Origin of the sequence: Intestinirhabdus alba (assembly GCF_009711095.1) — a bacterium.
In the GTDB taxonomy this organism is placed as follows: domain Bacteria; phylum Pseudomonadota; class Gammaproteobacteria; order Enterobacterales; family Enterobacteriaceae; genus Intestinirhabdus; species Intestinirhabdus alba.
In genome coordinates this window covers 57,672-172,733 of record NZ_WMJZ01000007.1, presented here as the reverse complement: position 1 = coordinate 172,733, position 115,062 = coordinate 57,672, and the positions used below count along the sequence as shown (strand labels likewise).

The following is a 115,062-nucleotide window of genomic DNA, read 5'->3' as shown; positions in this document are numbered from 1 at the left end:
GCCATCGTGGAGGCCGCGCACGAATTTGGTCGCTTCTTTACCGGACAGATCACCGCGGCGGGGAAAGTGCCACCGGCGAAAGTGATGGTGATCGGGGCCGGAGTGGCGGGCCTTGCCGCCATCGGCGCGGCCAACAGCCTTGGCGCGATTGTGCGCGCATTTGATACCCGCCCGGAGGTAAAAGAGCAGGTCCAGAGCATGGGCGCTGAGTTCCTCGAGCTGGATTTTAAAGAGGAAGCGGGCAGCGGCGACGGCTATGCCAAAGTGATGTCCGAGGCGTTTATCAAGGCCGAAATGGCACTCTTCGCCAGCCAGGCGAAAGAGGTGGATATTATCGTGACCACCGCGCTGATCCCCGGCAAACCGGCCCCGACGCTGATTACCCGCGAAATGGTTGACGCCATGAAGTCGGGCAGCGTGATCGTCGATCTGGCCGCGCAGAACGGCGGCAACTGCGAGTACACCGTTGCCGGTCAGGTGGTGACCACCGATAACGGCGTGAAGATTATCGGCTATACCGATCTGCCGGGCCGTCTGCCGACCCAGTCCTCCCAGCTTTACGGCACCAACCTGGTCAACCTGCTCAAGCTGCTGTGCAAGGAGAAGGATGGCAATATCGTCGTTGATTTCGACGACGTAGTGGTGCGCGGCGTGACCGTGGTGCGCGAAGGCGAGATCACCTGGCCCGCGCCGCCAATTCAGGTATCGGCGCAGCCGCAGGCGGCACCGAAAGCCGCTCCGCCGCAGATAGCGCCAGAAACGCCGGCCTCTCCGTGGCGTAAATATGCGCTGATGGCGCTGGCGATTATTCTGTTTGGCTGGCTGGCCAGCGTAGCGCCGAAAGAGTTCCTCGGCCATTTTACCGTTTTCGCGCTCTCCTGCGTGGTGGGTTACTACGTGGTATGGAACGTGTCGCATGCGCTGCACACGCCGCTGATGTCGGTAACGAACGCCATTTCAGGGATTATCGTGGTTGGCGCACTGCTGCAGATTGGTCACGGAGGATGGGTTACCTTCCTGAGCTTTGTCGCGGTGCTGATTGCCAGCATTAATATTTTCGGTGGCTTCACCGTCACTCAGCGCATGCTGAAAATGTTCCGCAAAAATTAAGGGGTAGCATATGTCTGGAGGATTAGTTACAGCTGCATACATTGTTGCCGCGATCCTGTTTATCTTCAGTCTTGCGGGGCTTTCAAAGCATGAAACCTCACAGCAGGGGAATTATTTCGGCATTGCCGGGATGGCGATCGCGCTGCTGGCGACGATTTTTGGTCCGGATGCCGGCAACGTCGGCTGGATCCTGATCGCGATGATTATCGGTGGTGCCATCGGTATCCGCCTCGCGAAAAAGGTTGAAATGACCGAAATGCCGGAGCTGGTGGCGATTCTGCACAGCTTCGTCGGCCTGGCGGCGGTGCTGGTTGGCTTTAACAGCTATCTGCACCACGACGCGGGCCTGGCTCCGGTTCTGGTCAATATCCATCTTACCGAAGTCTTTCTCGGCATTTTTATCGGCGCGGTGACCTTTACCGGCTCCATCGTGGCTTTCGGCAAGCTGTGCGGCAAAATTTCGTCGACGCCGCTGATGCTGCCAAACCGCCATAAGATGAACCTGGCGGCGCTGGTGGTCTCCTTCCTGCTGCTGCTGGTCTTTGTACGAACCGACAGCGTGGGCCTGCAGATTCTGGCGCTGCTGGTGATGACTCTCATCGCGCTGGCCTTCGGCTGGCATCTGGTCGCTTCTATTGGCGGGGCGGATATGCCGGTGGTGGTGTCGATGCTTAATTCGTACTCCGGCTGGGCGGCGGCGGCGGCGGGCTTTATGCTCAGCAACGACCTGCTGATCGTCACCGGCGCGCTGGTGGGGTCATCCGGGGCCATTCTTTCTTACATTATGTGTAAGGCGATGAACCGCTCCTTTATCAGCGTTATCGCGGGGGGCTTTGGCACCGACGGCGCTCCGGCGGGCGACGACCAGCAGACGGGCGAGCATCGTGAAATCAGCGCGGAAGAGACGGCGGAGATGCTGAAAAACTCTCAGTCGGTGATTATCACTCCCGGCTACGGTATGGCGGTGGCGCAGGCGCAGTATCCGGTGGCCGAAATCACCGAGAAGCTGCGGGCGCGCGGCGTTAAGGTACGTTTTGGTATTCACCCGGTTGCCGGCCGTCTGCCTGGCCATATGAACGTGCTGCTGGCGGAAGCGAAGGTACCGTACGATATCGTGCTGGAAATGGATGAAATCAATGACGATTTTCCCGATACCGATACGGTGCTGGTTATTGGTGCCAACGACACGGTCAACCCGGCGGCGCAGGACGATCCGGCCAGCCCGATCGCCGGTATGCCGGTGCTGGAAGTATGGAAAGCGCAGAACGTTATTGTCTTCAAGCGTTCGATGAATACCGGCTATGCGGGCGTGCAGAATCCGCTGTTCTTCAAGGAGAATACCCAGATGCTGTTTGGCGACGCCAAAGCCAGCGTCGATGCGATTCTGAAAGCGCTTTAAGTCAACATCGGTGCGGCGGCCTCTGCGGAGGTCGCTTTTTTATCCGCAATTTAATAATCTCTGCCGGTAAAAGTGTAAGAGCAGCGGCTGAAATAATGTGATTTCCGTCAGCTTCCGGCGCAAAAAACGCGGCGACGGGTAAAGAAGTGAAAATATTTTGAGTAAACCCGGCGCTTATGGTACATAATCAGGCGTGTTTAACTACCGAGGACAATTATCATCCGCGATGACGAGAAGCAACACTGCGGATAATTGTAATTTTATGGACAATCTGTTCAGAACGTTTTTTTCCACTCTTTTTTCTTTTCAGCCATTCACTTCCTTCCTGCCCAGCGGAGAGCAGCACTGGCGCACCGCGCTTTAGCCACCTTCTTCTGCCCACGGCTGGTGCCCGCACCGCGCCGATCGATTTACGTTCCGGTTTGCCGTCTCCGGCAACCGCAAAGGATTATATTCTCAAGCAGGAGAAGGGTTATGTATTACTGGATCTTATTAAGTCTGGCTATTGTATCTGAAATAATCGGCACGCTGTCGATGAAATGGGCCAGCACCGGCAATAGCAGCAGCGGTTTTATTTTAATGCTGGTGATGATTACGCTGTCTTATATTTTTCTCTCTTTCGCCATAAAAAAAATCGCCCTCGGCGTTGCCTATGCGCTGTGGGAAGGTATCGGTATTTTATTTATTACGCTGTTCAGCGTGTTGTTATTTGATGAAAGCCTGTCGGTGCTGAAAATTACCGGTCTGAGCGTGCTGGTGCTGGGGATCGTGCTGATTAAATCCGGCACCCGTAAGCCGAAAAAAGCGGCCCGGGAGGTTACCCATGCAGCCGTTTGAATGGGTTCACGCCGCCTGGCTGGCGCTCGCCATCGTGCTGGAGATCCTCGCTAACGTCTTTCTTAAGTTTTCCGATGGCTTCCGCCGCAAACTTTACGGCATTCTGTCGCTGGCCGCCGTGCTGGCCGCTTTCAGCGCGCTGTCGCAGGCGGTAAAGGGCATCGATCTCTCGGTCGCTTACGCCCTGTGGGGCGGGTTTGGTATTGCCGCCACGCTGGCGGCGGGCTGGGTGCTTTTCGGCCAGCGGCTGAATCCGCGAGGCTGGGCCGGGCTGCTCCTGCTGCTGGTGGGGATGGTCATGATTAAGCTGGCCTGACGCGGGCGACGCCTACTGACGGGCCAGCGCTTCCAGCCGGTCGCGAAAACCGGTTACGGAGATTGCGCGATTATCCGCCCGCCAGCGATCTTTCGCCGCCGGAGCGGAGCTTTGTACGCCGATCAGCTCCCAGCCTGCGGCGCTGCGCAGCATCAGCGGCGAACCGCTGTCGCCGGGCAGCGTATCGCACTGATGAGAAAGGACGTCGTTTTGCGCCCAGCCGGTGACCAGACAGCTCTGATGCGTCCAGAGCTTGTCCAGATGATCTTCCGGATAGCCGGCCTGGGTAACCCTGCGGCTGGCGCTCTTCAGCGCCGCCGTCAGCGCGGTTTTGTCTCCGCTAAACAGCGGCAGTGGGGTAATGCCCGATGGCGGATTGCGCAATACGATCAGCCCAAAGTCGCGGGAGGCGGCGGCAGGAGGCACAATCCAGCCTTCGCCGTCCGCCTTCAGGCGCTTGCCCAGCGATGGTTCAACCCGGCCTTCGATATCGTGAATTTCATAGCGCCATAGCCCCTGTTGCGAAACAAAGCGCAGGGCGATGGCTTTATCCGCTTTACCCTGCGGGGGAGCCAGCAGACAGTGGCCGGCGGTTAATGCCAGGCGAGGGGAGATCAGCGTGGCGGTACACAGATTGCCGCTGGCGGTCTCCAGCTGGCCGATGGCATCCCAGGGCGGCTGCGTCGGATCGGCTACCGGCGTACGATCGTCATAGCCAAAAAACAGCGTGCTGGCTTCGCTGCTTTTCGCGGAAGTGCTATCAGGTTTATCTGCATACGCGAGGCCGCAAGAAAAATAGAGAGTTCCCAGTAGTACCGTAACGGTTTTTCGCATATCACGCTCTGATGGGTAATTATGATTATTAAAAGCAAACCCTTAGCAAATACTATAGACGGGACGCCGAAAAATCGGGAGTAAAATCAGTCGATGGGAAGCTGAAAAGGGAAAAGCGAGCATCGGTCAGATCTTACAATAAAAAGTGCAATCAGAATGACCTTAAAACGCCGATGTTGCGTGAATACCCCTCCGAAAAATAGGGCGACGGGCCGGAAAGCCTGCCGCCGTGAATGAATGACGAAACCAGGAAGCCATACGGCTGGTAATAAAAACTCAGGCGGCGGGCTGCCCGGTTTTCTCCTGGCCAGGCTTTTTAACGCGCTTTTTCTCGGTCTGGGATTTTTTGGCGGCCTTATGATGTTTTTGATGATGAACGGTTTTTTCCGTCGTCACCCTGGTGGCCTGCGCGTCGGCGGCAAATGCGGCTGAAGAGAGGCCCATAGCAGCAATAACAGCCAGAGCAAATACTTTTTTCATTCCGATACCCTCGATTTGATTTTTCATTTCACCCCACGGCGGGGGTGTCGAAAGCACTATAACGTGGGACGCAGGGGGCTTCCGTGAAGCATTGGTATCGGCGTGTAACGAAATGTACGGGCGTCGGGCTGTCCAGCCCGGCCCCGGACGGCGCTTATCCTCCGCGCAGGCGGCGGTGCAGGCACCCACCCACCAGCAGTGCCAGCACCAGCATCAGCGCAATAAATCCGCCTACGCCGTTCCAGCCGTAGCGGTGCCAGAATACGCCGCCCAGCGTACCGGCAATGCTGGATCCGAGGTAATAGCTGAAAAGATACAGCGAGGAGGCCTGTCCCTTCGCCCGGTGGGCGCGCGGGCCGATCCAGCTGCTTGCCACCGAGTGGGCGGCAAAGAAGCCCGCAGAAAAGAGCAGCATTCCGGCGAAAATAACCCACAGCGGGCTAAACAAAGTAATCAGCAGGCCAGCCAGCATCACGGCGATGGAAAAAAGCATAACCGGCCCACGGCCGTAGCGAACGGACATTGTCCCCGCCCTGGGTGAACTCCATGTGCCGGTCAGGTAAGCAACCGAGAGGAGTCCCACCAGCGCCTGGCTGAGGTGCCACGGGGAGAGCATCAGGCGATAGCCGATATAGTTAAACAGCGTGACAAATGCGCCCATCAGCAGGAAGCCCTCGGCAAACAGCAGCGGCAGCCCTCTGTCACGCCAGTGCAGGCGGAAATTAATGACCAGCACCTTAGGCCGTAGCGACGTCGGGCGGAAATGGCGCGATTCCGGAAGGATCTTCCAGAACATCAGCGCCGAGGCGAGGGCGAAACAGCCGATCGCCGCCAGCGCCATGCGCCAGCTAAAGAAGTCGGTGATCACCCCGCTAAGCAGGCGGCCGCTCATGCCGCCGATCGAATTGCCGCTAATATATAATCCCATCGAAAAAGGAACGAAACTGGGGTGGATCTCCTCGCTCAGCCAGGTCATTCCCACTGCGGCGACGCCGCTCAGGGAGAGACCGGTCAGCGCGCGCATAATAAGGATGCCGTGCCAGCTGGTCATCATCGTAGAGAGCAACGTGCAGCAGGAGGCCAGCAGCAGCGCGGTGACCATTACCGGCTTGCGTCCGACGGCGTCGGAAAGCGGGCCGGTAAACAGCAGGCCTGTCGCCAGCATCCCCGTTGATATCGAAAGTGAAATACTGCTGCCGGCGGGAGAGATACCGAATTCATGAGAGAGCACCGGCAGAATTGGTTGTACGCAGTAAAGCAGGGCGAAGGTCGCCAGCCCGGCGGAAAACAGTGCCAGGGTCGCGCGCATAAAGCGGGCGGTGCCGCGCGTTATGTACTGAGCGGGTTGGGAGGCAGGCGACGAGTCAACGCCACTCGTCGTGGCGTCATTGACGACAGATGTACGTCTCACAGGAGATCCTTGGTTAACACTCCCGTCTTCAGGGCGACGGGTACGACCACCTCTATAAGGGTAGGAAAATCACAATATTCTGTCTAATATATTAATAATCTTAAATAATACTTTTAAAATATGAATATCGAGCTGCGTCATTTGCGCTACTTTATTGCGGTCGCTGAAGAGTTACACTTCGGCCGCGCCGCCGCCCGTCTCAACATCTCTCAGCCGCCCCTCAGCCAGCAGATCCAGAGCCTGGAGCAGCAGATTGGCGCGCGCCTGCTGGCCCGTACCAACCGCAGCGTGGCCCTGACCGCCGCAGGGCGTCAGTTTCTGATCGACAGTCGACAAATTTTAGGGCTGGTGAACGACGCCGCCGCCCGCGCCGGACGGCTGCATCAGGGCGAGGCGGGGGAGCTGCGGATTGGCTTCACCTCATCGGCCCCGTTTATTAACGCCGTTTCCGATACGCTGTCGCAGTTTCGCCGGGCCTGGCCTGGCGTGCATCTGCAGACGCGGGAGATGAACACCCATGAGCAGATCGCGCCGTTAAATGAGGGAGAGCTTGACGTGGGGCTACTGCGCAACACCCGGCTTCCGGAGACGCTAAAGCACGAGGTGATCCTGCGTGAACCGCTGATGGCGATGATCCCCCGGGAGCATTTTCTGGCCCACAAGCCGGTGGTAACGCTGACGGAGCTGGTAAAGGAGCCGCTGGTTTTTTTTGACCCGCACATCGGCACCGGGCTGTATGACGATATTCTGGGCCTGATGCATCGGCGCGGCCTGAAGCCGACGATTGCTCAGGAGGTCGGCGAGGCGATGACCATTATCGGCCTCGTCGCTGCCGGGCTGGGGGTGTCGATTCTGCCGGCATCCTTTCGCCAGGTGCAGCTGGCGGGAATGTGCTGGGTGCCCCTTGCCGAAGAAGACGCGGTTTCGGAAATGTGGCTGGTCTGGCCCGCGCACCGTGAGCAGAGCCATGCTGCCCGCCGCTTTTGCCAGCTGTTGAACGCTGCGGCCGGGCATAGGGTATAAAACGTGCGTTAAATCACATCAATAAGTAAAAATTTGACGCCAGTCGGGGAAGTGTTTCACCATAGACTGTAGATTATTTCGGAGCGCGAAAATAAAGGGAGTAAGCGGTGGTCGCTGAGAGTCAGCCGGGGCATATCGATCAGATTAAACAAACCAATGCGGGCGTGGTGTACCGGCTGATTGACCAGTTGGGCCCGGTGTCGCGCATCGATCTTTCTCGCCTGGCGCAGCTGGCTCCCGCCAGCATTACGAAAATCGTTCGCGAAATGCTTGAAGCCCATCTGGTGCAGGAGCTGGAGATCAAAGAGGGCGGCAGTCGGGGACGTCCGGCGGTCGGTTTGATCGTGGAGACGGAAGCCTGGCACTATCTCTCTTTGCGCATCAGCCGCGGGGAGATATTTATCGCCCTGCGCGATCTCAGCGGCAAAGAGGTGGTAAAGGAGTGCCTGGCGCTGCCGCTTTATGCCGAAACGCCGCTGTTGGAACGTATCATCGTGATGGTTGATGAATTTTTCACCCGTCATCAGCAGAAACTTGAGCGGCTGACCTCCATGGCGATCACCCTGCCGGGCATTATTGATACCGTAAACGGCATTGTGCACAGCATGCCGTTTTATGAGGACGTTAAGGAGATGCCGCTGGGCAGGGCGCTGGCGCAGCATACCGGGGTGCCGGTCTATATTCAGCACGACATCAGCGCCTGGACGATGGCCGAAGCGCTGTTCGGTGCCTCGCGCGGGGCGCGGGACGTGATTCAGGTGGTGATTGACCATAACGTCGGCTCGGGCGTAATCACCGACGGGCGACTGCTCCACGCCGGTAGCAGCAGCCTGGTGGAGATTGGTCACACCCAGGTCGATCCCTACGGCAAGCGCTGTTACTGCGGCAACCACGGCTGCCTGGAGACCATCGCCAGCGTGGAGAGTATCCTTGAACTGGCGCAGCGGCGGCTTGGCCAGTCCATGACCTCAACGCTGCACGGGCAGCCGCTTACGGTGGATTCGCTCTGCCGGGCGGCGCTGCAGGGCGATCTGCTGGCCAGGGATGTTATCAGCGGCGTTGGCGCTCACGTTGGGCGTATCCTGGCGATCATGGTGAATTTGTTTAACCCACAAAAGATCCTGATTGGCTCTCCCCTGAACGGGGCGGAGGAGATTCTGTTTCCGGCGGTGGCTGACAGCATACGCCAGCAGGCGCTGCCGGCCTACAGCAGGCATATCACGGTAGAGAGAACCCAGTTTTCCAATGAAGGGACGATGGCGGGGGCCGCGCTGGTCAAAGACGCGATGTATAGCGGCTCTTTGTTAATCCGTCTATTACAGGGTTAACATTTTTTAACTGACGTACCAAAATTTGCGCTAACTCAAGCAGTATCTTCCCGGCATACTTTAAACTTTCTGCACTATATTATTTTACTGGTTTACTTTTTTTGACGCATAACGGTGGAGTTAGTAATGCTGAAGCGTTTCTTTATTACAGGTACGGACACTTCTGTCGGGAAGACGGTGGTTTCCCGTGCATTGCTGCAGGCATTAGCGTCCGCTGGTAAAAGCGTGGCGGGCTATAAGCCGGTCGCCAAGGGAAGCATCGCTACGGTCGACGGCGTGCGTAATAAAGACGGGCTGGTGCTGCAGAGCGTTTCGTCCGTCGGGCTGCCGTACGAAGCGATCAATCCCATTGCCCTCAGCGAAGAAGAAAGCAGCGTGGCGCACAGCTGCCAGATTAATTACACCCTTCTGTCCAACGGTCTCGCAAACCTCAGTGAAAAAGTGGATCATGTGGTGGTCGAAGGCACCGGCGGCTGGCGCAGCCTGATGAACGATCTGCGTCCGCTGTCGGAGTGGGTGGTACAGGAACAGCTGCCGGTACTGATGGTGGTCGGTATCCAGGAGGGCTGTATCAACCACGCGCTGCTGACCGCTCAGGCCGTTGCCAACGATGGCCTGCCGCTGATCGGCTGGGTGGCTAACCGCATTAACCCCGGGCTGGCTCACTACGCTGAAATCATCGGCGTGCTGAGTAAAAAACTGCCGGCACCGCTCATCGGCGAGCTTCCCTATCTACCCCGGGCCGAGCAGCGCGAGCTGGGGCACTATATTCGCCTGTCAATGCTCGGCAGCGTACTGTCGGCGGATCGTATCCTGGCGTAGCCGCCCGCGGGCAGCGCCGGTGCCCGACGATCGAAGTCCGGGGCGCTTTCCCTGGCCCCATGCTTAAGTCATTTTTTCTGTGAATTCATATTCTGTTATTAACGTCCCCTGTCCGGGGCGTCAGCCAGCCGCGCGCGGCACCCGTGCCGCGAGGTCAACTGTCCGGGTAAATATTCAGCGCCCGGCGGGTGCGGCCCGAGCTGAGGTAATCGGCGATATAATCCTGGGAGATCTCGCCGTTATAGCGTCCCTCCTCATCGACGATAGGCATCCAGCTGGTGTTGCTCTCATAGAGTTTTGACAGCACGATGCGCAGGTTATCTTCTGCCTTTCCGGTCACCCGGAAGGGGTGAAGCAAATCGGCGCAGGTGCCGCTGGCCCCGCGCGCTTCCCGACGTTTGACGTACCCCAGCGGCCTGCCGTCGCCGTCCACCACGGCGATAGCGCGGATGTCGTTATCATCCATAATGCCGAAGGCGTCGCGAAGAGGAGTGCCAGGTCGCGCGGTCAGCGTTGGCTGCTGGTCGGTAACGTCGCCGGCAGAGACCAGCAGCAGCCGCTTGAGGGTGCGATCCTGGCCGACAAAGGAGCCGACAAACTCGTTGGCGGGCTTTGCCAGCAGCTCGTCCGGGCTGGCGCATTGCACAATATGTCCCTTGCGGAAGACGGCGATGCGATCGCCGAGCTTCAGCGCCTCATCAATATCATGGCTGACCAGCATGACCGTTTTTTTCAGCGCCCGCTGCATCTCAAGAAACTGGTTCTGAATCACCTCGCGGTTAATCGGGTCTACGGCACCAAACGGCTCATCCATCAGCAGCACCGGCGGATCGGCGGCCAGGGCGCGGATCACCCCGATGCGCTGCTGCTGGCCGCCGGACATCTCTTTCGGATAGCGGTGGAGGTACTTCTTCGCATCCAGCGCCACCATCTCCATCAGCTCCGCCGCGCGGCTTTTGCAGCGCGCCTTATCCCAGCCCAGCATACGCGGCACAACGGTGATGTTCTCCTCAATGGTCATATTGGGGAACAGGCCGATTTGCTGAATCACATAGCCGATGTTGCGGCGCAGGGTAACGGTATCCATGTCGTTGGTATTTTCACCGTTAATCAATATGTTGCCGCTGCTGGGGGCAATCAGACGGTTGATCATCTTCAGCGTGGTGGTTTTTCCGCAGCCCGACGGTCCCAGCAGCACGCACATTTCGCCCTCCGGGACGTGCAGATTAACGTTATCGACGGCCTTCAGCGGCTGGCCGTTTTTCTGAGCGAACTGCCGGGTCAGGTTTTCCAGCTTTATCATTATCGAATCCCCCTGGGTGTCAGTACAATCTGCAGACGGTGCAGCAGCCAGTCGAGCACAATCGCCAGCAGACAAATCATCAGCGCTCCGGCAATCAGCATCCGGATGTCGCTGCCGCCGATGCCGTTGAGCAGCAGCAGCCCGAGGCCGCCCGCGCCGATCACCGCGGCGATCGCCATAACGCCAATGTTCATTACCACGGCGGTGCGGATGCCGCCGAAAATCACCGGCAGCGCCATCGGGATCTCCACCCAGCGCAGGCGCTGCCAGAAGGTCATGCCGATGCCGCGACCGGCTTCACGCAGACCCGGCGGCAGGCTGTCGAGGGCGGTATGGGTATTGCGCACAATCGGCAACAGCGAATAGAGGAACACGGCGGTAACGGCGGGCAGGGCACCGATACCCTGACCGATCAGCGAAAACAGCGGGATCATCAGCCCGAACAGGGCGATGGAGGGGACGGTCAGCAGCAGGGTGGCGACGCTGAGAACCGGCGTCGCCAGCCATTTATGGCGCACGATAAGCACGCCCAGCGGTACGCCAATAACGATAGCCAGGCCGACGGCCAGCGCCACCAGCCACAGATGCTGAAAGGTCAGCGTGGCGAGATAGCCCGCGTTGTCAATCATATAGTGAAGGGTGTCCATGGGCGCTCCTTACAGCAGCTTTTTCTGACGCAGAAAGTCGCGCGCGACCTGCTGGGGTGACTGATGATCGATATCGACCCTTGCATTCAGGGTGCGGATAATGTCGTTATTCAGCAGGCCGGAGAGCGTATTTAGCGCCTCGTCGAGGCCGGGATGTGTCTCCAGTACCGCTTTGCGCACCACCGGCGTGACAGCGTAACCGGGGAAGAAGCCTTTATCATCCTCCAGCACCTGCAGATCGAAGCCCTTAACCCGGCCGTCGGTGGTATAGACCAGACCGGCGTCGACAAAGCCGTCGCGCACTGCGTTATAGACCAGCCCTGGCTCCATCTGGCGTATCTGCGGGCGATCGAGGGTCATACGATAAGTCTGCTGCAGCGGCTTCATGCCGTCGCTGCGCCCGACGAACTCCAGGTCCAGCCCCAGCCGCCAGTTGTGATCCGGATCGGTCTGGCGAAGGTGCTCAATCTTCGCCACCATCTGCGAGATGGTGGTGATGTGCTCTGCCTCGGCACGCTTGCGCTGCATGGCGAAAGCGTAGGTATTATTCATATCGGCGGGATTCAGCCACACCAGCCCCAGCTTCTCATCCAGCCGCTTAACTGTGGCGTATGACTCCTGCGGACTCATGCGCTTATTGATACGGTTAAAAATGATCAGCGAGGTGCCGGTATACTCCCAGGTCACGTCGATCTGCCCGTTAACCATGGCATTACGGGAGATCACCGCGGCGATATTGGTGCGCGGCTCCACCTGAAAGCCTTTTTTTTGCAGGTACTGTACGGTCATGGCGGAAAGAATGTGCTGTTCGGTAAAGCCTTTGGTAGCCAGCACGATGGGGGCGGCGTGAAGCGGCCCGGCCAGCAGCAGCGCTCCGACAAGCCATCCCTTCAGGCATTTCTTAAGATTCATCTTTGCTCCTTGTTATTATTGTCATCAGGCAGCGTGCGGACTTAACGCACGTCCGAGCCAGGCAAGCAGGCTGTCGAGGATCAGCGCAAACAGCGCCGTGGCGGTGGCTCCGAGGATTAGCGTCGGGAAGTCGTTCAGATAAATGCCGGGGAAAATCAGCTCACCGTAGCTGCTGGCACCAATCAGAAACGCCAGCGGCGCGGTGCCAACGTTAATGGCCGTGGCGATGCGGATACCGGAGAGCATCACCGGCCAGGCGTTGGGTAACTCCACCTGGCGCAGGCGCTGCCAGCGGGTCATGCCGATACCGTCGGCGGCTTCCAGCAGCGACGTCGGCACTGAGCTAAGACCGGCCCAGGTATTGCGCACGATGGGCAGCAGCGAGGCCAGGAACAGCGCGACGATAGCCGGAATATCGCCAATACCGATGATCACCATCGCCAGCGCCAGTACCGCCAGCGGCGGCAGCGTATTGCCGATGTTAAAGATTTGCATGATGTATTCAGCGAATCCCCTGGCCGCGGGGCGGCTCAGTAAAATTCCGCTCGGAACGCCGACCAGCAGGGCAAAAAACAGCGAGGTGAAGACTAAGAACAGATGTTGTTGCCCGAGATAGAGCAGGTCGGTCTGACGCGCCTTCAGCGTATCCAGACCTATACCCCAGACTAACAGCGCCAGCACGATAACGATCGCGACGGCGAAGCCAGACGCGCGTTTAGCGTTGGAGGTGTACATTGCGATGTGCTCCCTGTTTGCATGTGTTATGGCAGCGGATAAGTGGGCTGCGTGTTGTTATGCCATGTTCCGGCAGGGTGATTTGAGCTATAGCAACAGGGTGGAAAGGTTTCCAGCGAAGCGCATGAATTTATGGCGTGCGCTTCGCTGACGCCGCGGGAGTGGCCCCTGCTGGCGTACAGGGCGCGCGGGGAAGGTCAGGAATTATCTTAAAAGGTTAATAATGAAGTGACGTTGTAACAAAACGGCCGCGTTGGGCGCAAAAAAGGCAGGGTAAACCTGCCTTTATGCCGCTCAGCGAAACAGCGGCTTCACGGCTACCGGGATAAGCAGCTGTGACTGCCAGCCGGCCAGCGTGTGGCGAGCCAGCTCGCCCAGCGCCTGGTAGAAAGGGTGTCCGGCGTGCTCAATGAACACCTCCAGAAAGCGGGAGGACCACGGCAGCAGATGCCATGCCAGCAGCTGCTGGCACTCGCCGTGGCGACCGTTTTCTGCCAGCCAGGCGGCCATCAGCAGCAGGGAGCCGAAGTGATCTTCCGGCTCGTTTTGCCTGACGATAAACTGTATGCTGTTTTCACGCATCCACTGGCGTAGCGCCAGCGTCGAGTCGCCAAACAGAACGTTTTCCCGATCCAGCCAGACCGACCCCCACGGCGGTGAAGGCAGGGCGTATGGGCCAAGGAACAGGCGCTGCCAGGCCTCGGCCAGAGGCTCCTCGCTCTCAGCCTGAAACGCCGCGCTCAGCGGCGACAAAACCTCCGCCGGCAGCGGCCACTGCGCTTCCCAGCCTTCGCTTGACAAGGCCGTCACCAGCGGGGCGGCTTCGGCGCTCTGCGGCGCGTAATAGAACAGCGCACCCAGCGCCCGCGCCGTGATGGAGAAATCGTCACGTTGTGTAAAATCAGTCATTAACATTTTCCAAAAGTACGGGACTCCCGCACAAATTCATTAAGTTTACCGCCATACCGACGGTCATATTCTGGGCCATAAACCCGGCCCCGGCCGGGGGTTGCACCGGAAAACGCCCTGCGCGTTTTCCTGACGCTGCCGGAGAGCCGATTCCCTGGCTGTCCGGCAGCGAGCGGCCTAATGTGCCAGGCTGTAGCGTAACATTATTGAAGGCCTTGCCGCTCGCCCGCGTAGCGGCGGCCGGGGGGGTTACTCGCGTATCGCTTTCGCCCGCGGCGGCTGGCCGTGCTGTCCGATCAGACTTTCTCGATCTCCACCAGGTTTGTGTGCTGCGGGTTGCCTTTGGCCAGCGGCGACGGGCGCAGGGTGGTCAGGGTGTTAATGCAGGCCCCGTAGTCGATGCGGTCACCCGCCATATCGGCCTGATGCCAGGCTCCCTGGCCCATGGCGCTGACGCCCGGAAGGATACGCGGCGTAACCTTTGCCGGCAGGCGCACCTCACCGCGGTCGTTAAAGACCCGCACCATATCGCCGTCGGTGATGCCGCGCTTCTGCGCGTCCAGCGGATTAATCCATACCTCATGGCGGCAGGCGGCCTGCAGCACATCAACGTTGGCGTAGGTGGAGTGGGTGCGCGCCTTATAGTGGAAGCCATACATCTGCAGCGGGAAGGTGCTGCGCTTCGGATCGTCCCAGCCCTCCGGCGTGGCGGCATAAATCGGCAGCGGGCTGATGACGTCGCCCTGCTTCAGCTCCCAGGTACCGGCGATCTCCGCCAGCCTGCTGGAGTAAATTTCGATTTTACCTGAGGGCGTTTTCAGCGGGTTGGCCTGGGGATCTTCGCGGAACTTCCGGTAGGCGACGAAGTGGCCGTTGGGATCTTTACGCTTATAGATGCCCATTTTCTTCAGCTCGTCATAGGCAGGCAGCGCCGGATCCCGGGCGCGCATCTTGCCGTACAGATACTGAAGCCACTCCGCCTGGCTGCGGCCTTCGCTGAATTTCTGCAGGACGTCATCGCCAAGGCGCTTCGCCACTTCGCAGAGGATCCAGTAGATCGGCCTGCGTTCGAACTTTGGCGCGGTCGCCGGCTGGATAAAGATCAGATAGCCCATGTTGCCGGCGTAGTCGTTAGGAATAATGTCCTCCTGCTCGACGGTCATCAGGTCCGGCAGCAGAATATCGGCGTATTTAGCCGATGAGGTCATAAAGTTCTCAATGACGACAATCATTTCGCACTTCGACTCATCCTGCAGGATCTCATGGGTTTTATTGATATCGGAGTGCTGGTTGACGAGGGCGTTGCCCGCATAGTTCCAGATGAACTTGATCGGTACGTCGAGCTTCTCTTTGCCGCGCACGCCGTCGCGCAGGGCGGTCATCTCCGGGCCGTGGTCAATGGCGTCGGTCCAGCTGAAGCAGGAGATGGCGGTTTTTACCGGATTCTCCAGCATCGGCAGGCGCTCGATGGTCATGGTATAGGTTGACTCACGGGCACCGCTGTTGCCGCCGTTAATACCGACGTTGCCGGTGAGGATCGGCAGCATGGCGATGGCGCGGGCGGTGAGTTCGCCGTTGGCCTGTCGCTGAGGCCCCCAGCCCTGACAAATATAAGCCGGTTTGGTGGAGCCGATCTCCCGCGCCAGCTTAACGATGCGCTCCGCCGGGATGCCGGTGATCCGCGAAGCCCACTGCGGCGTTTTGGCGACGCCGTCGTCCCCCTGGCCGAGAATCCAGGCCTTGTAGTGGCCGTTGGCCGGGGCACCGACAGGCAGGGTTTTCTCGTCATAGCCGACGCAGTATTTATCAAGGAAAGGCTGATCCACCAGATTCTCGTTAATCAGCACCCAGGCGATCCCCTCCACCAGCGCCGCATCGGTGCCGGGGCGGATCGGGATCCACTCGTCTTCGCGCCCGGCGGCGGTATCGGTATAGCGCGGATCGATAACGATCATCCGCGCGTTTGAGCGCTCCCGGGCCTGTTCGAGATAGTAAGTGATCCCGCCGCCGCTCATGCGCGTTTCCGCCGGGTTGTTGCCAAACATCACCACCAGCCGGCTGTTCTCTATATCGGAGGTGCTGTTGCCATCGTTGCTGCCGTAGGTGTAGGGCATCGCGCAGGCGATTTGCGCCGTGCTGTAGGTGCCGTACTGATTCAGGGAGCCGCCGTAGCAGTTCATCAGGCGGCGGATCGGTGAGGCTGAGGGGGAGGAGCGGGTCATATTGCCGCCGACGATGCCGGAGGAGTAGTTAATGTAAACCGCCTCGTTGCCATACTGGCTGACGGTACGTTTCAGGCTGCTGCTGATGGTATCCAGCGCCTCCTGCCAGCTGATGCGCTCAAACTTGCCTTCACCGCGCTTGCCCACGCGCTTCATCGGATAGTTAAGGCGATCCGGATGGTTGATGCGGCGGCGGATTGAGCGTCCGCGCAGGCAGGCGCGTACCTGGTGATTGCCGTAAATATCGTCGCCGGTATTGTCGGTTTCGACCCGCCAGACCTCATCATCTTTTACGTGCAGGCGCAGGGCGCAGCGGCTGCCGCAGTTAACCGAGCAGGCACCCCATACGATCTTATCCTCTGCGGGTTGCATCGCCTGCTGCACCGCAGCAGCGGCTGAGCGCACGCTGAAGGGTAAGGAGAGGGTGCCGGCGGCGAGGGCCAGCGATCCGATAGCGGTGGATTTTACTAATGCCCTGCGGCTGATGCCTCCCTGCAGGATACTGTCAGACATACTTACTCCCTCACATTAAGCGCTATATAAAACATTAAATAGCGAAATCAATAACATGCTTATGGTAACGGGAGTTTACCCCTTCAGGAGTGGCGGTTATTAATCCATATCAAAATGCGGGTTACCCTCCGGCGCGGGAGGGTAAGTTTTGGCGCTTCGGGGTTACTGCGCGGTTGGTTTTAACATCGCCGGACCCGGCGCTTTATGTTCCGCCAGGTACTGATGCTGGAAGATGCACATGCGGATAGTGTTGCGGTATTCGCCGTTGATAAAGAATTCGTGAATCAGTTCACCTTCCACCATAAAGCCCAGCTTGCGGTAAATATGGATCGCCTTTTCGTTCTCTTTATCCACAATCAGATACAGCTTGTACAGGTTGAGGACGGTAAAACCGTAGTCCATCGCCAGCTTCGCCGCCCGGGAGGCGAGGCCCCGGCCCTGATGCTCCGGGGAGATAATGATCTGGAACTCGGCCCGGCGGTGGACGTGGTTGATCTCTACCAGCTCCACCAGCCCGGCCTTTTCGTCGTCGCACTCAACCACGAAGCGGCGCTCGCTCTGATCGTGAATATGCTTATCGTACAGATCCGACAGTTCGACAAACGCTTCGTAAGGCTCTTCAAACCAGTAGCGCATCACGCTGGCGTTGTTGTCGAGCTGATGGACGAAACGCAGATCTTCCCGTTCCAGCGGGCGTAATTTAACGTTCAGAGGCGTTAACATTTTCTGTCCCTGTTGAGTTTAAGGGGCCACCACGCGGCCGGTACGGCGATCCAGGCAGCGCAGGGTATGCGGCTCCCAGTAGGCGTTAAGGTTCGTGCTCTGTTCGCATCTGTCGCGGTTATCAAAGGCGGCGTCGGCTTTGTCCCACTCTTTTTCGGTGCGGGTATTAACCTTGTTACGCAGGCTGCGGGTCTGGTTCCACTGCTCTTTTTCCATCGCCGCGTGCTGGCGGCTCTGCGCGCTGTCGCCTGATTCAATGACCAGCCTGCTGTTTTCCGCCAGCGTGGCGGAGGAGTAAACGACGGCACCCAGCGCGAGCATTGCCGTCAGACAGAGGCGTTTGCTAAGGATAAAGTTCATGGCAGGCTCCTTCTTTATGTAATCACGTGATGAATTCTACACCAATCCTGCTGGCGGTAATATCCATCGCCGCACTATGTGAAATTACCGGCTGTTTCCTGCCCTGACTGTGGCTGAAGCGTGGGGCAATGCCCGTGCTGCTGCACCCGGCGGCAAGCGAATGGGTCTGTGCCGCCCGGGACGGCGTTTACCTCGTGACCGCCCTGCTGTGGCTGCGGTTTGTTGGCGGAGTCAGGCTGAGTCTCTGGGAGTGGGGCGGAGCGCGGGTTGCCCTCTGCGGAATGCTGATTATGGTTGTGGGATGGGGATGGACGTAAGCGCTCATTTTGTGATCGCATGTGTGTTTTTTGATCATTATACTTGTATGGTAGTTATGGGGGCGCTAAATTTCCTGCACCGTTAATAAGATGTAAGGAAAAAAGCATGGAAAGTGTTGTTATTCGAGAGCCAAATAAGCTGGTGATTGAACAACGTCCTTTACCCCTGGCGGCAAACGGAGAGGTACGGGTAAAGGTAAAACTTGCCGGCATTTGCGGCTCCGACAGCCATATTTATCGCGGACATAATCCTTTCGCAAGATATCCTCGTGTGATTGGTCATGAATTCTACGGCATTATTGATGCCGTGGGAGAAGGCGTTGATCCAAACCGGCATGGCCAGCGCGTCAGCGTGGACCCGGTGATTAGCTGCGGTAAATGTTACCCCTGCACCGTTGGCAAGCCCAATGTCTGCACTTCCCTGGTGGTATTAGGCGTACATCGTGACGGCGGCTTCAGTGAATATGTTACGGTTCCGGCGAAAAATGCGCATCCGATCCCGGACGCGGTCTCCGATAAACATGCGGTAATGGTGGAGCCTTACACCATTGCGGCGAACGTGACCGGGCAGGTTGCGCCGATGGAAAACGACGTCGCGCTTGTTTACGGTGCCGGTCCGATGGGGCTGACCACCGTGCAGGCGCTGAAAAGCGTTTATAAGGTGCAGCAGGTTATTGTCGCCGATCGCATTAATGAGCGTCTGGCGATGGCCAAAGCGTGCGGCGCTGACCACATCATTAATAACGAGCAGATCGACTTAGCGGCGTTTTTAAACGAGCAGGGGCTGAAGCCGACGCTGATCGTTGACGCCGCCTGCCATCCGTCGATTCTGCAGGAGGCGATAGGTCTGGCCTCCCCGGCGGCGCGAATTGTGCTGATGGGCTTTTCCGGCGAGCCCTGCCAGATTATTCAGCAGGGAATTACCGGAAAAGAGCTGGCTATTTTCTCCTCGCGGCTTAACGCCAATAAATTCCCCACGGTCATCGGCTGGCTGGAAAAGGGGCTAATCGATCCGGATAAACTGATTACCCATTGCTTTGATTACCGTCAGGTCGTCGAAGCAATTGAACTGTTTGAAACCGATCGTCGCAAGTGCTGTAAGGTTTTACTGACTTTTTCTGCATAACAATAATCGTGCGTATCTCCGATATATTTCGGGCTGCAGCTGCGTGAGCTGCGGGATAATCCGGCACAACAACGAGCGGGCCGTTATACGGTAATAAAATCTGTCCCGGACGGATTTTGCGCTCGTTTACCGCCTGTTTCTGCTGCGGCCTGCAGCCCAATATTCGGTGAATCGCCCAATACTCCAGGATGGTTAATATGAACAACAATCAACATCAGCGAAGCACTAAAGACTTAATCAGAGCGGCGGTATCCGGCTGGCTGGGAACGGCGCTGGAATTTATGGATTTTCAGCTTTATTCATTAGGTGCCGCGCTGGTATTTCACGAGATATTTTTTCCGGAACAGTCGGCGGCAATGGCGCTTATTCTGGCGATGGGCACCTATGGGGCGGGCTATATTGCGCGAATTATCGGCGCGTTTATTTTTGGCAAAATGGGGGACCGCATCGGGCGTAAAAAGGTGCTGTTTATTACTATTACCATGATGGGCATCTGCACCACCTTAATTGGCGTGCTGCCCACCTATGCCCAGATCGGTATTTTCGCGCCGGCGCTGTTGGTTACGCTGCGTATTATCCAGGGGCTGGGGGCGGGGGCGGAAATATCCGGTGCCGGAACCATGCTGGCGGAATATGCCCCAAAGGGGAAGCGCGGGATCATCTCCTCGCTGGTGGCGATGGGAACGAACTGCGGCACCCTGAGCGCTACGGCGATCTGGGCGGTGATGTTCTTCGCGCTTGACAGAGAGGCGCTGCTGGCGTGGGGCTGGCGTATTCCGTTCCTCGCGAGCGTCGTGGTGATGGTTTTCGCCATCTGGCTGCGGCTGAACCTTAAGGAGAGCCCGGTCTTTGAGCAGGTTCACGATGAAGAGAAGCTCCCTGCGGCTGCGGAAAATAGGTCTGGCGCGATGTTTACCAGCAAATCTTTCTGGCTGGCGACGGGGCTGCGTTTTGGCCAGGCCGGCAACTCCGGGCTGATTCAGACCTTCCTCGCGGGTTACCTGGTGCAGACGCTGATGTTTAACAAAGCGATTCCCACGGACGCGCTGATGATCAGCTCGGCGATCGGCTTTATCACCATCCCGCTGCTGGGCTGGCTGTCGGATAGACTTGGCCGCCGCCTGCCGTATATTGTGCTGAATATCTCCGCCATCATTCTGGCTTACCCGATGCTGTCGATCGTGGTAGACAGCGCCTACAGGCCCGGGGTGATTATGGCCGCGCTGATCGTGATTCATAACATCGCGGTGCTGGGGCTGTTTGCGCTGGAGAATATCACCATGGCTGAAATTTTTGGCTCGCGTAACCGCTTTACCCGGATGGCGATTTCGAAAGAGGCGGGCGGGCTGGTTGCCGTCGGCTTTGGCCCGCTGCTGGCGGGAATTTTCTGCAATATGACCGGCTCCTGGACGCCGATTCTGGCGATGATTGTGATCTATTCGCTGATTGGCCTGCTCTCCGCTTTTCTGATGCCGGAAGTACGGGACCGCGACCTGAGCATTCAGGAAGACGCCGCTGAGAGGGCGGCGAAGCGGCCTGCCGTCGGCTCGTTCAGCCAGATGAACTGATCGTTTTTTTCTGTATCGCAGAAGCCGCGTCGGCGTTATCCGGCGCGGCTTTTTTGTGTCTGCTGAGGCGTTATCCCCACTTTGTATGAATCAGCATGCGGGCAATATTTTGTGATCCCACAGCGATTTCAGGTCATTAATACTTGTATGGTAGTATGTGTAATGGGAAGATTCCGGCACCACCCGGCGGGCAAAACGTTTTTAACGCGCGTAACGAAACGTGCGTGAGGTTGCAGAGCCGCCAGCGCGTCAATAAAGACCATGCAGGAGTCAACTATGAATTTTATTAACGATCGCTTTATGATTAACAATGAAGCGGGCGTTCGCCTCTATCTTGAGGTGGCGAAAGATCTGCCGATCGTCGATTATCACTGCCATCTTGACGCTAAAGAAATCTACGAGAATCGCCCTTTTGCCGATATCAGCCAGCTGTGGCTCTCCGGCGATCACTATAAGTGGCGGGCAATGCGCGCCAACGGCATTGATGAGCGTTTTATCACCGGTGACGCCAGCCCGGAAGAGAAGTTCCGGGCCTGGGCGGAGACCGTCGAAGCGGCGTTTGGCAACCCGCTGTATCACTGGACCCACCTTGAGCTGAACCGCTATTTCGACTGCAATACGCTGCTTGACGGTCAGAACTGGCGCGAGGTGATGAACCACTGTAACCGCCTGCTGAAAGAGGACGATTTTAAGCCGCGCCGCCTGATGGAGCGCTCCGGCGTTGAGGTTATCTGCACTACCGACGGACCGCTGGACACCCTCGAATACCATCGGCTGCTGCAGGAGGATGCATCTTTTGCCGTTCGGGTGCTGCCGACGTTTCGCCCTGATGAGGTGTTCAGCGAAAGCGCGGCGGCCTTCTCCCGCTTTATTGAACAGCTCGGCCAACTGACCGGCGCAGCGATTGGCTCCTTTGCGCAGTTCACCCACGCCATCGGCCAGCGCATTGCGTTTTTCCATCAGGCAGGGTGTCGTATCTCCGACCACGGGCCGGTCTCCGTGGACTATCAGGCCGCAGAGGCGGCGCAGATTGAGGCGCTGTTTAGCCGTAAAGCCGCGGGCAACGCGCTTTCAGCCGAAGAGGAGGCGCAGCTTAACAGCGCGATCTTCGTGATGCTGGCCGGCCACTACCGGGCCAAAAACTGGGCGATGCAAATCCACTTCGGGGCTATCCGCGACAATAACAGCCGGATGCGCCAGCGGGTGGGGATCAATAGCGGCTTTGACTCGATAGGCGATCAGTCCCGTCTGGCGGCGTCGCTGAACCAGCTGCTGGACGCCATGGCCCGCGCCGACGCGCTGCCGAAAACCATTCTCTATAACCTGAACGCCAGCTACAACGACGTGGTGGCGAGCACCATTGCCAACTTCCAGAGCGCAGAGCACGGCGTGAAATCGCCGATCCAGTTCGGCTCCGGCTGGTGGTTTAACGACACCCGCCGCGGCATGGAGAGCCAGCTTAACAGCCTGGCGGACCAGGGGCTGTTGATGCACTTCGTCGGTATGCTTACCGACTCCCGCAGCTTTGTCTCTTACCCGCGTCACGACTACTTCCGCCGCATCCTCTGCAACCTGATCGGCGGCTGGGTGGAGCGGGGCGAAGTGCCGAATAATCAGGCGATCCTGACGACAATGATCAGGAATATCTGTTACGACAACGCGAATCGCTATTTTAATTTTTAAGTTTTTCGATGAGGGAACACATGGCTCGTAGCAACAGAAAAATAACCATCCCGGTCAGTATCGGCTATGGTCTGACGGATATCATGGGAGGCGGGGCGTTTACCGTTATTGGTGCCTGGCTGCTTTTCTTCTATACCACCTTCGTTGGTCTGTCGCCGGTAGAGGCGGCCTCTATCGTCGCCATTGCGCGGATCGTCGACGCCATTGTGAGCCTGTTTATGGGCTCCTTTACCGACCATTTTTACAAGAACGCGCTGGGCAAGCGCTTTGGCCGCCGCCGCTTCTTCCTGCTGATCGGCGCGCCGCTGATGCTGGTCTATATTCTGCTGTGGGTGACCGGAATGAGCTTCTGGTTCTACCTGGCGGTCTATCTCGCCTTCGAGGTAATTGCGGCGATGGTGCTGATCCCGTGGGAGACGCTGCCTTCGGAGATGACCAAAGACTTCAACTCACGCACCAAGCTTTCTACCTGCCGGATGTTCCTGTCGGCCTGTGGTACTTTCCTGGCCACCTTTATTCCGGGGCTGCTGATCGGCTACTTTGGCGATGGCGATCCGAACGCCTACTTTATTAATGGCGTGGTCTTTGCCGTGCTGTTTATGCTGTGCGTCTTCATCTCCTGGAAGGTGACCTGGGAGCGCGAGCTGACCCCGGAAATGCTGGAAGAGCTGGAGCGTAGACGTCAGCCCTCCACCCTGGTGGAGAAGGTGGCGATGGTTGGCCGACTGTTCAAAGAATATGCGTCAACGCTGAAGGTCCGCGCCTTCAGAAAGCATCTGGCCATCTACCTGTTCTCCTTTACCGCCAAGGACGTTTATAACACGGTATTTGTCTTCTTCTGCGTCTACTGTCTGAACGTATCGTCTTCGCTGGCGGGCACGCTGCTGTCAATGAGCATCGTGGGACTGCCGGTTACGCTGTTAGCCGGGGTGGCGATCATCAAATACGGGCCTTCCCGCCTGTACGTTTTCGCCTACACCCTGATGATGCTCTGCCTGGCGGGACTGTTTATGGTTTATCAGTTCCCGATGGACAGCAAGGTGACCGTGCTGGTGGTTCTGGCCGCCCTGTATCAGGTCGGGCGCTGCGTGCTGGAGTTCACGCCGTGGAACGTGTTCCCGTTCATTCCGGATATTGATGAGATGATCACCCGCCAGCGTCGTGAAGGGCTGTTCGCCGCAGTGATGACCTTCTCGCGTAAAACCACCGTAGCTATCGCCACCTTTGTCGTTGGCCTTATGCTGCAGGAGGGGGGATTCGTCAAGGGCAGCCAGGTGCAGCCGGAGCAGGCGGTCAACACCATTGCGACGCTGCTGTTCGCCGGTACGGCCGGTCTGCTGATTATCGCGCTGTGGCAGGCGGTGACGTTCAAACTTAACAAGCGTACGCACAAGATCTTCGTCGACGAAGTGGATCGCCTGAAAGCTCACGGCGCTAAAAAGGATGTTGACGCCGAGACCCGCGCAATCGTAGAGGATCTCACCGGCTACTCTTACGACACGCTGTGGTGTGAAGAGGCGAATAATAAGGCCAGACCGGCGGCCTCAGCCACCTCGTTAAGCTAAAAAAATCGATCCCCGACGAGCGACAGCACGCTTACCGGGGATGTCTGATAGCCTGGTAATGGTGTTATACCAATTACCAAAAGGTTAACGTAAATCAAAACATACAACCATACAGGCGTTACTCTGAAACGGTCCTGATTCTTTCAAAAGTAGGTCATACCATGCAAAACAAGCTATTAACGGCGAAAGCAACGCTTCCTGGCTACGATCGCGAGAAACTGGTTCCCCGGATTGTTCACCTCGGTTTTGGCGCTTTTCACCGCGCGCATCAGGGAGTGTATACCGATATCCTTGCGACAGAGCACGGCAGCGACTGGGGATACTGCGAAGTTAACCTGATCGGCGGCGAACAGCAGATTGCCGATCTGAAACAGCAGGATGATCTGTATACCGTCGCGGAAATGTCTGCGGACGCCTGGACGGCGCGGGTCGTGGGCGTGGTGAAAAAAGCGCTTCATGCGCAGGTTGACGGGCTTGAAAGCGTGCTGGCCGCCCTGTGCGAACCGCAGGTGGCGATTGTTTCTCTGACCATCACCGAGAAAGGGTACTGCCACTCTCCGGCCACCGGCGAGCTGATGCTGGATCATCCGGCGATCGTCGCCGATCTGCAGAATCCTCAGCAGCCGAAATCCGCGCCGGGCGTGGTGGTGGAAGCGCTGGCGCGCCGTAAGGCCGCGGGCCTGCCGGCGTTTACCGTGATGTCCTGCGATAATATGCCGGAAAACGGTCACGTGATGCGCAACGTGGTAACGGCCTATGCCCGCGCCGTCGACGCCGGGCTGGCGGCGTGGATCGAGCAGAACGTCACCTTCCCGTCCACCATGGTTGACCGTATCGTTCCGGCGGTGACCCAGGAGACGCTGGATAAAATCGAACAGCTGACCGGCGTGCGCGATCCGGCGGGCGTGGCCTGCGAGCCGTTCCGTCAGTGGGTTATTGAGGACAACTTTGTCGCCGGTCGCCCGCAGTGGGAGAAGGCGGGGGCCGAGCTGGTGGCCGACGTGGTGCCCTTTGAAGAGATGAAGCTGCGTATGCTTAACGGCAGCCACTCTTTCCTGGCCTACCTTGGCTATCTGGCAGGCTATCAGCATATCAATGACTGCATGGGCGACGCCCACTATCGCCAGACCGCCAGGGCGCTGATGCTCCAGGAGCAGGCCCCGACGCTGAAGGTGCAGGGCGTGGATCTGCAGCGCTATGCCGATAGGCTGATCGATCGCTACAGCAACCCGGCGCTGCGCCACCGCACCTGGCAGATCGCCATGGACGGCAGCCAGAAGCTGCCGCAGCGTATGCTGGACTCCGTTCGCTGGCACCTGGCGCACGGCAGCCGCTTCGACCTGCTGGCGCTGGGCGTGGCGGGCTGGATGCGCTACGTCGGCGGGGTGGATGAGCAGGGCAATGCGATTGAAGTCAACGATCCGCTGCTGCCGGTGATTCAGCGGGCGGTGCAGGGTAGCGAGGAGGGCGAGGCCCGCGTGCAGGCGCTGCTGGCCATTGACGCCATCTTTGGTCACGAGCTGCCGAAGGTGGAAATCTTCACCCGCGCGGTGACCGACGCCTATCTGTCGCTGCTGGCCAACGGTGCCAAAGCGACCGTTGCGAAGTATGCCGGGGCGCTGAAATAGGGCGTTAAAAACCGGGTAGCGTTCTGAACAGGCCCCATCGCTTTTTGTGATGGGGCTTTTTTATCTGCGGCGAAAAAACCGAACGCAGCGGCGTCGCGCCGCCGGTCTGGCGGCGGGCGCTGTGGGTATCAACGGGTGGGGTCACCGTTTCCGGCAGGGAGAAGAGAGAAAGAAAGCGCGCTCGCCCCGGCTGAAGCCGGTCAGGGTTACTCTTCGCTGAACCAGCCGCTGTTTTCCTGGCGGATCAGCTGCACCGACTCGCCGATCTCCTGCAGGTGCAGGGTCATGGCGCGTTCAACCGCCTCGCCGTCGTGCTTTTCAAGCGCGGCGAAAATATCGTGGTGCTGGCGTAACAGCATCTCCGGCGGTGAAACGTGGTCAAGGCTCATATAGCGCACGCGGTCGATGGTCGCCTTGATATTCTCAATGGTATCCCACGCCAGCTGGCAGTCGGCGACGAGCGCCAGCTTGTGGTGAAAATCGTCGTCAAGATCGAAGAAATCGTTCAGCTGCTTGCGGTCGATAGCGATACGCTGCTGGTGCAGGTTCTGCTCCAGCTGATAGCACTGGCTGTCGGTAATGAGCGACGCCGCGCGCCGGGCGACCGCGCACTCAATGGCCTGGCGCACAAAGCAGCCGTTGCGTACCTGAGAGAGCGAGATTTTATTGACGTAACTGCCGCGCTGGGGGCGGATCTGAATCAGACCGTTCTCTGCCAGCTTAATAAAGGCCTCGCGCACCGGCTGGCGCGATACGTTAAAGCGCCCGGAGACCTCTTTTTCAGAAAGCGGCGTACCCGGAGCGATAAGGCAGTGCACAATATCACGGCGCAGAATACGGTAAATCTGCTGATTTACCGGCTGCGTGGGGTTAAGTTGCGATTCAGCGGTCATGCGTTCTTACTTTTTAGGAAGTTAACGCCGACAGTCTACCACTCTTTTCTCACTATCTATATATACCCGGCCGGGGGGCCGGGTATAAAAATTAGCCCCGATGGACGCTCAGCCCGGCGAAGCTCTGGGTAACGGGCATCATTTCCAGGGTATTAATATTGACGTGGGCGGGCAGAGTCGCCACCCACCACACCGCTTCGCTGACGTCTTCCGGCGTCAGCGCCACGGTGTTTTCATAGGTTTTGTCCGCTTTGGCGTCGTCGCCCTTAAAGCGCACGTTTGAAAATTCGGTGCCGCCCACCAGGCCCGGCTCGATATCCGTTACGCGGACCGCCGTGCCGTGCAGATCGGTGCGCAGATTGAGGCTGAACTGACGTACAAACGCCTTCGTCGCGCCGTAGACGTTGCCGCCCGCGTAGGGCCAACTGCCTGCGGTGGAGCCAAGGTTGATGATATGGCCACGGTTGCGTTCGACCATGCCGGGCAGGACGGCGCGGGTCATATAGACCAGCCCTTTGTTGTTGGTGTCGATCATGGTTTCCCAGTCCTCTACGCTGGCCTTATGGGCAGGCTCCAGGCCCAGCGCCAGGCCGGCGTTATTGACCAGAATGTCGATCTCACGCCAGCCGACGGGCAGAGCGTTCAGCATCTCCTCAATAGCGGCGCGGTTGCGCACGTCCAGCTGGACGGTGAGGACGTTTTCGCCCAGCTCATCTTTAAGCGCCTGCAGGCGCTCCTGGCGGCGGCCGGTGGCAATGACCTTATGGCCATTGGCAACAAAACGCCGCGCAATGCATTCACCAAATCCTGCCGTAGCCCCGGTGACTAAAACCATCATATTACTGTTCCTCAACGCATTCTGAAGTGTATTTACCTTAGCACGCATGGTTGATTAAAGGGTAATACCCGATAACAGGTTTGCGCTACACTGGAGGCCAGAAACTTAGCGTCTTCAGGAGTGCGAAATGTCCTCAACCAATCCCTTTTTTCAACCCGCCACGCTGCCTTATCAGGCCCCGCGTTTTGATGCCATTGAAATCGGCCACTACCGTCCCGCTTTTGATGAGGGCATCCGGCAGAAGCGCGCGGAGATAGACGCCATCGTCAGCCACCCCGACGCGCCGGATTTTGCCAATACCGTTCTGGCGCTGGAGCAGAGCGGCCGGCTGCTTACCCGCGTGACCAGCGTCTTTTTTGCGATGATCGCCGCCCACACCAATGATGAGCTGCAGCGCCTTGATGAGGCTTTCTCCGCCGAACTGGCGGCGCTGGATAATGATATCTGGCTTAACGGCGAGCTGTTTGCGCGGGTAGACTCCGCCCGTCAGCGCGGGGAAGCGCTGGATACGGAATCACAGCGCCTGATGGAGGTGATATACCAGCGCTTTGTGCTGGCCGGGGCCACCCTCGACGAGGCGAAGAAGGCGCAGCTGAAGCGGCTGAATACCGAGGCGGCCACCCTGAGCAGCCAGTTTAATCAGCGGCTGCTGGCGGCTACGAAGTCCGGCGGGCTGCTGGTGGAAGATATTCGCCAGCTGGACGGCATGAGCGATGAGGAGATAGCCCAGGCGGCGAGCGCGGCGCGGGAAAAAGGGCTGCAGACGGGCTGGTTGATCCCGCTGCTGAACACCACCCAGCAGCCGGCGCTGGCGGTGCTGCGCGACAGACGGACGCGGGAAAAGCTGTTCCGGGCGGGCTGGAGCCGGGCGGAAAAAAGCGACGCCGGGGACACCAGGGCGATCGTTCAGCGGCTGGTGGAGATCCGCGCCGCGCAGGCGCAGCTGCTCGGCTTCGCCAGCTACGCGGCGTGGAAAACGGCCGATCAGATGGCCGGAACGGCGGAGGCGGCGCTCGATTTTATGCGCGCCATCGTCCCGGCAGCCCGCGGGCGGGCGCTCGCCGAGCTGGAGGCGATCCAGCAGGTGATAGATAGCCAGCAGGGGGGATTCAGCGCCGGGGCCTGGGACTGGGCATATTACGCCGGGCAGGTCCGACGGGAAAAATATGCCCTCGATGAGGCGCAGCTCGGATCGTACTTTGTTCTCGATAAGGTGCTTAACGACGGGGTATTCTGGACGGCGAGTCAGCTGTTCGGCATTCGTTTCGTTGAGCGCTTCGATATCCCGGTTTATCACCCGGACGTCCGGGTATGGGAAATTTTCGATCGCGACGGCGTCGGGCTGGCGCTGTTTTATGGCGATTTCTTTGCCCGCGATTCGAAAAGCGGCGGCGCGTGGATGGGCAACTTTGTTGAGCAGTCGACGCTGAACCAGAGCCGTCCGGTGATGTATAACGTCTGTAACTTTCAGAAGCCGGAAGCCGGAAGCCGGGCAGCCCGCGCTGCTGCTCTGGGATGACGTCATTACGCTGTTTCATGAGTTTGGTCATACCCTGCACGGTCTGTTCGCCACCCAGCGTTACGCCACCCTCTCCGGCACCAATACGCCGCGCGACTTTGTCGAGTTTCCGTCGCAGATCAACGAGCACTGGGCGAGCCACCCGACGGTATTTGCCCGCTATGCCCGCCACTATGCCAGCGGAGAGAGGATGCCGGAGGCGCTGCAGGAGAGTATGCGCCGCGCCAGCCTGTTTAATATGGGCTATGACATGACCGAACTGCTTGCCGCCGCGCTGCTGGATATGCACTGGCACAGCCTTGAGGAGGGAGCATCTCTGCGGGACGTGGAGGCGTTTGAAAGCGAGGCGCTGGCGGCGGAGCGGCTGGACCTGCCGGCGGTGCCGCCGCGCTACCGCAGCAGCTACTTCGCCCATATTTTCGGCGGAGGCTATGCGGCGGGCTATTACGCCTATCTGTGGACGCAGATGCTGGCGGACGACGGCTTCCAGTGGTTCGTGGAGCAGGGCGGCCTGACGCCTGAAAACGGCGAAAAATTCCGCCAGGCGATCTTATCTCGCGGAAACAGCGTTGATTTAGCTGAACTTTATCGCCAGTGGCGCGGGCACGATCCGCAACTGGAGGCGATGCTCAAACACCGTGGGCTGAGCGAGTAGCGCGGCTGCCGACGCCAGGCCGGGCGAGATGCCCGGTTTGGGTGGCATAGGGAATACCCTGCCGTTTATCCATAACATCAAACCTTTTGTTAATTATGCGGTTATGGAATCTCCGCAGCGAAATTGAAATTTCCCCTTTGATACGGCTCTGTGAAGGCGCGTCCTACATTAACAGTGAGGTGACCCGCGTTGACGACGGCTGGATCGCCAGCTGATTCAGTCACATTTACTTTATTCGCTTGCCCTGCGGCCTCCACGACTACGTGGAGAGCTGTGCGCATCGTCATCAGGAAGCAGGGCGAGCAGCTGGCCGAGGGCGAAACATACCGAAGCGTCCAGTACCGCTTCGCAGTCGCCTTCAAAGCGCCGGACGGCGGTACAGGGCCGTCCACCTACGTCCCACGCAAACCAGACGGTGCCCGCCGGGGTGCCGTCTTCTCCCCCCTCCGGGCCGCCGTAGCCGCTGACCGCGATGCTGATATCCACGCCCGCCCGTTCTCTGGCTCCAACCGCCATCTCCGTCACCACCCGTTCGCTGACGGCGGTATAGCGCGCCAGGCTTTCCTGCTTAACGCCGAGCACGCGCGCTTTAGCCTCGTTGGTGAAGGTGATATAGCCCACGCCGTAAAATTCTGGCGTATCTTTGGCGGCGCACAGGGCGGAGGCCAGCTTCCCGCCGGTGCAGGACTCCGCCGTGGTCAGCCGCCACCGGCGGTGAACCAGACGCTCGCCCAACTGCTTTGTCAGATCGGAGAGGGAAGGAAGCGTGCTCAGACTTATGGTGTCGTTTTCTTGTAATTGCATTATCAGCGGTCCCGTTCAGAAAGAGTGGCAATATAACGCTCTGTTTTGAGTATGGCAGATTTCGGCAGGGGCATTCGGACCCACTGCCGCGCGTCTTTTCACCGGCCTGTCCCTCTTTCTCAATGCGCACAGACGGAGCCGCTTCTGCACAGCATTAAGCCGTGGTCCGAAAGATGGGGGCGCGGTTGTAAAAATAAACAACAGCGGCCAGGCTTACCTGAAGCAAATGCCATTAAGGGGAAAAAATGAAACTACGGATCGCTGTTGTTACCGCGCTGCTCATCACGCCATTCGCTTTCGCCGCCGATGAGGGGGGATTAAAAAAAGACGCCGCGCCACCGCCGCCGCATGCTATTGAGGATGGCTATCGCGGGCCGGAGGATGCGCGCAAAATGAACGTGGAGTTTGCCAAAACCATGCATGATGGGGCGACTGTCTCTCTGCGCGGTAATTTAATCGCCCATCAGGGAGACGATCGCTACGTTTTTCGCGACAGCTCCGGTGAAATTAATACCATTATTCCCGCTTCGGTCTTCGACGGCCGCGAGGTACAGCCGGATCAGATGATCAGTATTAACGGCAGCCTCGATAAAAAAATGACCCCGCCGCTGGTGCGGGTTAATCGCCTGCAAAAATAGGATCGCCGGGAAAATAACGTCCGTTCAGGCTCTGTTGAAATTCTGTGTGTCAGGATAGAGGCCGTTTCGCTACGCACCCACAAAGGCGCGGTGGCGCAAATTCAAAACGAAAAATTATCCATGCAAGCATTGGCCGTCGGTAATTCCGACGGCTTTTTTTTATGCATCGCCACAGCGCTCCGCGATCCCCGCAAACAGAAAGAAGGGCAGACATGCGAAAAATTCATCATCGCTGAAATCTTCTCAGTTGCCAGCGGTGATGGCCCATGCGACTCTGGCCAGACAGACATCCGGATGTCTGAAAAATCAAAAATAAACTATCACTTCCGGCAACTACCGCCGGGTGGCTGAGGAGATCCCATGCAAAAACAACAGGCCCCTTATCGCGCAGACGTCGTCGGCAGTTTTTTACGTCCGGAGAGCATCAAGGCCGCGCGGCAGCGCTTCTCTCGCGGTGAAATTAGCGCGCAGCAGCTGCGGGCGGTCGAGGATGAGGCAATTCGCCGCGTTGTAGAGCAGCAGTGCGCCTGCGGGTTGCAGGTGGTCACCGACGGTGAATTCCGTCGCGCCTGGTGGCATTTTGACTTTTTCGACGGCCTGCAGGGCGTGGAGCGCTATGACGCGCAGCAGGGTATCCAGTTCAACGGCGTACAGACCAAAGCGCACGGGGTGCGGGTCACCGGCAAACTGGGCTTTGGCGATCATCCGATGCTGGAGGATTTTCGCTATCTGCAAAGCGTCAGCGGCGAGGCTCAGCCAAAGATGACCATTCCCAGCCCGAGCGTGCTGCATTTTCGCGGCGGTCGTCAGGATATTGACGCCGACGTTTATCCACAGCTGGAGGACTATTTTAACGATCTGGCGACGACCTGGCGCGATGCGATTCATGCCTTTTACGCGGCCGGCTGTCGCTATCTGCAGCTTGACGATACGGTGTGGGCCTATCTCTGTGCGGAAGAGCAGCGCCAGCAGATCCGTCAGCGCGGCGACGACCCGGACGCGCTGGCGCGGACCTACGCGAAGGTGATTAACCAGGCACTGGCGGACAAACCCGCAGATATGACCATCGGGCTGCACGTCTGCCGGGGTAACTTCCGCTCCACGTGGATCGCTTCAGGCGGCTACGAGCCGGTGGCGGAGGTGCTGTTCGGCACCGTGAACGTGGACGCCTTCTTCCTTGAATATGATAACGATCGCTCAGGCGATTTCGCGCCGCTGCGTTTCGTGCGCCCTGGCCATCAGCAGGTGGTGCTGGGGCTGGTGACCACCAAAGATGGCGAACTGGAGGATGCGGAGGGGGTCAAAGCCCGCCTGCGCGAGGCGGCGCGCTATGTTGCTGAAGATCAACTCTGCCTCAGCCCCCAGTGCGGCTTTGCCTCCACCGAGGAGGGAAACGCCCTTACCGAAGCCCAGCAGTGGGGCAAAGTTAAGCTCATTACCGACATCGCCCGCCAGGTCTGGTAGCTGTACGCTGCTTTCAGAGCGTCAGGATGCGCGCCCCTTGTAAAAAAGCGAGAAAATCGACGGCGTAAAAAAGAAAGCCCGCAGCGGGGGCGGTTAAACCCAGGGCACTGGCGCTTTAGTTATAGTAAGGTACGCCGAGCTTCTCCGACATGTCGTTGCCGTTGCCCGCCGGGCAACGCTCGCACGGAGCCTGCGGCTGCAAAATCGCCTCGCCGGGGGCGGAAAGCGAGGCTGGCTGTTCCGCCAGTCCCGCCCCTGAAAAGGTCAGCGCCAGACCCAGTGCGGTAAGCGTCAGTCGCTTCATGGTTTCAGTGATTACAGGCATTCAGCGGATGCAGATAGCGGGATTCCCCATGCATGTTGGTGACCCGGTATTTGTGCGGCGGAACGTCAAAATAGTTTTTGAACGTTCGGGTCAGCGTCTGCTGTGACTCAAAGCCATAGCGCTCCGCCAGATAGAGAATCGGCTCGTTGCTCTCTTTCAGCTTGCGGGCGATCTCGGTCATCTTGCGGCTGCGGATGTACTGGCCTAACGAGTGGCCGGTCTCTTTCTTGAACATCCGCTGCAGATGCCATTTGGAGTAACCCGAACGCTCTGACACTTTTTCCAGTGAGAGCGGCGATTCCAGGTTATCTTCGATCCAGTCCAAAATGCTATGAATAGTCATCGCGTCAGTATTGCGTCTGGACATCGTCATACCTCTTTTTTTGTTACGGCAGGATTTTCTTAAGCAGATGCTCAAGCGTTGCCACTTCATTGGCCGTTAAATTTTTTGTCAGTTCCTGGTGCAGATCCTGCCCGACCAATTGATGACATTGTTCGCAGATTGCCGCGCCGTTTTCGGTGAGCTTCACCAGCACGCCGCGTTTGTCATGGGGGTTCGGCAGGCGCTCGATCCAGCCTTTGCACAGCAGGCGGTCCAGCATACGGGTCAGCGCGCCGAGATCGACGGACAGCACTTTCTTAAGCTCGACAGGGGTAATACACGTCGCGCAGCGGATAGAGCACAGCACCCGCAGCTGCGAGGCGGTAATATCCAGCGGGGAGAGAGAGTCGTTCAGCAGACGATCTTTCTTCTGATTAACCATATAGATCAGGCGGCCCAGTGGAATCATTTCGTTAAACAGATCGCTGGTGCTTTTCACTATGGTTGCCCTGGCAAGTAATTAGTTGTCGGGGATAATATTGCCCAGGCAACTATATGTCAAATGAATGAAATACCGGATGCCACGTTTTGTCAAAACGGGTCAAATGTGCGGCAGATCACACTTCCTGAGTCCGGGGGAAAAGGCGACCGATCCCTGACCTGACTCCTACAGAATAGCCAGCTGTGTAATTTCCGCCTTATACCAGCCGTTAAATAATGGCCAGGCGAAAGTTACAAACATGAGGTCGGATTTGTTGCAGGTGTCAGAGCTGGTGATGGCCAGGCACGCCGGGCAGCGGGTGTTGAATACCTTCGGTAATGCGGCGGGTGGGCAAAAGCGGGATCGACGCAAGATCCCGCCTGCTGGTCTGCATGGGCGCGCAGTTTATCATTAACAGCGTGGTGGAGATCGTAAAGAGCTGGCCGTAGCGGCGGCTCTCCTTTTTTCCTCAGCGCCGGGGCGGCTCTTCCAGGGAGACCGGCCAGCGGCGGAAGATGACTATTGCCCATACCAGCGCCGCCAGCGCCGGTACAGCACCCACATAGCCAACTGAGGCCATCGACCAGTGCAGACTCACCTGATTACCGAGCAGCGCCCCGCCACCAATCCCGATATTGAAAATTCCTGAAAACAGCGCCATCGCCACGTCGGTGGCGTCAGGCGCTAATGCCAGCACCTTCACCTGCATACCGAGGCTGATTATCATGATGGCCACGCCCCAGATAACGCCCAGCAGCGCAAGGCGGGTTTCGCCGTCCGCGGCGGGCAGCAGCAGCGTCAGGCTCACCGTCAGCAGCGCAATGGCGACGCCGATCAGCACAGAGGCGTGCTGATTGCCGAGCCTGCCGAAGATCAGGCTGCCGATAATGCCCGCTCCGCCCAGGATCAGCAGCAGCAGGGTGGCAAAACCGGCGCTCAGCCCGGCGACGTTCTGCACGAACGGCTCGATATAGCTGTAGGCGGTGTAGTGCGCCGTCACCACTATTACGGTCAGCAGATAGAGGCTCATCAGCGCCGGGCGGCGAAACAGCAGCGGCAGGCTCTGCAGTGAACCTGAGTGTTCGCTGGGGATCCGGGGCAGCAGCTTTGCCAGGCAGAGCAGGGTGAGCAGCGCCCCCATGCCGATGGCGAAGAAGGTGACGCGCCAGCCAAAATATTGCCCGACGATGCGGCCGATGGGCAGCCCGAGCACCATCGCCAGCGCGGTGCCGGTGGCGATCAGGCTCAGCGCCTGCGCCCGTTTGCCAGGCGGGGCAAGGCGAATAGCCAGCGAGGCGGTGATCGACCAGAAGACGGCGTGCGCAAAGGCGATGCCAATGCGGCTTATCACCAGTACGGTAAAGCTCCACGCCAGGAAGGAGAGAACGTGGCTGGCGATGAACAGCGCAAACAGGCCGATCAGCAGCCTGCGGCGCTCCACCTGGGCGGTCAGCAGCATAAACGGCAGCGACATCAGGGCCACCACCCAGGCGTAGATGGTCAGCATAATGCCCACCTGGGCGGTCTGCATCGTGAAGCTCCGGGCGATATCCGAGAGCAGGCCCACCGGAACAAATTCGGTGGTATTAAAAATAAAGGCGGCGACGGCCAGCGTAACGACCCGCAGCCAGGCGACCCTGCGGGAAACCGTAAGTGTTGTCATAGGAAATCGTCGGGTTGGTTGCAAAAAGGTGAAGGAGCGATCTTAAAGCGAATGGCGTGAGCAGTTCAATTTATTTGTGATGTAGATCTCATTTATCAGCCAAATAAAAAAATGCCCGCTGTGGGGCATTTTCAAAAGGCGCATCCGCGGTTAGCTCAGCGAAGCGCCGCCGCAGACGACCAGCTCCTGGCCGGTCATCGGCGCGGCATCTTCTGAGAGCAGCCAGGCTACCAGCGACGCCACCTCCTGTGGCTTAATCAGCCTGCCGATGGGCGGAACGCGGGGAGGCGAACTCTCCCGGCCCGGCGCGCTGAGCATCGGCGTCCGGGTGGCACCCGGGGCCACCACGTTAGCGGTCACGCCTGCCGGAGCCAGCTCGGCCGCCCAGCTGCGCACCATCCCGGTCAGCGCCGCCTTGGTGGCCACGTACTGGGAGCGACCCGCCGCGCCGCGCGAGGTGCGGCTGCCGATAATTACTATCCGTCCGCCGTGGGGCAGGCGCGGGGCAAAGTGATTTACCAGCTGCTCCGCCACCCCGACGTGCAGACGCCACAGCCGACGGCTGACGTCGGGATCGAGCTGGCCTGCAGGCGCGGCGGCCATGATCCCGGCGGCGTGGATCAGGGCGTCGGGCATCGGCAGCGAGGGCAGCAGGGCGTTCAGCGCCGCCTCGTCGCTCAGGTCGATGCCGATCCCGGAAAAAGTGACATCGTCACGTTTAACCGGCGTGCGGCTCAGCCCGGTAACCTGCCAGCCCGCGTCGAGCAGGCGGCTGACGATCGCTTCGCCAATGCCGGAGCTGGCGCCGGTAACAATCGCATGGCGCATTCAGACCTCCAGCAGCGCCAGCGGCACTTTAAACACCGCCTTGCGCACCGTCCGCGGCTCCGCCACGGTGCACAGCGCCTGGTGCGGCTCGCCGGGCATAAAGAGCGCGAAATCGCCGGGGCGCAGGGTGATGGCGACGCCGTGGCGGGCATGCTGGCTGATAAACAGATCCGGCCTGCGCTCCTCGTCATCCTCCGCTGCCGCCTCGAGGGTGGCGGCATTGATGATCTCTTCCCCCTCCAGCACCACCTGGATATCCGCCCACTGGCGATGGTATTCGGTGTGGCGCTGGGCCGTCGGCTGGGTCCGGGCCGGGCCGATATTGCAGAACCACTGTGCGCCCTCCGGCTGCCAGCGTCCGTCCTCCCGCGCCTGCAGCGCCGCGAGGCGGCAGTCGGGGTGGGTAAGGATCGCCCGCAGCCGGGGCGGCAGCCCGGCCAGCGGCAGGGCATTCAGGTGACCGATTATCATATCGCACGCTCCTCAATCCATTCAGGCGTGATGCGCACGTACTTAATCGCCTGGCGGAAGTAAGTGTAGGCAATGTGCAGCTGGCCATCCGCGCCCTGTTTGATGCTGGGATAGGAGAACTCGCGGTTCAGTTTCTGCCGGGAATTATTGGTCATGCAGTAGCCGTCGCCCTCGTCGAGGTTGCGCTGCCACGGCCAGCTTTTGCCGCCGTCGGCGGAAAGGGCCACGGTCATCGGCGCGCGCGGAGCGCCCCAGAAGGCCGAGCGGCCTTCGACTGGCGTCGGCTCCTTCCGACCGTCGCCATCGTCGATCTCATCGTACAGCGAGGCGCGACGCTCCAGCGCGCCGGCGGCGCTCATAAAGTTAAACACCAGCGCCAGCCTGCCGTCCTGCAGCGTGGTGACCTGAATCGAAGAGTTATTATTGGGCAGCGTGGTCGGCTCCGGCGTCGTCCAGCTTTCGCCGCCGTCGTCCGAGCGACTGATCCAGATGTGATCCGCCCAGCGGCTGCGGAACAGAGCCACCAGCGTGCCGTCGGCCAGCGGCGTGATGTTCATATGCACGCAGCCGAGGCTCTCCGGCACCGGCACGTCGCGCCAGGTTTTACCGCAGTCGGAGGAGATTTTTACCGCGCTGATATCGTCATTACCGACCCATTTCTCACCGTCCCGGGTGCGGCAGTAAAAGACCGGCAGCAGCCAGTTGCCGTTTTTCACCACCACGATGGGCTGGCGGATAAAGGTGCCCGGTTTATCGAGCAGCGTGCCGATTTCCCCCCAGCTCTGGCCGAGGTCGTCAGACCGGCGGAAGCGGACGATGGCGGTATCCTGGTTGCCGGAGATCTGCGCGGTCCACAGCAGCCACAGCACGTTATCGGGGGCGAGAAACAGCACCGGGTTCTGTTCCGAGCGGCCCGGATCGTCGGACAGCTTTACCGCCTCGCTCCAGCGATCGCCGCCGGCGCTCAGACGCGAACTCCAGATGGAGATATCCGCAATGCCCTCCTGGGTGCCGCCAAACCAGACGCACATCAGCGAGCCGTCCGGCAGCGGCAGGATATTGGCCGCATGGTTCTGCGGGCAGGTCGAGGGCAGCATTGCCGTAACCACGCGGTTATCTTGTTCAAGCGGGCGAAGCACGCCATCGCGATTTACGGTAACGGTCATTTTAAACTCCATTATTTTCGACAGGGGTGGGAACTTTTTGCCCGGACTTATTCGGGATCAGACGATCGATAGCCATGATCAGCGCCGGGGTCAGCAGGGCGATATACATATTGTTAATGCCGAACGGATCGCCCAGCAGATACCAGACGGAGGTCATGATACAGGCACCCAGCAGGGCGCAGTTAGCGCCGCGGGCGCTCTTGAACCAGGGGGCGTAGAAAGCGATCACCGCCACCACGGTAATGGACAGGCGAATGGCGCGGGTAAAGAAGGAGAGCTTAAGCACTTCCGGCACCAGCAGCACGAAAATGAGCGGCAGAAAGCCGATAAACAGGGAGATCCAGCGGGTCATCTTAAACTCCTGCTCCGGCGTCGGCTTGCGCATCGGCACGTAGAAGTCCTTCACCACCAGCGAGGCGATAGCCAGCGCCACGGTGCTGACGCTGACGAAGATCGAGGCCACCAGTGACGTTGTCACCAGTCCGGCCAGCCACGGGTTCATGTCCTGTAAGAAGATCGGCATGGCGTACAGGCTGTCGATCTCCGGATGCAGAAACTTCGCCGCCACGCCGATAATGGCAATGGCAAGGGCGATAGGCAGGCAGAAGAAGAAGGCGATCCAGGTGGAGCGCTTCGCCGCCTTCACGTCTTTGGTGGAAGAGATCGCCTGAATCACAAACTGGGTGCAGAAAATGGAGCCGATGGTGCCGATGAGCCAGGCAAAGATGGTGCCGGCACCGATGTTGCCGTCCCAGGTCCAGTAGAAGTCAGGCATCTGCTCAATCATCGGCGTAAAGCCGCCGGTACGCGACAGGGCGAAGCCTAAAATAATCAGCAGGCCGAAATACTTCAGGGCGCTGTGCAGCATCGTCACCCAGGCGACGCCCTTCATACCGCCGAAGGCAAAGTAGAAGGTGCTGACGATGGCCGTAATAAAGGCGGCAACCGGCAGATTAACGTGCAGGACCGTTGAGATGGCCGCCGCGCCGCTGACGTAGTTGCCCACGTTCACCAGCAGCAGCGCGTAAATCATAATGATGGAAATAATGTTTTTCGTGCTGGTGCCGTACTTCTCGGCAATGGCACCGGAAATGGTGATTTTACCGGTGCTGTAGATGCGCTTGACGAGGATCAGGCCGAACAGCGGGAAGCCGATAGCGGCACCGAGCACCGACCAGGAGGCGGCAATACCGCCCTCAAAGGCGGCCTGTGCGGTGCCGATGGTGGATTTGGCACCGATATATTCGGACATCAACAGAACACCGACGATAAAGGCGGGCATGGCGCGGGAGCCTTCCATAAAATCTCCCGCATTCTTACTGCGAATGCGGAAGGTCAGCCATGTCGTGAAGATAATGTAAAAAATGACAATCCCGACGACGATCAGGGTGTCTTCAGCGGTAAATGTATTCATCTCAGCCTCTCTTCAGGGCGTGCGAATCCTGGGCACCCGCAGGTGCCCGGTTTCTTATGTCGAGTGAAAACGCCTTAGCGCGCCAGGGGCGACACGATCCGGCGAAGGGTGTTTTCCTGCTCCGGGGTAAAGGTGACAGCGTAACGGCTGCCGCCCACCTCATGTCCCATTATTTGCAGCGCTTTCTTGACCGCGGCGGGTGAAAATGCCACCTGATAGAGGGCGGTGCGTAGCCCGGTGACGCTCTCTTGCGCCTGCTGCGATCCGGCGATATCGCCCGCTTTAAAGCGGGTCCAGATGGCGTTGATCTCCCGGGGCGCGACGTTTGCCAGCCCGGAAATACAGGCCGAACAGCCGTCGACGAAGCCCTGGTGGATCAGCGAGTCCGGGCCGTTAAGGACGTCAAAGCCGTCGATATCGCTCACCGCGTCAAGGAAACCACGCAGGCTTTCATAGCTGCCGGCGCTGTCCTTGATGCCGATGATATTGGGGTGCGCCGCCAGCGTCCGCGCGGTCTGCGGTTCAATGGTATTGCCGGTGCGCGCCGGAATGTTGTAGAGGAACACCGGCACCGTCAGCGCGTCGGCGATGGCGGTGTAGTGGGCGATCAGCTCCCGCTGCTTCAGCGGAACGAACCAGGGGGTAATGACCGACACCGCGTCGACCCCCAGCGGCGCAACCTGCCGGCCGAGGCGGATCGTTTCGCGGGTAGAGACTTCGCCGATATGGGCGACCACGGGGGCCTGTCCGGCCACCTCCTCAACGCAGGTGCGGGCGACAGCCACCTTCTCCTGTTCGTTGAGCACAAAAAATTCGCCGTTGGTGCCGCCGCAGAAAACGCCGTTGCCCGCCCGCAGCTGGCGCTGTACCTGTTGTCTTAGCTCCGCAAGGTTGAGCGCGCCTTCTTCGTCAAAAGGGGTGACGATAGCGGTCAATACCCCGTCGATGTTGTTACGCATTTAATTGCTCCTTATGCATTCAGTTCCGGGAATAACGTCTGATAAATTGCCTGCACATCGTCGTGGCTGACCTGACAGGGGGCGTTATTCATCAGGCGCTTTACGTTCAGGGCGGCGTCGGCCAGCGCCGGGATATCATCGGCCGGAACGCCCAGCGCCGCGAGGTTGTCGGGCAGATTGAGCCTTTTCACCAGCGCGGCGAACCACGCCACCAGCGCCTGCGACTTCTCTTCGGCCGACAGCGTGCGGTCGGCGTCCGGCAGCAGATCCCATACCTGAGCGAATTTCTCCACGGCGTGCGGGCGCACCATCCGCATACAGGGTGCCAGCAGAATGGCGTTGGCGACGCCGTGCGGCAGATGGTATTTGCCGCCCAGCGGATAAGAGAGGGCGTGGACCAGATGGGTTCCGGCGTGGTTAATCGCCGCGCCGCCGTACCAGGAGGCCCACAGCATCTCCAGCTTCGCCAGCAGGTTGCCCGGCTCGTTGACCGAGGTTTCGATATTGTTCAGCAGCTTTTTCAGCCCGATGAGCGCGGCGTTGTCGCTGACCGGGTTGGCCACGGTGGCGGTGAAGCACTCGATCAGATGGCAGAGGGCGTCGATGCCGGTAGAGGAGGCGATATGCGCGGGCATGCTGGTGGTCAGCTCCGGCAGCAGGGCGACATAGTCCGGCAGCAGGACCTCAGAGATAATGCCTACCTTGGTATTCTGTTCAGGGATCGCCAGAATGGCGTTCGGGGTGGCCTCTGAGCCGGTGCCGGCGGTGGCCGGGATCAGCAGGGACGCCACGCGCCGCTGCGGCTTTTCGCCGTTGAGCATGGCGCTAAGGGTCGGCGAGGCGGGATGACACATTACCGAGAGCAATTTCGCCACGTCCAGCACGCTGCCGCCGCCGATGCCAATCACCATGTCCACGCTGAGGCCGACAACCCGCCCGGCCAGGGCCGCCACCTCCTGATGACCCGGCTCCGGCGGCACGCTGTCGATCAGCGTGACCTGACGACCTTCGGCCTGCAGCACATTACGGATCTGCGCAACGGCCTCCAGGCGGATGATGTTGGCGTCGGTCACCAGCAGCAGCTGGCGCTTGCCTGCCAGCAGCGGGGCCAGTGCGGAAATAGCCTGCGCACCGCTAATCACGGTGCTGTTAATTGTTGCCACAACGTTCTCCTGTCCAGTTTAGTGATTGAAATCGCTCATTGCGTTTTCATTCGCAGTCGCATCATGGGCTGAATTTATAATTTATCGCGCTGCTGAATAACTTGAGGTTGCTCACATTTAATCAAATGTGATTGAATATAATCATTGCGAATATTAACAACCCGGAGCAGGGATGAATACAGAACAGACTCAACCAGAGATCCTTGTTATCGCCGACGACTTCACCGGCGGTAATGACGCGGGCGTCAGCCTGGCGCGTGCCGGCCTGAAGGTCGATGTCGCCTTCGCGCTGCCCTGGCGCGGCGACGCCGAGGTGCTGGTGCTTAACAGCGACAGCCGGGCGATGAGCGCGCAAAGCGCCGCAGGCAGGGTGCAGGCGCTGGCCGACGCCGCACTGGACATAGTCCGGCCGCCGCTGCTGCTGAAGAAGATTGATTCCACCCTGCGCGGCAACCCCGGAGCCGAGCTGGAGGCGCTGATGCTGGCGGCAGGTAAGAAGCGGGCCATCCTCGCCCCGGCCTTTCCGCTGGCCGGGCGCACAACGCTAAACGGCCAGTGCCTGGTTCACGGAATTCCGGTGACGCAAACCGAATTCGCCAGCGATCCGAAAACGCCGGTGGTCAGCGCGGATATCTGCGCGCTGCTGCGGGCGCAGACCGCGATCGCCTGCCATCCGATGACGCTCAGCGAGTGCCGGGCGCGCCTGCGGACGCCTGCCGCCGCTCCGGAAATCTGGGTGGTGGATGCGCAAAGCGACGCGGATCTGGACGCGCTGCTTGCCGCCGCCCTGGCACAGGAGGAGCGCCCGCTGCTGGCGGGATCGGCAGGGATCTGCGACGCCCTGGCCAGGCGCTACGCCAGCCCGGCGTCCCGGCGGCTGCTGGCGGTGGTCGGCTCCATGAGCGAAATCGCTCAGCGGCAGATTGCCGCCCTGGGCGACGATCCGCAGATTACAACGCTGCTTATTGATATTGAACGGGCGCTGGACGGCGACGCCGGGGAGTATGTCCGGCAGATTGCCGCCGCGCTGTCCGCCGGCCGGCACTGCGTGGTTCATACCTGTAGCGACGTCCAGGCGCGCCATCGGGTGGCGCAGCTGTGCGCGCGCCGGGGGCTGGATCGCCCGCAGCTGGGGGAACAAATCTGCCGCTATCTCGGCGAACTGACCCGCCTGGCGCTCGCCGAAGCGACGCCAGGGGCGCTCTATCTGTCCGGCGGCGATGTCGCCACGGCGGTGGCGGCCTCTTTAGAGGCCACGGGATTTCGTATTACCGACCGGGTGGCGCAGTGTGTGCCGTACGGCTATTTTTCCGGCGGCAGCTGGCCGCGCCCGGTAATGACAAAGGCAGGGGGGTTTGGCGACGAGACCACCCTGCGTCAGGTTGTGAATTTTATCGAGGAGAAAATGAGTGAATAATATCATTGCGGTAACCATGGGCGATCCGGCGGGAATCGGCCCGGAGATTATTATTAAATCGCTGGCCGAGGGAGAGCTGACCGGTTCGCCGGTGGTGGTGGTCGGGTGTGCGCAGACCCTGAGGCGGATCCTGGCGCTGGGCGTGACCCCGCAGGCGGAGCTGCGGATTATTGAGCGCGTGGACCAGGCGCAGTTTGCCCCCGGGGTGATTAACGTCATCGACGAGCCGCTGGCCGATCCGGCCGGACTGGTGCCGGGCAAGGTCCAGGCTCAGGCGGGCGATCTGGCCTGCCGCTGCGTGAAGCGGGCCACGGCGCTGGCGATGAGCGGCGAGGTGAAGGCCATCGCCACCGCGCCGCTGAACAAAGAGGCGCTGCACCTGGCGGGACATAACTTTCCGGGCCATACCGAGCTGCTGGCGCAGCTGACCAACAGTAAAGATTACGCCATGGTGCTTTATACCGATAAGCTGAAGGTGATCCACGTTTCCACCCACGTTGCGCTGCGCAAATTCCTCGATACGCTCAGCGAGGCGCGGGTGAAAACAGTGATCCGCGTCGCCGATGACTTCCTGCGTCGCGTGGGCTTTGCCAGTCCGCGCATTGCGGTGGCGGGAGTGAATCCTCACGCCGGAGAGAATGGCCTGTTCGGAGACGAGGAGATCAAGTTTGTGGCACCGGCGGTGACGGCGATGCAGGCTCAGGGGCTGAACGTGACCGGGCCGTGCCCGCCGGATACGGTGTTTATGCAGTGTCATGAAGGAATGTATGACATGGTGGTGGCGATGTATCACGATCAGGGGCATATTCCGCTAAAATTACTCGGCTTTTATGACGGGGTGAATATTACCGCCGGGCTGCCGTTTATTCGCACCTCCGCGGACCACGGCACGGCGTTTGATATTGCCTGGACAGGTAAAGCCAAGTCTGAGAGCATGGCCGTTTCTATTCAGTTAGCAATGCAAATTACGCGAGATTAAAATGAAGGGGTATAACCGGTTAGAGCAGATTATGGACTATCTCAAAGGACATAATCTGGCGACGGTGGAGCAGCTTGTGGCGGTGACCCGAGCCTCCCCGGCGACCATTCGGCGCGATCTGATTAAGCTTGACCGGGAGGGCGTCATCAGCCGCACCCACGGCGGCGTGTCCCTCAACCGGTTTATCCCTTTGCAGCCCACCACCCATGAGAAAAGGCAGCGCAGCCTGGCGGAGAAACACGCCATCGCCTGTGCCGCCTCGGCCCTGGTCAGCCCCGGCGACGCCATCGTGCTGGACGCCGGGACCACGATGATAGAGCTGGCGCGCCAGCTTACCCATCTGCCGCTGCGGGTGATCACCAGCGATCTGCATATCGCGTTGTTTCTCTCGGAGTTTAAGCAGATTGAGGTGACCATCATCGGCGGGCGTATTGACGACTCCAGCCAGTCCTGCGTCGGCGAGCACGGCCGCAAACTGTTGCAGAACGTCTGGCCGGACGTCGCCTTCCTCAGCTGCAACGGCTGGGATCTTGCGAAGGGCATCACCGCACCAACGGAGGAGAAGGCGGGGCTGAAGCGCGATCTCATCGCCAACGCGAAGCGCCGGGCGCTGCTGGCGGACAGCTCCAAATATGGGGCCTGGTCGCTGTTTAACGTCGCCCATCTGGAGTCGCTGACCGATATCGTCACCGACGATCGGCTTGACGACGACGTCCGCACCCGGCTTGAGCAGCTCCCCGGACGCCTGACCATCGCCGGTTAATTTTCCCTCTGCGGCGGCGGAAATAAACGCCTCCCGCCGCCGCGTTATCGCGCCCTCCGGCCTGACGTAACCTGTTCCGCTCTGCTATACTCGTCGCCCTTTTCAGACCTGCGGGCAAGGAGTTCGCTGTGGCCAGGGCCATCGATAATTCACTTTTAGAGCAGATTCTGGCGGAGGTGCGGCCGCTAATCGGCCTCGGCAGGGTGGCGGATTATATTCCCGCGCTGGCCGCCGTTGACGGCGCAAAGCTGGGCATTGCCGTGTACACCGTAGACGGCCAGCTATTTCAGGCGGGCGATGCCGCTGAGCGTTTCTCCATCCAGTCGATTTCGAAAGTGCTCAGCCTGGCGGTGGCGATGCGTCACTACGGCGAAGAGGAGATCGGCCAGCGGGTGGGTAAAGATCCCTCCGGCTCGCCGTTCAATTCGCTGGTACAGCTTGAGATGGAGCAGGGGATCCCGCGCAATCCGTTTATCAACGCCGGAGCGCTGGTGGTGTGCGACATGCTACAGGGGCGACTGAGCGCCCCGCGTCAGCGTATGCTGGAGGTGGTGCGCGGGCTGTGCGGGGTGAGGGATATTGGCTATGACGGCATCGTGGCCCGCTCGGAGTTTGAACATTCCGCGCGCAACGCGGCCATCGCCTGGCTGATGAAGTCGTTTGGCAATTTTCATCACGACGTGACCACCGTATTACAGAACTATTTTCACTACTGCGCCCTGAAGATGAGCTGCGTAGAGCTGGCGCGCACCTTTGTCTTTCTGGCAAATCAGGGGCGCGCCCTTCACCTTAACGAGCCGGTGGTTACCCCGCGCCAGGCCCGGCAGATTAACGCTCTGATGGCGACCAGCGGGATGTATCAGAACGCCGGTGAGTTTGCCTGGCGAGTAGGGCTACCGGCAAAATCCGGCGTTGGTGGCGGGATCATCGCCATTGTTCCGCAGGAGATGGCGATTGCCGTCTGGAGCCCGGAGCTGGACGCGGCGGGAAACTCGCTGGCGGGAATTGCGCTGCTGGAACAGCTGACCCAGCGGCTGGGGCGCTCGGTTTACTGATGTACGCTCTCGACCCGCTATTCGCCCGCCTGGCCCGCTCGGCGTTTCGCTCCCGCTTTCGGCTCGGAATCAAGGAGCGTCAGTATTGCCTGGATAAAGGTGCGGAGGTTATCGACCGCCACGCTGGCGAATTTATTGCGAAGCGGCTGGCTCCGGCCTTTCCCGTTAACGACGGCAAGCAGACGCCGATGCGCGGGCATCCGGTGTTTATCGCCCAGCACGCGACCGCCACCTGCTGTCGGAGCTGTCTGGCGAAGTGGCACGCGATCCCGGCGGGGAAGGCCCTGAGCGATGAACAGCAGCGCTATATCGTGGCGGTGATCCACCACTGGCTGGTGATACAGATGAATCGCTGACGACGCGCGACAAGGGAAACTTGCCTTCAGCGTTGATAAGTGGCTGAAAAAGCGTTAAGCGCTGCGCCGGATTCCGACAAGTCTGCGGAAATTATTGCCGCGAATTGATCAAAACAGGGGTTCATGGTCATAAAGTTTGTTAACCTGTTGGACCAATCCAACAGGTTGTATGACTAATTAAAAAGGGAACCCATTGTGAAAACTCTAAACCGTCGCGATTTTCCCGGTGCCCACTATCCTGAACGTATCATTCAGTTTGGTGAAGGAAACTTCCTGCGCGCCTTTGTTGACTGGCAGGTAGATCTGCTGAATGAGCATACCGATTTGAACTCCGGGGTGGTTATTGTGCGTCCTATCAAGAGCGATTTTCCCCCTTCGCTCAGTACCCAGGATGGCCTTTACACCACCATTATTCGCGGTCTCAATGAGAAGGGTGAAGCGGTCAGCGATGCGCGGCTGATTCGCTCCGTTAACCGTGAAATCAGCGTCTACGATAATTACGATGAGTTCCTGAAACTGGCGCACAATCCGGAAATGCGCTTTGTCTTCTCTAATACCACCGAAGCGGGTATCAGCTATCATGCCGGCGATAAGTTTGAAGACGCCCCGGCGGTCAGCTATCCGGCGAAGCTGACCCGGCTGCTGTTTGAACGCTACAGCCACTTCAACGGCGCGCAGGACAAGGGCTGGATTATCATTCCCTGCGAGCTGATTGATTATAACGGCGACGCCCTGCGCGAGCTGGTGCTGCGCTATGCCCGCGAGTGGGCGCTGCCGGAGGCCTTTATCGGGTGGCTGGATCAGGCGAACGCCTTCTGCTCCACGCTGGTGGACCGCATCGTGACCGGCTATCCGCGTGACGAAGTTGCCGGGCTGGAGGCCGAACTGGGCTATCATGACGCCTTCCTCGATACCGCCGAACATTTCTATCTGTTTGTGATTCAGGGGCCGAAAACGCTGGCCGCCGAGCTGCGTCTCGACAACTATCCGCTCAACGTGCTGATCGTTGACGATATCAAGCCCTATAAAGAGCGTAAGGTGGCGATCCTCAACGGTGCCCATACCGCGCTGGTGCCGGTGGCGTTCCAGGCGGGGCTGGATACGGTTGGCGAGTCGATGAACGATGCGGAGATCTGCGCGTTTGTTGAGAAGGCGATTCACGAAGAGATTATTCCGGTACTCGATCTGCCGCGCGACGAGCTGGTCTCCTTCGCCAGCGCGGTGACCGGCCGTTTCCGCAATCCGTACATCAAGCATCAGCTGCTGTCGATAGCCCTGAACGGGATGACCAAGTTCCGCACCCGTATTCTGCCGCAGCTGCTGGCGGGGCAGAAGGCGAAAGGCGCGCTTCCGGCGCGTCTGACCTTCGCCCTGGCGGCGCTGATTGCCTTCTATCGCGGCGAACGCGGCGGTGAAGCATATCCGGTGCAGGACGACGCCCACTGGATCGAACGCTACCAGCAGCTGTGGAGCCAGCATCGCGACCATCAGATAGACACCAGGGCGCTGGTCGCCGCCGTCCTGTCCGTGAAAGAGCACTGGGAGCAGGATCTGACCCAGGTCGCCGGGCTGGTGGACCAGGTAACCGCCGACCTGAACGCGATTCTGGAGAAAGGTATGCGCGAGGCGGTAAAACCGCTGTGCTGAGGAGCGACCCGGCGGCGCTGAGAGCCTCCTGCAAAAGCTGACTGAGCGTGTCAGTGCCCCGTTTTGCCGGGTTTTAGCAAGACGGGCGAGGGGCTGATTTTATCCGCCGGGTTATTGGTGGAGAATGTCGCAGGGCATTCTCCGCTAATTCTGTTCTCGTACCCTTTTAATAGTTACAACATACTATAAGGCGTGCCTTAAAACCGAAAAAGCGTAAACTCCGCTGCATCAGCGGCCTGACAGGGCACAATGAGCAAAGGCCGTACGGGTAATGTGGTTGAAAGTTTGAAGTTGATCACGTTTAATGAGCAGCGCTTTCCCATTTCGAAGATAATCATGATCGTTCGCCCTAAACAACACTGGCTCCGCCTGATTTTTGTCTGGCACGGCTCCGTATTAGTTAAAACCTTTTCGCGCCTGCTGCTTAACTTTGTATTTTCCATCGCCGTGATCGTTATGCTGCCCTGGTACACCATGCTGGGCATTAAATTCTCCCTCGCGCCGTTCAGCATACTCGGCGTGGCCATCGCCATCTTTTTAGGCTTTCGCAATAACGCCTGCTATGCCCGCTACGTTGAGGCGCGGCAGCTCTGGGGCCAGCTGACGATTACCTCACGTTCGCTGCTGCGCGAGGTTAAAACGGTGCTGCCGGAAGAGCAGCGCACAGGGCAGTTTATCAGGCTGCAAATCGCCTTTGCCCACTGTTTGCGTATGACCCTGCGCCGTCAGCCGCAGCCGGAAATGCTGGCGCAGTACCTGAACGAGCGCGACCTGCAGCGCGTTTTTGCCTCCAACTCGCCGGCAAACCATATTCTGCTGCTTATGGGGGAGTGGCTGGCGACGCGACGCCGGGAAGGTCAGCTTTCTGATATATTATTTCATAGTTTAAACAACAGGTTAAATGATATCTCCACCGTGCTGGGCGGCTGCGAGCGGATCGCCAATACGCCGGTGCCGTTTGCCTATACGCTTATTTTGCACCGTACGGTTTACCTGTTCTGCATCCTGCTGCCGTTTGGCCTGGTGGTCGATCTGCACTATATGACGCCGTTTATCTCGGTACTTATTTCTTACACCTTTATCTCTCTCGATTCGCTGGCTGAAGAGCTGGAAGATCCCTTTGGCATGGAAAACAACGATCTGCCCCTGGACGCTATCTGCAACACCATTGAGATTGATTTGCTGCAGATGAACGATGAGAGCAATATTCCGCCGAAACGGATGCCGGATAAGCACTATCTGCTTTCCTGAACAGCCGCCTTACTGAGGAGTAAGATCGCCGAAGAGGGGGAAAAGCGTCCTGTTATTCAGGGTAACCTTTCAGATAACGAACGACAGCCATTAGCTGTCAATGCGGCAGATTATTATTTTTAGCATCACGATATTTCATAGCATGATGCGTTGATAATCCTCAAACTATAGCGTTTTTATAGTCAAAAAGCGTTGAAATTTTATTCACGGCGTTCGTAAAAACATCAGTTATGCGGCGTAGCTGAGGCTGCCGACATCACTGAACAGCGTTTTTACGATAACCAGGAGCGTATCCATGAAAAAATTTCAAACGGTTTTAAACAAAACGCGCTTACCCGGCAAACAGTTAATTTCACCCCGTTCAGCCAGATACAACGCCGCGCTGCCGGTTATTCCCGGTCTGCTACTGGCAACCACCGGGCTGATCGCTCCCGACACCCTTCAGGCCGAGACGCAGCGCTGCGACAGCGAATCTACCGTGCTGTGTTCTGAGGGCAGGCAGAAAGCTGCCGTCGGACAGAGCCAGAAGCTCGCTGCTGTCAGCGTTAAACCCGATAACGGCAGGATGGTGATCAATCAGGGGACTACGGTAACGCTCTCTGCCGATAAGAACACCGATGCCGAATGGAATAACTTTAACGGGCTGACCGTCGGCAGCGTTACCGAAGGCGATCTGATCGTTGACGGGCGGACGATAGGGGCGAAGGCCGGGACGATTGGCCAGGGGAGTCGTGGGTCGGTGCTTTTAACTCACGGTGCCGGATGGCAAATGGGTGCCCACCTTGTGCTCGGTACAGAAAACGGCGACGGCAGCGTGCGGGTTGAGGACGGCAGCTACATCACCGGCATCAGAGAGCTGCGCATCGGCGAATTCTACGAGGGTGCGACGGGAGCAATGGTCATTACCGGTGAAAATAGCTCCGTGGCCGCCGCATCTGGCGTTGTCGGTGATAAGGGCGTGGGCCGGCTGGATATCCTCGACGGCGGACGGCTTTCCATTGCGGGGCAGATGAACATCGGCTATGTCGGCAATACCAACACGAGCCAGAGCAAGGGCAACGGCACGGTTAACGTAGAGGGAGCTGGCTCAACGCTGGAAACCGGCAATGGCCTTATTTTCGGCGGGTTTAGCGAAGATAAGAACGATGCGAAAGGAGAGCTGATCGTCAGCGACAGCGGGCGGGTTAAAGCCGACGGCTTTCTGTGGCTTGGTATTGGCTCCGGCAGTACTGGTATTGTTAACGTGGGGGGCAGACAGGGAGAAGCCGCGCGGCAGGCTGGCTCTATTGAGACGCCGCTGATTTTTCTCGGTAACCGAATTAATCACGACAGCCTGGCGGTACTCAACTTCAACCATACCAGCGAAGATTACACTCTGAGCGCGCAAATCCGCGGCGACGGCGTGGTTAGCCATGAAGGCCCGGGCACCACGCTGCTGAGCGGTAGTAATGACTGGAGCGGGCGGGCCACCGTCAGCAACGGGACGCTGCGCGCCGGCAGCAGCCGCGCTTTCAGCAGCAATGCGGATTTTTCGGTGGCTGAAAAGGGAACCCTGGATCTTAACGGCTACAGCCAGAACGTGAAATCCCTGACTCTCGGCGGAACCCTGAGCTTTGGCACGCCGAAGGCCGGGCGCGATCCGCTGGCGCTGGCAGGCAGCGTTTTTACCGTCAGCGGGGATTACGTGGGTGATAACGGGCTGCTGATCCTCAATACCGCCGAGGACAGCGCGCAGCAAAAATCGCTGGTAAACCAGCTCCACGTTCAGGGCAGTACTTCAGGGACAACCCGGGTAGCGCTTAACGAGCTGGGCACCGCCGCCGTCAGCGACTTAAACGGCGCGCAGGTGGTGCGCGTTGACGGCGCATCGGACGGCGAGTTCGTCGCTCAGGGGCGGCTGGTTGCAGGTGCCTGGGACTATGCGCTACAGCGCGGGGCGAATACAGAGGAGTCCGCGCAAATACCCGATTCCAATCACTGGTATCTGACCAATACATGGACGCCTGCAGAAGATGATCCTGAAAAAGAGCCGATTCCCGGACCGCAGCCTGAACCCGATCCCCAGCCGGCTCCTGATCCAGCGCCAGAATCAGAGCCTGTGCCGCAACCTGAACCGCAACCAGAGTCTGTGCCGGTTCCGCAGTCCGATCCCGTGACGCCGGACGTGCCCGTTCCGCAGCCTGAACCCGGCAAAGAGGCGGTTTATCGTCCGGAAATGGGGGCTTATCTGGCGAACAGTGTTGCCGCCAATACCCTGTTTAACACCCGGCTTTACGATCGTCTGGGGGAAACGGAATATATCGATCCCGTTACCGGCGAATCGCGGGTAACCAGCCTGTGGCTGCGTAACGTCGGAGGCCATACCCGTTTTCGTGATACTTCCGGTCAGCTGCGCACGCAAAGCAATCGCTATGTGGTGCAATTGGGTGGGGACGTGGCGCAGTGGAGCGCCGGTCTTAACGACCGCTGGCATTTAGGGGTTATGGCAGGGTACGCTAACAGCCAGAGCAACACCCGCTCCTCGATTTCCGGCTACCGGGCAGACGGCACGGTTTCCGGCTATAGCGCCGGTTTTTATCTCACCTGGTACGCTGACCGTGATGATAAAGATGCCAGCTATGTTGACGCCTGGATGCTGTACAACTGGTTTGATAACAGCGTATCGGGCGACGGCCTGCCGCAGGAAAACTACCGCTCCCGTGGGATCACCGCCTCGCTTGAGGCCGGACACGCTTTCCTGCTCGCTGAGCAGGCGCGGCTGAGCTACTGGCTACAGCCCCAGGCGCAGCTGACCTGGATGGGCGTCTCCGCTGACGATCGGCGGGAGGCGAACGGCACGCGGGTCCGCGACCAGGATAAAGGTAACCTGCAAAGCCGCCTGGGGGTAAAAGCCTGGCTGCGCGGCCACAGCCAGCGTGACGAGGGCAAAGATCGGATGTTCCAGCCCTTTGTTGAGGCTAACTGGCTGCACAATACGCGCAGCTATGCGGTTTCAATGAATGAGATCGAAGGTAAGGTAGACGGCGCAAGAAACATCGCTGAAGTCCGGGCCGGCGTGGAGGCGAAGGTGAATACTCGTCTGCATCTGTGGGGTAATGTCGGCCAGCAGATTGGCGACAGCGGCTATAGCGATACTCAGGCCGTACTCGGTATTAAACTTGTGTTCTGATGCTGTTTCCCCCGGCGTTAAAACCGGGGGAGTTTTATCGACTACTTTTACGCAGCGGCTAATATCATCACCGGCCATTTTTAATATTAACTAAAAGTGTTAATTCATCGTCAGCATCACTCTTTTACGCCGTGAACAACGCCAGAAACCAGCGTTACAAAGCCTTTCTCAGCTTCAGCAAAGCAATGCTCCAGATCAAACTTTCCCGCTCTGCCGCCGTGATACATATAGGGTGTTTTATTCTTGCGTAATAAATTAGTCATTCATTTTATACCCTAAATAATTCGAGTTGCATGACAAAACGCAGCGTGTTTTGAACCGCCGTAGCGCTGGCCCCGGAGGGGGCCGACAAATCTGTCGGGAGCAGATTTGAATGCCGCGCAGCGGCGGCCCGTCAGGGCGAGCCTCATGGATGAGACGAGTAACCCGTAGCCAACGCACATGCGATTTGAATGAAGTATGACGGGGATATTTATTTAACGCCTGGCCCACCTGTGCGAGCGCTGCCCGGGTTCAGAATAATGGTAAGTGAAATAGCCCTGATGGGCCAGGCTCTTAGCTTTCGTCGGATTTATTTTTCGTAACAATATTAATAACGGGTCGGTTCTATGAATAAGCAATCCCTCACAGATATACGCAGTGGAAAGCAAAATAATCATGAAGATTTTTCCGTGCCGCCAGAAATTAGTCATCTTGGCGATTTACCGCTTTATCGGGCCGTCGCCTGGTGGGGATTACTAAGAGGAAGCGCCTTCTCCCGCGGCGACGTTAGCGAGGCGTTTCACATCGATTTGCGGCGCGCCAGCGGCATTCTGCACTATATCTGCCATCGCAACGAGGGTAACGATATTACCTTTGAGGTGCGCAGGATCCCCATTCGCGGCGGCCGCAGCCAGCTAATGATGCGCATTCTGGCGGTCTCTGATAAATCGCCCGCCGACGGTAAGCGGGTCGGACGGAAGCCGGGCAAGAAGAAGGACGATCGGGATCGGCTTTTGTCACGCTGGCTGTTGTCCCGACCCAAAAGCGGTGACATTGTCAGCATTGCAGCATGGAAAGCGGCCTGTCCGGTAGATTACGCCATGCTCAGCGAAGAGCATGAGGAGAAAACGGAGTTTCTCGATTCTGATGCGCTTCGCTCCTGAATTAAATGACGGCGTGCACGCCCTTCGGAGGCGGTGTCCGCCATCATGGACGTTGACCAGCGTGATGCTGTAAACATTTCTGACTCAGCAGAACATGGATAAAAAGTGTGCTTGCAGAGAGTATTGATGCCGCCATATAATAAGGCACCTTACTACATGGCGACGATAGCATGAAGCTTGAACAAAAATATCTCGCGCTTCTTCAGGAGGCCCGGCAAAAGAGCGTGCCCGACGTAGAGGGGATCCGCTTATGTTTTAAAACGCTGTCACTGGCTGCGGCAATCGATCGGGACTGTGCCGCGCTGCTGGCACCGCATGGCCTGTCTGAAGGGCGCTTCGTTATTCTGTTCCTGCTCGATGCCGCAGCGGACGGACTGGCTCCTAACGCGCTGGCAGAACGAGCGGGCGTTACGCGCGCCACGGTTACGGGCCTGCTGGATGGCCTGGGACGAGAAGGTCTGATTGAGCGACATCTGAACGCCAGCGATCGGCGGGCGCTATGTATCCGGCTTACGGAAAAAGGAAAGCAGGTAGCCAGGACCGTGTTTGAGCAACATAGCCGCTGGATTGCCAGCCTCTTCGGCAACCTTTCTGCCGGGGAGCGTCAGCAACTGGGCGTCCTGCTGGAAAAGATTGCAGGTAACACGGGCGGCCATGCGCAATAGCCCCGTGCGAAGTCTGCTCACTGACGCCATCCGGCGTTACTCAACGCGCTATGCGCGCTACTTAAGGTCAAGGAGAAAACCTTATGTCATACTATCTGATCGAACTTTATACACCCAACGCCCAATGGAAAGCGCTGACCGCCGAACAACGCCGATCGTTTCTGGAAGGTATCGGTGGCGCAATGGAGGGCTTAGCCAGCCTGGGCGTTGAACTCCTCACGCTGACTGAAACAGAACCGGGATTAGATAATAGCACCGGGCATCGTTTTTTAGGGATCTGGTGCTTTCCTGATGCTCAGGTTCGCGATGCGCTGTTGGCAGGGATTAAGGCCAGCGGCTGGTATGATTACTTTGATCATCTGAATGCGGCGGGGGCGGACGGTGATTTCGTCAGCCATCTTCGTGCTCTGGAAAAGATATAAGCGCGAGTGCCTGCTCTGGCCGGTACGGCTGACCGGGTAGAGCAGGGGAGAAGGTGCGTTAAACGCTGGCGTATCGCTTTGCAGGAATAGATAGCCGGTTGTGCACATGGAATGGATGTTTGTCTCAAAGGAAAAGACGATATGATGAAGTATTCAGTAACGGTTTTTAATCTTCGCACTTTAATACTGGCGGGGCTTTTCTATTATGGCGCAGCGCAGGCAGAGCGCGTCCACGTTGATACATTTATCGGTGAATGGCAGGTGAAGCATGTTTATATAGATAGTCAGCGAGCCAGTCGCTCGGCGATTCCTTTTGACGATCCTCTGCTGGTCGGCCGCGTTATGTCGCTGACACCCGAGAAGATTACGGGAAGATACCTGAGCGAGCCCGGCTGTGAGCAACCGGTATTAATCGCCCAGTCGACAACAACGCTGAACCATCTCCTGGCGTTAACCCTTGGCGATGATACCCGCATTAATCTGGCAAGGGATTATTTGCTCGAAACGCAGGGCGATAATAATGTCGTCCCATTTTTAATTGAATGTTCCAGCGGTATGGTGGGGCCTGCGGGTGAAAACATCGCTAACTGGCTGACGATGATGGATAAGCAGACCCTGCTGACCAACTGGCAGGGAAATACGTTATTGCTGTTACAAAAATTATCGCCAGGCGTCGCTGAAAAACCCTCTTTTAGCTGTCAGAAGGCAGGAAACATTACTGAAAAGACTATCTGTAAATTTCCCACCCTGGCCGCATGGGATCGAAGCGTTGCGGCAGCCTATGAGATAGTCGTTTTTCAGACAAAGCAAACTGGCATTGAGGTTACCGGGAGCCTGGCCGCGCTTAAAAATGAGCAGCGCCTGTGGATCGCGGAAAGAAATCGCTGCCGGGACGATCGGGCCTGTATTGAAACGAAAATGGTTGCCCGGGTTAAAAGCCTGATGGAAAAAGCGAATTAAACGAAAGCACTCGTAAGTTTCGTCTGGAGAAACGGATGATTTTGAATCACTGTCGATAGTAGCCATTTGACGGCCAGTGTCAACGATTCCCGCCAGATTCTGCCATCCTCACCATTGGTGCGCGTAATGTATATTTTGTTATGGTGAAGTGTTGCAGTTGTTAATTAATAGTTAAATCCGAAAACCACCTCGAACGGATCCACGTCGAGTATTACGTTTATGCGAATGAGCATGTCTACGAAAATTTCGTTTAGACCCACGACGGGTCATTTTACGTCTACGCATTACTACCTCCTGTAATTATCTATCATTTGTTGTTGATAAGCGTTCGGTTTATACCGAACGCTATTGGATCTTACTTTTTCATCCTTCACTTTCTTCGCCGAATGGCTCGAACTACCAGAAAGACCAAAAGCATCATCAGTCCAACGAGTAAACTGCTTGAAAGGACTAACAATTGAGCCACTTGCATTATCGTATTTACCTCGAACAGATTCTACACCCCAAGGTGTTTTCAAATAATCGGCTATCACTTTGTCTTCAACCGCCTGCAGCTTCTGGCGAACTGACTGAGCAGAGTATAAGCCGGACTGGGCTTCAAGGTTGGCCCTGCGAGTGGCCTCTGTCAAGACCTGTTGATTTATCAGGTTATTCTGCACATCCATATTACGGGCCTGAGCTTGTTTAACACTGACGTCAGCAAGCTGGTTAGCCGTCTGCGCTCCTTGCAGACGAATATTACTTTCCATCTGAATAGCATTCTGATTCGCCAGTTGCCTGGCGGATGCAGTACCTGTGTACTTCGAAACATCAGGAGCCTGAGCGGGTTGCGCCTGAGGAACGGCGGCACCCTGAAGACTACCGGAGGTAGCAGCAAGTATGGGATTAAGGCCAGCGGCTTTAAGGTCCTTAACACGGCGCTGTACCTGCGTGTTAGCCATCTTCTCCTGCCACTTACGCTGGTCGTTCTGCTGTGAAATACCAAACGCAGAACTAAGGCCACCGGCGATAGCGCCCATAGGGCCACCGGACATATAACCAGAAAGGGCGCCAGAAGCGGCGCCAAGAGCTTTACTAAAGAAACTCATATATTCACCTTAGAAGTGGTCAATATAACCAGGAACAGAATATACAGGCATTGGACGGGCACATTTTAAATCAAAGAAAGCATCCATAATAAACTGAGGCTCTCCACTATTTTCATCGGGATATTCACCGCTACCGGAACTCTGAACAGCTAATACACGATTAAGCGGCGGGTTCTCTTCAATGAATTCCTGATTCAGGACAGGTAAGTTTTCAAATTTTTGCGATAAATGCCAGACATCTAAAGACTGCGGGTCTGTCGAACGCATTTTTCCGGTAATTTTAGACGGGGAATAACGATATTCAGCATAACGTTCCTGATAACCAAATACTTCTTCGTCCTGGTCGTTACCCTGAGCATATATTTCCTTATTTAATACAGCCTGCTCGCCTAAATGCGCGAGAGTAGGCCAGTAATGGTCCCATCGGGTCTGACGGGAAAACATTCGCGGAATGCCTTGCTGGTAAGTTAAATCCGCACGTACAGAACATAAGCCAATAATAATACAGTGCTCAGTAAATGAACGGCTAAAACCGTGATTATACGAACCGGAGAGGGCGTATGCTGCGAGGTTACCCTGTGGGGAGACATTGTCAGTTGATGAATTCTGTACCACAGGATTAATACTAATATCAGTAGAACCACCACCAAGATATTCAGGGCGTTGAAGTCGGGCATCTGGGCTAATTACTCCAAAATGAGAACGAAGGATTTCTGTATAACGGGAACCACCGCGGGCATCACGTTCCAGCATGCGCTGGAGCTGGAAAGCTTCACGCAGGGAATTTATGGTAATGGCATCAGAGCCATCGAAATTAAGCGCATCAAACGTATTCTTACTAGTATTTAAGGTCCAGAAAGTATCTGGTTCCTGAACGGTTGTATCCGTAGCAGTAAGAAAGCCCTGATTACGGGCTGTTATTGTGGAACCCTCAACTTTACGTTGACCACTGGTTCCTTCGGCAAAGTTAAACGTAAGGGGCATATCCGGAATAGTGGAGAACGCCGTGTTTACGCCAAGCGTAACAGCCGGGCCTTTCTGCGGCCACGGAAGGCATGAGGTGAAGTAGTCGTGACGTTTACCACGTTTACGCAGAGGGAAATCAGCAATGTCATCCTCTGCGTCATCAAGAGGCACAGGAACACTATCGATAAGGTTCTCATCGCGGAACCACTCATTGTAAATCAGGTTGTAGGCGCGGAACGGCAGGGCGCTGACGGAAAGATTAGGGACACGGGTAGGGAGTCCGAAATAATCGGCCATAGAATGCGTCTGGAAGCCGCTGTCGCCGGATTTTAACTGAGGGATAAGGTAATCAGTGGAATCGCCAGGATTCGTCTGCTCACCGTTGAAACGCTGCCAGTTCTCCCAGACGAGGCGATACGGTACGGCGAAAAAGAAATAATCCAGCTTGACGTTATCCATTACGGGCACGATAGGCGTGCTCATACGGGTCAACATCGAGACTTTCATGTGGAAGGTATCTCCGGGCAAGGCCTCATCCACAAAAAACGGCACAAGATAACCTGAGTCGAATGTGGTCTTAAAGCCAGAGCTCCGGTTGAACACCGACCGGGGAATATTTACTGAAGGAATGGTCGAGAACTGATGGTTCATGACAGAAGGGTTTTTAAATCTGGACATCATAACCTCTTTGCATAATCAGTCATTAAAACTGCATAGTTACATAAGTCGCTGACACATTGGTGTCAGTCGGCACAGTTACATCAAGTAGAACTGTGCCGACGATGCAAATTTATGCATCGCTTCCGGGTGTTTTCGTCTCCGACGGCCCTGCCGGGGGCGGCTCCGGCACGTTCGCAGACGAGGACGTCTGCTCCTTCCCGGAGCGAGTAAAAATACCCAGTTCGACACAACGGTCGAAGTTCTCAGGATTGACTACAAACTGAATATATTTACCCGGGTCATCCGCAAACTCACGACGAACGTCGGCGGGAAGGGTGAAGAAATCGTCGTTGATACCATTCAGGAGGTTGACAGAGGACTGATAGTCATCAAAAGACGTGCAGTCGTAGAACTCCGCACGCTGGTCAGGGGTGAAAACGGCAGTATCACCGGTTGTAATAGCACGTCGCACAATTTCATTAATATCGCTTTCGCGCGCAAATTGTTGTTGCGTACGGGTGGGTTCAGTAAAAGTAATACCCTCACGCTGAGGGTAATTATATCGGGAATAAAATTTAAGCTTCATTATTCACCTCTTCAGAATAAGTTCTGATGTATATACGGTCAGATTCGAGCACTAAATAAAGCTCGTCAACAAAAGGAACTTCAGCTATCTGATACAGGTCATAATAACGGTAGCCAGCAGGGCGGTTAGCACACCAGACACCAAAAAGCGCTGACGCAGCGCCAGCATCATCAGACAGAAAAACCAGTACATCACATTTAAGGTTTTTATCCACTACAGCATATAAGTTAGGCATTTTCTAATTTCCTCATCATTCGGTTGAATTTAATCAGGTTGAATTTATCTAAATCAGCAAGACGCCACGGGTCTAATATCCGGGCGTCAAGTTTACGTTTCTCTTTATTACGTTCGAGCAGCTCAAGGTCACAGCCGGACAATAATTTATCGTAATAACGGGGAGGCATAGTCTGGCGACCGCCACGGGAAACAACACGGTCATGGTTAACAATGTCATCATAGAACTGAATAAAAAAATCGTAACCTAAACCGGGGTTACGACTCATCACGGAATACTCAGGAATCTTTACGCCATAATGTTCATCTGCGAGGTTTCCTGTAATTTTTTTGACGCAGTATCGAGCGACATACGCAGCAGATTCGAAAGAAAACGCTGCGACTGTGGAAAATCCAAAAGGCCAGAGGGCTTGTAAAAGAGAGGAGATAAATAACGGGAACTTTCCGTTCTGGTGTAGACGCTTGTCCGGAAAGTCATAACCGAAAATAATGGCGTGATAATGAGGACGTGACAATTTGGATCCGTACTCACCACATGCAAAATATCGAATTTTAGTTTCTCCGAGGGCTTTACGGAGCCGTTTAAAGAAATCGGTAAGATGCTTTTTGACAAGGGTACCTCCGTCAGGCAAATTTGCATCATTGTAAGTAAGGGTTATAAAACAGTTGCGTTCGTGCATGAACGCCTCGTGCACCATACGTGTAGCCCAGTCACGCGAATGACTCAAACGGCAACCAATACACTGGCCACAGGGAAGCTGAATAAACTCAGCACCGCGGAACGGTGTAAAAAAAATCTTGCCAGATTGTGAACGGTAGGCATTGAGGGGACGTGTACAGGCCATAGATTCTCCAGTGGAGAAATACTGCAACACGACACCAAAATCAACGTAGCGCACCCGTAGTGCGTATAATGTTGCATTATGTTAACGACTGTATAACCACACATTAAATTCTGAAGCCTCCACGCGCTGATCCACGACGCAGATTGCGTTTGTGTGTACCAGAATGTTTACGAAAAGAACGCCGGGAACCCCGGCGTGACATGCGCTTGCGTTGCATAAATAACCTCTCATAATGAATAGTTAATCACGTGCTCCTAACTTCGCCCGGATATCAGGCGGCAGCAAATGACCGTTCCACTTCACATTTTTGACAGCTTTTGCAGAATGCGACGAACTCTGGCCAAAAAGCCTGTCAAGAAAACCAGCAGTGGTATTAACAAGACCAACGCTACCACCAGTTTTGTTATCGAAACTTGTTCTAGCACTTTCAGCTCCTGTAGGTGTTCTGAGGTAATCAGATATTACTTTATCCTCCACAGCCTGGAGCCTCTGTCTGACTGTCTGGGCAGAGTATAGACCGGACTGCGCTTCCATGTTTGCGCGCCGCGTTGCCTCAGTCAAGACCTGCTGATTAATAAGGTTATTCTGCGCAGACATATTTTCGGCCTGAGCCTGCTTAACCTTTACGTCAGCCAGGTTACTGGCTGACTGCGTCTGCTGAAGTGAAATATTACTGGCAACCTGCTTAGCGTTAGTGTCTGCCAGCTGTCTCGCAGAAGACGTTCCAGTGTACTTAGATACGTCAGGTGCCTGAGCAACAGGAACCTGTGGACTACTGGCGCCCTGTAGGGCGCCGTTTGTAGCAGCAAGAATGGGATTAAGTCCGGCGGCACGTAAATCCTTCACACGGCGCTGTACTTCCGTATTTGACATCTTCTCCTGCCATTTGCGCTGATCCTGCTCCTGACTCTGCGCATAGGCAGAACTCAGACCACCGGAAACAGCACCCAGAACGCCGCCGGACATAAAACCAGAAGCTGCACCGGCAAGCGGACCAAGGATATGATTGAAATTAAAAAAACCCATGATATACCTCAACAAAAAGGCCTCCGGAGAGGCCTGTAAATCAGAAGTGATCGACATGCCCGGGTACAGAATAAACAGGCATTGGCCGTGCACACTTAAGGTCAAAATAACAGTCCATCAGGAACTGCGGCTCACCACCGGTAGGATCAATTTCACCACCGCCGCTCTGAACCGCCAGAACTCGGTCGAGGGGCGGGTTTTCCTTGATAAACTCAGCATTGAGCACAGGGAGGTTTTCAAATTTCTGCGAGAGATGCCACACATCGAGCGACTGCGGATCCGTCGAACGGAACTTACCTGTAATTTTCGACGGTGAATAACGGTACTCGGCATAGCGCTCCTGATAGCCGAAGATTTTATCGTCCTCTTCATTACCCTGGGCATATATCTCCTTATTCAGCACAGCCTGCTCACTTAAATGAGCCAGGGTAGGCCAGTAATGGTCATAACGTGTCTGACGGGAAAACATGCGGGGAATACCCTGCTGATACGTCAAATCCGCTCGAACAGAACATAAGCCAATAACAAAGCAGTGCTCAGTAAATGAATGACTAAAACCATGACGGTACGCACCTGATAGTGCGAAAGCTGCGAGGTTACCTTGTGGCGATACGTCATCAGTCGATGAATTCTGAACAACAGGATTAATGTTAATGTCAACAGAACCACCACCAAGATATTCAGGGCGCTGAAGTCGGGCATCTGGGCTAATTACTCCGAAATGTGAGCGTAAAATTTCCGTATAACGGGAACCACCGCGAGCATCCCGCTCGAGCATACGCTGTAGCTGGAAGGCCTGACGTAAAGAATTGATTGTCAGGGCATCGTCATTGGCAAGACTGACAGAAAGATTACTGCTGGTAATATCCCAGTCCTCAGTTGCCTGCGGGCTGGCAATAGTAGGGTTATCGGCAATAATAACGCCTGGATTTGAATGGTTAGAATATAACTTAACGCCATCAATTTTCTCAGGCGCAACAATACTCCGGTTTGAAAAAGTAAATGTTAAGTCCTCATTCATCGGAGCAAGGCCCAGCCCAACACCTGGACCTTTCTGAGGCCACGGCAAACAAGAAGTAAAATAATCATGGCGTTTACAACGCTTAAGTAACGGGTAATCCGTCATATCTGTTTCTGCATCACCACGATTAACAACAGAAGAATCAATCAAGTTTTCATCACGGAACCACTCATTGTAAATAAGGTTATATGCGCGGAACGGAAGTGCGTTTACAGACAGATTAGGAATGCCAGTCGGCAAGCCAAAATAATCCGCAAGCGAATGAACAGCAAAACCATCAGCACCGGATTTCATCTGAGGTATTAAATAATCAACAGAATCACCAGGGTTAGTTTGCTCACCATTAAAACGCTGCCAGTTATCCCACAGTAAACGATAAGGGACACTAAAAAAGAAATAATCCAGTTTCAGGTTATCCATTACCGGAACTATAGGCGTAGACATACGCGTCAGCATTGAAACTTTCATGTGGAATGTATCACCGGGTAACGCCTCATCCACAAAGAACGGGATCAGCCATCCAGAGTCAAACGTAGTCTTATAGCCAGAACTGCGGTTAAACACTGAACGTGGAATGTTTACGGAAGGAATCATCGAAAACTGATGATTCATTACCGAAGGGTTCTTAAAACTACCTTTCATAGAAACCTCATAACTATGCAATGTTAGTGAATAGGTAACACAATCGCTGTAAGCTCGGTGTCACCTGGCACAGTTACATCAAGTAGAACTGTGCCAGACCCGAAACTTTATGCATCGCTTTCGGGTTTTTTCGCCTCCGGCGGCGCTCCCGCGGGGTCGGACGGATCCGAAGCCGAAGCCTGCGGTTTCGACTTCTCTCCGCCCTGTAGTAAGCCAAGTTCGACCGCTTTACCAACGTTAGCGGGGTCAGTCATAAACCGGACATAATTGTCAGCCCGGTCATTAAATTGACGTCGAATATCAGAGGGCAGGGAGGAGAAATCATCCTCAATCTCTTTGAGAAAATGCAGCGAAGACTGATAGTCCTCATAAACCGTACAGTCATAAAACTCAGAACGATCCGCAGGGGTAAAAACTGAAACATCACCGGTATTGATTGCACGTCTGACAATCTGGTTAATATCAGTCTCCTGAGCAAAATGCTGTTGTGTCAGTGTAGGCTCAGTAAACGTAATTCCGGCCGCAGCCGGATGACGATAACGGGAATTAATGATGACCATCTTTATCAGGCTCCACGAAAGACCGGACATACATACGTTCTTCATAATTAAAAACGCGATACTGATTATCCATATACTGAAGGTCAGCAACTTCATATAAATCAAAATGCCGCAAACCTGCGGGACGGCTGGAACAATAAACGACAAACACATCAGAAGCCTGACCATTATCATTACTTAAAAAGCATGAAACATCACACTGTAAATCACGGTCAAAAATAGTATACAGATTAGCCATTCTCGTATTTCCTCATCATATTATTAAACTTAATTAGATTGAATTTATCTAAATCAGCTAAACGCCACGGATCTAAAGGTTTAGCATTTGCCTTACGTCTCGCCTTATTAGCTTGTAAGAGTTCCAGGTCGCAGCCAGAGAGTAATTTGTCGTAATAGCGGGGCGGCTGTTGAGCGCGTCCACCACGGCTAACAACCTTGTCATGATTGACGATGTCATCATAGTATTCGATGAAAAAGTCATAGCCAATTCCAGGTCGGAGGGACATGCACGAGAATTCAGGAACTCTATCTTGATAATGCGCATCAGCCTTATCGCCATTAATTTTCTTAACACAATAGCGAGCCGTGTACGCAGCAGACTCGAATGAAAAGCCAGCGACAATGGAATGCCCAAATGGCCATAATTCCTGTAATACACCGGACACAAACAAAGGGAACTTACCTGATTTGAATAAAACTTTATCAGCGAAGTCATGATTAAAAAGCACCAGATGATAGTGAGGACGCGCTAATTTAGAGCCATATTCACCGCAGCCAAAATAACGAATCTTATGATTGAAACGCTTACGCAGTCGCTTAAGAAACAGCGTCAGGTCATCACGTTTCAACGTGGGAAGGCCGTTCTCAGTAAACGGCAGATGCTGATCCGCATAGGTCAGCGTGATAAAACAATTCTCCTCATACATGAATGCTTCATGCATACACCGCACAGCCCATTCACGAGAACGGGCAAGACGGCAACCAACACATTGACCACATGGCAACTGTATAAATACAGAATCCCGGCTCGGTGTAAAAAACACTTTCCCCGAGGCCGTCTGATAGGCATTTAGCGGACGTGTACAAGCCATAACTGCCTCAATGATAAAGGAAACAAGGACAGAATTGGCATAGCTATACCGTAGTACGCATAATGTATATTATGTTAAATACCCTACAGCACCCAATAACTTCATCTTAGATAGCTGCTTCTTCACAAATCAACATGTTACGAATTCTTGACAGGCATCCCTTTTCTTGCCTTATGTTCATTATACATTTACTTCATATCCCATTATGAATGTAAGGACAGTCATGTACTCACTCATGCAGTTTCGTGTTGCTCACAAGCATGAAAGGCGAAACTAATAATATCGACAGACTGACGCATTATCAGGGGAACCAATGTCATCAGAAAAACCATCACAAAGCATAAATGCACAGCCTGAGGATATCCGTACCGGCGTCACTGTACATGGAGCCAGGACGCATAACCTCAGGGACGTTTCCTTCACCTTTCCCCGTGATGCCATGGTGGTTTTTACCGGGATATCCGGATCGGGTAAATCCTCCCTGGCGTTTGACACAATCTAACACCGTCCGGGTCTGCGCCAGCGTCGACTTCCCGAGCACTGGCTGGAGCTTGAGCAAATCACCTGCAATAACATTCACGGGCTGGATGTCCGCATCCCTCTTGAACGGATGACCGCCATCACCGGCGTATCCGGCTCGGGCAAGTCCACGCTTCTGGCCCGGGTGCTCCCGGCGTTGCTTCAGCGACTAGACAAAACCCCGGAGGATGAGGAGTCAGAGGAGGACAGCCTGGTGCCGGAGGTACAGGGTAAGATCACGGCAGGCGGGACCTCCCTGAAACGTCTGGTTCGCATCGACCAGAAACCCATCGGGCGCACGCCGCGCTCTAACCTGGCGACCTATACCGGCTTCTTTGATACCGTGCGCAAGCTCTTTGCCGATACCGATGAGGCGAAAAAGCGGAGTTTTGACGCCAGTCGCTTTTCCTTCAACCTGCCCGCCGGCCGCTGCCCCGCCTGCGAAGGACAGGGGCAGATCACTATCGAACTGATGTTTATGCCCCAGGCAAGCGCGCCCTGCTCTGCCTGCGGCGGACGACGCTACAATGAGGAAACCCTTGAGGTCCGCTGGCATAACAGAACGATAGCGGACGTGCTGGACCTCACCGTTGACGAAGCCGTTGAGGTGTTCAGAAATAATGACACCATCCAGCGCTCCCTGGCAGCGCTTGCCTCGCTCGGTCTCGGCTACCTGACGCTGGGTCAGCCCGCTACCGAACTGTCCGGTGGCGAATGCCAGCGCATTAAGCTCGCCTGGGAGCTGCAGCGCGTACAACGGGGTAAAACGCTCTATCTGCTGGACGAACCCTCCACGGGGCTGCATCCGGCGGATATGGACAAGCTGATGCGGGTTCTCGACAGGCTGGTTCAGCGCGGCGATACGGTGGTCATGGCGGAGCACGATATGCGCATTGCCGCAGAAGCCGACTGGGTTCTCGATCTCGGTCCCGGCTCGGGTGAAAACGGCGGACGTATTATTGCGGTCGGCACGCCGGAAGAGGTCAGCCGCAGTAAACACAGCCTCACCGCGCCCTGGCTGGCGGCCAGACTAAAAAAAAGGAATGGCGATCCTGACGAGTAATACCGGTCAGGTTTAGTGATGGTTTCGGAGTGTACAATTTAAACGTACACTATACTCGTACATATCAGGAGAGGACTATGCAAACCTACACCACCACACAGGCCAGAGCCAATATTTCCACTGTACTGGATACCGTGTTAAATGGTGAGCCTGTTGAAATCACCCGTCGTGACGGCAGTGCCGCCGTGCTTATCAGCAAAGCCGAATTCGAGGCCTATCAAAATTCCAAACTGGATACGGAATTTGATGCCATCATGCAACGGCATGAACACACGATTAAGGCGCTGACTGACCGATGATTTGGGTCAGCGCACAGGAAGTCATTGCCTTCCACGATCGAATTTTGCAACGCTTTCCCGGTGTGGCAGGTTTATCTGACCCCGGCAGAGCACAGGCGTTGATTTATCGGGTGCAGAATCGCGTTCACTACGAAGGCGTCACTGATCTATTTGAGCTGGCGGCTACTTACTGGATCGCTATCGCCCGCGGTCATATCTTTCACGATGGCAATAAACGTACTGCTTTTTTCGTTACTATGACCTTTCTTTGGCGTAATGGCATCCGTATTCACGATACTGACAATACGCTGGAAAATCTGACGGTTGAAGCAGCGATCGGAGAAAAAACGGTAGACCAGTTGGCGCAGTGTTTACGTGAACTGGTGGATAGTTCAGAGAATTAATGGAAGAAACCCTGCCCCTATTCACCGAGATCTCATTACAACCGGTGGCACCGTCACGTTGTCCGCCCTGCGAGGGACTTACTCCCCTTCCCCCCAGCGTCCGGCTGATTGCTCCAGCGCAGCGCATCCAGTACCCGCTCAAACGCTGCGGGCAGATGCCGTCTGTCGGGATAATAGAGAAAATATCCCGGAAAACGCGGGCTCCAGTCGATCAGAACCTGCACTAACGCGCCGGAAGCAATATGTTTTGCCACCAGATCAAGCGGCACATAGGCGATGCCCGCGTCGTCCAGCGCGGCCTGAATCATCAGAAAGGTGTTATTAAAGGTGGTCTGCCCCTTAACCCAAACCTCCCTCGCCTGCCCGTCTTTCTCAAATTCCCAGGCATAGAGCGCACCGTGAGTCTGCAGGCGCAGGTTTATACAGTTGTGCGCCAGCAGATCGTCCGGCTTCACGATTGACGGGCGGTTAACCAGATAGCCTGGCGAAGCCACTGCCGCCATCGTAACATCCGGGGTCAGGCGCACGGCAATCATATCGTTATCCACCCGATCGCCCATCCGCACCCCGGCGTCAAACTGCTGCGCGGCAATGTCGGTCAGCTCATAGCCGACGCTGAACTCAATATTGATGTCCGGACACTCCAACAGCAAAGGATGGAGACGGGGCCAGAGAACGGTCACAATAGCGTGATCGTTGGCGGTGATCCGCACGGTGCCCACTGGCTTATTCCGGGACGCGCGCAGCGAGGTTAGCTCAGAGGCGATCTCCTCCAGGCGCGGGCCGAGTACGGTCAACAGACGGTTGCCGGCTTCGGTTGGCGAGACGCTCCGGGTGGTGCGGATCAGCAGCCTGACGCCCAGCCGCTCCTCCAGCCCCAGCAGCGTGTGGCTCAGAGCCGAACGGGAAACGCCAAGCTGCGCCGCCGCGCGGGTAAAGCTGCGTTCCCTGGCGACGACGACAAAAGCCTGCAGATCGTTTAATTTCTCTTTCAGCATAACTGGTGAATTTTTTGCACAAGTGTATGTCAATTTGCGCATCTTATCATTTAATCCCCTGTCGCCTACACTCTTCTGCAGACAATTCACGCTCCTGACTAAAGGTAAATTCCATGCAAGACACACTGAACAAAAAGCAGCTGGCGATAATTCCTGTTGCTGCTTTTACCGCCAGCGGAGAGACAGAAAAGTTGAACGGCGCGCTGAATGAAGCGCTTGACGCTGGTATGACAGTAAATGAAGTCAAAGAAATCCTGGTACAGCTGTACGCCTATGCCGGCTTTCCCCGCAGCCTGAACGCTCTTGGCGCGCTGATGGCGATCCTCGCGCAGCGGCGACTGAACGGAATTGAAGATGAAATCGGACGAGACGCCTCGCCGCTGCCGGAGGCTATGGAGAGTCTCCAGACCGGAGCTGATAACCAGACCCGGCTGGTTGGCAAACCGGTGACCGGGCCGTTGTTTGAGTTCGCACCGGCGATCGATCGCTTCCTGAAGTCACATCTGTTCGGCGATATCTTTCAGCGCGATGTTCTGGACTGGCAGAGCCGCGAGCTGGCGACAATCTCTGCCCTGGCGGCCCTCGGAGGCGTCAACGGTCAGCTTAAAAGTCACTATGCCATGTGTATGAATACGGGGCTGACCCGCGCGCAGCTGCGCGCTTTCATTGCCCGGCTGGGGCTAACGTGTGGTGCCGCTGTCGCCGACAATGCCGCAGCCGTACTGGATGAATCTCTTTCCTGAAGCCCCCTTCCGGACATCTCCGGATAAGGATCAAAAATTGAATGAACGCTTTGATGGTAATGGTATTTTTCCTCGTGGGGAAATCAATAAGGCCTACGCGCGCTATTTTCAGGGCACAAGCTACCTGACGATGCTCTCCACTGAGGGCGTGAAAATCGGCAACGTGGTGTTTGAGCCAGGCTGCCGCAACGACTGGCATATTCATCATAAGGGCGGGCAGATCCTGCTGGTGACCGGCGGCCACGGCTGGTATCAGGAGTGGAATCAGCCGCCCCGGCGGCTGAGCGCCGGCGACGTGGTGCATATTGCCGCCGAAACCAAACACTGGCACGGAGCCACCGCCGACAGCTGGTTTGCGCATATTGCCGTTGAGGTTCCGGCAGCGGGGGCCGGCACTGAATGGCTGGAACCAGTCACTGATGAAGCGTACGGCAGACTGGCGCGCGGCGGCGCGGAATAAAGAGAGAAAGCGCGTCTTTCCGGGTTTACTGCCCGTGCAGGATCAGCGGATAACCCTGATCGCGCCAGTGCTCCAGCTGTTCCTGCTGACGCCGGGTCGGGGCGTGCCCGGTCCAGACAAAGATTTGCTGGCCGGGAAACAGCTCAGGGCGCGGAGATTCCAGCGGCTCCGCCAGAATATGAATATTCCACTCCTGCTGCGACAGCCGCCATCCCTCCAGCCACAGCCGCGTACGATCGTGGATATCCCAGCCGATTAACAGCGCTTCTTTTTCGGTACTTTCGCGTACGGCGTGCATGGCGAGGGTTGCGTAATCAATCAGCACGCCGTCAAGCAGGCTGGACATAATGCGCGCGGTGTTCTGGTCAAGGTTAAGGCGCTGGCGAACGGGAACAATAATCCGATCGATGACGGCGTCGACGGGATGGTTACCTGCGACGCCGCGCAGCCACCGGCGCAGGCCGTCAGGTTTGACGCGGCGCAGCAGCGCCATCATCTCTTCCTGCAGCGTCAGCCAACCGTCGTGTCCGGCCTGCTGCACATTCTCCAGCAGCGCCTTCACTTTGCCCACCGGCACGCCGCTTTTTATCCAGCGCTGTATCTCTTCGATGCGCTTAATGTCATCTTCATCAAACTGTCGATGGCCCCCTTCACTGCGCTGGGGCTTTAATAAACCATAGCGCCTTTGCCAGGCGCGCAGAGTGACCGGATTAATCCCGCATCGTTCGGCAACCTCGCCGATGCTGTAAAAAGCCATAATGTCCCTCCTGATGAAGACACCGTTTCCCTGTATAACCTAACCAAAATCAGCCGCATTGTACAAATAATTTTCTGCTGTACAATTAACGCCTCCTTATTGCATCGTTCTCAGCGACCGGCTGTCGGGGGGCAGATTAAGTTAAAATTCGGTTTTCTTTTCCGGCCAGGCGATGGGGGAAATGCCGCCCAGGCAGGGGCTGGCGAACAGTTGGCCCTGAAACTGGGTTATCCCGGCCGACTCCAGCCACATCCACTCTTCGGCCTTCTCGACCCCAACCGCGGAAATGGCGATTTCCAGCGAGGAGCAGCACTTGACGATGGCCTGAATAATGGCCTGTCGCGGGCCGCTTTTATGCACGTCGGCCACCAGCTCGCGGTTGATTTTAATTCTGTCAGGCTGAAACTGTGCCAGCAGCAGCAGGCCCGCAAAGCCCGCGCCGAAATGGTCGATGGCCACGCTGATGCCGGCGCTTTTCAGCTGGCGAACGGCACCAGCAAAGGCGTCGAATCGCGAAATGACTTCGCTTTCGGTGAACTCTACGGTGATCTGCTCCGGCACCAGACCGTTGGCGGCGATCTCCCGCAGCAGTGTATCGACCGCTCCCGGAATATTCACCAGCGTCATCGGCAGCAGATTAACGGACAGCCTGCGGCCGTTCAGATTCAGCGCTCCCGCCATGGCAAAGGCGGTCTGTTTGCTTCGTAAATCTGCCTCATAGACTTCGTTTCCGCAAAGTCCGGCAAACCACATCTGGGGCGATTCGCCTGCGGCCGTACGCAGCAGCGCCTCCAGCGAGACCACCTCTCTGGCGAAGGGGTCCACAATAGGCTGAAAGGCGAAACTGCAGTCGGACTCCGGTCCGGGGGCGAGGGTTTCCGGCGCGATGGCGTCGCCGTCGGCAATAAACTCCCAGGTGCCGGCCGGCGGAATTTCAAAGTAATTCTCCTGCTCTGTGGCCTGCATGAAGGTACGGAAAAACTGCAGCGCGCGATCGTTATAGGTCAGCTGGTAGCGGGTGGTGCCTTTATCGAGCACGGTCTGCAGCACCTCTTCCCTGTCATGTTCTCTGAGGTCAAAAAGTTCCATTCCCGCCTTACCGAAGCGGCGAGCCGGGGCATAATCGCGCATCAGTTCAACCAGGTTATAGTGGCGACGATCGCTGCAGATGGCCTGATATATCTGAAAAACGCTCTCCTCTGGTCCTTCCAGCAGTTGAAAGAAGTGCTTGCCGTTAAACAACAGAATGCCGGTGACGCTGGCCTGCTCATTCTTAAGACTGGCAGCCGCTACCATCATTTCCAGCGACGAGAAAGAGACGTTGTCGCAGATATGACTACGGTAGATGAGGGTTGTGAGCATGATTTTTCCAGTAACAGGAGGGATGAACGCCTACCCTACCAGAAGCGTCGGTTTGCGTCGCGTAAAACCTTATATTTATTAACATTAAATTTACACGCTGTTTTCGTGCGGCGGGGAAACCGGCAGTTTCGGGAGCTGCCGTACAACGTTTGCGACGAAAACTGTACAACCAGGTCAGTCTGAAAGCGGTAAAATGTGATTTTTATGTTATTGAATAGATTCAGTTAGCACATAAAGCTAAAAAATAACCCATCAAAACTTAACCTTTCTATGTACAGTTTTTCTAACTTTGTATAACTTGCTCGGCAATTTAATAAATTATTGAAACAAACGGGAGCCACCAATGCATCACAACAGCTATATTTCAGATTCAGCTAATGCCATTGCCCAGTACTTCAATAAAGCTACCCTACCGACCCAGCAGGAGACGCTGGGTCAAATCGTGGTTGAGATCCTCACCGATGGAAAAAGCCTGAACAGGAAATCGCTGTGTACAAAATTGCTGAGCCGACTTGAACAAGCAGCCGGGCCAGAGGAGGAAAACCATTATCACACGCTGATCGGCCTGTTATTTGAACGATAACGGACGTTCGCGCCGCCTGCCGGTTCCTGGGGCATGCGGCAACCAGAGATGCAGTTATGAACAGAAGTGAAATCGAGCGACTGTCAGATGAAATTATCGGCGAGGCTGTCCTCTCCCTCCTGAAGGGACGCGGGCCGATTAGCAAGCGTGCGCTGATCGCCGCGCTGGGGAATATGGCCGCGACGGAGAGCGATCCCGGGAGGCGGGAAGTCATTAAGCACGTTATCGCTGAAATAAATCAGGGACTCGCCCGCGGCAACAAGGCCAGCGGCCCACAGCATGGCAGGGATAACGAGAAAGAACGTAAAGATAATGTGCTGCAGCTGTTCGGCGAACGCCGGTCGCAAAGCGCCAAAAAAATGCACTGACTACACGCAGCTATTTATTAACTCACAGCCCTTTTTAACTTATTTACGGTGACAGCTCATGAGTCAAGTTATGCTTAAACAGCCTGATATTTATGCCGCACTCCCCAACGCCGCGATGTCTGAATATTTCCGCCGTGCCGGAGACAGGCTGGCCGAAGAGTCGGCGTTACTGGAATCTGCCATCGGCAGCATCCTCGCCTCTGAAGGGCATATTAATAATAAGGCGATTATTCTCTGGTTGATTGGCGCGCTGGAGAGTACCGACGATGTGGTCACCGCTGATGTGATCCGCAAGACGCTGGAAATTGTTGTAGGCTACACCATGGACGATCTCTGACCTCGCTTTTCTCACCATTTGACGATGGCCGGGCGTAACGCCTGGCCATCGCGCTGTATTTACTCTTTTCCCCTTACCTGCTCCGCCCCGGTGAAGTGCCCGGTATCGCCGCGTCCGTGCTCACCGGAGCCGTTAACCCGCCGCAGCTGAATCACCTCGCCCCGCTCCCAGGCATTTGCACCCGGCAGGACCGGGTGCGCCGGGAGATCCTCACGCTGGCGTTTGACGGCCGGGGTATCAATATCCATCCGCCGGTCCCGCTCCGCCAGCAGCGTGGGATCGAGCTGCCCTTCGCCGGTGAAGCCCATCATCAGCGCCGGGATGCCCAGCGGCAGCGTTTTATCGCGATCGGTATGCCATGTATGCCAGGTTTTGCCGTAGGTATTGACGATACGGCTCATCAGCGCTTTATCCGCCGCAGCCGGCAGGCCCGGCGCAACCAGGCTGCCGGATTTCACCTCATACTGATGGCTGTGCCAGAGTTTTTTTTCCTCCGGCGGCAGCGCGTTAAACAGGCGCTCGCTGATGATGTATTCCACGCCCATCAGTCGTGCATCCTTCGTGTTGCCGTCATAAATGACCGCCTGCATCACCTCCTCGTTCAGCACCGTCACATAGTGATGTGCCTCCATCTGACCATTTTTATCGCCGCTGTAAAAATGAAAGCCGTCCAGGTAAGTGCTGATCGCCTCCACCGGTGGACGAGATTGTATCAGCGTGGCCCCGGCTTCCAGCGTTTTCAGCCCGGCGGAGGTTTTCTGGCCGGGGATCGGTGCCTGGGGCGGCGAATTATTGGCCCCGCAGGCGCTGAGGGTAAGGGCCGCGACCAGCGCGAGCGTCAGACGCCTCATCTACGGCCTCCTGAACAGCGCAATGCTGCGTCCGGCGAGGGTGAAGTCGGTTTCTTCCTCGATGGTCAGCCCGTGCTGCTCAGGATCGGCGGTGTTCAGCTCCAGCACCCAGCCTCCTTCGCCGTGCTGCGGAATGCGAAACGGCACGCTGCCCTCGAAGGGATTGAGCAGCAGCAGCGCGTCGTGCCAGACGCCCTCTTCCTGCTGCAGATCCGGACGGCTGATATACAGCCCGATGGTCGCCCCCTCGTCCCACTGATCGGACTGCTGCAGCCCGCCGCCGGCGTTAAACCATTTGACGATCGTTCCGTCGCGCCAGCTCTCCCGCCGCAGCAGCGGCTGCTGTTTGCGCAGAGCGATAAGATGGCGGGTAAACTGGCGCAGCGCCTCCGCGCTTTCCGGCAGGTTTTCCCAGTGCACCCACGAAATATCGCTGTCCTGGCAGTAGCCATTGTTGTTGCCCATCTGGCTGCGGCCAAACTCATCCCCTGCCAGCAGCATCGGCGTTCCGTGAGAGAAGAGCAGCGTGGCCAGGAAGTTTCGCTTCTGGCACTCGCGCACCGCGTTAATGCTTTCATCGTCGGTTGGCCCTTCGGCACCGTAGTTAAAGGAGCGGTTATCGTTATGGCCATCGTTATTATCTTCACCATTGGCCTCGTTATGCTTCTCGTTGTACGACACCAGGTCGTTCAGGGTGAAGCCATCATGAGCGGTGATAAAGTTAACGCTGGCCCACGGGCGGCGGCCGCGCGTGTCGTAGAGATCGCCGGAGCCGAGAATGCGCGCGGCAAAGTCGGTGGCGACGTTGTCGCCCTTCCAGTACTCCCGCACCGTATCGCGGTATTTGTCGTTCCACTCGCCCCAGCCCGGCGGGAAGCCGCCCACCTGATAGCCGCCGGGGCCAATATCCCAGGGTTCACCGATCAGCTTCAGCTTCGACAGCACCGGGTCCTGCATCATGGCGTCAAAGAAGCCGCCGCGCTGGTCGAACCCCTCCGGCTCGCGGCCGAGAATGGTGCCAAGATCGAAACGGAATCCGTCGATATGCATGGCTTCCGCCCAGTAGCGCAGCGAGTCCATCACCATCTGCAGCACCCGCGGATGTGAGGTATTAAGCGTATTCCCGGTGCCGGTGTCGTTAATGTAGTAGCGGTGCTGGTCCGGCATGGTGCGGTAATAGGAGAAGTTGTCGATACCTTTAAATGACAGCGTCGGGCCAAGCTCGTTGCCCTCAGCGGTGTGGTTGTAGACCACGTCGAGGATCACCTCGATGCCCGCGTCGTGGAACGCCCGCACCATATCGCGGAACCCCTGGATGCCCTTCATGCCATAGTAGTGGCTGGCGGGGGCGAAAAAGCCAAGGGTGTTATAGCCCCAGAAATTCTTCAGCCCCCTGTCCAGCAGATGCTGATCGTCCGGAAACCAGTGTACCGGCAGAAGTTCTACGGAGGTGACGCCAAGACTTTTGATGTACTCCACGGTGGCCTTGTGCCCCATCCCCTCGAAGGTGCCGCGCAGCGGCTGCGGAATGGCCGGATTCAGCTGGGTAAATCCCTTCACGTGGGTTTCATAAATAATGGCGTCCGGCCAGGCGATGTCGGGGCGATTCTGGTCCTGCCAGTCGAACTCATTGGGATCGATCACCCGGCACTTCGGCGTAAACGGCGCGCTGTCGCGCTCGTCGAAGGTGAGATCCTTATCGTCATGGTACAGATCGTAGGCAAAATGGGCCTCGTTCCACTGAATGTCACCCACCAGCTCCCGGGCGTAAGGGTCGACCAGCAGTTTGTTCGGGTTAAAGCGGTGGCCGTTTTCCGGATCGAACGGCCCGTGCACCCGATAGCCGTAGAGCGCACCTGGCTCCAGGCCAGGAACGTAGCCGTGCCAGACCTCATGGGTAAACTCCGGCAGATCCAGACGGGCAATCTCCGTCTGGCCGCTCGGATCGTACAGACACAGCTCCACGCGCTCGGCGTGGGCGGAAAAAATAGCGAAGTTAACGCCGCTGCCGTCGTAATTAGCGCCGAGCAGATGGCCGTTGCCCGGCCTGATAGCAAATGAGCGACCTTTTGGCATTGTGCTTTCTCCAACAGATATAGAAAACGTGAGGTAATGGGCTATTCCCGCACTTCATGTAATACGCCAGGCGACGCCTGTCCGGGCAACGTATCCAGCATCAGAGCGTCGCTGACCTCCAGCGTCTCCCCGCTGAACAGGTCGCGATAGCGGCGTCCGGCCAGCCGCTCAGGCAGCGCGACGGCGGTCTGCCGCCACAGCTTGCCGCGCTGCGCGTCGTCAAGGTGTCCAAAGACCAGCCGGGGCGCAATGACGATCAACGCCTCGTCGTCGGTGGCTCTGGCATAAGCGATGACGTTACTCTGCCGCTCGCCGCTGGCGGTCAGCGGCAGGTAGTCTCCCCCACGGAACAGGCGCGGGCTTTGCTGACGCAGGTGCAGAAGCGTGGTGGTCACAAACAGGTTCACCTGTCCGTTCAGCCAGGCGACTTCGTGGGTGAACACGCTGGCGTCGCTTGCGGCAAGCCGGCGCGCCAGCGCGGCGAAGTCAGGCTCCCGCCGGTTGTCGGGATCCACCAGGCTAAAGTTCAGCGCCTCGCTGCCCTGATAGATGTCCGGCACCCCCGGCGCGGTGAGCTTAATAACCGTCTGGGTCAGACTGTTAAACAGCCCGGCGCGAATAAAGGGCTGCAGCGCGGCGTAAAAATCCTGCAAAAAGTCGCCGTTATCATGGGCCAGCATATGCCGGGCGTAGTCAAGAACCGCCGTTTCGTAAGCCTCGTTGTTATCCACCCAGTCGGTGCGCAGCTTCGCCTCCCGCAGCGCCTTTTCGACAAAGATTAAAAAGCGCCTCTCCAGCGCCTTAACGCCTTCGGCATCCTGCGGCCGCAGGGTGGTTGGCCAGACGCCGGCCAGCGCCTGGTAGAGCATCCAGGTATCTGCCGCTTTCGGCGCGGTGCCGTCATTAAGAAATCTGACGTGGGTCTGATTCAGCTGTCGCCAGCGGTCCACGCAGTCGGCCCAGCGCTCCGGCGCTTCGGTCAGGGTATACAGGCGGGCACGGGCGTCCTCCCCGCGCTTGGTGTCGTGAGTTGAGGTGCCGGAGAGCGCATCCGGCTGGCGGATAAGCCGGTTCTGCATCTCCTGGTGAAAGCGGTCCCGAGAAAAGGGTTGTGGCACCGGTTCAGCCCCCACTTCATTCAGCGCCAGCCCCATGTTCTGGCGGAAAAACAGCGTATCTTCCACCGACTTGGCCATCAGCGGCCCGGTTAACTGCTGGAAACGGGTGCGGAATTCGCTGGCCGACGCTTTACTGGCGGTATCGCCCTGCAGAATAGCCAGAATAAACGCCAGCGCCCGCGGTTCAGGGGGGGCCGGCAGCCCGCGCACGCTCTCCGCCACGCGCTGCAGCAGGCGAACATCCGATGGCCTCATTCCCGCCGCCGTGCCGTAGGTGCGATAGACGGGAAAGGCGATCAGCAGTTCGCGCAGCGCCAGCCGCAGGCTCGCCTCTTCCGCTGCGCTGCCTTCGCTGCGGGCAATGGCCTGCGCCAGCCCCAGCAGCCGGTTAAATTCGCCCTCGAAGTTGCGCTCCACCATCAGCAGCCTGGCGGCCCGCAGCTCATCGCGCATATCTACCGTGCTGCCGACCATCTCCTCCCAGGCGCTGCGCAGCTCGCCGATCTTCTCGTCGTCCACCAGCACTTCAGCAAGCGAAGCGATAAACTCATAGCCGGTGGTGCCGGAAACCGGCCAGTCGGCGGGCAGCTGTTCGCCCTTACCGAGGATCTTCTCCACGACGATATAGCAGTCGGGACCCGCTTCGCGCCGCAGCCGTTCAAGGTAGGCGTGCGGATCGGCCAGCCCGTCGACGTGGTCCACCCGCAGGCCATCCACCGCGCCGCTTCTGACCAGTTCAAGGATCAGACGGTGGCTGTCGTCAAACACCGCGTCGTCCTCCACGCGCACGCCCACCAGTCCGGTCACCTCAAAAAAGCGGCGCCAGGAGAGCGCGCGCGGTGCCTCCCGCCAGGATATCAGCCGCCACGGCTGACGCTCATGCAGTTCGGCAATGGCGCGCTTATCGCGCAGGGCGAGGATCTCTGCTTCGCGTCCCTGCCAGCTGTCCGGTGTCAGCGGGTAGTCGCTATCGTAATATCTGAGGGCGGGCCTGCCGGTCTGCGGATCTGCCGCGACGGTAATATCGCCTTTTTCCAGCGCTGCCTCAAAGCTGTCGCCGAGAAACGGCAGCGTCAGACGCTGTGACCAGTCGATATCGAAGTGGCGGGCATAGCGGCTTTTTTCGCCATATTCCAGCACGTCCCGCCACCAGGGATTCTCCAGCGAGCTGGCCATGTGGTTCGGCACGATATCAAGGATCAGTCCAAGCCCTGCGCTTTTCAGCGCCTGGACCAGCCGATCAAAGCCCTCCCGGCCGCCGAGGGTCGGATCGAGCTGGTTGGCGTTAGTGACGTCATAGCCGTGGGTGGAGCCGCGGGTGGCGGTAAAAATGGGCGAAGCGTACAGATGGCTGACGCCGAGCGCCTTAATATAGGGGATCAGGGCAGCGGCGCGGTCAAAGGTCATGCCGTTGCGGAACTGAATACGATAGGTGGATAACGGGATCATCGCGAGTTCTCTCCCTGCGCAAGGCGAACCACAATGGCGTTACGGGGAAGATTGTGGCGTTCACCGGGCCAGGCAAACAGGGTTCTGCCCGGCATTTCCGGCAGCGGCACTTCGGTATCGCCGATATTAAATGCCAGCGACAGCGTACCTTTCGGAAAGCGCCAGCTTACCGCCACCAGGCCCGGTGCGGTTTGCAGCACCCTGCCGCACTCCCCCGGCGCATCGGCCAGCAGCGGCACAATGTGTTTGCGTCGCTTGAGCAGCAGCTCGCGGGTAAAGGCCAGAAACGCCTTCCCCTCTTCGCTTTGCAGCTTCTTCCAGTCGAGCTTTGAACGGTTGAAGGTGTCAGGCGCGTTGGGATCGGGAACGTCCTCCTCTCCGTGGCCGGCGTGCCCGGAAAACTCTTTCGCCCGGCCTTCGCGCACCGCCTGCGCCAGCTCGCCGTGAAAATCAGTAAAGAAAAAAAACGGTGCGGTTTCGCCGTACTCTTCGCCCATAAACAGCAGCGGAATATGCGGCGACAGCAGCAGCGCGGCGAGCAGCACCCGGGTCTTGTCCGCTCCGGCAAGGCGGATCAGTCGTTCTCCCTGCGCCCGGTTGCCCACCTGGTCATGGTTCTGAATAAAATCGACAAAGGCCGTGGGCGGCTGGCCTGCGCTTCTTTCCCCTCGCGGCCTGCCGCTAAAGGGTGAAAATTCACCCTGCCAGGCGAAGCCCTCGCTCATGGCTCTGGCAACGTGTTTTTCCGGCTGGTCGGCATAGTCGATGTAATAGCCCTGGGTTTCTCCGGTGGCCATCACGTGGACCGCGTTATGGAAATCATCGTTCCATTCGCCGCTGAACAGCGGAATGCCGCCGTCCGCCGTGCGCGGGTGGAGGAAAATTATGTTGCGTCCGTCTTCGGTAGTCAGATGAATGGGCCGGTCGCTAATTTCCGCGCGGATCCGTTCGGCGATCTCCAGAAGAATAGACTTTTCGGTCGTATCCTGAATATGGTCGATAGCGTCGAAGCGCAGCCCGTCAAAGTTGTACTCCTGCAGCCAGTAAAGGGGGGCTTCGCTCATGTAGCGACGCACGGCGTCCTCGTCCCAGGCGATGCCGTTGCCCCAGGGCGTCATCTCTTCCTTATGAAAGAAATCCGGCGACAGCTGCGGCAGATAGTTGCCCTCGGGACCAAAGTGGTTAAGCACAATGTCGAGCACTACCGACAGGCCGTAGCCGTGGGCGGCGTCGATAAAGGCCTTCAGATCGTCCGGGGTGCCCCAGGCGGCGTGGGGAGCATAAAGCAGCACGCCGTCGTAGCCCCAGCCGCGGTTGCCGCCGGCCTGGGAGACCGGCATCAGTTCGATAAGCGTCACGCCAAGCTCGGCCAGATAGGGCAATTTTGCGATTGCCGCCCGGAAGGTGCCCTCCGGGGTGAAGGTGCCGATATGCAGCTCGTAGAAAACCGCTTCCTCCCAGCGGCACCCCTGCCATTGCGCGTTTTGCCAGCGATAGGCGGTGGGATCGATCACCCGCGATGGGCCGTTGACGTCGCCCACCTGCGCCCGCGATGCCGGATCGGGCAACGCGGGGCCGTCGTCGGGCAGATACTGATATTCCGCTCCTGGCGTAACGCCGGAAACTTCGCGCTCAAACCAGCCGTTGCCCGCGGCGTGCATGGCGTACCTTTCCCCCGCAAGGATGAGGGTTATCTTTTCATGACCTGTCGCCCATACGCGAAAGCGAACGACGTCTTTGGCTACAAATTCACTTCCCCAGCTTTTACAAAAGGATTTTGAACTCATTACTGTCGCCCTTTTTTCTGACTGCATCCCCGGGGTGCAGTTACCCGGATAAAATGCCGCTGTACGCGGCGCACGCAGTAACAAGCATAGACCAGCCTGGAAAAAATGAAGTGACAGCGTCACGTTTCGCGGTGCGCCGCTGGCCGTCCGGCGTCGTTTAAAGAAGGGGCAGATTTGTAACAGAAGATTGAGTTGGCCTTTGCCGGCGGCGGACGCTGGCGGAACCGGCCTGGGACTTGCCCCGGCTTAATCTGCTGCACCGGCAGCGCCTGTTATTAAAAAAGAGAGATAATATGACGTTTCATCGCTTACGCCCTGTTATGTTCCGGCGTTAATAGTATTAATAACACCTGACCCATTGATAAATCTGTTTATAAACAGACGCCGATCCGGTTGCCCCACTTTATAGTCCTGAGATTAATTTCACCGTTGCGTCGGTTGACCGACAGCGTTTATTGAGAATAATCCGGGAAATAGCGGGCGCTAATAACCCTGCGTTTATTAATGAAAAACGGTGTATCGCGTTATTGCTTCCTGACGTCAACAATTCCAGAGAGAGGCTTTATCCTTTTTTCGGTTTATGACCGGCGGCGGGGAGTTATTTGAGCGGCTGATAAGGCAATATACGTCCGGGAAGTGCGCGATTGCGGTAAGCGGAGAATGCCCGGCGGCATTCTCCACAGTCTTACTGCGCGCCGTTGAGCTGATAATCGAGGCTGATTTCCGCTTTCAGCAGCTGTGAAACCGGGCAGCCGGCCTTCGCCTTCTGAATAATTCCATCGAAGGTGACGGCATCGATATTCGGCACTTTCACCTCGCTGCGCAACGCGATACGGGTAATGGCAAAACCGGCGTCCACCTTATCCAGCGAAACGTCAGCGGTGGTGTCGATCGCCTCCGGCGTAAAGCCGGCCTCGCCCAGCATCAGCGACAGCGCCATTGAGAAGCAGGCGGCGTGCGCCGCGCCGATCAGCTCTTCCGGGTTGGTGCCCTTCTCGCCCTCAAAGCGGGTATTAAAGCCGTAGGGTTGCTGACTCAGTGCGCCGCTCTCGGTGGAAACCGTGCCTTTACCGCGTTTAATATCACCTTCCCAGTGTGCCTGACCTTTTTTATGGATTGTCATTATTGCTCTCCTGTTGGCTAAAAAAGGCAAGTATAGTTCATCTTTAACCGGCCGGGCGTATTCAGGACATGTCTGCTTTTGTCAGCAAACCGGCGCTACGGGTAAAATGAATTCAGGATAGTCCTGGTAAATATTTTATATTGTTAACACCATTTATTTTCTGCAGAGGATTTACTGGCGTGTCAGCTTATTACTTTAATGTTTTTAAATGTTCCAGGAGTTTTCTGAACTACAGTGCATAAAATATTTGCCATGCTGAATACGCTTTAAATTTTATGTTTTATGAGTTGTATTTTTAATACACCGTCAAGGAGGTTACGATGTTTACTTATTATTCAGCAATGTCATCAACGGCGCAGCCGGCGCTGGTACATGCGATTGAACAGGGATTGCGGGCAGAATTAGGCGTTGTCACCGAAGATGACATTTTAATGGAGCTGACCAAATGGGTTGAGGCTTCCGACAATGATATCCTCAGCGACATCTATCAGCAGACCATTAACTATGTGGTCAGCGGTCAACACGCTTCCCTGTAAGTGCTAAGCTATAACGGCAACCTAAGGGGTTACGTTTCTTTCGCACCCGCGAATTTGTCCTTAAAACCAGCAACAGGATTGAGGAGTAAACATGAAATCGAACCGTCAGGCCCGTCATCTGCTTGGGCTGGATCATAAGATCTCCAACCAGCGCAAAGTGGTCACCGAAGGCGATAACGCCACCGTGGTTAACCACCCGACCGGCAGAAAGCGCCGGCAGGATAGCGGCCGCTGATTGCCCGCCGCACCGTGACGATAAACACCATCGCAACTGCGATGGTGTTTTTGTTTATACAGTTCTGCGGGCGCGTCCCAATGCTTTATACTCTCTGTCCGACGCCCTGGCGGAACGGCAAAGCGCGATGATAAGTCAGTGCCAGGGGCGGACATTCAAAAAAGAGCGAGTGACATGGAAACCAAATCTAAAAAACAGCGTTCCCTTTATATCCCCTACGCTGGCCCGGTACTGCTGGAGTTCCCCCTGTTGAACAAAGGCAGCGCCTTTAGTATGGAGGAGCGGCGTAACTTCAACCTGCTGGGACTGCTGCCGGAGGTGGTGGAATCAATTGAAGAACAGGCGGAGCGCGCCTGGATCCAGTATCAGGGTTTTAAAACCGAAATTGATAAGCATATCTATCTGCGCAATATTCAGGACACTAACGAAACCCTCTTCTACCGGCTGGTGCAAAATCATCTTGATGAGATGATGCCGGTTATCTACACCCCGACGGTGGGCGCGGCCTGCGAGCACTTCTCCGAGATTTATCGCCGGGCGCGCGGGGTCTTTATCTCTTATCCGAACCGGCACAACATGGACGACATCCTGCAGAACGTGCCCAATCACAATATCAAAGTGATCGTGGTGACCGACGGCGAACGTATCCTGGGCCTGGGCGACCAGGGTATCGGCGGCATGGGCATTCCCATCGGCAAGCTGTCGCTGTACACCGCCTGCGGAGGCATCAGCCCCGCCTACACCCTGCCGGTAGTGCTTGACGTCGGCACCAACAACCAGCAGTTGCTTAACGATCCGCTGTATATGGGCTGGCGCAACCCGCGCATTACCGACGACGAGTATTATGCGTTTGTCGATGAGTTTATTCAGGCGGTCCGCCAGCGCTGGCCGGACGTGCTGCTGCAGTTTGAGGACTTCGCGCAGAAAAACGCGATGCCGCTGCTGAACCGCTATCGCGATGAAATTTGCTGCTTTAATGATGATATTCAGGGCACGGCCGCGGTAACCGTCGGCACGCTGATCGCCGCCAGCCGCGCCGCGGGCAGCCAGCTGAGCGAGCAGAAGATCGTCTTCCTGGGCGCAGGCTCCGCCGGCTGTGGCATTGCCGAGCAGATCATCGCCCAGACCTGTCGGGAAGGGCTAACGGACGAGGCCGCGCGGCAGAAGGTCTTCATGGTCGATCGTTTCGGCCTGCTGACCGACGGGATGCCGAACCTGCTCTCCTTCCAGACAAAGCTGGTGCAGAAGCGCGAGCATCTGCAGCACTGGGATACCCACAGCGAAGCGCTGTCGCTGCTGGACGTGGTGCGCAACGTGAAGCCGGATATTTTGATCGGCGTCTCCGGCCAGGCGGGGCTGTTCACTGAAGAGATTATCCGCGAGATGCACAAGCACTGCCCGCGGCCGATCGTGATGCCGCTCTCCAACCCAACCTCCCGGGTAGAGGCGACGCCGCAGGATATCATCACCTGGACCGAGGGCAATGCGCTGGTCGCCACCGGCAGCCCGTTTGCCCCGGTGGTCTGGAAAGATACCGTCTATCCCATCGCCCAGTGTAATAACGCCTATATCTTTCCCGGCATCGGCCTTGGGGTGATCGCCACCGCCGCATCGCGCATTACCGATGAAATGCTGATGGCCGCCAGCGAAACCCTGGCGCACTATTCGCCGCTGGTGCTCAACGGCAGCGGGCTGGTGCTGCCGGAGCTGAAGGATATCCAGACCGTCTCCCGCGCTATCGCCTTTGCGGTCGGTAAGATGGCGCAGCAGCAGGGCGTGGCGGTGAAAACCTCCGCCGAGGCGCTGCAGCAGGCCATTGACGACAACTTCTGGAAAGCCGAGTATCGCGATTACCGCCGCACCTCTATCTGACCTGCGGCACGGCGATGTCGGGCCGTTTTCACCAGCCGCTCTCCACGCAATAAAAAAGGCGCTACCGAAGTAGCGCCTTTTGTCTGCGATGGCCAGGATTAGCGGAGTCCTTCCTCGCTCTCTTGTTTTGCTTCAAGCTTCTCAAGCTTACGATACCAGCGCGGGTGGTGCTTCGCCGCCCAGCGACGGCTCACCTTCCCTTCAACCATCCCTTTGATCGAGCCTTTGACCCAAAATGCCATATACATATGGATCAGGATGGCGTGCATCAGGATAATGCCGGCCGCCGCGTGGATCAGCAGGCTGTAGCGCACCACCTGCATCGGGAAGAACTGCGCGAAGTAGGGACGCCAGATAATCACCCCGGTCACCAGCAGCACAAACATCATGCTCATGATGCTCCAGAACATCATCTTCTGCCCGGCGTTGTATTTGCCAACGTCGGCGACCTTATGCTCGTTGCCCTTCAGCACCTCAACAATGTTGAGCAGCCACGGAATATCTTTCTTATCCGGGATGTTGTGGTGCACGAAGCGGAAGAACATCACCACCAGCGCGATAAAGATCACCACGCCGAAGAACGGGTGCAGAATGCGCCCCATCTGCGGCGTACCGAAGGTCTGCGTTAACCACTGCAACGTCGGAAAGAAAAACGAAATCCCCGACAGCGCCACCAGGAAGAAACAGATGGCTACCGTCCAGTGACAGGCGCGGTCGACAAACTTCGTGCGCACAATCATTTTCGATTTACTCATGATGCTCCTCCTCGTCATCGCTGACCTCCTTGTTCGGGCCTACGCCGATGTAGTGGTAAATCAGACCGGCGAAGGTGGCGATAAAGCCGGCAGCGGCGAGCGGCTTCAGCGCGCCCTTCCACAGATTGATTGAGGTATCGATCTTCGGCTCGTTCGGCAGCCCGTGATACAGCTCCGGCTGGTCCGCGTGATGCAGTACATACATCACGTGGGTGCCGCCGACGCCCTGCGGGTTGTACACTCCGGCGTGCTCGTAACCGCGCGCTTTGAGCTTTTTAACCCGCTGCTCGCCCAGCTCCAGCATCTCCGTCTTGCTGCCGAAATGGATGGCACCGGTCGGGCAGGTTTTGACGCAGGCCGGTTCCTGGCCGACGCTGACGCGATCGACACAGAGGGTGCATTTATAGACCCGGTTATCCTCTGGATTGAGGCGCGGAATATTAAACGGACACCCGGCGATGCAGTAGCCGCAGCCGATGCAGTGCTCTGACTGAAAGTCAACGATCCCGTTGGCGTACTGGATAATCGCTCCGGCGGACGGGCACGCCTTCAGGCAGCCCGGATCTTCACAGTGCATACAGCCGTCTTTGCGGATCAGCCACTCCAGCTTGTCGTTCTGTTCGACTTCGCTAAAGCGCATCACCGTCCATGATTTAGCGGTCAGGTCGGCGGGGTTATCATACACCCCGACGCAGTGCCCCACTTCGTCACGAATGTCGTTCCACTCCGAGCAGGCCACCTGGCAGGCTTTACAGCCCACGCAGGTGGAGACGTCGATAAGCTTGGCGACCTCGGCTTTGTGATCACGCGCCCGCGGAGCCGGCGTGATGGCGTTAGTTGCGGACCTTTTGATGATGTCCTGCGTTTCCAAAGACATATAGTGGCCCCCTTACGCCTTCTCGATGTTAACTAAAAACGCTTTATATTCCGGCGTTTGCGAGTTGGAATCACCGACGTTTGGCGTCAGGGTATTGGCGATATAGCCTTTGCGCGCCACGCCTTCATAGCCCCAGTGCAGCGGGATCCCGATGGTTTCCACCTGCTGACCGTTGACGTGCAGCGTCCGCAGACGGCGCGTGACCACCGCGACCGCGCGAATAAAGCCGCGTTTGCTGCTTACCGTGACGCGATCGCCGTTGGCGATGTTCTTCGCGGCGGCCAGCGTCTCGCTGATTTCCACAAACTGCTCCGGCTGCGCGATGGCGTTGAGCTTCGCGTGCTTGGTCCAGGTGTGGAAGTGCTCGGTCAGGCGATAGGTGGTTCCCACATACGGGAACTGCTCCTTCTTACCCATCCGCACGGCGTCTTCTTCATACAGACGCACCACCGGACTGGAGATAACGTTCGGGTGCAGCGGGTTAGTGCCCAGCGGCGTTTCCATCGGCTCGTAGTGCTCCGGGAACGGCCCTTCCGCCAGCTTGTTGAGAGCGAACAGGCGACCCAGCCCTTCCGGCTGCATGATGAACGGCCCGGTTTTGCTGCCCGGCGCGGCGGTGTTGAAGTCCGGGATGTCGTTCCCCGTCCACTTCTTGCCGTCCCACTGGATCAACATCCGTTTCGGATCCCACGGTTTACCGTTGATATCCGCCGAGGCGCGGTTGTAAAGCACGCGGCGGTTCAGCGGCCATGCCCACGCCCAGCCCAGCGTATTGCCCAGCCCTGACGGATCGGCGTTATCGCGGTTCGCCATCTGGTTGCCCTGCTCCGTCCAGCTGCCGGTGTAGATCCAGCAGGAGGAGGCGGTGGTGCCGTCATCGCGCAGCTGGGCGAAGCTGCTCAGCAGCTGGCCTTTCTTCGCGATCAGCTTCCCGTTGGCGTCGTAGAGATCTTCCAGCGCATAGCCGTTGTTCTCTTTGGCCACCTCTTCGGACTCCGGATGGTTCGGCTGCTTGTAGTCCCAGCGCATTTTCAGCAGCGGCTCCGCGCCTTTCCCGCCTTCGGTGCGATACATCTCGCGCAGACGGTGGAACAGCCCGGCCAGGATCTGCCCGTCGTTACGCGCTTCGCCCGGCGCGTCCTGTCCCTTCCAGTGCCACTGCAGCCAGCGGCCGGAGTTGGCGATGGAGCCATCCTCTTCCGCAAAGCAGGTGGACGGCAGGCGGAACACTTCGGTCTGAATAGAGGCCGGATCGACGTCGTTAGACTCGCCGTGGTTCTGCCAGAAGGTGGAGGTCTCGGTCACCAGCGGATCGATAACCACCATATACTTCAGCTTGCTCAGGCTGCGCACCACTTTGTTTTTGTCCGGGAAGGACGCCACCGGGTTGAAGCCCTGACAGATATAGCCGGTCACCTTCCCGCTATCCATCATGTTGAAGTATTTGATAACGTCGTAGGTCTGATCCCACTTCGGCAGCCAGTCAAAGCCCCAGTCGTTCTCTTTTCGCGCGTCGTCGCCGTAGAACGCCTTCATCAGGCTGACGGCAAACTTCGGATAGTTGCTCCAGTAGTTCACCTGGTCAGGAAGCGTCGCCTTCGGCGTGTTGTCCGCAAGCCAGCTCTGCAGGCTGGTCTGTTTTTCCGACGGCAGGGTCAGGTAGCCCGGCAGGCTGGTGGAGAGCAGCCCCAGGTCGGTTAAGCCCTGGATATTAGAGTGGCCGCGCAGGGCGTTCACGCCGCCGCCCGCCATCCCCATGTTGCCCAGCAGCAGCTGGATCATCGCCATGGTGCGGATGTTCTGCGCCCCCACGGTATGCTGCGTCCAGCCCAGCGCGTACAGGAAAGTGGTCGTCCGGTCCGCGGCGCTGGTGGAGGCCAGCACTTCACACACCTTCAGAAAGTCCGCCTTCGGGGTGCCGCAGATGTTTTCCACCACCTCCGGCGTATAGCGGGAGACGTGCTGCTTCAGCAGGTTCCACACGCAGCGCGGATGGGTCAGAGTGTCATCGCGAAGCGCGTGGCCGTTTTCATCAAACTGGTAGTTCCAGGACGACTTATCGTACTGGCGCTTTTCGGCGTCGTAGCCGCTGAACAGGCCGTCTTCAAAGGTAAAGTCATCCCGCACCAGCAGGCCGGCGTTGGTGTAATGCCTGACGTACTCAGCGTTGATCCTGTTGTTTTCGATCAGATAACGCAGCACGCCGGACAGGAACGTAATGTCCGTACCGGAACGGATGGGCGCGTAAATATCCGCCACGGATGCCGTACGGGTAAAGCGGGGATCGACCACAATCAGCGTGGCGTCATTATGATTTTTCGCTTCCATCGCCCAGCGGAAGCCCACCGGATGTGCCTCAGCGGCGTTGCCGCCCATCACCATCACGACGTTAGCGTTTTTAATATCAACCCAGTGGTTGGTCATCGCGCCGCGACCAAATGTTGGAGCAAGACTTGCTACCGTTGGTCCGTGTCAGACGCGCGCCTGGTTGTCTACCGCCAGCATGCCGAGGGAGCGCGCAAATTTTTGCGTCAGCATACCGGTTTCATTACTCGCTGCGGAGGCGCACAGCATCCCGGTGGAAAGCCAGCGGTTTACCGTTACGCCCTGCTCGTTCTTTTCAATAAAATTGGCGTCACGGTCGGCTTTCATCAGCTTCGCGATGCGGTCAAAGGCTTCGTTCCAGCTGATACGCTGCCATTTGTTGGAGCCTGGCGCGCGGTATTCCGGGTAGCGCAGACGGTTTTCACTGTGAACGTAGTCCAGCAGGCCCGCGCCTTTCGGGCATAACGCCCCGCGGCTTACCGGATGATCCGGATCGCCTTCGATATGGTAAATCGCTTCTTTGGCGTTCATCGCTCCATCGCCCAGGCTATACATTAATAGCCCGCAACCTACGGAACAGTATGTGCAGGAGTTACGGATCTCTTTCGCGCGCAACAGCTTATAGTTTCGCGACTGAGCCAGCGCCATTTTGGGTGAGAAACCCAGCGCTGCTACCGTTGTCCCCGCCATACCGCCCGCGCAGATTTTAAAAAATTTTCTGCGGCTGACGTCCATTGCTTTCCTCATTTTTCCAGTGAAACTTACACCAAATTCTTCGGGCAACTTCGCGACGTCGAACCGGAAAACCCGCCGCCTGAGCCTGCGGTTTATCGCGGTTACTTTGTCGCCGACGATGAGATAGCCTGAAGGATAACGTGTATAAACTTCGGGAGAAGCTAACAGCACCGTCCGGGCATTTATTGCGTCAAATCAATAACGAAACGGTTCCCGCCTGAACTAGTCCCTTTTATCAGTCTGAACTACTCCTTAGGTGGTACTTTTTTTCGCTAATTTCCGGTCGACGTTTCGCTAAAAGATGCTATACATTTCAGTTTCTTTGTACGACAAATAACGGGATGCGCGCACTTCATGACCACAAAAAAAGCCACGCTCATCGGCCTGACGGCGATTATGTTGTGGAGCACGATGGTTGGTCTGATTCGGGGCGTCAGCGAGGGGCTGGGGCCAACGGGCGGCGCGGCGGCCATTTTTTCCCTTAGCGGCGTGCTGCTGATATTTACGGTTGGCTTTCCCGATATTCGGCGTTTTCCGAAAGGTTATTTAATCGGCGGATGCCTGCTTTTTGCCAGCTATGAAATTTGCCTGGCGCTGTCGCTGGGCCTGGCGGGCTCCCGCCAGCAGGCCATTCAGGTGGGGATGGTGAATTACCTGTGGCCCAGCCTGACTATTCTGTTTGCCATTTTTTTTAGCGGCCAAAAAGCGTCCTGGCTTATTATTCCCGGTTTAATGCTGGCGCTGACCGGCGTTTGCTGGGTGCTGGGCGGCGATGACGGGCTTAATATTGCTGAAATTATCAGCAATATTTCCAGTCGGCCTGTAAGCTATCTGCTGGCGTTTATCGGCGCTTTTATCTGGGCTACCTACTGTACGGTCACCCATAAATATGCCCGCGGCTACAATGGCATTACGCTGTTTGTTCTCATGACGGCCGCTATCCTGTGGGTCGACTATTTTATTTTTCCGCAGCCGGAAATGACGTTCAGCACGCCGGTTATTATTAAGCTGCTTTCTGCGGCGTTAACCTTAGGATTAGCCTATGCCGCCTGGAATATCGGCATTCTCCACGGCAACGTGACCGCAATGGCGGTAGGCTCCTACTTTACGCCGGTGCTGTCGTCTGCCCTGGCGGCGGTACTGTTAAGCACGCCGCTCTCTTTTTCCTTTTGGCAGGGGGCGATCATGGTCTGCACTGGCTCCCTGCTCTGCTGGCTGGCAACCCGCCGCAGATAGAGCGTGAGCCGCGTCTGCCATATTCGCAGGCGCAGGCCGCTTTTCCTGACACCGACCTGGTTTTCAGCCGCGCTGACGCCCTTTTTCGTTACCCTGCCGGCGGGGAATTAATATTGCCGCAATGTTAATTATAAGCTTCATGAATATTATTTGATGTTCATAAAAGATGATATTTGCGATTATTAGTAACTATATTTCTGTATATAGTTACCACTGAAACTACCATCAGGTAAACCATGCCCGCACACATAGTACCTTATGAAAAGATTACTTCTTAGAAGATACCTAAATGTAATTAGTTTTTAGTGCGCAATAATGTCGATCTGGATCACACTATGCTAAATAAACCGTCATTTTATTGAACTGATGATTGAATTTGTACTACTGCCTATTCTACAAATAGCCAAGCCATTGGTTAGCGCCTCGTTTAACCATGGTTGAGGAATACATATAGAAAATTATAAGGGTTAATAAAATGAAACTTAATTTAGTTGCAGTGGCAGTCACTTCCCTGTTGGCAGCAGGCGCAGTAAACGCGGCCGAGATTTATAACAAAGACGGTAACAAACTGGACCTGTACGGTAAGGTTACCGCCCTTCACTACTTCTCCGATAGCAAAAGCGACGACGGCGACAAAACTTACGCGCGTCTGGGCTTCAAAGGTGAAACTCAAATCAACGACCAGCTGACCGGTTTCGGCCAGTGGGAATATGAATTCAAAGGCAACAACGACGAAGCCAACGGAACCCGCGGCAACAAGACCCGTCTGGCCTTTGCCGGTCTGAAATTCGACCAGTATGGTTCTCTGGACTACGGCCGTAACTACGGCGTTGCCTACGATGTCGGCGCGTGGACCGACGTTCTGCCTGAGTTCGGCGGCGACACCTGGACCCAGGGCGATGCGTTCATGACTCAGCGCACCACCGGTGTGGCAACCTACCGTAACACCGACTTCTTTGGTCTGGTAGACGGCCTGAACTTTGCCCTGCAGTATCAGAGTAAAAACGAATATAAGCGCGATCTGCATAAGTCCAACGGCGACGGCTTCGGTATCTCCTCCACCTACGAGTATGAAGGTTTCGGTGTTGCCGCTGCCTATACCAAATCTGACCGTACTGACGACCAGGTTGCAGCAGGAAGCAACTCCGGGCTGTACGCTGCAGGTAAAACCGCAGAAATGTGGGCTACCGGTCTGAAATATGACGCGAACAACATCTACCTGGCGGCGACCTACTCTGAAGCCAACAACATGACCGTCTTCGGCAACGATTACATTGCTAACAAAACGCAGAACTTCGAAGCCGTAGCGCAGTATCAGTTCGACTTCGGCCTGCGTCCGTCCATCGCTTACCTGAAATCCCGCGGTAAAGACCTGGGCGTCTATGGCAACCAGGATCTGGTTGAGTACATCGAAGTGGGCGCAAGCTACTACTTCAACAAAAACATGTCCACCTACGTTGATTACAAAATCAACCTGGTCGACGACAGCGACTTTACCAAAGCTGCTGGCATCAGCACCGACAACATCGTTGCTGTTGGCCTGACCTACCAGTTCTGATGAAGCGCTCTGCATGACCAGAAGCCAGCCCTTTGGGCTGGCTTTTTTTTATTATCCGCCTCAGAATCACCGCGCTGCCCCCGACCGCCCTCGCATTAATCATCCCTGATTCGCCTTTCGCAGACTGAACCACACGCCCGCGGCCAACAGGATCAGCATACTGCCGGCGCTGCTTAACACCACGCTGTGTGACCAGATAAACGCCTGCCTTGCCGCCGCAAGCAGCATCTCACCGTCGGAGGGAACCAGGGTCTGCGCCAGCTGCATCGCTTCCCCGATTGATGAGGAGGCGCGCGCGGCCTCCGACCCGGTCAGCCCGTCCGGCAGCGCGATTGACGCCGAGAAGCTGCGGCTGAGCAGCAGGCCGAAGATAGCGATCCCCAGCCCGGCACCCAGCTCATAGGCCATGGTTTCAATAGCGCCGGCCGCAGCGGCCTTCTCTTTTGGCGCGGAGGACATAATCGCCGAGGTCGAGGCCAGCAGCGCGCTGGCGGCGCTGAAGCCCAGCAGCGCCATCAGCGACCACGCCTGCCATTGCCGGGTGCTGAAGTCGGTCATCGCCAGGCCGTAAAAGCTCAGGGCACTCAGGGCCATGCCTCCGGCGGCGACGATACGCAGCCCCAGCCGCGATACCAGCATACCCGCCAGCGGACCGCTGAAGCCGCTGGCCAGCATGACGGGCAGCATAAACAGCCCCGCCTGGTACGGCGTCATGCCGTGAACGAACTGCAGCTCCTGGGCCATCAGCAGCTCAAAGCCGACGAGGGCAATCATGGCAGTCATGGCCATTATGGCTCCGCTCAGAATAGTGCGATGGGTAAAGAGGCGCAGGTCAACCAGCGGCTGCTCCGCCGCCAGCTGGAGGCGAATGAACAGCCCCAGCAGCAGCGCGCCGACGATCGGCGTCAGCGCAAGAACGCCGGCGTCGGAGTGGCCCTTCAGCACCGTTTTAGCGCCGAACACCAGCAGCAGGATGGCGACAACCAGCAGCAGCGCGTGGCTGAGATTCAGCGAGCGCTCGCGGTGAGTTGCCTGTGGGGGAACGAAGCGCGCGGTCAGCGCCATCACCATCAGCACGATCGGCACATTGATTAAAAAAACAGCCCCCCAGTAAAAGTGCTCCAGCAGTATTCCGCCAGCCAGCGGGCCGAACGCCGCCCCGCCCGATCCTACCGCCGCCCAGATGCCCAGCGCCATATTACGGTGCCGGGCTTCTGAGAACGTTACGCGGATCCCGGCCAGCGTCGCCGGGACGATCATCGCTGCGCCAACCGCCAGCAGCGCGCGGGCGGCGATCAGCCAGCCGGCGTCCTGGGCCAGGGCGGCGGCAAGCGAGGCCAGGCCAAACAGCCCGCTGCCCAGCAGCAGCAGCCGTTTAAAACCGATACGGTCCCCCAGCGCCCCCATCGGCAGCACCATTCCGGCCATCACCAGCGAGTAAATATCAATGATCCACAGCAGGGCGTTGCCGCTGGTTCCCAGCGCCAGGCTCAGCGTAGGCGCGGCGACGTGCAGTACCGTGGCATCTATCGCCACGGGGATATAGACCAGCACAATGATAATTAACGTTAACCACTGACGAAACATCGTTTTTCCTTTTTCTCTGAAAACTGGACGCTCGTCCAGATTTGGCGATCCTACGCAAAATTGAACGCATGTCCAATTTTTTTGTTACACTGCCCGCCACCAGAACGCGGAGGAGATTCGATGAGCTATCTGCATAAAGAGCAGCGCCGGGAGACGATCCTGCAGGCGGCGATGCGCGTGGCGCTGGCGGAGGGATTCGCCGGCATGACGGTCCGCAATATCGCCGGTGAGGCGCAGGTTGCCGCCGGTCAGGTGCACCACCACTTCGCTTCCAGCGGCGAGCTGAAGTCGCAGGCCTTTATCCGTCTGATCCGCGTCCTGTTTGATGCCCAGAAAAGGGTGGAGAGCGCCAGCTGGCGCAGGCGACTGCACGCCATGCTCGGCAGCGATGACGGCGGCTTTGAGCCCTATATCCGGCTGTGGCGCGAAGCGCAGATCCTCGCTGATAAGGATGCGGATCTGAAAAACGCCTATCTGCTGACGATGCGCATGTGGCATGAGGAGACGGTGGCCATTATTAACGGCGGATGCGCGGCGGGAGAATTTGTCCGGCACCGCGAGGCCGCAGAGATAGCCTGGCGGCTGATTGCGCTGGTGTGCGGCCTTGACGGGATGTACGCGCTCGGCATGGCGGAAATATCCGAAGCCGCCTTTGAGCAGCATCTGACTCAGCAGATTGAGCTGGAGCTATGCGCCCGACGCTAAGGAACCGCCAGGCGTTACGTTTTGTCTGCCAGGTAGAAAGGAGGCGCTGTGCTCCGGGAGAGACCACCTGACGGGAGGCGTTTTCCAGCGGCGCGGCCTCCTTTCTGTAATACGAGAACTGCGCCCCAACGCCGCGCGGTGAAACGGGTTGCGCTGATTCAGAACGCCCCCGGTCGGTAGCGCAATGTGCCCACCAGCCGGTCCCAGATTTCAATCATCTTAGTCTGGTCGTAAGCGCTGTTCTTATAATCATTATTCAGCCCCACCGATAGCCACGGCCGGGTCGGTGAAGCGACGGCCTCATTGGCGTAAAGAATAAAGTGGTAAGCCGCCACCTCTTCCTCCTCACCGGTAATGGGGTTATCCATATTATGTTTGCCACCGAACAGCCACTCCTGTGCGGGAATACCTCCCGGTGATAATGCTTTTTTACTGATTGTATGCCATTCACCGGATAAGCGGAGGGCTTCGTTAATCGCACCGCTACGATTGAATAACGTATCATCAGAAGCCGTCTCCGTATTATCCATAAAAAGTTTAAACAAAAAATCATCATTTTCGTAGGTGAAGGTAACCTGCTCCTTATGCTTATAGCCATCATCCCGAATAAAACCGTTTGGTATACACAACCCTTTGCCTGTCGGTATATCTTCATCCTGCCTGCCGCTCAGGCGGGAAATAAGTGATTTAAGCGCGGCAAGTTTTGTGGGTTTTTCGTTCGTTTGCGCTTCTGTAAAGCCGGCATTAATATAATCACTTCTTTCATTAATATATTTACCCGCAGAAAGATCTAATATTTTTGTGCTAATGATAAAACTTATTCCATCCAAATGAACATGGGCCTCAAGCATTCTAAAAGAATCATCAGAGCCTAATTCATTGCGATCAAAAATGATACCTTTACTCTCCGCAAGAGAAAGTTTCTCTTTTCTGTAGTTTATTTCCCGGTTTATTTATAGCTTCAATAAGTTCTTTCTCTCTGCGCTGTACACGTTGCTCGAACGCCGGGCGATACTGTGGTTTACTCTCTATTTTAAATTCATCAATAAATACCATATCCCTGCGCTGATTATTAAATGACTCCGGTACATCTATCAGATATCGGCCTATGCACTGGGGCTTGGTCCGGGAAAACAGATTCTCTGTCACGGCTGTCTCCTTGAGTGATGTTACTGTTGCCTGAGGCTCCGGGCTGATACACAACAGGCCCGCCGCAATAATAAGATGCGTCAGGCTAAATTGAACGGTTATCTTATTCACCATGATGCTGGCACCTCCTGCACCATTTTTACTATCGCCCTCAGCGTAAAGCGCACCGCCGGCCGATTATCAATATCCCTCAGGCTGTCCACATTATATGCCCCCTGATGTTCCACGTTGACCGCCAGCGCGCTTTTTAGCACCGCAGAACGGCGTATAGCCCGCAATGACTCCACCGGTACGGTTCCGTCACCCGGCGTGCCGGAAGAGACCAGTTTAAACAGGGTTGTACGGTTAAAAGGAAGCACAGCGTAACGTGAATTTTCGAGGATTAACACGTCGAAACGTTTAAGATAAATCGTCCAGGTTATCGTATTAATAAAACCCGCCATACTTCAGGCTGCATGTGTGTTGGCTACGGGTGATAGTTATTTTATAAATATTTATGGCCCTGTCGGCGATGTTTCCAGTTTTCCTCTTGTGAATACCTGTATCAGTCTTCCTCTCCTGCGGCCACCCTTTCCGGTTAAGATCCGCTCATCTCCGACAGAGCAGGCGCGCCAGGTTTACCGGGTGTTACCGCTCCGTTAAAGGTCGACGCCCGCTGTTTGTTAACAAAATTTCCGCCTTAACGTTACAATTGGTAACAATTAACCCCAGCTTAAACCCTCTTACCCTCCGTCGGGATACGCTTTTTTATCTATCCTTTCACTCACTATCACTGACAAAAATTAATAAATTCTGTAAGGGCTTCGCCCTTGCTGCGATTAAGCAATTTTTAAGAACAATATGGGCATGCGAGGGTAATATGTCGCCACAAAATGAGAAAAACAATCGTTATCTTTTGAATGACTGGAAGCCGGAGAACCCCGCCTTCTGGGAGAACAAAGGTAAACACATTGCCAGAAAAAATTTATGGATATCAGTATATTGTCTGCTTCTCGCCTTCTGCGTCTGGATGCTGTTCAGCGCCGTCGCCGTCAACCTGAATAAAATTGGTTTTAATTTCACCACCGATCAACTTTTCTTATTAACGGCGTTACCTTCCCTTTCCGGCGCAATATTACGTGTGCCTTACTCTTTTATGGTGCCACTATTCGGCGGACGCCGCTGGACGGTATTAAGCACCGTGATCCTGATCGTCCCCTGCGTCTGGCTCGGCTTTGCGGTGCAGAATACCGCCACCCCCTATGGCGTATTTATCATTATTGCGCTGCTGTGCGGCTTTGCCGGGGCCAATTTCGCCTCCAGCATGGGCAATATCAGCTTTTTCTTCCCTAAGGCCAGACAGGGCAGCGCATTAGGTATTAACGGTGGGCTGGGCAACCTCGGCGTCAGCGTGATGCAGCTGGCCGCACCGCTGGTGATCTTCCTGCCGCTGTTCACCTTTCTCGGCGCAGACGGGGTGGCGCAGCCGGACGGCTCGCTGCTGTACCTGAGCAACGCGGCGTGGATCTGGGTGCCGCTGCTGCTTATCGCCACCCTCGCCGCGTGGACGGGGATGAACGACATCGCCAGCTCAAAGGCCTCCATTGCCTCGCAGCTGCCGGTGCTGAAGCGTCTGCACCTGTGGCTGCTCAGCCTGCTTTATCTTTCCACCTTTGGCTCGTTCATCGGTTTTTCCGCCGGCTTCGCCATGCTGGCGAAAACCCAGTTTCCGGACGTTAACATTCTGCAACTGGCCTTCTTCGGGCCGTTTATCGGCGCGCTGGCGCGTTCGGCGGGCGGTGCGCTTTCCGATAAGTTCGGCGGCGTCCGGGTAACCCTGATCAACTTCATTTTTATGGCGCTGTTCACCGCCCTGCTGTTTCTGACTCTCCCCGGCTCCGGTTCCGGCAGCTTTATGGCCTTCTACCTGATCTTTATGGGGCTGTTTCTGACCGCGGGGCTGGGTAGCGGCTCCACCTTCCAGATGATCGCCGTCATCTTTCGTCAGATCACCAGCTATCGGGTGAAACTGCGCGGCGGCACAGATGAAGAGGCCCAGCACGAAGCGGTAACCGATACCGCCGCGGCGCTGGGCTTTATTTCGGCCATCGGCGCGGTGGGCGGTTTCTTTATTCCTAAAGCCTTTGGCTCTTCGCTGGCCCTTACCGGCTCGCCGGTGGGCGCGATGAAAATTTTTCTGGTGTTTTACATCGTATGCGTCCTGGTGACCTGGCTGGTTTATGGACGGCGTAAGCCACAAAAATAACAACAACATTGTGCCCGCAGAGCGCCCGGCTCGCGGAGAAGATTAACGGAGCAGGAGAAATGTCATGAGTAAACTACTGGATCGCTTCCGCTATTTTAAACAAAAGGGCGATACCTTTGCAGACGGGCACGGCCAGGTCATGCACTCGAACCGCGACTGGGAGGACAGCTACCGCCAGCGCTGGCAGTTCGATAAGATCGTTCGCTCTACCCACGGGGTAAACTGTACCGGCTCCTGCAGCTGGAAGATTTATGTGAAAAATGGCCTGGTGACCTGGGAGACCCAGCAGACGGACTACCCGCGCACCCGCCCGGACCTGCCGAACCAGGAACCGCGCGGCTGCCCGCGCGGTGCCAGCTACTCCTGGTATCTTTACAGCGCCAACCGCCTGAAATACCCGCTGGTGCGCCGTCGCCTGATTGAGCTGTGGCGCGAGGCGCTGGCGCAGCACGGCGATCCGGTGCTGGCCTGGGCGTCGATCATGAGCGACCCGGAGAAGTGCCGCAGCTATAAGCGGGTGCGCGGCCACGGCGGATTTATTCGCTCCAGCTGGAAAGAGCTGAACCAGCTGATCGCCGCCGCCAACGTCTGGACCATCAAAACCTACGGCCCGGATCGCGTGGCTGGCTTCTCGCCTATCCCGGCGATGTCGATGGTCTCCTACGCCGCGGGCACCCGCTATCTTTCGCTGATCGGCGGCACCTGCCTGAGCTTCTACGACTGGTACTGCGACCTGCCGCCCTCTTCCCCACAGACCTGGGGCGAGCAGACCGACGTGCCGGAATCCGCCGACTGGTACAACTCCAGCTACATTATCGCCTGGGGCTCCAACGTGCCCCAGACCCGCACCCCGGACGCCCACTTCTTTACCGAGGTGCGCTATAAGGGCACCAAAACCATCGCCATTACCCCGGACTATTCGGAAGTCGCCAAGCTGTGCGATCAGTGGCTGGCACCGAAACAGGGCACCGACAGCGCGCTGGCCATGGCGATGGGCCACGTGATCTTAAAAGAGTTTCATCTCGATAAGCCCAGCGACTACTTCCTCAACTACTGCCGCCGCTATTCCGACATGCCGATGCTGGTCCTGCTGGACCCGCGAGAAGACGGCAGCTTTGTGCCGGGCAGGATGCTGCGCGCCTCCGACCTGGTGGACGGGCTGGGCGAGGCCAACAATCCGCAATGGAAAACCGTGGCGTTGAACGGTGCCGGCGAGCCGGTGGTACCGAACGGCTCCATCGGCTTTCGCTGGGGTGAAAAAGGCAAATGGAACCTGGAGCCGCTGGCGGCGGGCGCAGAGACCGAGCTGACGCTCAGCCTGCTCGGCCAGCATGACGAGGTGGTCGGGGTGGCCTTCCCCTACTTCGGCGGCAACGAGAACCCTAACTTCCGCAGCGTGAAGCAGGAGCCGGTGCTGGTGCGCCGATTGCCGGTCAAGCATCTGACCCTGGCCGACGGCAGCCAGCGTCCGGTGGTCAGCGTTTACGACCTGGTGCTGGCCAACTACGGGCTGGATCGCGGTCTTAATGATGAGCACGCCGCCGCTGATTATGCCGACGTGAAGGCCTACACTCCGGCCTGGGCCGAGCAGATCACCGGCGTGCCGCGCCACCATATCGAAACCATCGCCAGGGAGTTTGCCGATACCGCCCACAAAACCCACGGCCGCTCGATGATCATTCTCGGTGCCGGGGTGAACCACTGGTATCACATGGATATGAACTATCGGGGAATGATTAACATGCTGGTGTTCTGCGGCTGCGTCGGCCAGAGCGGCGGCGGCTGGGCGCACTACGTGGGCCAGGAGAAGCTGCGTCCGTTGAACGGCTGGCTGCCGCTGGCCTTCGCCCTGGACTGGAACCGCCCGCCGCGCCATATGAACAGCACCTCATTCTTCTATAACCACTCCAGCCAGTGGCGCTATGAGAAGCTGACCGCCGGGGAGCTGCTTTCGCCGCTGGCGGACCCGTCAAAGTATAGCGGCCACCTGATCGACTTTAACGTTCGCGCCGAACGGATGGGCTGGCTCCCCTCCGCGCCGCAGCTTAACGTCAACCCCCTGACCCTGAAGGCCCGCGCCGGGCAGGCCGGAATGACGCCGGCCGATTATGTCGCCGGGGCGCTGAAGTCCGGCGATATCCGCTTTGCCTGCGAGCAGCCGGACGGGGGCAACAACCACCCGCGCAATCTGTTCATCTGGCGTTCCAACCTGCTCGGCTCCTCCGGCAAGGGTCATGAGTATATGCTCAAGTACCTGCTGGGCGTCGAAAGCGGAATTCAGGGGGAGGCGCTCGGCTCCAGCGAAGGCGTGAAGCCGGAAGAGGTTGAGTGGCAGACGGCGGCTATTGAAGGCAAGCTCGATCTGCTGGTGACCCTCGACTTCCGCATGTCCAGCACCTGCCTGTTCTCCGATATCGTTCTGCCAACCGCCACCTGGTACGAAAAAGACGATATGAACACCTCGGATATGCATCCCTTTATTCACCCGCTGTCGGCGGCGGTGGACCCGGCCTGGGAGTCAAAAAGCGACTGGGAAATCTACAAGGGCATTGCGAAGGTCTTTTCTGAGGTCTGCGTCGGTCACCTTGGCCAGGAGAGCGACGTGGTGCTGCAGCCGCTGCTGCACGACTCTCCGGCGGAGCTGTCGCAGCCGTTTGATATTCTTGACTGGCGCAAGGGCGAGTGCGATCTGATCCCCGGCAAAACCGCGCCCAACATCGTGGTGGTGGAGCGTAATTATCCAGAAACCTGGGAGCGCTTCACCTCGCTTGGCCCGCTGCTGGACAAGCTCGGTAACGGCAATAAGGGCATAAACTGGAACACCGAAGCGGAGGTCGACTTCCTCGGCAAGCTCAACTACACCAAACGTGAAGGCCCGGCAAAGGGGCGTCCGCTGATAGATTCGGCGCTGGATGCCTCGGAGGTGATCCTTACCCTGGCCCCGGAAACCAACGGCCAGGTGGCGGTGAAGGCGTGGGAAGCGCTCAGTGAAATTACCGGCCGCGAACACGCTCATCTGGCCATCAATAAAGAGGATGAGAAGATCCGCTTCCGGGATATCCAGGCCCAGCCGCGCAAAATCATCTCCAGCCCCACCTGGTCCGGTCTGGAGAGCGAGCACGTCTCCTATAACGCCGGCTATACCAACGTGCACGAGCTAATCCCCTGGCGCACCCTCTCCGGCCGCCAGCAGCTGTATCAGGATCATCAGTGGATGCGCGACTTTGGCGAAAGCCTGGTGGTGTACCGCCCGCCTATCGACACCCGCAGCGTCAGCGAAATGCGCGCGATCCCGCCCAACGGCTTCCCGGAGAAGGCGCTGAACTTCCTGACGCCGCACCAGAAATGGGGCATCCACTCCACCTACAGCGAAAACCTGCTGATGCAGACCCTGTCGCGCGGCGGGCCGATTGTCTGGATCAGCGAAACCGACGCCCGGGAGCTGGGCATTGAGGATAACGACTGGATCGAGGTGTTTAACGCCAACGGGGCGCTGACCGCCCGGGCGGTGGTCAGCCAGCGCGTGCCGCCGGGCATGACCATGATGTATCACGCCCAGGAGCGCATCCTCAATATACCCGGCTCCGAAGTCACCGGACGGCGCGGCGGGATCCACAACTCGGTCACCCGCATCTGTCCGAAGCCGACGCATATGATCGGCGGCTACGCCCAGCTGGCCTACGGCTTCAACTATTACGGCACCGTTGGCTCCAACCGCGACGAGTTCATCATGATTAGAAAAATGAAAAACATTAACTGGCTGGATGATGAAGGTCGGGACCAGGTACAGGAGAGGAAAAAATGAAAATACGCTCACAGGTTGGCATGGTCCTTAACCTTGATAAATGCATCGGCTGCCACACCTGCTCGGTGACCTGTAAAAACGTCTGGACCGGGCGCGAAGGCATGGAATATGCGTGGTTTAATAACGTTGAGACCAAGCCCGGCATCGGCTATCCGAAAAACTGGGAGGATCAGAACCAGTGGCAGGGAGGCTGGGTGCGCAGCGCCAGCGGCAAGCTGACTCCGCGCCTCGGCGGCAAGATGGGCGTGATCACCAAGATCTTCGCCAACCCGGTGGTGCCGCAGATTGACGACTATTATGAGCCGTTCACCTTCGACTATCAGCACCTGCACACCGCGAAGGAAGGCGAACATCTGCCCACCGCCCGCCCCCGCTCGCTGATCGACGGCAAGCGGATGGATAAGGTGATCTGGGGGCCGAACTGGGAGGAGCTGCTGGGGGGCGAATTTGAGAAGCGCGCCCGGGACCGCAACTTCGACGCCATGCAGAAGGAGATGTACGGCCAGTTCGAAAACACCTTTATGATGTACCTGCCGCGCCTGTGCGAGCACTGCCTGAACCCCAGCTGCGTGGCCACCTGCCCGAGCGGCGCGATCTACAAGCGCGAAGAGGACGGCATCGTGCTCATCGACCAGGACAAATGCCGGGGCTGGCGGCTGTGCATCAGCGGCTGCCCGTACAAAAAAATCTACTTCAACTGGAAAAGCGGCAAGTCGGAAAAGTGCATCTTCTGTTATCCGCGCATCGAATCCGGCCAGCCGACCGTCTGCTCTGAGACCTGCGTCGGGCGCATCCGCTACCTCGGCGTGCTGCTGTACGACGCCGACCGCATCGAGGAGGCCGCCAGCACCGAGCATGAAACCGATCTCTACGAGCGCCAGTGCGACGTGTTCCTCAACCCGCACGACCCGGCGGTTATCGAGGAGGCGCTGAAACAGGGCATCCCGCAGAACGTCATCGACGCGGCGCAGAAGTCGCCGGTGTACAAAATGGCGATGGACTGGAAGCTGGCCCTGCCGCTGCACCCGGAGTACCGCACCCTGCCGATGGTCTGGTACGTGCCGCCCCTGTCGCCGATCCAGTCCTATGCCGACGCCGGCGGACTGCCGCAGACTGGGGGCGTGCTGCCGGCCATCGAAAGCCTGCGTATTCCGGTGCAGTATCTCGCCAATATGCTGAGCGCCGGCGACACCGGCCCGGTGCTGCGCGCCCTGAAGCGCATGATGGCGATGCGCCACTACATGCGCTCCCAGACCGTGGAGGGGGTTACCGACACCCGCGCCATCGACGAGGTGGGCCTGAGCGTGGAGCAGGTGGAGGAGATGTATCGCTATCTCGCCATCGCCAACTATGAGGATCGCTTTGTGATCCCCACCAGCCACCGCGAAATGGCCCGCGACGCCTTCCCGGAGCGCAACGGCTGCGGCTTTACCTTCGGCGACGGCTGTCACGGGTCCGACAGCAAATTCAACCTGTTCAACAGCAGCCGCATTGACGCCATCAACATCACCGAAGTGCGCGATAAGGCGGAGGGAGAATAATGCAGATCCTGAAGATTATCGGCCTGCTGATGGAGTATCCCGACGAGGTGCTGTGGGAAAACAAGGAGGAAGCGCGGCGGCTTATCCGCCGCGATGCGCCGATGCTCAGCGACTTCACCGACGGGCTGCTGAGTGCCCGGCTCATCGACAGGCAGGCCGAATGGTGCGAGGTGTTTGACCGCGGCCGGGCCACCTCGCTGCTGCTGTTCGAGCACGTGCACGCCGAGTCCCGCGATCGCGGCCAGGCGATGGTGGATCTGCTGGCGCAGTATGAAAAGGTGGGGCTGCAGCTGAACTGCCGGGAGCTGCCGGACTATCTGCCGCTCTACCTGGAGTATCTGAGCGTGCTGCCGGAGGCGGAGGCCCGGGAAGGGTTACAGAACGTGGCACCGATCCTGGCGCTTCTCGGCGGGCGGCTGAAGCAGCGCGGGGTGCCCTGGCACCGGCTGTTTGACGCCCTGCTCCAGCTGGCGGGCAGTTCGCTGACGAGTGACAGTGTCACCAAACAGGTTGGCAGCGAGCCGCGGGACGATACCCGCCAGGCCATCGACGCCGTCTGGGAGGAGGAGCAGGTGAAGTTTATCGAGGATAACGCCACGGCCTGCGACAGCTCGCCGCTTCAACATTATCAACGACGCTTTAGCCAGGACGTTGCGCCTCAGTACGTCGACGTCAGCGCGGGAGGCCCGAAATGATGCATTATCTGAACGTCTTTTTTTACGACATTTACCCTTACATCTGCGCCACGGTCTTTTTTATCGGCAGCTGGCTGCGCTATGACTACGGGCAGTACACCTGGCGCGCCTCCTCCAGCCAGATGCTGGACAAGCGCGGAATGGTGATCTGGTCGAACCTGTTCCATATCGGCATTCTGGGGATCTTCTTCGGCCACCTGTTCGGTATGCTGACCCCGCACTGGATGTACGCCTGGTTCCTGCCCATCGCGGTGAAGCAGCAGATGGCGATGTTCCTCGGCGGGGTGTGCGGCGTGCTGACCCTGATCGGCGGCGCGGGGCTGCTGTGGCGTCGCCTGACCAACCAGCGGGTTCGCGCCACCTCCACCACGCCGGATATCATCATTATGAGCATCCTGCTGCTTCAGTGCCTGCTGGGACTGAGCACCATCCCGTTTTCGGCCCAGTATCCGGACGGCAGCGAGATGATGAAGCTGGTCGGCTGGGCGCAGAGCATTGTCACCTTCCGCGGCGGCTCGTCGGAGATGCTGACCGGCGTCGCCTTCGTCTTCCGGCTCCACCTGGTGCTGGGGATGACCATCTTCCTGCTGTTCCCGTTCACCCGGCTGGTGCACGTCTGGAGCGCGCCGTTTGAATACTTTACCCGGCGCTACCAGATCGTGCGCTCACGCCGCTAATCCCGGCTGCCCGGCGGCGCAATGCCAGCCGGGCCTGTTCTGCGGTATATCCCCTCTTACCCACCGCGTTATCCTCTCATCGTTTTCCGGCCGTGCTGCGATTAGCCCGACGGCGTCGGGCAGATTGTCCAGCGCTGAAAAGGGATATTTGTAATAATGGATACGCAGAAAAGCCGGGGCCATTCAGCTCCGTTGCCGCGTTACTCGCCGTGTATCTGGAATAACCAACTAATTACGGCTCGTGCCTTGCCCCGGACCTGAATGACCGCCAGCGACGCTCACGAACGGTTATGGGATACAGCCTAAAGGAATAGACATGATTAAATATGCTGTAACCTTTTTAGCAACAACAATCGTTCTGATGCTGTTTTTATTGAGCCGATTATCTGACTTTGACTTTGGGGACGCACGGCAGCGCATCATCTCTTTCGAACATCATCAGAATGTGCTGGAGGGAACGTTGCTTCTTCCTCCCGGTAAAACGTCGCCTCCGTTTGTGCTGTTAATTCACGGCGATGGCCCTCAGGATCGCTGGTCTGAAGAGGGCTACATTCCGCTGGTTAACCACCTTCTCTCCCGGGGAATCGCCGTTTTTTCATGGGATAAGCCCGGCGTAGGGAAAAGTAGCGGTAACTGGCTGGCGCAGACGATGTCCGATCGCGCAGAGGAGGCTGCGTTCGCGTTACAAAAACTGAGAGAACAGCCGGAACTGCAAAACAGTCGCGGAGGATATCTGGGATTTTCGCAGGCTGGCTGGGTCGTTCCCCGGGCGAGTCAGGAGGCTCCCGTCGACTTTCTTATCCTGGTCGGGGCGGCAATTAACTGGCGAAACCAGGGAATCTACTATACGGGACAGCGGCTTAAGGCCGAGGGGCATACCGGAGCCGCTATTGTGCAGGCGAAACGGCGTGAAGCTGAGGCTTTTGATCGTCAGTTTACAGCAGAAGCGGCGGCATTGCCCTGCCGCTCCCGATGTACGCGGCAGGACTTCGAGCGCAGAAATTCCCGGGCTGATGCCACGCGGGACATTACCGCCCTTCATACTCCGGTATTAATTCTGATGGGGGGAGATGACCGAAATGTGGATCCTGATGAAACAATAGCGGTCTGGTCCAGTATGCTGCCTGCGGACACGCACCGCTGTATCAGGCGGATAGAGGGGGCCACGCACGGGCTGCTGCGTAGCGCATGGTTTGATTATCAACAGGCAGCTCAGTGGCCCTGGTGGAAACAGGGATTATTTGTGCTGTCCGGAAAACACGCCTGGTCGCCGGGAGCGCTCAACATCCTCTCATCATGGATCGTCAATCAGGCGTGTGGGGAGTGAACTGCATTCTTATGACCTCGCGAAAGCCAAACAGCGGAGCCAAAAAACCGATATTTTTGCGCCCCGTTTCATAAAAACCCCTATGCGCATACAGCCTTCTTGCGCCGCTATTATCGGCAATGACGTCAAGAATCAGCTGCTTATTCTGTTGGCAGGCGGTGTGCTGGATGTGGGACAGCAGCATCTGCCCGATCCCCCTGCCGCGAGCGGATTCATTAACGCACAGGCTTTCGATCATGAGTTCATGGTCAGCGGGCTTGTAGTCCAGCTGTTTCATTATCAGCGCGCGAAGCAGACCGCTGGCGATACCGTATTCCTGGTAAAAATGAGTAAGCGTGAGATTAAGAAACCCCCTCGCAGCGCTTTTTATGGCGGCAAAACCGACCAGCTTTCCTGCGGCATCAATCGCACAGAGCGTTGATTCTGGATCTATTCCCCGGGCCAGAAGTCGCAGGGCTCTCTCTTCCGGTCCAAGGGAAAAACGTAATTTACGGGAGAACGCGCTCCAGAAAAGATCAAGCGCCGCACGGCGCTGTTCGGCAGGAAGCCCGCTTACAAGAGAAATGGGGGGCGGAGCCTTTAACGTCCTTTTATCAGGCATGGCAAGATCCTTCGTTGATGGCGTATCAGGCCGGGGCGTTGCTGGCGTGAAGCAATGCCAACGCGCCCGGCATAGTCTCTCTTAATTCCGAACCAGGGCAAAGCGCGTGCCGTACGGCACGACCGGCACAGGCACACAGCCTAACACAGCCTTATTCGCACCGTGATGCCCGGCTATTTCCCCGCCTCCGGGTGCGTGTCAAACGCCGCCATCACCCGGGCCAGCTCGGCCTCGCTGAAGCCGTGCTTTGGGTCATCCACCCCTAGGCCAAACCGCGCCTGCAGCAGCGCGTAGAGCGCGGCTGTGTCCGGCAGGTTGAACTGCTCGACGATGTGTCCGTCCTGATAGCGGGTGAAGTGAAAGTTGGTCAGGGTCAGCTTGCCGCCGTCCGGCTGGTGGCGACACATCAGCAGATGGTGGCGAAAATGCGACTGCGGCCAGTGTGCCGACCAGAAGTTGCCCATCACGTAGTCGCTTTGCTGCTGCACGGCCAGGTCGAAGCGATACATCGGCTGCCAGCGGTCGTGGTGGAGGAACTGCAGCACCCAGTCCGCCCTTTCCTGCAGCAGGCGATACTCGCCGTGCGGCGTCTTTTGCGACAGACCGGCGCACAGACGAATCGGGGCGGTGAGGGTCTGGCCGCCGAAACCGACGTCGGCAATCCACCTCTCCTCCTCCAGCTCGACCAGCAGCAGACGATGGGTGCGCGGCGGCAGCGCCGACGGGTTTGTCAGCACCACGCGCCCGAGCAGGCTGCGCACGTTAAAGCCCAGCTCGCGCAGCCCCCGCTCAAACAGACCGTTCTGCTCAAAGCAATAGCCGCCGCGACGGGCGGTCAGCAGCTTTTCTTCCAGCGCGCCGTCGTCGAGCTGGATCTCGCGCGGCAGCAGGACGTCCAGGTTTTCAAAGGGAATGGTGCAGTTATGCCGCAGGTGCAGCGTCTGCAGGGTGTCGAGATTGACTTTCGGGGTTCCGGACCAGTTAAGGCGGGAGAACCAGGCGTTTACAACGGAGGTCATTGAGGGGTTCCTGTGGACAGACCCTGTCGGGTGTGGCGGGATTATAGACCAGACGAAGCCGCACGGGCCAGCGCGCCGTGGCTTTCGCCTTTGCTCAAGTACTGATTTTTTCTGCGGTGCAATCCTGGCAACAAGGTTTTCATTATGAAGGCCAAATCGCTCAGCATTTACCAGCGATCAATGGTCTTGCTAACCGGTGACCCGGCCTTTCTTCAGTGATTCCGGCAAAGACAGGCGGCCGGAGTCATATCTGGTGAGGCGTCAGCATTCCGTATTTTCTTTGTCAGTGGTCAATGTTTACTTAATTAAAATTGTGCCAGTCTACGCTTTTATGGATTCGACAAATCAGACAGGGAGTCAACATGATAATCAGTCCGCCGTTTGTCCGCCCCCGGAACGCCGGGGAAAGTGACCCGTCATGGGTCAACAGAATGATGCCCGTGGATATAAACCGGGATTTCCCGCTCAACCGGCACGCATCATGGCACGGTGGTGTGCATATTCTCCACACTGACCGCAATGAGGAAGGCTACGACCGCATTGAGTTTGTCCGCGCGATTGCGGATGGGGAAGTTGTTTCTTTTCGTTCTCCGTCTTCTACAGATAGACGCGATACTTTCCCGCTGAATTATGATGGCAGAACCGATGACGGATATGTGCTGCTGAAGCATCAGACCGATATCGGTGAAAACTGTAGTGTCGTGTATTACTCCCTGTACATGCATCTCATGGATCGCCTGGCTCCGGCAATCAGGGCCGGAGCCAAAATCTGGCGCAAGGATCGCATCGGGCAGAGCGGCATGGTTAGCGAAACCAACGCCTTTCATTTTCAGGTGTTCTGTGACAACGAGAATATGTTGAAACTGACCGGACGCACCACGCCCGAACTCGATATCACCCGTGACGGCAGAACCGACACCCTGTACGGCGATATCCATTTTTATCTGCCGCCCGGTACACACTTTTATGAATCGGTGCCTAATGCGGCCTCGCCGGACACGTATCGCCTGAATCCCGTTCATACCAGTACCGAACCACTGTTCGTCAGCATGACCTTCGAAAAAGGCGACTGTACGATGGTCACCCGCAGGCAGAACACCGCCGCAGAGGCGCTTTTCGACACGGTGGGGGAACCGCTGATCAATACCGATGTTGATCAAAATGATGAAACAGCGAAGTATGAATACAATCTGTATAAGACCGCCGGGCGTCTGTACCCGCAGAATCCGTCTGCCGGGTTCGAGCTGCTCCGCTTCGGGCGGATCATCAGTGCAGAATATGAAACCCTGACGCCTGCTAATGCCCCACTGTGGCGTACCGTCAGCTTCCCCGGCGGAACGGGTATGGTCAATCTGGCTTCTTCTGATATCAAAAAGTTCAGCGATGCCGACTTCCCGCACTGGACGGGCTGGCGGATGGTGGATGGTGGATGATGACACGGACAATAACAGCCAGTGTAATTCCCCCTTTATCGCCGGATTACAGGAAAGCGGGCATCTCAGCGATCTGAACAGCCGTCTGGTCTGCCATTTTCCGCTGGAATGGAATGCGACCACCTTTGATCAGCGCTATGCCTGGCTCAAAACAGGCTCTGACGATGTTCCAGCCATGTCTGAAGAGGACTATGAACGGCTGAAAAGTCATGCCTCAGCGCTCTGTTTTGACACGGGCGAACACGGGACCGGTCGGTTATGGCATTTCCACCCGGGGGCCTTCATCACCCATTTCCGCAAATGCTGCTGGCTGAGCAAATCAGAACTGAAGCAGCTTGTTCCCCGAAACGCGTTAAGGATGGCCGGGCGGAATGATTACCGCTGGGAGGCTATCCGCTACCGGGACGGCCCCAACACTATTGCGGACAATATCCGTACGCACATAAACAGAACAATGCAGAAGCACCTGATAACCACCCCGCTGCGCATTGCCTGCTTCCTGGGGAACGGCATTCAGGAAACGGGCTGGCTCGAGACGATGGAAGAGGGATACCGCTATACGGTAACAGATCCGCGTACGCATCAGGTCATTCGACGCTACAACATCTGGTATTACCCGTGGTACGGGCGCGGCCTGTTACAGTTGACTAATCCTGAAAACTACTTTGACTATTTCAGTTTCAGGGGACGAACCTGCCCGGAAAATATCAGGAACACCCTGATAAATGAATACAGTCGTCTGTATTTACACCGGGGCATTCGCTACACTGACAATCGCTTGTCTGATACCGAAAACCACGTCCCTGAAAATATTATCCAGTGGCGGAATAACGTTAGCAGCGATCTCCATGAAGCGGCCAGCAGCGCCGGGTTTTACTGGGTATCAATGAATATGGCGTATTACGCCGATGCCGAACATGTACTGGAGCGGTGCCGCGTCAACACGCGGGGAGGCGAGATAAAGGTTTACTATCGCAGCCCGGCCTTCTGGCGGGCCAGCGCCGCCGTTAATTTGCCCGGTCGGATCAATAACGGACACTATCAGGGACTGAATGGTTTTGATACCCGCTGCTGCGTCTACGGTAGTGCGATAGCCGTCCTCACCGAGCAGAGATTTCCGGATAGCCATAATAACCCGGTCAACGAAAAACCTGAATCAGAACAGTTAAGGAGAGGTTGATGAGTCAAATTTTAATTTTATTGACTCTGGTATTGTTATCACAAAGCGCAGTGAGTGCCATTATCCCAGAAATATCTATTCCATCTGATTTTAATAAAGACAGATTTGCTAATTATTACAATGATATAACTACTGCTGGTTATGGTGGTAGACGTTGTGGTTATGTATCCTTTAAAAATTTCTACCCGCCTGAATACACAACATTGAAAATAAAACGCCCTCTGTTTGATACTTGGCTTTGTCTGTATACAGTTGATGTTACACATGACGGGTATGGGCCGGGGCAGGTACTGCCTGAAAAGGTCTACTTTGATAAAAAAACAGGAATATGGAAAAAGAAAAAGTACTCCCTAAGCAAAGAGGGCACACAGCGTTCTCTGGACGTTTATGGCATCAAAAGCCTGAGCGAGTTGCAGCCTCTGGAGCTGTATAATATCCAGTCCGTCAATGCCCGGGGCTATGCGGTAATAAATCGCAATATTCCCCTACGAGAAAAGAAAAAAGGGGTGAAGAAAAACTTATCATTCTGTCTGATACGTGGCGAAGCTGCATTTTGTGGTTCAGGCTCAATGATCAACGTCGTCAACGGGAAGGAAGTCGATTTCACCCCCTATATGCTTAAATCCCTTGAAACGGTCGAAATAGGTCTGCCGGAAAAATCAAATAACACCAGGGGCTGAATGGTTTTGATGCCCGCTGCTGCGTCTACGGCAGCGCGATAGACGTCTTCACCGGGCAGAGATTCCCGTTAACCCAGTCAACGAAAAAACCGAATCAGACCAGCTAAGGAGATGATGATGAAAAAATTATTACTACTGATGACAATCCCTTTTTTTTCCTCTNCAGCTAAGGAGATGATGATGAAAAAATTATTACTACTGATGACAATCCCTTTTTTTTCCTCTGGAAAAATAACGCCGGAGATAACCACTCCAGACAGCTTCAGTGAGTTGTCTTTCGAGCAGCTAACATTACACAGAGGTAACTATCTGGCAGATACTGGCTGCGGAATTGTTTCATTAAAATTATTCCACCCAGCAGAGCATAATAAATACCCGCCACCAGCATCCTGGCTTTGCCTGTTTCCTGTTGATGTCATCAAAGACGGATACGGGCCGGGGCAGGTACTTCCTGAAAAGGTCTACTTTGATAAAAAAACAGGAATATGGAAAAAGAAAAAGTACTCCCTAAGCAAAGAAGGCACAAAACGTTCTCTGGATGTTTATGGCATCAAAAGCCTGAGCGAGTTGCAGCCTCTGGAGCTGTATAATATCCGGTCAGTCAATGCCCGGGGCTATGCGGTAATAAACCGCAATATTCCCCTGGAGGAAAAAAAGAAAGGGGTGAAGAAAAGACTGTCATTCTGCCTGATACAAAACCATAGCTATTCTGCTTTCTGCGGTTTTGGCTCAATAATCAACGTCGTCGACGGAAAAGAGATCGATTTCACCCCCTATATGCTTAAATCCCTTGAAACGGTCGAAATAGGTCTGCCGGAAAAATCAAGTATCCCCAGGGACTGAATGGTTTTGATGCCCGCTGCTGCGTCTACGGCAGCGCGATAGCCGTCCTCACCGGGCAGAGATTGCCGTAAACCCGGTCAACGAAAAACCCGAATCAGACCAGCTAAGGAGAGGCTGATGAAAAAATTATTACTGCTGATGGCAATCCCGTTTTTTTCCTCAGGAAAAATAACGCCGGAGATAACCACTCCAGACAGCTTCAGTGAGTTGTCTTTCGAACAGCTAATATTACATAGAGGCAACTACCTGGCGAATACGGCTGACTGCGGAATTGTTTCATTAAAATTATTCCACCCAGCAGAGCATAATAAATACCCGCCACCAGCATCCTGGCTTTGCCTGTTTCCTGTTGATGTCATCAAAGACGGATACGGCCCAAACAGATCGCTTGCTGAAAAGGTCTATTTTGATAAAAAAAACAGGGTTTTGGAAAAAGAAAAAATATAACCGTAACAAGGAAGAAACCCGGCGTTCTCTGGACGTTTATGGCATCAAAAGCCTGAGCGAGTTGCAGCCTCTGGAGCTGTATAATATCCGGTCAGTCAATGCCCGGGGCTATGCGGTAATAAACCGCAATATTCCCCTGGAGGAAAAAAAGAAAGGGGTGAAGAAAAGACTGTCATTCTGCCTGATACAAAACCATAGCTATTCTGCTTTCTGCGGTTTTGGCTCAATAATCAACGTCGTCGACGGAAAAGAGATTGATTTCACCCCCTATATGCTTAAATCCCTTGAAACGGTTGAAATAGGTCTGTCGGAAAAATCAAATACCACCAGGGGCTGAATGGTAGTTTCTTTCGGTCAGGTCGCCTGTCAGCCGGTTCTGACGTGATGAGGCTCACAATATAAATTGTATGGGCACCCGGCGGGTATTCCGTTTCTCTTTTATTGACTCAGCCTGGCGGTTAATTAGGTAAATAAGCATGCAAAGAGAGGGACATGATGAAAAATGGGAATATGCGGGCCACCTGGGTATCCAGTGTGGTTAACCTGGACTGGCCTTCCGCCTCCTCGCTCACTATCCAGGATGACGCTGCGCGCGTTAAACGCCAGAAAGAAGAGATGACCAGTATTCTTGACGATATCGTGGCAATGAACATGAACGCCGTGATATTTCAGGTGGTTCCCTGTGCTGATGCGCTCTATGCATCAGACTTACTGCCCTGGTCAAAATACCTGACCGGGACGCTGGGCAAAAATCCCGGCTTCGACCCCCTTGCCTGGGCGATTGAACAGGCTCACGCAAGAAACATTGAGCTTCACGCCTGGGTCAATCCGTACCGCATCTCAATGAATACCCGCGATGCCACCGTCGATGAACTGAATCACTCATCTCCCGATTCCGCGCCCAGCGTTTACAGAACGCATCCTGAATGGACCGGGGTCGCGTATAACCGTTTTGTTCTTGACCCCGGTATTCCGGAAGTTCAGGCCTGGGTCACCGGTATCGTTGAGGAAATCGTCACCCGGTACGACGTCGACGGTATTCAGTTCGATGATTACTTCTATTACGAATCCGCGGACTCACCGCTGGACGACGACGCCACCTGGCAGAAGTACGGTCAGGGCTTTACCACTAAAGGCGACTGGCGAAGACACAATACATATTCCCTGGTTAACGCTTGTCAACGGCGGATTAAGGCCATTAAACCCGATGTCAGTTTCGGTGTCAGCCCTGCCGGCGTGTGGCGAAATAAGTCTGATGACCCGCAGGGGTCAGACACGCAGGCCGGGGCACCAAACTACGATTCAGCGTATGCGGACACGCGGAAGTGGGTGCTTGACGGCATCATAGATTATATCGCGCCCCAGGTTTACTGGCCCTTTGCCCGCAAAGTCGCCCGGTATGATGTGATAACCCGGTGGTGGGCCGATACCGTCAGAGGTACTGGTGTTGCGCTGTATATCGGCATCGCGCTTTACAAGGTCGGTACCCCTTCAGCCGCTGAACCTGACTGGACGGCTGAAGGTGGCGTGCCCGAAATCACCCGACAGCTTGACCTGAATGATTCCCTGACTGACGTGGGCGGCTGCATACTGTTTCGCCATATGTTCCTGAGAGAGCCGCAGACGCAGCAGGTTGTTGAGTATCTGAAAGCGCGCTGGGCAGCAGCCGGATGTCTGGCGAAAAAAGAAGAGGAGATATAAATGTACCCCATCGATTATAACAGCTACCGCTCTGTCAAGGGTTTTAACCGGCGCGTGCGTTTTCTTGTCATGCACTACACCGCCGTTGATTTCGCCGCATCTGTGCGGGCACTTGCCGGTGATGGCACCGTGAGTGCGCATTACCTGGTCCCGGACCCGGACGACAAAACGTACATTGCAGCCGGTTTTAACGACATGCGTGTTTTTAACCTGGTTGATGAAAATGAACGCGCCTGGCATGCCGGGGTCAGCTCCTGGGCCGGGCGAAGCAATCTTAACGACACAGCCATCGGAATTGAGGTGGTTAATCTGGCCAGTGATAATGACGGCGTGTTCGTCTTTCCTCCCTATAACCCGGTTCAGATTGGCGCAATCAAAGAGCTGGCAATTAATATCCTTCAGCGGTATCCGGACATCAGCCCCGTGAATGTCGTGGGGCATTCCGATATTGCGCCGGGCAGGAAAAGCGACCCCGGGGCCGCGTTCCCGTGGAAATCACTGTATGAAGCCGGAGTGGGGGCATGGTATGACGATGACACACGGTCAGCTTATCTGGCGCAGTTTACCGTCGGGGGGATCCCGTCTAATGAGGATATCATTGCCAGGCTGAAGACCTGGGGCTATGACGTCTCCGGCGCAACAACCGCACCGGGGCTTCAGCTGCTTGTCCGGGCCTTCCAGCTCCATTTTCGCCAGGATAACTACGACGGCATTATTGATGCAGAAACGGTGGCCGTTCTTTATGCCCTGGTTGACAAGTATTTTCCACTAACAAAGAAGTCAAATCTAAAAAGTAATGATCGTCCGCCGCGCAGCAGATGTCAGCGTAACAAAAACAGCGGTGAACATATTGCTAAGGAAGATAAATATGATCCAGATAAAAAGCACAGCATTTAAAGAATCCGCGCTCCTCGTTCTTGTGCTTTTCCTGTCCGGGTGTGTGACCAACTCACAGACCATGGTGAAGAAAACAGCTTCCCAGGCTAACGCGCCTGAACGAAAAGTCTGTTCCCGTCAAAAAGGGACGGTATTCCTGATTGCAAGCTCGTCGCAATATGACGAGAACGTCATCCCGGAGATTGAGACGGCGTTTTCCCGCCAGTGCTACGCGGTTGACAAACGATATCTCGACCAGAAGCCTACCAGGCTGGGTTACGTCAATACGGATGAAAAGCGGGCCCGGACCCTCATTAATGCTCTCAGTGACCGCAATGTACATTACCTCTGGTTTATCAGGGGCGGCTCGGGGGCATTCAATCTTTACCCTGCCCTGCATGCAAGCCGGCAGCGTATTTCAGCCTCAACGCCGAAAACCCTTATCGGCTTCAGTGACGTCACGGCCATTCACAGCTTTGTCAGCCATGAGTTGAACTGGCCTGGCGTGCATGGCGCGGTGGCGTCTTATAATAAAGAGATGCATGAGATTGATAACAGTAAAAAACTCAGCATGAACAACAGCCTGAATGAAGTCTTTGAAGCCCTGTCTCACGGGATAAATTACACCGGCATCGAGCCGATGAACCGTCATGCAGCAAGAACAGTGAGTGGTAAACTGGATGGCGGGAACCTGACCCTGGTTCAGTCTCTGTTTTCCACTGTCTTTGAGGGCAGTTATACGGATAAAATTATGATGCTGGAAGATACGGGGGTAACGCCTAAACAGCTTGACCGCACCCTGCATCAGATAGAGTACAGCCGGAAATTTCACCCACGCGGTGTTATTTTTGGTCAGTTTTACGGCCTGAATGCCAGTGACGAAGAAAAATTGCTTTACCGATATGTGATAAAACAGTTTGCCGGGCGCGTTAACTATCCAGTTTATTATTACCCGAAATTCGGGCATGGCGAAACTAATCAGCCATTTATTCTGAATCATCAGGCCGGTATTTTATGCAGCAGCCTGTCCCGGTTGTGCAGCCTGACCCAGACGCCTGTAAATGAATAACCTGAATTAATGTGAGCCGGTGGCGTTTTTCATTTGCAGTTAATTGTGAGCCGTTACATTTACAGCGAAAAAATAACGGCCAGCCTGAATAAACAAAGAGGGAAAACCCGCGCTTTCCCTCTTTGTCGGCAGAGATTACAGGGCGATGCGGATCACCTCGTCCGGCTGGGTTGCCTCCTGCTCGCGGGTAGATTTCTGCTTCACGCTGACGTAGAGGGTTTTGCCGTCTCCGGACAGCGCCAGGCTGTTAGGATGGGTTGGGGTATCGTAGGTTTTAACGACCTTATAGCTTTTAGCGTCGATGACGCTCACTTTACCCGCCTGGCGATGGGTGACGTAGGCTTCATTACGCGCCGGGTTAAACAGCACGGCCAGCGACTCCGGCGCGGCGACCTTCGCCAGCACGTTGCCGTTATCTGTATCAACGACCAGCACTTCGGCAGCTTTTGAATCAGTGATAAAGGCGCGGTGGCCGGCGGTATCCAGGCTCAGGTTAATAAAGAAGTGCTCTTTGCCATCGTCCAGCAGCTTCTTGCGGCTGAGGATCTTATTGGTCGCCGTGTCGATGGTAATCAATTCACCGTCGGCGTTGGTGGTGTACAGGCGCTTCGCTTTGGCGTTCAGCGCCAGGCCGGTGCTCATCCTGCCGGTGTTCTGGATCGCGGTTTTCAGCGCGATGGTTGCGCCGTCCACAACCCAGATCGCGCTCTCTTTGCCGATACCGCTGATATAAACCGTGTTGGTCGTCTCATCGGTGACCAGTTCGCGTGGGCTGAGTGGGTGGACCTCCTTCGAGCGCTGGCGCTCATCCAGCACCAGTCGCCCTTTCACTTCCCCCGTTTTCGCATCAATGGCCGTTACCGCGCTGTTGACGGTATTACCGAACCACAGCGTCTGGGTTGCGTTGTTGATGGTGGCACCGAACGGCTTCAGATCGTTATGAATAGCCTGGGTGACTTCCAGCGTCACCGGGTCCAGACGGTAGACCACCCCGCCCTTGTCCAGCTTCCGGCTCTGCGAAGTGGCCAGCCACAGCGCGTTCTCCTGCTGGCTGTAAGCCATTTCATAAGCGCCCTTGCCTACGGCTTTACGCAGCATTTCCTCTGCCGCCTGCGTGCTGAATGATGAAGCAACCAGCAGAGAACCCAGCAGTAA

107 protein-coding genes and 3 pseudogenes (2 of these 110 running past the window's edge) are annotated in these 115,062 nt (G+C 56.8%); 57 read left to right on the top strand and 53 right to left on the bottom strand.

The annotated features are described in order from the left end of the window. The 5 genes from pntA to mdtI all read left to right on the top strand — a co-directional run. Positions 1-1,110: the 3' portion of a Re/Si-specific NAD(P)(+) transhydrogenase subunit alpha gene (pntA, locus tag GJV78_RS07535; protein ID WP_155107739.1), read on the top strand. Its footprint begins 420 nt before the window's first position; 1,110 of the gene's 1,530 nt are visible here — the last part of the coding sequence; its start codon lies beyond the left edge, outside the window; its stop codon occupies positions 1,108-1,110. A 10-nt stretch (positions 1,111-1,120) separates the two neighbouring features. Further along, positions 1,121-2,509: a Re/Si-specific NAD(P)(+) transhydrogenase subunit beta gene (gene pntB / locus GJV78_RS07530; protein WP_155107738.1), complete on the top strand. Its 1,389-nt coding sequence runs from the start codon at positions 1,121-1,123 to the stop codon at positions 2,507-2,509. 193 nt (positions 2,510-2,702) lie between these two features. Next, positions 2,703-2,873, top strand: coding sequence for a protein YdgV (locus tag GJV78_RS24265; protein ID WP_456237473.1), 171 nt, complete (start codon positions 2,703-2,705; stop codon positions 2,871-2,873). Positions 2,874-2,983: 110 nt separating this feature from the next. Continuing rightward, a complete protein-coding gene (gene mdtJ, locus GJV78_RS07525; RefSeq protein WP_155107737.1) occupies positions 2,984-3,346 on the top strand; it encodes a multidrug/spermidine efflux SMR transporter subunit MdtJ in 363 nt (120 codons plus the stop codon). Beyond that, positions 3,333-3,662 carry a multidrug/spermidine efflux SMR transporter subunit MdtI gene (gene mdtI, locus GJV78_RS07520; protein ID WP_155107736.1) on the top strand — a complete coding sequence of 110 codons (330 nt, stop codon included), beginning with the start codon at positions 3,333-3,335 and terminating at the stop codon, positions 3,660-3,662. The genes mdtJ and mdtI overlap by 14 nt, the downstream gene beginning before the upstream one ends. A 12-nt stretch (positions 3,663-3,674) precedes the next feature. Here mdtI and GJV78_RS07515 read toward each other — a convergent pair whose 3' ends face one another. The 3 genes from GJV78_RS07515 to GJV78_RS07505 form a co-directional block, all read right to left on the bottom strand. Beyond that, the gene (locus tag GJV78_RS07515) at positions 3,675-4,496 is read right to left on the bottom strand and encodes a trypsin-like serine peptidase (RefSeq protein WP_155107735.1); all 822 of its coding nucleotides are present in this window, start codon (positions 4,494-4,496) and stop codon (positions 3,675-3,677) included. Positions 4,497-4,772: 276 nt separating this feature from the next. After that, positions 4,773-4,976 carry an acid-shock protein gene (locus GJV78_RS07510; protein WP_407929045.1) on the bottom strand — a complete coding sequence of 68 codons (204 nt, stop codon included), beginning with the start codon at positions 4,974-4,976 and terminating at the stop codon, positions 4,773-4,775. Positions 4,977-5,130: 154 nt separating this feature from the next. Continuing rightward, complete coding sequence (locus GJV78_RS07505; RefSeq protein ID WP_167519430.1) at positions 5,131-6,387, bottom strand: MFS transporter; 1,257 nt, start codon at positions 6,385-6,387, stop codon at positions 5,131-5,133. Positions 6,388-6,507: 120 nt separating this feature from the next. Between GJV78_RS07505 and GJV78_RS07500 the strand changes: the two genes are divergently transcribed. From GJV78_RS07500 to bioD, 3 genes are all read left to right on the top strand, one after another. Next, positions 6,508-7,410 carry a LysR family transcriptional regulator gene (locus GJV78_RS07500; RefSeq protein WP_155107734.1) on the top strand — a complete coding sequence of 301 codons (903 nt, stop codon included), beginning with the start codon at positions 6,508-6,510 and terminating at the stop codon, positions 7,408-7,410. A gap of 107 nt (positions 7,411-7,517) precedes the next feature. Next, positions 7,518-8,738: a sugar metabolism global transcriptional regulator Mlc gene (gene mlc / locus GJV78_RS07495; protein WP_167519429.1), complete on the top strand. Its 1,221-nt coding sequence runs from the start codon at positions 7,518-7,520 to the stop codon at positions 8,736-8,738. Between the two features lie 126 nt (positions 8,739-8,864). Beyond that, a complete protein-coding gene (gene bioD, locus GJV78_RS07490) occupies positions 8,865-9,560 on the top strand; it encodes a dethiobiotin synthase (RefSeq protein ID WP_155107733.1) in 696 nt (231 codons plus the stop codon). A 154-nt stretch (positions 9,561-9,714) separates the two neighbouring features. On the opposite strand, the gene osmV is transcribed toward bioD, so the two are convergent. The 8 genes from osmV to GJV78_RS07450 form a co-directional block, all read right to left on the bottom strand. After that, the gene (gene osmV / locus GJV78_RS07485; protein ID WP_155107732.1) at positions 9,715-10,863 is read right to left on the bottom strand and encodes an osmoprotectant ABC transporter ATP-binding protein OsmV; all 1,149 of its coding nucleotides are present in this window, start codon (positions 10,861-10,863) and stop codon (positions 9,715-9,717) included. Further along, a complete protein-coding gene (gene osmW / locus GJV78_RS07480) occupies positions 10,863-11,510 on the bottom strand; it encodes an osmoprotectant ABC transporter permease OsmW (RefSeq protein WP_155107731.1) in 648 nt (215 codons plus the stop codon). The genes osmV and osmW overlap by 1 nt, the downstream gene beginning before the upstream one ends. 9 nt (positions 11,511-11,519) lie before the next feature. Further along, positions 11,520-12,422, bottom strand: coding sequence for an osmoprotectant ABC transporter substrate-binding protein OsmX (osmX, locus tag GJV78_RS07475; RefSeq protein WP_155107730.1), 903 nt, complete (start codon positions 12,420-12,422; stop codon positions 11,520-11,522). Between the two features lie 24 nt (positions 12,423-12,446). Then, positions 12,447-13,157, bottom strand: a complete 711-nt coding sequence (gene osmY / locus GJV78_RS07470; protein ID WP_155107729.1) for an osmoprotectant ABC transporter permease OsmY — start codon at positions 13,155-13,157, stop codon at positions 12,447-12,449. 294 nt (positions 13,158-13,451) lie between these two features. Then, positions 13,452-14,066: a Tat proofreading chaperone DmsD gene (gene dmsD, locus GJV78_RS07465; RefSeq protein WP_155107728.1), complete on the bottom strand. Its 615-nt coding sequence runs from the start codon at positions 14,064-14,066 to the stop codon at positions 13,452-13,454. Positions 14,067-14,362: 296 nt separating this feature from the next. Then, a complete protein-coding gene (gene ynfE, locus GJV78_RS07460) occupies positions 14,363-16,801 on the bottom strand; it encodes a selenate/tellurate reductase subunit YnfE (RefSeq protein ID WP_155107727.1) in 2,439 nt (812 codons plus the stop codon). Positions 16,802-16,963: 162 nt separating this feature from the next. Then, positions 16,964-17,524 carry a spermidine N1-acetyltransferase gene (speG, locus tag GJV78_RS07455; RefSeq protein WP_155107726.1) on the bottom strand — a complete coding sequence of 187 codons (561 nt, stop codon included), beginning with the start codon at positions 17,522-17,524 and terminating at the stop codon, positions 16,964-16,966. 18 nt (positions 17,525-17,542) lie between these two features. Further along, positions 17,543-17,884, bottom strand: a complete 342-nt coding sequence (locus GJV78_RS07450) for a DUF1283 family protein (RefSeq protein ID WP_155107725.1) — start codon at positions 17,882-17,884, stop codon at positions 17,543-17,545. 128 nt (positions 17,885-18,012) lie between these two features. On the opposite strand from GJV78_RS07450, the gene GJV78_RS07445 reads away from it, so the two are divergent. From GJV78_RS07445 to GJV78_RS07420, 6 genes are all read left to right on the top strand, one after another. Further along, a complete protein-coding gene (locus tag GJV78_RS07445) occupies positions 18,013-18,201 on the top strand; it encodes a YnfA family protein (RefSeq protein ID WP_407929044.1) in 189 nt (62 codons plus the stop codon). A 106-nt stretch (positions 18,202-18,307) separates the two neighbouring features. Then, positions 18,308-19,327 (top strand): Zn-dependent oxidoreductase, encoded by a 1,020-nt coding sequence (locus GJV78_RS07440; protein WP_155107724.1) that lies wholly within the window; start codon positions 18,308-18,310, stop codon positions 19,325-19,327. Positions 19,328-19,524: 197 nt separating this feature from the next. After that, positions 19,525-20,895 (top strand): MFS transporter, encoded by a 1,371-nt coding sequence (locus GJV78_RS07435; protein ID WP_155107723.1) that lies wholly within the window; start codon positions 19,525-19,527, stop codon positions 20,893-20,895. A 276-nt stretch (positions 20,896-21,171) separates the two neighbouring features. Next, complete coding sequence (uxaC, locus tag GJV78_RS07430) at positions 21,172-22,578, top strand: glucuronate isomerase (protein ID WP_155107722.1); 1,407 nt, start codon at positions 21,172-21,174, stop codon at positions 22,576-22,578. 20 nt (positions 22,579-22,598) lie between these two features. Beyond that, positions 22,599-24,143 carry an MFS transporter gene (locus GJV78_RS07425; protein WP_155107721.1) on the top strand — a complete coding sequence of 515 codons (1,545 nt, stop codon included), beginning with the start codon at positions 22,599-22,601 and terminating at the stop codon, positions 24,141-24,143. Positions 24,144-24,304: 161 nt separating this feature from the next. Further along, positions 24,305-25,771 carry a mannitol dehydrogenase family protein gene (locus GJV78_RS07420; RefSeq protein ID WP_155107720.1) on the top strand — a complete coding sequence of 489 codons (1,467 nt, stop codon included), beginning with the start codon at positions 24,305-24,307 and terminating at the stop codon, positions 25,769-25,771. A 206-nt stretch (positions 25,772-25,977) separates the two neighbouring features. Here GJV78_RS07420 and GJV78_RS07415 read toward each other — a convergent pair whose 3' ends face one another. Both GJV78_RS07415 and ydfG read right to left on the bottom strand, forming a co-directional pair. After that, positions 25,978-26,664, bottom strand: coding sequence for a GntR family transcriptional regulator (locus GJV78_RS07415; protein ID WP_155107719.1), 687 nt, complete (start codon positions 26,662-26,664; stop codon positions 25,978-25,980). A gap of 91 nt (positions 26,665-26,755) precedes the next feature. Continuing rightward, positions 26,756-27,502 (bottom strand): bifunctional NADP-dependent 3-hydroxy acid dehydrogenase/3-hydroxypropionate dehydrogenase YdfG, encoded by a 747-nt coding sequence (ydfG, locus tag GJV78_RS07410; protein ID WP_155107718.1) that lies wholly within the window; start codon positions 27,500-27,502, stop codon positions 26,756-26,758. Between the two features lie 127 nt (positions 27,503-27,629). On the opposite strand from ydfG, the pseudogene dcp reads away from it, so the two are divergent. Beyond that, a pseudogene (gene dcp, locus GJV78_RS07405) lies at positions 27,630-29,676 on the top strand (peptidyl-dipeptidase Dcp). 231 nt (positions 29,677-29,907) lie between these two features. Here dcp and GJV78_RS07400 read toward each other — a convergent pair. Beyond that, entirely contained in the window at positions 29,908-30,480 is a 573-nt protein-coding gene (locus GJV78_RS07400; RefSeq protein WP_155107717.1) for a 2-oxo-tetronate isomerase, read from the bottom strand. 245 nt (positions 30,481-30,725) lie between these two features. Between GJV78_RS07400 and GJV78_RS07395 the strand changes: the two genes are divergently transcribed. The 3 genes from GJV78_RS07395 (at position 30,726) to GJV78_RS07385 (ending at position 32,582) form a co-directional block, all read left to right on the top strand. Continuing rightward, positions 30,726-31,118 carry a YdeI family stress tolerance OB fold protein gene (locus GJV78_RS07395; protein ID WP_155107716.1) on the top strand — a complete coding sequence of 131 codons (393 nt, stop codon included), beginning with the start codon at positions 30,726-30,728 and terminating at the stop codon, positions 31,116-31,118. Between the two features lie 90 nt (positions 31,119-31,208). Then, on the top strand, positions 31,209-31,469 hold the full coding sequence (locus GJV78_RS07390) for a hypothetical protein (RefSeq protein ID WP_155107715.1): 261 nt from the start codon (positions 31,209-31,211) through the stop codon (positions 31,467-31,469). A gap of 9 nt (positions 31,470-31,478) precedes the next feature. Then, positions 31,479-32,582, top strand: a complete 1,104-nt coding sequence (locus GJV78_RS07385; RefSeq protein WP_155107714.1) for a cobalamin-independent methionine synthase II family protein — start codon at positions 31,479-31,481, stop codon at positions 32,580-32,582. Positions 32,583-32,697: 115 nt separating this feature from the next. Here GJV78_RS07385 and marB read toward each other — a convergent pair whose 3' ends face one another. From marB to GJV78_RS07335, 10 genes are all read right to left on the bottom strand, one after another. Beyond that, positions 32,698-32,907 carry a multiple antibiotic resistance regulatory protein MarB gene (marB, locus tag GJV78_RS07380; protein ID WP_155107713.1) on the bottom strand — a complete coding sequence of 70 codons (210 nt, stop codon included), beginning with the start codon at positions 32,905-32,907 and terminating at the stop codon, positions 32,698-32,700. Then, a complete protein-coding gene (marA, locus tag GJV78_RS07375; RefSeq protein WP_155107712.1) occupies positions 32,891-33,274 on the bottom strand; it encodes an MDR efflux pump AcrAB transcriptional activator MarA in 384 nt (127 codons plus the stop codon). Before marA ends, marB begins: the two co-directional genes overlap by 17 nt. 19 nt (positions 33,275-33,293) lie before the next feature. Beyond that, a complete protein-coding gene (marR, locus tag GJV78_RS07370; RefSeq protein ID WP_167519426.1) occupies positions 33,294-33,728 on the bottom strand; it encodes a multiple antibiotic resistance transcriptional regulator MarR in 435 nt (144 codons plus the stop codon). A 451-nt stretch (positions 33,729-34,179) separates the two neighbouring features. Continuing rightward, on the bottom strand, positions 34,180-35,373 hold the full coding sequence (locus GJV78_RS07365) for a sugar transporter (protein ID WP_155107711.1): 1,194 nt from the start codon (positions 35,371-35,373) through the stop codon (positions 34,180-34,182). Positions 35,374-35,523: 150 nt separating this feature from the next. Further along, positions 35,524-36,201 (bottom strand): SDR family oxidoreductase, encoded by a 678-nt coding sequence (locus GJV78_RS07360; protein WP_155107710.1) that lies wholly within the window; start codon positions 36,199-36,201, stop codon positions 35,524-35,526. Continuing rightward, complete coding sequence (locus tag GJV78_RS07355) at positions 36,202-36,672, bottom strand: YhcH/YjgK/YiaL family protein (RefSeq protein ID WP_155107709.1); 471 nt, start codon at positions 36,670-36,672, stop codon at positions 36,202-36,204. Next, positions 36,669-37,838 (bottom strand): sialidase family protein, encoded by a 1,170-nt coding sequence (locus GJV78_RS07350; RefSeq protein ID WP_155107708.1) that lies wholly within the window; start codon positions 37,836-37,838, stop codon positions 36,669-36,671. Before GJV78_RS07350 ends, GJV78_RS07355 begins: the two co-directional genes overlap by 4 nt. A gap of 1 nt (position 37,839) precedes the next feature. After that, on the bottom strand, positions 37,840-39,252 hold the full coding sequence (locus GJV78_RS07345) for a sodium:solute symporter family protein (protein WP_155107707.1): 1,413 nt from the start codon (positions 39,250-39,252) through the stop codon (positions 37,840-37,842). Positions 39,253-39,326: 74 nt separating this feature from the next. Next, on the bottom strand, positions 39,327-40,211 hold the full coding sequence (locus GJV78_RS07340; protein ID WP_155107706.1) for a dihydrodipicolinate synthase family protein: 885 nt from the start codon (positions 40,209-40,211) through the stop codon (positions 39,327-39,329). An 11-nt stretch (positions 40,212-40,222) separates the two neighbouring features. Then, on the bottom strand, positions 40,223-41,374 hold the full coding sequence (locus tag GJV78_RS07335) for an iron-containing alcohol dehydrogenase (RefSeq protein WP_167519425.1): 1,152 nt from the start codon (positions 41,372-41,374) through the stop codon (positions 40,223-40,225). Between the two features lie 172 nt (positions 41,375-41,546). Between GJV78_RS07335 and dtnK the strand changes: the two genes are divergently transcribed. From dtnK to GJV78_RS07295, 8 genes are all read left to right on the top strand, one after another. Then, on the top strand, positions 41,547-42,791 hold the full coding sequence (gene dtnK, locus GJV78_RS07330) for a D-threonate kinase (RefSeq protein WP_155107705.1): 1,245 nt from the start codon (positions 41,547-41,549) through the stop codon (positions 42,789-42,791). Then, positions 42,784-43,770, top strand: coding sequence for a D-threonate 4-phosphate dehydrogenase (locus GJV78_RS07325; protein WP_167519424.1), 987 nt, complete (start codon positions 42,784-42,786; stop codon positions 43,768-43,770). The genes dtnK and GJV78_RS07325 overlap by 8 nt, the downstream gene beginning before the upstream one ends. A gap of 1 nt (position 43,771) precedes the next feature. Next, complete coding sequence (locus GJV78_RS07320; RefSeq protein ID WP_155107704.1) at positions 43,772-44,533, top strand: DeoR/GlpR family DNA-binding transcription regulator; 762 nt, start codon at positions 43,772-43,774, stop codon at positions 44,531-44,533. Between the two features lie 128 nt (positions 44,534-44,661). Continuing rightward, positions 44,662-45,588 carry a glutaminase B gene (gene glsB, locus GJV78_RS07315; RefSeq protein WP_167519423.1) on the top strand — a complete coding sequence of 309 codons (927 nt, stop codon included), beginning with the start codon at positions 44,662-44,664 and terminating at the stop codon, positions 45,586-45,588. Next, positions 45,588-45,944, top strand: a complete 357-nt coding sequence (locus GJV78_RS07310; RefSeq protein ID WP_155107702.1) for a DUF4186 domain-containing protein — start codon at positions 45,588-45,590, stop codon at positions 45,942-45,944. Before glsB ends, GJV78_RS07310 begins: the two co-directional genes overlap by 1 nt. A 195-nt stretch (positions 45,945-46,139) precedes the next feature. Further along, positions 46,140-47,591, top strand: a complete 1,452-nt coding sequence (locus tag GJV78_RS07305; protein ID WP_167519422.1) for a tagaturonate reductase — start codon at positions 46,140-46,142, stop codon at positions 47,589-47,591. Between the two features lie 336 nt (positions 47,592-47,927). Next, positions 47,928-48,842 carry a bestrophin family protein gene (locus GJV78_RS07300; protein WP_155107752.1) on the top strand — a complete coding sequence of 305 codons (915 nt, stop codon included), beginning with the start codon at positions 47,928-47,930 and terminating at the stop codon, positions 48,840-48,842. Between the two features lie 295 nt (positions 48,843-49,137). Continuing rightward, positions 49,138-52,011 (top strand): autotransporter outer membrane beta-barrel domain-containing protein, encoded by a 2,874-nt coding sequence (locus GJV78_RS07295; protein ID WP_155107701.1) that lies wholly within the window; start codon positions 49,138-49,140, stop codon positions 52,009-52,011. A 116-nt stretch (positions 52,012-52,127) separates the two neighbouring features. Here the strand turns inward: GJV78_RS07295 and GJV78_RS07290 are convergent, their stop codons facing one another. Beyond that, the gene (locus tag GJV78_RS07290; protein ID WP_155107700.1) at positions 52,128-52,274 is read right to left on the bottom strand and encodes a hypothetical protein; all 147 of its coding nucleotides are present in this window, start codon (positions 52,272-52,274) and stop codon (positions 52,128-52,130) included. Positions 52,275-52,619: 345 nt separating this feature from the next. Between GJV78_RS07290 and GJV78_RS07285 the strand changes: the two genes are divergently transcribed. The 4 genes from GJV78_RS07285 (at position 52,620) to GJV78_RS07270 (ending at position 55,203) form a co-directional block, all read left to right on the top strand. Next, on the top strand, positions 52,620-53,156 hold the full coding sequence (locus tag GJV78_RS07285) for a CaiF/GrlA family transcriptional regulator (protein ID WP_155107699.1): 537 nt from the start codon (positions 52,620-52,622) through the stop codon (positions 53,154-53,156). 170 nt (positions 53,157-53,326) lie between these two features. Further along, positions 53,327-53,821: a MarR family winged helix-turn-helix transcriptional regulator gene (locus GJV78_RS07280; RefSeq protein ID WP_155107698.1), complete on the top strand. Its 495-nt coding sequence runs from the start codon at positions 53,327-53,329 to the stop codon at positions 53,819-53,821. Positions 53,822-53,904: 83 nt separating this feature from the next. Beyond that, a complete protein-coding gene (locus tag GJV78_RS07275; RefSeq protein ID WP_155107697.1) occupies positions 53,905-54,243 on the top strand; it encodes a DUF6616 family protein in 339 nt (112 codons plus the stop codon). 141 nt (positions 54,244-54,384) lie between these two features. Further along, the gene (locus GJV78_RS07270) at positions 54,385-55,203 is read left to right on the top strand and encodes a lysozyme inhibitor LprI family protein (RefSeq protein WP_155107696.1); all 819 of its coding nucleotides are present in this window, start codon (positions 54,385-54,387) and stop codon (positions 55,201-55,203) included. A gap of 287 nt (positions 55,204-55,490) precedes the next feature. On the opposite strand, the gene GJV78_RS07265 is transcribed toward GJV78_RS07270, so the two are convergent. The 10 genes from GJV78_RS07265 to GJV78_RS23290 all read right to left on the bottom strand — a co-directional run bounded on the left by GJV78_RS07265 (position 55,491) and on the right by GJV78_RS23290 (position 63,922). Then, a complete protein-coding gene (locus GJV78_RS07265; RefSeq protein WP_155107695.1) occupies positions 55,491-56,291 on the bottom strand; it encodes a hypothetical protein in 801 nt (266 codons plus the stop codon). A gap of 9 nt (positions 56,292-56,300) precedes the next feature. After that, a complete protein-coding gene (locus tag GJV78_RS07260) occupies positions 56,301-57,938 on the bottom strand; it encodes a major capsid protein (RefSeq protein ID WP_155107694.1) in 1,638 nt (545 codons plus the stop codon). A 109-nt stretch (positions 57,939-58,047) separates the two neighbouring features. Next, a complete protein-coding gene (locus GJV78_RS07255; protein ID WP_155107693.1) occupies positions 58,048-58,503 on the bottom strand; it encodes a hypothetical protein in 456 nt (151 codons plus the stop codon). Further along, on the bottom strand, positions 58,493-58,738 hold the full coding sequence (locus GJV78_RS07250) for a hypothetical protein (protein WP_155107692.1): 246 nt from the start codon (positions 58,736-58,738) through the stop codon (positions 58,493-58,495). Before GJV78_RS07250 ends, GJV78_RS07255 begins: the two co-directional genes overlap by 11 nt. Then, entirely contained in the window at positions 58,731-59,582 is an 852-nt protein-coding gene (locus tag GJV78_RS23295; protein ID WP_209439236.1) for a rolling circle replication-associated protein, read from the bottom strand. The genes GJV78_RS07250 and GJV78_RS23295 overlap by 8 nt, the downstream gene beginning before the upstream one ends. A gap of 240 nt (positions 59,583-59,822) precedes the next feature. Beyond that, the gene (locus GJV78_RS07240; RefSeq protein ID WP_155107691.1) at positions 59,823-60,665 is read right to left on the bottom strand and encodes a hypothetical protein; all 843 of its coding nucleotides are present in this window, start codon (positions 60,663-60,665) and stop codon (positions 59,823-59,825) included. Then, positions 60,649-62,271 carry a major capsid protein gene (locus GJV78_RS07235; protein ID WP_155107690.1) on the bottom strand — a complete coding sequence of 541 codons (1,623 nt, stop codon included), beginning with the start codon at positions 62,269-62,271 and terminating at the stop codon, positions 60,649-60,651. The genes GJV78_RS07240 and GJV78_RS07235 overlap by 17 nt, the downstream gene beginning before the upstream one ends. A 107-nt stretch (positions 62,272-62,378) precedes the next feature. Beyond that, on the bottom strand, positions 62,379-62,831 hold the full coding sequence (locus tag GJV78_RS07230; RefSeq protein ID WP_167519421.1) for a hypothetical protein: 453 nt from the start codon (positions 62,829-62,831) through the stop codon (positions 62,379-62,381). After that, the gene (locus GJV78_RS22930; protein ID WP_167519420.1) at positions 62,818-63,069 is read right to left on the bottom strand and encodes a hypothetical protein; all 252 of its coding nucleotides are present in this window, start codon (positions 63,067-63,069) and stop codon (positions 62,818-62,820) included. The genes GJV78_RS07230 and GJV78_RS22930 overlap by 14 nt, the downstream gene beginning before the upstream one ends. After that, positions 63,062-63,922 (bottom strand): rolling circle replication-associated protein, encoded by an 861-nt coding sequence (locus GJV78_RS23290; protein WP_209439235.1) that lies wholly within the window; start codon positions 63,920-63,922, stop codon positions 63,062-63,064. The genes GJV78_RS22930 and GJV78_RS23290 overlap by 8 nt, the downstream gene beginning before the upstream one ends. Before the next feature lie 610 nt (positions 63,923-64,532). On the opposite strand from GJV78_RS23290, the gene GJV78_RS07220 reads away from it, so the two are divergent. The 3 genes from GJV78_RS07220 (at position 64,533) to GJV78_RS07210 (ending at position 66,186) form a co-directional block, all read left to right on the top strand. Beyond that, positions 64,533-65,504, top strand: a complete 972-nt coding sequence (locus tag GJV78_RS07220; protein ID WP_230979089.1) for an excinuclease ABC subunit UvrA — start codon at positions 64,533-64,535, stop codon at positions 65,502-65,504. 77 nt (positions 65,505-65,581) lie between these two features. Next, positions 65,582-65,803, top strand: a complete 222-nt coding sequence (locus GJV78_RS07215; protein WP_155107688.1) for a type II toxin-antitoxin system Phd/YefM family antitoxin — start codon at positions 65,582-65,584, stop codon at positions 65,801-65,803. Next, the gene (locus tag GJV78_RS07210; protein WP_155107687.1) at positions 65,800-66,186 is read left to right on the top strand and encodes a type II toxin-antitoxin system death-on-curing family toxin; all 387 of its coding nucleotides are present in this window, start codon (positions 65,800-65,802) and stop codon (positions 66,184-66,186) included. Before GJV78_RS07215 ends, GJV78_RS07210 begins: the two co-directional genes overlap by 4 nt. Positions 66,187-66,239: 53 nt before the next feature. Here GJV78_RS07210 and GJV78_RS07205 read toward each other — a convergent pair whose 3' ends face one another. Beyond that, a complete protein-coding gene (locus GJV78_RS07205; RefSeq protein WP_209439234.1) occupies positions 66,240-67,184 on the bottom strand; it encodes a LysR family transcriptional regulator in 945 nt (314 codons plus the stop codon). 113 nt (positions 67,185-67,297) lie between these two features. Between GJV78_RS07205 and GJV78_RS07200 the strand changes: the two genes are divergently transcribed. Next, positions 67,298-67,927 (top strand): carboxymuconolactone decarboxylase family protein, encoded by a 630-nt coding sequence (locus GJV78_RS07200; protein ID WP_155107685.1) that lies wholly within the window; start codon positions 67,298-67,300, stop codon positions 67,925-67,927. A 37-nt stretch (positions 67,928-67,964) separates the two neighbouring features. Next, a complete protein-coding gene (locus GJV78_RS07195) occupies positions 67,965-68,387 on the top strand; it encodes a cupin domain-containing protein (RefSeq protein ID WP_155107684.1) in 423 nt (140 codons plus the stop codon). A 25-nt stretch (positions 68,388-68,412) separates the two neighbouring features. On the opposite strand, the gene GJV78_RS07190 is transcribed toward GJV78_RS07195, so the two are convergent. Together GJV78_RS07190 and GJV78_RS07185 are read right to left on the bottom strand one after the other, a co-directional pair. Then, positions 68,413-69,144, bottom strand: coding sequence for a MerR family transcriptional regulator (locus GJV78_RS07190; protein ID WP_155107683.1), 732 nt, complete (start codon positions 69,142-69,144; stop codon positions 68,413-68,415). Positions 69,145-69,285: 141 nt separating this feature from the next. Beyond that, the gene (locus tag GJV78_RS07185; protein ID WP_155107682.1) at positions 69,286-70,506 is read right to left on the bottom strand and encodes a diguanylate phosphodiesterase; all 1,221 of its coding nucleotides are present in this window, start codon (positions 70,504-70,506) and stop codon (positions 69,286-69,288) included. 343 nt (positions 70,507-70,849) lie between these two features. Here GJV78_RS07185 and ycgZ point away from each other — a divergent pair, with 343 nt between their 5' ends. The 3 genes from ycgZ (at position 70,850) to GJV78_RS07170 (ending at position 71,794) form a co-directional block, all read left to right on the top strand. Beyond that, on the top strand, positions 70,850-71,089 hold the full coding sequence (gene ycgZ / locus GJV78_RS07180; RefSeq protein WP_155107681.1) for a regulatory protein YcgZ: 240 nt from the start codon (positions 70,850-70,852) through the stop codon (positions 71,087-71,089). A 56-nt stretch (positions 71,090-71,145) separates the two neighbouring features. Next, a complete protein-coding gene (locus GJV78_RS07175) occupies positions 71,146-71,457 on the top strand; it encodes a hypothetical protein (RefSeq protein ID WP_155107680.1) in 312 nt (103 codons plus the stop codon). Positions 71,458-71,527: 70 nt separating this feature from the next. Continuing rightward, on the top strand, positions 71,528-71,794 hold the full coding sequence (locus tag GJV78_RS07170; protein WP_155107679.1) for a biofilm development regulator YmgB/AriR family protein: 267 nt from the start codon (positions 71,528-71,530) through the stop codon (positions 71,792-71,794). A gap of 59 nt (positions 71,795-71,853) precedes the next feature. Here the strand turns inward: GJV78_RS07170 and GJV78_RS07165 are convergent, their stop codons facing one another. The 5 genes from GJV78_RS07165 to GJV78_RS07145 all read right to left on the bottom strand — a co-directional run bounded on the left by GJV78_RS07165 (position 71,854) and on the right by GJV78_RS07145 (position 80,198). Beyond that, a complete protein-coding gene (locus GJV78_RS07165) occupies positions 71,854-72,645 on the bottom strand; it encodes an OBAP family protein (protein WP_155107678.1) in 792 nt (263 codons plus the stop codon). Then, positions 72,646-74,721 (bottom strand): glycogen debranching protein GlgX, encoded by a 2,076-nt coding sequence (gene glgX / locus GJV78_RS07160; RefSeq protein WP_155107677.1) that lies wholly within the window; start codon positions 74,719-74,721, stop codon positions 72,646-72,648. A gap of 41 nt (positions 74,722-74,762) precedes the next feature. Beyond that, entirely contained in the window at positions 74,763-77,288 is a 2,526-nt protein-coding gene (treY, locus tag GJV78_RS07155; RefSeq protein ID WP_155107676.1) for a malto-oligosyltrehalose synthase, read from the bottom strand. Then, complete coding sequence (gene treZ / locus GJV78_RS07150) at positions 77,285-79,075, bottom strand: malto-oligosyltrehalose trehalohydrolase (RefSeq protein ID WP_155107675.1); 1,791 nt, start codon at positions 79,073-79,075, stop codon at positions 77,285-77,287. The genes treY and treZ overlap by 4 nt, the downstream gene beginning before the upstream one ends. A gap of 685 nt (positions 79,076-79,760) precedes the next feature. Continuing rightward, positions 79,761-80,198 carry an OsmC family protein gene (locus GJV78_RS07145; protein WP_155107674.1) on the bottom strand — a complete coding sequence of 146 codons (438 nt, stop codon included), beginning with the start codon at positions 80,196-80,198 and terminating at the stop codon, positions 79,761-79,763. A gap of 320 nt (positions 80,199-80,518) precedes the next feature. Here GJV78_RS07145 and bdm point away from each other — a divergent pair, with 320 nt between their 5' ends. From bdm to GJV78_RS07130, 3 genes are all read left to right on the top strand, one after another. Continuing rightward, a complete protein-coding gene (gene bdm, locus GJV78_RS07140; RefSeq protein ID WP_155107673.1) occupies positions 80,519-80,734 on the top strand; it encodes a biofilm-dependent modulation protein in 216 nt (71 codons plus the stop codon). Positions 80,735-80,825: 91 nt separating this feature from the next. Then, the gene (sra, locus tag GJV78_RS07135) at positions 80,826-80,969 is read left to right on the top strand and encodes a stationary-phase-induced ribosome-associated protein (protein WP_155107672.1); all 144 of its coding nucleotides are present in this window, start codon (positions 80,826-80,828) and stop codon (positions 80,967-80,969) included. A 174-nt stretch (positions 80,970-81,143) separates the two neighbouring features. Continuing rightward, complete coding sequence (locus GJV78_RS07130) at positions 81,144-82,841, top strand: NAD-dependent malic enzyme (RefSeq protein WP_155107671.1); 1,698 nt, start codon at positions 81,144-81,146, stop codon at positions 82,839-82,841. Positions 82,842-82,939: 98 nt separating this feature from the next. Here the strand turns inward: GJV78_RS07130 and fdnI are convergent, their stop codons facing one another. Genes fdnI through fdnG form a run of 3 tightly spaced genes read right to left on the bottom strand, consistent with a single transcriptional unit; the run spans position 82,940 to position 87,533 of the window. Beyond that, positions 82,940-83,596, bottom strand: a complete 657-nt coding sequence (fdnI, locus tag GJV78_RS07125) for a formate dehydrogenase-N subunit gamma (RefSeq protein WP_155107670.1) — start codon at positions 83,594-83,596, stop codon at positions 82,940-82,942. Then, the gene (fdxH, locus tag GJV78_RS07120) at positions 83,589-84,473 is read right to left on the bottom strand and encodes a formate dehydrogenase subunit beta (protein ID WP_155107669.1); all 885 of its coding nucleotides are present in this window, start codon (positions 84,471-84,473) and stop codon (positions 83,589-83,591) included. The genes fdnI and fdxH overlap by 8 nt, the downstream gene beginning before the upstream one ends. A gap of 12 nt (positions 84,474-84,485) precedes the next feature. Next, positions 84,486-87,533, bottom strand: a complete 3,048-nt coding sequence (fdnG, locus tag GJV78_RS07115; protein WP_155107751.1) for a formate dehydrogenase-N subunit alpha — start codon at positions 87,531-87,533, stop codon at positions 84,486-84,488. A 354-nt stretch (positions 87,534-87,887) separates the two neighbouring features. Between fdnG and yddG the strand changes: the two genes are divergently transcribed. Then, positions 87,888-88,769 carry an aromatic amino acid DMT transporter YddG gene (gene yddG, locus GJV78_RS07110; RefSeq protein WP_155107668.1) on the top strand — a complete coding sequence of 294 codons (882 nt, stop codon included), beginning with the start codon at positions 87,888-87,890 and terminating at the stop codon, positions 88,767-88,769. A 475-nt stretch (positions 88,770-89,244) separates the two neighbouring features. After that, complete coding sequence (gene ompC, locus GJV78_RS07105) at positions 89,245-90,327, top strand: porin OmpC (protein WP_155107667.1); 1,083 nt, start codon at positions 89,245-89,247, stop codon at positions 90,325-90,327. Positions 90,328-90,426: 99 nt separating this feature from the next. On the opposite strand, the gene GJV78_RS07100 is transcribed toward ompC, so the two are convergent. Further along, a complete protein-coding gene (locus tag GJV78_RS07100; RefSeq protein ID WP_155107666.1) occupies positions 90,427-91,914 on the bottom strand; it encodes an MFS transporter in 1,488 nt (495 codons plus the stop codon). Positions 91,915-92,034: 120 nt separating this feature from the next. Between GJV78_RS07100 and GJV78_RS07095 the strand changes: the two genes are divergently transcribed. Beyond that, positions 92,035-92,619, top strand: coding sequence for a TetR family transcriptional regulator (locus tag GJV78_RS07095; RefSeq protein WP_155107665.1), 585 nt, complete (start codon positions 92,035-92,037; stop codon positions 92,617-92,619). 158 nt (positions 92,620-92,777) lie between these two features. On the opposite strand, the gene GJV78_RS24005 is transcribed toward GJV78_RS07095, so the two are convergent. The 3 genes from GJV78_RS24005 to GJV78_RS07085 are packed head-to-tail and all read right to left on the bottom strand — an operon-like array spanning position 92,778 to position 94,211. Further along, on the bottom strand, positions 92,778-93,512 hold the full coding sequence (locus GJV78_RS24005; RefSeq protein ID WP_330998789.1) for a T6SS immunity protein Tli4 family protein: 735 nt from the start codon (positions 93,510-93,512) through the stop codon (positions 92,778-92,780). Between the two features lie 7 nt (positions 93,513-93,519). After that, positions 93,520-93,882 (bottom strand): hypothetical protein, encoded by a 363-nt coding sequence (locus tag GJV78_RS23540; RefSeq protein ID WP_269140456.1) that lies wholly within the window; start codon positions 93,880-93,882, stop codon positions 93,520-93,522. Further along, positions 93,876-94,211 (bottom strand): hypothetical protein, encoded by a 336-nt coding sequence (locus GJV78_RS07085; RefSeq protein WP_155107664.1) that lies wholly within the window; start codon positions 94,209-94,211, stop codon positions 93,876-93,878. Before GJV78_RS07085 ends, GJV78_RS23540 begins: the two co-directional genes overlap by 7 nt. Positions 94,212-94,627: 416 nt before the next feature. On the opposite strand from GJV78_RS07085, the gene GJV78_RS07080 reads away from it, so the two are divergent. The 6 genes from GJV78_RS07080 (at position 94,628) to GJV78_RS07055 (ending at position 104,058) form a co-directional block, all read left to right on the top strand. Then, positions 94,628-96,013: a NarK family nitrate/nitrite MFS transporter gene (locus GJV78_RS07080; RefSeq protein ID WP_155107663.1), complete on the top strand. Its 1,386-nt coding sequence runs from the start codon at positions 94,628-94,630 to the stop codon at positions 96,011-96,013. Between the two features lie 64 nt (positions 96,014-96,077). Further along, positions 96,078-99,818 (top strand): nitrate reductase subunit alpha, encoded by a 3,741-nt coding sequence (locus GJV78_RS07075; RefSeq protein WP_155107662.1) that lies wholly within the window; start codon positions 96,078-96,080, stop codon positions 99,816-99,818. Then, positions 99,815-101,359: a nitrate reductase subunit beta gene (gene narH, locus GJV78_RS07070; RefSeq protein ID WP_155107661.1), complete on the top strand. Its 1,545-nt coding sequence runs from the start codon at positions 99,815-99,817 to the stop codon at positions 101,357-101,359. The genes GJV78_RS07075 and narH overlap by 4 nt, the downstream gene beginning before the upstream one ends. Then, on the top strand, positions 101,359-102,054 hold the full coding sequence (gene narW / locus GJV78_RS07065) for a nitrate reductase molybdenum cofactor assembly chaperone (protein ID WP_155107660.1): 696 nt from the start codon (positions 101,359-101,361) through the stop codon (positions 102,052-102,054). Before narH ends, narW begins: the two co-directional genes overlap by 1 nt. Continuing rightward, on the top strand, positions 102,051-102,731 hold the full coding sequence (gene narI / locus GJV78_RS07060; protein ID WP_155107659.1) for a respiratory nitrate reductase subunit gamma: 681 nt from the start codon (positions 102,051-102,053) through the stop codon (positions 102,729-102,731). Before narW ends, narI begins: the two co-directional genes overlap by 4 nt. Before the next feature lie 316 nt (positions 102,732-103,047). Further along, positions 103,048-104,058: an alpha/beta hydrolase family protein gene (locus GJV78_RS07055; RefSeq protein ID WP_155107658.1), complete on the top strand. Its 1,011-nt coding sequence runs from the start codon at positions 103,048-103,050 to the stop codon at positions 104,056-104,058. On the opposite strand, the gene GJV78_RS07050 is transcribed toward GJV78_RS07055, so the two are convergent. Together GJV78_RS07050 and nhoA are read right to left on the bottom strand one after the other, a co-directional pair. Continuing rightward, positions 104,036-104,659 carry a GNAT family N-acetyltransferase gene (locus tag GJV78_RS07050; protein WP_155107657.1) on the bottom strand — a complete coding sequence of 208 codons (624 nt, stop codon included), beginning with the start codon at positions 104,657-104,659 and terminating at the stop codon, positions 104,036-104,038. The two genes, GJV78_RS07055 and GJV78_RS07050, sit on opposite strands and share 23 nt — an antisense overlap. A 173-nt stretch (positions 104,660-104,832) precedes the next feature. After that, positions 104,833-105,678, bottom strand: a complete 846-nt coding sequence (nhoA, locus tag GJV78_RS07045) for an N-hydroxyarylamine O-acetyltransferase (protein WP_155107656.1) — start codon at positions 105,676-105,678, stop codon at positions 104,833-104,835. A 362-nt stretch (positions 105,679-106,040) separates the two neighbouring features. Here nhoA and GJV78_RS24000 point away from each other — a divergent pair. From GJV78_RS24000 to GJV78_RS07010, 7 genes and pseudogenes are all read left to right on the top strand, one after another. Next, positions 106,041-108,291: pseudogene (locus GJV78_RS24000) on the top strand (M23 family peptidase). Beyond that, complete coding sequence (locus GJV78_RS07035; protein ID WP_155107655.1) at positions 108,291-108,971, top strand: hypothetical protein; 681 nt, start codon at positions 108,291-108,293, stop codon at positions 108,969-108,971. Before GJV78_RS24000 ends, GJV78_RS07035 begins: the two are co-directional and overlap by 1 nt. Before the next feature lie 960 nt (positions 108,972-109,931). Continuing rightward, the gene (locus GJV78_RS23525) at positions 109,932-110,261 is read left to right on the top strand and encodes a hypothetical protein (protein ID WP_230979085.1); all 330 of its coding nucleotides are present in this window, start codon (positions 109,932-109,934) and stop codon (positions 110,259-110,261) included. Then, positions 110,221-110,598 carry a hypothetical protein gene (locus GJV78_RS23520; protein ID WP_230979084.1) on the top strand — a complete coding sequence of 126 codons (378 nt, stop codon included), beginning with the start codon at positions 110,221-110,223 and terminating at the stop codon, positions 110,596-110,598. The genes GJV78_RS23525 and GJV78_RS23520 overlap by 41 nt, the downstream gene beginning before the upstream one ends. A 155-nt stretch (positions 110,599-110,753) precedes the next feature. Next, positions 110,754-111,962: a glycoside hydrolase family 10 protein gene (locus tag GJV78_RS07020; RefSeq protein ID WP_155107654.1), complete on the top strand. Its 1,209-nt coding sequence runs from the start codon at positions 110,754-110,756 to the stop codon at positions 111,960-111,962. Further along, positions 111,963-112,730, top strand: a pseudogene (locus GJV78_RS07015) (N-acetylmuramoyl-L-alanine amidase); the annotation flags it as partial. Positions 112,731-112,830: 100 nt separating this feature from the next. Further along, a complete protein-coding gene (locus GJV78_RS07010) occupies positions 112,831-113,907 on the top strand; it encodes an LD-carboxypeptidase (RefSeq protein ID WP_155107653.1) in 1,077 nt (358 codons plus the stop codon). A gap of 135 nt (positions 113,908-114,042) precedes the next feature. On the opposite strand, the gene yncE is transcribed toward GJV78_RS07010, so the two are convergent. After that, positions 114,043-115,062, bottom strand: partial view of a 7-bladed beta-propeller protein YncE gene (gene yncE, locus GJV78_RS07005; protein WP_155107652.1) — the 3' portion only. Its footprint extends 42 nt past the window's final position; only the last 1,020 of its 1,062 coding nucleotides appear in the window; its start codon lies off the right edge, out of view; the stop codon is at positions 114,043-114,045.

Coding starts and splice junctions, on each gene's coding strand:
- pntB (WP_155107738.1), top strand. CDS start 1,121: ATGTCTGGAGGATTAGTTACAGCTGCATACATTGTTGCCGCGATCCTG.
- mdtJ (WP_155107737.1), top strand. CDS start 2,984: ATGTATTACTGGATCTTATTAAGTCTGGCTATTGTATCTGAAATAATC.
- mdtI (WP_155107736.1), top strand. CDS start 3,333: ATGCAGCCGTTTGAATGGGTTCACGCCGCCTGGCTGGCGCTCGCCATC.
- GJV78_RS07515 (WP_155107735.1), bottom strand. CDS start 4,496: ATGCGAAAAACCGTTACGGTACTACTGGGAACTCTCTATTTTTCTTGC.
- GJV78_RS07510 (WP_407929045.1), bottom strand. CDS start 4,976: ATGAAAAAAGTATTTGCTCTGGCTGTTATTGCTGCTATGGGCCTCTCT.
- GJV78_RS07500 (WP_155107734.1), top strand. CDS start 6,508: ATGAATATCGAGCTGCGTCATTTGCGCTACTTTATTGCGGTCGCTGAA.
- bioD (WP_155107733.1), top strand. CDS start 8,865: ATGCTGAAGCGTTTCTTTATTACAGGTACGGACACTTCTGTCGGGAAG.
- osmV (WP_155107732.1), bottom strand. CDS start 10,863: ATGATAAAGCTGGAAAACCTGACCCGGCAGTTCGCTCAGAAAAACGGC.
- osmW (WP_155107731.1), bottom strand. CDS start 11,510: ATGGACACCCTTCACTATATGATTGACAACGCGGGCTATCTCGCCACG.
- osmX (WP_155107730.1), bottom strand. CDS start 12,422: ATGAATCTTAAGAAATGCCTGAAGGGATGGCTTGTCGGAGCGCTGCTG.
- osmY (WP_155107729.1), bottom strand. CDS start 13,157: ATGTACACCTCCAACGCTAAACGCGCGTCTGGCTTCGCCGTCGCGATC.
- dmsD (WP_155107728.1), bottom strand. CDS start 14,066: ATGACTGATTTTACACAACGTGACGATTTCTCCATCACGGCGCGGGCG.
- ynfE (WP_155107727.1), bottom strand. CDS start 16,801: ATGTCTGACAGTATCCTGCAGGGAGGCATCAGCCGCAGGGCATTAGTA.
- speG (WP_155107726.1), bottom strand. CDS start 17,524: ATGTTAACGCCTCTGAACGTTAAATTACGCCCGCTGGAACGGGAAGAT.
- GJV78_RS07450 (WP_155107725.1), bottom strand. CDS start 17,884: ATGAACTTTATCCTTAGCAAACGCCTCTGTCTGACGGCAATGCTCGCG.
- GJV78_RS07445 (WP_407929044.1), top strand. CDS start 18,013: ATGCCCGTGCTGCTGCACCCGGCGGCAAGCGAATGGGTCTGTGCCGCC.
- GJV78_RS07440 (WP_155107724.1), top strand. CDS start 18,308: ATGGAAAGTGTTGTTATTCGAGAGCCAAATAAGCTGGTGATTGAACAA.
- GJV78_RS07435 (WP_155107723.1), top strand. CDS start 19,525: ATGAACAACAATCAACATCAGCGAAGCACTAAAGACTTAATCAGAGCG.
- uxaC (WP_155107722.1), top strand. CDS start 21,172: ATGAATTTTATTAACGATCGCTTTATGATTAACAATGAAGCGGGCGTT.
- GJV78_RS07425 (WP_155107721.1), top strand. CDS start 22,599: ATGGCTCGTAGCAACAGAAAAATAACCATCCCGGTCAGTATCGGCTAT.
- GJV78_RS07420 (WP_155107720.1), top strand. CDS start 24,305: ATGCAAAACAAGCTATTAACGGCGAAAGCAACGCTTCCTGGCTACGAT.
- GJV78_RS07415 (WP_155107719.1), bottom strand. CDS start 26,664: ATGACCGCTGAATCGCAACTTAACCCCACGCAGCCGGTAAATCAGCAG.
- ydfG (WP_155107718.1), bottom strand. CDS start 27,502: ATGATGGTTTTAGTCACCGGGGCTACGGCAGGATTTGGTGAATGCATT.
- GJV78_RS07400 (WP_155107717.1), bottom strand. CDS start 30,480: ATGCAATTACAAGAAAACGACACCATAAGTCTGAGCACGCTTCCTTCC.
- GJV78_RS07395 (WP_155107716.1), top strand. CDS start 30,726: ATGAAACTACGGATCGCTGTTGTTACCGCGCTGCTCATCACGCCATTC.
- GJV78_RS07385 (WP_155107714.1), top strand. CDS start 31,479: ATGCAAAAACAACAGGCCCCTTATCGCGCAGACGTCGTCGGCAGTTTT.
- marB (WP_155107713.1), bottom strand. CDS start 32,907: ATGCCTGTAATCACTGAAACCATGAAGCGACTGACGCTTACCGCACTG.
- marA (WP_155107712.1), bottom strand. CDS start 33,274: ATGTCCAGACGCAATACTGACGCGATGACTATTCATAGCATTTTGGAC.
- GJV78_RS07365 (WP_155107711.1), bottom strand. CDS start 35,373: ATGACAACACTTACGGTTTCCCGCAGGGTCGCCTGGCTGCGGGTCGTT.
- GJV78_RS07360 (WP_155107710.1), bottom strand. CDS start 36,201: ATGCGCCATGCGATTGTTACCGGCGCCAGCTCCGGCATTGGCGAAGCG.
- GJV78_RS07355 (WP_155107709.1), bottom strand. CDS start 36,672: ATGATAATCGGTCACCTGAATGCCCTGCCGCTGGCCGGGCTGCCGCCC.
- GJV78_RS07350 (WP_155107708.1), bottom strand. CDS start 37,838: ATGACCGTTACCGTAAATCGCGATGGCGTGCTTCGCCCGCTTGAACAA.
- GJV78_RS07345 (WP_155107707.1), bottom strand. CDS start 39,252: ATGAATACATTTACCGCTGAAGACACCCTGATCGTCGTCGGGATTGTC.
- GJV78_RS07340 (WP_155107706.1), bottom strand. CDS start 40,211: ATGCGTAACAACATCGACGGGGTATTGACCGCTATCGTCACCCCTTTT.
- dtnK (WP_155107705.1), top strand. CDS start 41,547: ATGAATACAGAACAGACTCAACCAGAGATCCTTGTTATCGCCGACGAC.
- GJV78_RS07320 (WP_155107704.1), top strand. CDS start 43,772: ATGAAGGGGTATAACCGGTTAGAGCAGATTATGGACTATCTCAAAGGA.
- GJV78_RS07310 (WP_155107702.1), top strand. CDS start 45,588: ATGTACGCTCTCGACCCGCTATTCGCCCGCCTGGCCCGCTCGGCGTTT.
- GJV78_RS07300 (WP_155107752.1), top strand. CDS start 47,928: ATGATCGTTCGCCCTAAACAACACTGGCTCCGCCTGATTTTTGTCTGG.
- GJV78_RS07295 (WP_155107701.1), top strand. CDS start 49,138: ATGAAAAAATTTCAAACGGTTTTAAACAAAACGCGCTTACCCGGCAAA.
- GJV78_RS07290 (WP_155107700.1), bottom strand. CDS start 52,274: ATGACTAATTTATTACGCAAGAATAAAACACCCTATATGTATCACGGC.
- GJV78_RS07285 (WP_155107699.1), top strand. CDS start 52,620: ATGAATAAGCAATCCCTCACAGATATACGCAGTGGAAAGCAAAATAAT.
- GJV78_RS07280 (WP_155107698.1), top strand. CDS start 53,327: ATGAAGCTTGAACAAAAATATCTCGCGCTTCTTCAGGAGGCCCGGCAA.
- GJV78_RS07275 (WP_155107697.1), top strand. CDS start 53,905: ATGTCATACTATCTGATCGAACTTTATACACCCAACGCCCAATGGAAA.
- GJV78_RS07270 (WP_155107696.1), top strand. CDS start 54,385: ATGATGAAGTATTCAGTAACGGTTTTTAATCTTCGCACTTTAATACTG.
- GJV78_RS07265 (WP_155107695.1), bottom strand. CDS start 56,291: ATGAGTTTCTTTAGTAAAGCTCTTGGCGCCGCTTCTGGCGCCCTTTCT.
- GJV78_RS07260 (WP_155107694.1), bottom strand. CDS start 57,938: ATGATGTCCAGATTTAAAAACCCTTCTGTCATGAACCATCAGTTCTCG.
- GJV78_RS07255 (WP_155107693.1), bottom strand. CDS start 58,503: ATGAAGCTTAAATTTTATTCCCGATATAATTACCCTCAGCGTGAGGGT.
- GJV78_RS07250 (WP_155107692.1), bottom strand. CDS start 58,738: ATGCCTAACTTATATGCTGTAGTGGATAAAAACCTTAAATGTGATGTA.
- GJV78_RS23295 (WP_209439236.1), bottom strand. CDS start 59,582: ATGGCCTGTACACGTCCCCTCAATGCCTACCGTTCACAATCTGGCAAG.
- GJV78_RS07240 (WP_155107691.1), bottom strand. CDS start 60,665: ATGTCGATCACTTCTGATTTACAGGCCTCTCCGGAGGCCTTTTTGTTG.
- GJV78_RS07235 (WP_155107690.1), bottom strand. CDS start 62,271: ATGAAAGGTAGTTTTAAGAACCCTTCGGTAATGAATCATCAGTTTTCG.
- GJV78_RS07230 (WP_167519421.1), bottom strand. CDS start 62,831: ATGGTCATCATTAATTCCCGTTATCGTCATCCGGCTGCGGCCGGAATT.
- GJV78_RS22930 (WP_167519420.1), bottom strand. CDS start 63,069: ATGGCTAATCTGTATACTATTTTTGACCGTGATTTACAGTGTGATGTT.
- GJV78_RS23290 (WP_209439235.1), bottom strand. CDS start 63,922: ATGGCTTGTACACGTCCGCTAAATGCCTATCAGACGGCCTCGGGGAAA.
- GJV78_RS07220 (WP_230979089.1), top strand. CDS start 64,533: ATGACCGCCATCACCGGCGTATCCGGCTCGGGCAAGTCCACGCTTCTG.
- GJV78_RS07215 (WP_155107688.1), top strand. CDS start 65,582: ATGCAAACCTACACCACCACACAGGCCAGAGCCAATATTTCCACTGTA.
- GJV78_RS07210 (WP_155107687.1), top strand. CDS start 65,800: ATGATTTGGGTCAGCGCACAGGAAGTCATTGCCTTCCACGATCGAATT.
- GJV78_RS07205 (WP_209439234.1), bottom strand. CDS start 67,184: ATGCTGAAAGAGAAATTAAACGATCTGCAGGCTTTTGTCGTCGTCGCC.
- GJV78_RS07200 (WP_155107685.1), top strand. CDS start 67,298: ATGCAAGACACACTGAACAAAAAGCAGCTGGCGATAATTCCTGTTGCT.
- GJV78_RS07190 (WP_155107683.1), bottom strand. CDS start 69,144: ATGGCTTTTTACAGCATCGGCGAGGTTGCCGAACGATGCGGGATTAAT.
- GJV78_RS07185 (WP_155107682.1), bottom strand. CDS start 70,506: ATGCTCACAACCCTCATCTACCGTAGTCATATCTGCGACAACGTCTCT.
- ycgZ (WP_155107681.1), top strand. CDS start 70,850: ATGCATCACAACAGCTATATTTCAGATTCAGCTAATGCCATTGCCCAG.
- GJV78_RS07175 (WP_155107680.1), top strand. CDS start 71,146: ATGAACAGAAGTGAAATCGAGCGACTGTCAGATGAAATTATCGGCGAG.
- GJV78_RS07170 (WP_155107679.1), top strand. CDS start 71,528: ATGCTTAAACAGCCTGATATTTATGCCGCACTCCCCAACGCCGCGATG.
- GJV78_RS07165 (WP_155107678.1), bottom strand. CDS start 72,645: ATGAGGCGTCTGACGCTCGCGCTGGTCGCGGCCCTTACCCTCAGCGCC.
- glgX (WP_155107677.1), bottom strand. CDS start 74,721: ATGCCAAAAGGTCGCTCATTTGCTATCAGGCCGGGCAACGGCCATCTG.
- treY (WP_155107676.1), bottom strand. CDS start 77,288: ATGATCCCGTTATCCACCTATCGTATTCAGTTCCGCAACGGCATGACC.
- treZ (WP_155107675.1), bottom strand. CDS start 79,075: ATGAGTTCAAAATCCTTTTGTAAAAGCTGGGGAAGTGAATTTGTAGCC.
- GJV78_RS07145 (WP_155107674.1), bottom strand. CDS start 80,198: ATGACAATCCATAAAAAAGGTCAGGCACACTGGGAAGGTGATATTAAA.
- bdm (WP_155107673.1), top strand. CDS start 80,519: ATGTTTACTTATTATTCAGCAATGTCATCAACGGCGCAGCCGGCGCTG.
- sra (WP_155107672.1), top strand. CDS start 80,826: ATGAAATCGAACCGTCAGGCCCGTCATCTGCTTGGGCTGGATCATAAG.
- GJV78_RS07130 (WP_155107671.1), top strand. CDS start 81,144: ATGGAAACCAAATCTAAAAAACAGCGTTCCCTTTATATCCCCTACGCT.
- fdnI (WP_155107670.1), bottom strand. CDS start 83,596: ATGAGTAAATCGAAAATGATTGTGCGCACGAAGTTTGTCGACCGCGCC.
- fdxH (WP_155107669.1), bottom strand. CDS start 84,473: ATGTCTTTGGAAACGCAGGACATCATCAAAAGGTCCGCAACTAACGCC.
- yddG (WP_155107668.1), top strand. CDS start 87,888: ATGACCACAAAAAAAGCCACGCTCATCGGCCTGACGGCGATTATGTTG.
- ompC (WP_155107667.1), top strand. CDS start 89,245: ATGAAACTTAATTTAGTTGCAGTGGCAGTCACTTCCCTGTTGGCAGCA.
- GJV78_RS07100 (WP_155107666.1), bottom strand. CDS start 91,914: ATGTTTCGTCAGTGGTTAACGTTAATTATCATTGTGCTGGTCTATATC.
- GJV78_RS07095 (WP_155107665.1), top strand. CDS start 92,035: ATGAGCTATCTGCATAAAGAGCAGCGCCGGGAGACGATCCTGCAGGCG.
- GJV78_RS23540 (WP_269140456.1), bottom strand. CDS start 93,882: ATGGTGAATAAGATAACCGTTCAATTTAGCCTGACGCATCTTATTATT.
- GJV78_RS07085 (WP_155107664.1), bottom strand. CDS start 94,211: ATGGCGGGTTTTATTAATACGATAACCTGGACGATTTATCTTAAACGT.
- GJV78_RS07080 (WP_155107663.1), top strand. CDS start 94,628: ATGTCGCCACAAAATGAGAAAAACAATCGTTATCTTTTGAATGACTGG.
- GJV78_RS07075 (WP_155107662.1), top strand. CDS start 96,078: ATGAGTAAACTACTGGATCGCTTCCGCTATTTTAAACAAAAGGGCGAT.
- narH (WP_155107661.1), top strand. CDS start 99,815: ATGAAAATACGCTCACAGGTTGGCATGGTCCTTAACCTTGATAAATGC.
- narW (WP_155107660.1), top strand. CDS start 101,359: ATGCAGATCCTGAAGATTATCGGCCTGCTGATGGAGTATCCCGACGAG.
- narI (WP_155107659.1), top strand. CDS start 102,051: ATGATGCATTATCTGAACGTCTTTTTTTACGACATTTACCCTTACATC.
- GJV78_RS07055 (WP_155107658.1), top strand. CDS start 103,048: ATGATTAAATATGCTGTAACCTTTTTAGCAACAACAATCGTTCTGATG.
- GJV78_RS07050 (WP_155107657.1), bottom strand. CDS start 104,659: ATGCCTGATAAAAGGACGTTAAAGGCTCCGCCCCCCATTTCTCTTGTA.
- nhoA (WP_155107656.1), bottom strand. CDS start 105,678: ATGACCTCCGTTGTAAACGCCTGGTTCTCCCGCCTTAACTGGTCCGGA.
- GJV78_RS07035 (WP_155107655.1), top strand. CDS start 108,291: ATGAGTCAAATTTTAATTTTATTGACTCTGGTATTGTTATCACAAAGC.
- GJV78_RS23525 (WP_230979085.1), top strand. CDS start 109,932: ATGAAAAAATTATTACTGCTGATGGCAATCCCGTTTTTTTCCTCAGGA.
- GJV78_RS07020 (WP_155107654.1), top strand. CDS start 110,754: ATGATGAAAAATGGGAATATGCGGGCCACCTGGGTATCCAGTGTGGTT.
- GJV78_RS07010 (WP_155107653.1), top strand. CDS start 112,831: ATGATCCAGATAAAAAGCACAGCATTTAAAGAATCCGCGCTCCTCGTT.